Source organism: Mycobacterium intracellulare ATCC 13950 (assembly GCF_000277125.1).
Taxonomy (GTDB): Bacteria; Actinomycetota; Actinomycetes; order Mycobacteriales; family Mycobacteriaceae; genus Mycobacterium; species Mycobacterium intracellulare.
This window is the reverse complement of sequence record NC_016946.1, coordinates 4,110,432-4,225,774: the sequence shown is the minus strand read 5'-3', so window position 1 is coordinate 4,225,774 and position 115,343 is coordinate 4,110,432. Positions and strand designations below refer to the sequence as shown.

The 115,343-nt window shown below is 67.6% G+C and carries 107 protein-coding genes, 1 tRNA gene and 1 pseudogene (2 of these 109 cut by a window edge); 64 read left to right on the top strand and 45 right to left on the bottom strand.

Going from position 1 to position 115,343, the window contains the following annotated elements:
* The 3 genes in view from OCU_RS44405 to nudC are tightly spaced (at most 48 nt apart) and all read left to right on the top strand, a layout consistent with a single transcriptional unit that may run on beyond the window.
* Positions 1-1,426 carry the end of an ATP-dependent helicase gene (locus tag OCU_RS44405; protein WP_014380915.1) on the top strand. It extends 1,922 nt beyond the left edge of the window, so 1,426 of the gene's 3,348 nt are visible here — the last part of the coding sequence; its start codon lies off the left edge, out of view; the stop codon is at positions 1,424-1,426.
* A gap of 48 nt (positions 1,427-1,474) precedes the next feature.
* A complete protein-coding gene (locus OCU_RS44400) occupies positions 1,475-2,545 on the top strand; it encodes a potassium channel family protein (protein ID WP_008259653.1) in 1,071 nt (356 codons plus the stop codon).
* Positions 2,545-3,477, top strand: a complete 933-nt coding sequence (gene nudC / locus OCU_RS44395; RefSeq protein WP_008259652.1) for an NAD(+) diphosphatase — start codon at positions 2,545-2,547, stop codon at positions 3,475-3,477. The genes OCU_RS44400 and nudC overlap by 1 nt, the downstream gene beginning before the upstream one ends.
* Before the next feature lie 10 nt (positions 3,478-3,487).
* Here the strand turns inward: nudC and mrx1 are convergent, their stop codons facing one another.
* A complete protein-coding gene (mrx1, locus tag OCU_RS44390; protein WP_036459570.1) occupies positions 3,488-3,742 on the bottom strand; it encodes a mycoredoxin Mrx1 in 255 nt (84 codons plus the stop codon).
* A gap of 181 nt (positions 3,743-3,923) precedes the next feature.
* Between mrx1 and OCU_RS44385 the strand changes: the two genes are divergently transcribed.
* Together OCU_RS44385 and OCU_RS44380 are read left to right on the top strand one after the other, a co-directional pair.
* On the top strand, positions 3,924-6,023 hold the full coding sequence (locus tag OCU_RS44385; protein ID WP_009955799.1) for an ATP-dependent DNA helicase UvrD2: 2,100 nt from the start codon (positions 3,924-3,926) through the stop codon (positions 6,021-6,023).
* A gap of 404 nt (positions 6,024-6,427) precedes the next feature.
* Positions 6,428-6,679 carry a WhiB family transcriptional regulator gene (locus OCU_RS44380; RefSeq protein ID WP_008259632.1) on the top strand — a complete coding sequence of 84 codons (252 nt, stop codon included), beginning with the start codon at positions 6,428-6,430 and terminating at the stop codon, positions 6,677-6,679.
* Positions 6,680-6,688: 9 nt separating this feature from the next.
* Here the strand turns inward: OCU_RS44380 and OCU_RS44375 are convergent, their stop codons facing one another.
* The 3 genes from OCU_RS44375 to OCU_RS44365 form a co-directional block, all read right to left on the bottom strand.
* Positions 6,689-8,032 (bottom strand): macrolide-binding ATPase MABP-1, encoded by a 1,344-nt coding sequence (locus OCU_RS44375; protein ID WP_008259631.1) that lies wholly within the window; start codon positions 8,030-8,032, stop codon positions 6,689-6,691.
* An 81-nt stretch (positions 8,033-8,113) separates the two neighbouring features.
* Positions 8,114-8,929: a cyclodehydratase gene (locus OCU_RS44370; protein ID WP_179300182.1), complete on the bottom strand. Its 816-nt coding sequence runs from the start codon at positions 8,927-8,929 to the stop codon at positions 8,114-8,116.
* 86 nt (positions 8,930-9,015) lie between these two features.
* On the bottom strand, positions 9,016-10,392 hold the full coding sequence (locus tag OCU_RS44365) for a zinc-dependent metalloprotease (RefSeq protein WP_162130200.1): 1,377 nt from the start codon (positions 10,390-10,392) through the stop codon (positions 9,016-9,018).
* A gap of 106 nt (positions 10,393-10,498) precedes the next feature.
* Here OCU_RS44365 and OCU_RS44360 point away from each other — a divergent pair, with 106 nt between their 5' ends.
* Positions 10,499-11,521: a YlbL family protein gene (locus OCU_RS44360; protein ID WP_009955776.1), complete on the top strand. Its 1,023-nt coding sequence runs from the start codon at positions 10,499-10,501 to the stop codon at positions 11,519-11,521.
* A gap of 73 nt (positions 11,522-11,594) precedes the next feature.
* Entirely contained in the window at positions 11,595-14,573 is a 2,979-nt protein-coding gene (locus tag OCU_RS44355) for a UPF0182 family protein (RefSeq protein WP_026071234.1), read from the top strand.
* Between the two features lie 3 nt (positions 14,574-14,576).
* On the opposite strand, the gene OCU_RS44350 is transcribed toward OCU_RS44355, so the two are convergent.
* Complete coding sequence (locus OCU_RS44350) at positions 14,577-15,557, bottom strand: GlxA family transcriptional regulator (protein WP_009956596.1); 981 nt, start codon at positions 15,555-15,557, stop codon at positions 14,577-14,579.
* A 101-nt stretch (positions 15,558-15,658) separates the two neighbouring features.
* Between OCU_RS44350 and OCU_RS44345 the strand changes: the two genes are divergently transcribed.
* From OCU_RS44345 to OCU_RS44335, 3 genes are all read left to right on the top strand, one after another.
* Positions 15,659-16,309 (top strand): HD domain-containing protein, encoded by a 651-nt coding sequence (locus OCU_RS44345; RefSeq protein ID WP_014380909.1) that lies wholly within the window; start codon positions 15,659-15,661, stop codon positions 16,307-16,309.
* A 19-nt stretch (positions 16,310-16,328) separates the two neighbouring features.
* The gene (locus OCU_RS44340) at positions 16,329-17,027 is read left to right on the top strand and encodes a nitroreductase family protein (protein ID WP_014380908.1); all 699 of its coding nucleotides are present in this window, start codon (positions 16,329-16,331) and stop codon (positions 17,025-17,027) included.
* A 99-nt stretch (positions 17,028-17,126) separates the two neighbouring features.
* Positions 17,127-18,035 carry an SDR family oxidoreductase gene (locus OCU_RS44335; RefSeq protein WP_014380907.1) on the top strand — a complete coding sequence of 303 codons (909 nt, stop codon included), beginning with the start codon at positions 17,127-17,129 and terminating at the stop codon, positions 18,033-18,035.
* Here OCU_RS44335 and OCU_RS44330 read toward each other — a convergent pair.
* The gene (locus OCU_RS44330) at positions 18,026-18,997 is read right to left on the bottom strand and encodes a GlxA family transcriptional regulator (RefSeq protein ID WP_193375123.1); all 972 of its coding nucleotides are present in this window, start codon (positions 18,995-18,997) and stop codon (positions 18,026-18,028) included. The genes OCU_RS44335 and OCU_RS44330 overlap by 10 nt on opposite strands.
* 245 nt (positions 18,998-19,242) lie before the next feature.
* Here OCU_RS44330 and OCU_RS44325 point away from each other — a divergent pair, with 245 nt between their 5' ends.
* Positions 19,243-22,062 carry a helix-turn-helix transcriptional regulator gene (locus OCU_RS44325; protein ID WP_233425191.1) on the top strand — a complete coding sequence of 940 codons (2,820 nt, stop codon included), beginning with the start codon at positions 19,243-19,245 and terminating at the stop codon, positions 22,060-22,062.
* 24 nt (positions 22,063-22,086) lie between these two features.
* On the opposite strand, the gene OCU_RS44320 is transcribed toward OCU_RS44325, so the two are convergent.
* The 3 genes from OCU_RS44320 to OCU_RS44310 all read right to left on the bottom strand — a co-directional run bounded on the left by OCU_RS44320 (position 22,087) and on the right by OCU_RS44310 (position 25,970).
* On the bottom strand, positions 22,087-23,640 hold the full coding sequence (locus OCU_RS44320; protein WP_009956604.1) for a GMC family oxidoreductase: 1,554 nt from the start codon (positions 23,638-23,640) through the stop codon (positions 22,087-22,089).
* Between the two features lie 217 nt (positions 23,641-23,857).
* Positions 23,858-24,577 (bottom strand): nitroreductase family protein, encoded by a 720-nt coding sequence (locus OCU_RS44315; protein WP_009956605.1) that lies wholly within the window; start codon positions 24,575-24,577, stop codon positions 23,858-23,860.
* Positions 24,564-25,970, bottom strand: a complete 1,407-nt coding sequence (locus OCU_RS44310) for an FAD-dependent oxidoreductase (protein ID WP_014380901.1) — start codon at positions 25,968-25,970, stop codon at positions 24,564-24,566. The genes OCU_RS44315 and OCU_RS44310 overlap by 14 nt, the downstream gene beginning before the upstream one ends.
* Positions 25,971-26,785: 815 nt before the next feature.
* Here OCU_RS44310 and OCU_RS44300 point away from each other — a divergent pair.
* From OCU_RS44300 to OCU_RS44265, 8 genes are all read left to right on the top strand, one after another.
* On the top strand, positions 26,786-27,709 hold the full coding sequence (locus tag OCU_RS44300; RefSeq protein ID WP_014380899.1) for a helix-turn-helix domain-containing protein: 924 nt from the start codon (positions 26,786-26,788) through the stop codon (positions 27,707-27,709).
* A gap of 395 nt (positions 27,710-28,104) precedes the next feature.
* Positions 28,105-28,608 (top strand): Dps family protein, encoded by a 504-nt coding sequence (locus OCU_RS44295; protein ID WP_014380898.1) that lies wholly within the window; start codon positions 28,105-28,107, stop codon positions 28,606-28,608.
* 36 nt (positions 28,609-28,644) lie between these two features.
* Positions 28,645-29,301, top strand: coding sequence for a UbiX family flavin prenyltransferase (locus OCU_RS44290; RefSeq protein WP_014385624.1), 657 nt, complete (start codon positions 28,645-28,647; stop codon positions 29,299-29,301).
* A gap of 10 nt (positions 29,302-29,311) precedes the next feature.
* Complete coding sequence (locus OCU_RS44285) at positions 29,312-30,910, top strand: UbiD family decarboxylase (protein WP_014380896.1); 1,599 nt, start codon at positions 29,312-29,314, stop codon at positions 30,908-30,910.
* 7 nt (positions 30,911-30,917) lie between these two features.
* The gene (locus tag OCU_RS44280) at positions 30,918-31,919 is read left to right on the top strand and encodes an LLM class flavin-dependent oxidoreductase (protein WP_014380895.1); all 1,002 of its coding nucleotides are present in this window, start codon (positions 30,918-30,920) and stop codon (positions 31,917-31,919) included.
* Between the two features lie 102 nt (positions 31,920-32,021).
* Positions 32,022-32,450, top strand: coding sequence for a tautomerase family protein (locus tag OCU_RS44275; protein ID WP_009956617.1), 429 nt, complete (start codon positions 32,022-32,024; stop codon positions 32,448-32,450).
* A gap of 101 nt (positions 32,451-32,551) precedes the next feature.
* Positions 32,552-32,628 (top strand) — tRNA-Met (locus tag OCU_RS44270).
* Positions 32,629-32,803: 175 nt separating this feature from the next.
* Positions 32,804-33,583, top strand: coding sequence for an RsiV family protein (locus OCU_RS44265; protein ID WP_009956618.1), 780 nt, complete (start codon positions 32,804-32,806; stop codon positions 33,581-33,583).
* An 11-nt stretch (positions 33,584-33,594) separates the two neighbouring features.
* On the opposite strand, the gene OCU_RS44260 is transcribed toward OCU_RS44265, so the two are convergent.
* Together OCU_RS44260 and OCU_RS44255 are read right to left on the bottom strand one after the other, a co-directional pair.
* Positions 33,595-34,083 carry a glutathione peroxidase gene (locus OCU_RS44260; RefSeq protein WP_008259599.1) on the bottom strand — a complete coding sequence of 163 codons (489 nt, stop codon included), beginning with the start codon at positions 34,081-34,083 and terminating at the stop codon, positions 33,595-33,597.
* A 20-nt stretch (positions 34,084-34,103) separates the two neighbouring features.
* Positions 34,104-34,640 (bottom strand): hypothetical protein, encoded by a 537-nt coding sequence (locus OCU_RS44255; protein WP_014380894.1) that lies wholly within the window; start codon positions 34,638-34,640, stop codon positions 34,104-34,106.
* Positions 34,641-34,911: 271 nt separating this feature from the next.
* Here OCU_RS44255 and OCU_RS44250 point away from each other — a divergent pair, with 271 nt between their 5' ends.
* Both OCU_RS44250 and OCU_RS44245 read left to right on the top strand, forming a co-directional pair.
* A complete protein-coding gene (locus OCU_RS44250) occupies positions 34,912-36,204 on the top strand; it encodes an MCE family protein (RefSeq protein ID WP_014380893.1) in 1,293 nt (430 codons plus the stop codon).
* Positions 36,205-36,519: 315 nt separating this feature from the next.
* Positions 36,520-37,827, top strand: a complete 1,308-nt coding sequence (locus OCU_RS44245) for an MCE family protein (RefSeq protein WP_014380892.1) — start codon at positions 36,520-36,522, stop codon at positions 37,825-37,827.
* A 50-nt stretch (positions 37,828-37,877) separates the two neighbouring features.
* Here the strand turns inward: OCU_RS44245 and OCU_RS44240 are convergent, their stop codons facing one another.
* Positions 37,878-38,795, bottom strand: coding sequence for a DMT family transporter (locus OCU_RS44240; RefSeq protein WP_009952918.1), 918 nt, complete (start codon positions 38,793-38,795; stop codon positions 37,878-37,880).
* A gap of 103 nt (positions 38,796-38,898) precedes the next feature.
* On the bottom strand, positions 38,899-39,774 hold the full coding sequence (locus tag OCU_RS44235) for an SDR family NAD(P)-dependent oxidoreductase (RefSeq protein WP_009952920.1): 876 nt from the start codon (positions 39,772-39,774) through the stop codon (positions 38,899-38,901).
* Between the two features lie 186 nt (positions 39,775-39,960).
* Between OCU_RS44235 and OCU_RS44230 the strand changes: the two genes are divergently transcribed.
* The 5 genes from OCU_RS44230 (at position 39,961) to OCU_RS44210 (ending at position 47,634) form a co-directional block, all read left to right on the top strand.
* Positions 39,961-40,992, top strand: a complete 1,032-nt coding sequence (locus OCU_RS44230; RefSeq protein ID WP_014380891.1) for a diacylglycerol/lipid kinase family protein — start codon at positions 39,961-39,963, stop codon at positions 40,990-40,992.
* Between the two features lie 437 nt (positions 40,993-41,429).
* Positions 41,430-44,678: a thioester reductase domain-containing protein gene (locus OCU_RS44225; RefSeq protein WP_014380890.1), complete on the top strand. Its 3,249-nt coding sequence runs from the start codon at positions 41,430-41,432 to the stop codon at positions 44,676-44,678.
* A gap of 21 nt (positions 44,679-44,699) precedes the next feature.
* The gene (locus tag OCU_RS44220) at positions 44,700-45,608 is read left to right on the top strand and encodes a metal-dependent hydrolase (RefSeq protein WP_008259582.1); all 909 of its coding nucleotides are present in this window, start codon (positions 44,700-44,702) and stop codon (positions 45,606-45,608) included.
* A 17-nt stretch (positions 45,609-45,625) separates the two neighbouring features.
* Complete coding sequence (locus OCU_RS44215; RefSeq protein WP_041787096.1) at positions 45,626-46,549, top strand: alpha/beta fold hydrolase; 924 nt, start codon at positions 45,626-45,628, stop codon at positions 46,547-46,549.
* Between the two features lie 2 nt (positions 46,550-46,551).
* Entirely contained in the window at positions 46,552-47,634 is a 1,083-nt protein-coding gene (locus OCU_RS44210) for a PDR/VanB family oxidoreductase (RefSeq protein ID WP_014380887.1), read from the top strand.
* 163 nt (positions 47,635-47,797) lie between these two features.
* On the opposite strand, the gene OCU_RS44205 is transcribed toward OCU_RS44210, so the two are convergent.
* Both OCU_RS44205 and OCU_RS44200 read right to left on the bottom strand, forming a co-directional pair.
* Complete coding sequence (locus OCU_RS44205; protein WP_014380886.1) at positions 47,798-48,406, bottom strand: TetR/AcrR family transcriptional regulator; 609 nt, start codon at positions 48,404-48,406, stop codon at positions 47,798-47,800.
* 119 nt (positions 48,407-48,525) lie between these two features.
* A complete protein-coding gene (locus OCU_RS44200; protein ID WP_041787213.1) occupies positions 48,526-49,557 on the bottom strand; it encodes a zinc-binding dehydrogenase in 1,032 nt (343 codons plus the stop codon).
* A gap of 275 nt (positions 49,558-49,832) precedes the next feature.
* Between OCU_RS44200 and OCU_RS44195 the strand changes: the two genes are divergently transcribed.
* Positions 49,833-50,726, top strand: a complete 894-nt coding sequence (locus tag OCU_RS44195; RefSeq protein ID WP_036459783.1) for a metal-dependent hydrolase — start codon at positions 49,833-49,835, stop codon at positions 50,724-50,726.
* A 30-nt stretch (positions 50,727-50,756) separates the two neighbouring features.
* Here the strand turns inward: OCU_RS44195 and OCU_RS51160 are convergent, their stop codons facing one another.
* Entirely contained in the window at positions 50,757-50,948 is a 192-nt protein-coding gene (locus OCU_RS51160; RefSeq protein ID WP_148278281.1) for a hypothetical protein, read from the bottom strand.
* Between OCU_RS51160 and OCU_RS44190 the strand changes: the two genes are divergently transcribed.
* From OCU_RS44190 to OCU_RS44160, 7 genes and pseudogenes are all read left to right on the top strand, one after another.
* Positions 50,935-51,918 (top strand): hypothetical protein, encoded by a 984-nt coding sequence (locus OCU_RS44190; protein WP_148278280.1) that lies wholly within the window; start codon positions 50,935-50,937, stop codon positions 51,916-51,918. The two genes, OCU_RS51160 and OCU_RS44190, sit on opposite strands and share 14 nt — an antisense overlap.
* The gene (locus OCU_RS44185; RefSeq protein ID WP_014380882.1) at positions 51,915-53,498 is read left to right on the top strand and encodes a flavin-containing monooxygenase; all 1,584 of its coding nucleotides are present in this window, start codon (positions 51,915-51,917) and stop codon (positions 53,496-53,498) included. Before OCU_RS44190 ends, OCU_RS44185 begins: the two co-directional genes overlap by 4 nt.
* Positions 53,495-54,775 (top strand): cytochrome P450, encoded by a 1,281-nt coding sequence (locus OCU_RS44180; protein ID WP_014380881.1) that lies wholly within the window; start codon positions 53,495-53,497, stop codon positions 54,773-54,775. The genes OCU_RS44185 and OCU_RS44180 overlap by 4 nt, the downstream gene beginning before the upstream one ends.
* A gap of 130 nt (positions 54,776-54,905) precedes the next feature.
* Positions 54,906-55,760 (top strand): mycofactocin-coupled SDR family oxidoreductase, encoded by an 855-nt coding sequence (locus OCU_RS44175; RefSeq protein ID WP_014380880.1) that lies wholly within the window; start codon positions 54,906-54,908, stop codon positions 55,758-55,760.
* Positions 55,757-56,104, top strand: coding sequence for a hypothetical protein (locus OCU_RS44170; protein WP_014380879.1), 348 nt, complete (start codon positions 55,757-55,759; stop codon positions 56,102-56,104). The genes OCU_RS44175 and OCU_RS44170 overlap by 4 nt, the downstream gene beginning before the upstream one ends.
* Positions 56,101-56,391 carry a YiaA/YiaB family inner membrane protein gene (locus OCU_RS44165; RefSeq protein WP_009952929.1) on the top strand — a complete coding sequence of 97 codons (291 nt, stop codon included), beginning with the start codon at positions 56,101-56,103 and terminating at the stop codon, positions 56,389-56,391. Before OCU_RS44170 ends, OCU_RS44165 begins: the two co-directional genes overlap by 4 nt.
* Before the next feature lie 127 nt (positions 56,392-56,518).
* Positions 56,519-57,867, top strand: a pseudogene (locus OCU_RS44160) (acyltransferase family protein).
* Here OCU_RS44160 and OCU_RS44155 read toward each other — a convergent pair.
* From OCU_RS44155 to OCU_RS44140, 4 genes are all read right to left on the bottom strand, one after another.
* A complete protein-coding gene (locus OCU_RS44155) occupies positions 57,831-58,496 on the bottom strand; it encodes a response regulator (protein ID WP_014380877.1) in 666 nt (221 codons plus the stop codon). The pseudogene OCU_RS44160 and the gene OCU_RS44155 sit on opposite strands and share 37 nt — an antisense overlap.
* Positions 58,489-59,646, bottom strand: coding sequence for a MacS family sensor histidine kinase (gene macS / locus OCU_RS44150; RefSeq protein ID WP_009952934.1), 1,158 nt, complete (start codon positions 59,644-59,646; stop codon positions 58,489-58,491). The genes OCU_RS44155 and macS overlap by 8 nt, the downstream gene beginning before the upstream one ends.
* A 57-nt stretch (positions 59,647-59,703) precedes the next feature.
* The gene (locus tag OCU_RS44145) at positions 59,704-60,393 is read right to left on the bottom strand and encodes a PAS and ANTAR domain-containing protein (protein ID WP_014380876.1); all 690 of its coding nucleotides are present in this window, start codon (positions 60,391-60,393) and stop codon (positions 59,704-59,706) included.
* Between the two features lie 93 nt (positions 60,394-60,486).
* Positions 60,487-60,936: an Hsp20/alpha crystallin family protein gene (locus OCU_RS44140; protein ID WP_014380875.1), complete on the bottom strand. Its 450-nt coding sequence runs from the start codon at positions 60,934-60,936 to the stop codon at positions 60,487-60,489.
* A 143-nt stretch (positions 60,937-61,079) separates the two neighbouring features.
* On the opposite strand from OCU_RS44140, the gene OCU_RS44135 reads away from it, so the two are divergent.
* Positions 61,080-61,460, top strand: a complete 381-nt coding sequence (locus tag OCU_RS44135) for a MerR family transcriptional regulator (protein WP_009954053.1) — start codon at positions 61,080-61,082, stop codon at positions 61,458-61,460.
* A 64-nt stretch (positions 61,461-61,524) separates the two neighbouring features.
* The gene (locus tag OCU_RS44130) at positions 61,525-62,061 is read left to right on the top strand and encodes a DUF1360 domain-containing protein (protein WP_009954052.1); all 537 of its coding nucleotides are present in this window, start codon (positions 61,525-61,527) and stop codon (positions 62,059-62,061) included.
* A 3-nt stretch (positions 62,062-62,064) separates the two neighbouring features.
* Here OCU_RS44130 and OCU_RS44125 read toward each other — a convergent pair whose 3' ends face one another.
* Positions 62,065-63,375: an NAD(P)/FAD-dependent oxidoreductase gene (locus tag OCU_RS44125; RefSeq protein ID WP_009954051.1), complete on the bottom strand. Its 1,311-nt coding sequence runs from the start codon at positions 63,373-63,375 to the stop codon at positions 62,065-62,067.
* Positions 63,376-63,683: 308 nt separating this feature from the next.
* On the opposite strand from OCU_RS44125, the gene OCU_RS44120 reads away from it, so the two are divergent.
* The 5 genes from OCU_RS44120 (at position 63,684) to OCU_RS44100 (ending at position 70,625) form a co-directional block, all read left to right on the top strand.
* On the top strand, positions 63,684-64,391 hold the full coding sequence (locus OCU_RS44120) for a GAF and ANTAR domain-containing protein (protein WP_026071237.1): 708 nt from the start codon (positions 63,684-63,686) through the stop codon (positions 64,389-64,391).
* 59 nt (positions 64,392-64,450) lie between these two features.
* Positions 64,451-65,632 (top strand): zinc-dependent alcohol dehydrogenase, encoded by a 1,182-nt coding sequence (locus tag OCU_RS44115; protein WP_009954047.1) that lies wholly within the window; start codon positions 64,451-64,453, stop codon positions 65,630-65,632.
* A gap of 93 nt (positions 65,633-65,725) precedes the next feature.
* Positions 65,726-67,885: a glycogen debranching protein GlgX gene (glgX, locus tag OCU_RS44110; RefSeq protein WP_009954046.1), complete on the top strand. Its 2,160-nt coding sequence runs from the start codon at positions 65,726-65,728 to the stop codon at positions 67,883-67,885.
* 86 nt (positions 67,886-67,971) lie between these two features.
* Positions 67,972-69,765 carry a sensor domain-containing diguanylate cyclase gene (locus OCU_RS44105; protein WP_014380872.1) on the top strand — a complete coding sequence of 598 codons (1,794 nt, stop codon included), beginning with the start codon at positions 67,972-67,974 and terminating at the stop codon, positions 69,763-69,765.
* A 92-nt stretch (positions 69,766-69,857) separates the two neighbouring features.
* The gene (locus OCU_RS44100) at positions 69,858-70,625 is read left to right on the top strand and encodes an SDR family oxidoreductase (protein ID WP_008259541.1); all 768 of its coding nucleotides are present in this window, start codon (positions 69,858-69,860) and stop codon (positions 70,623-70,625) included.
* Here the strand turns inward: OCU_RS44100 and OCU_RS44095 are convergent.
* Together OCU_RS44095 and OCU_RS44090 are read right to left on the bottom strand one after the other, a co-directional pair.
* Positions 70,622-71,593, bottom strand: a complete 972-nt coding sequence (locus OCU_RS44095) for an aldo/keto reductase (protein ID WP_009954043.1) — start codon at positions 71,591-71,593, stop codon at positions 70,622-70,624. The two genes, OCU_RS44100 and OCU_RS44095, sit on opposite strands and share 4 nt — an antisense overlap.
* A gap of 194 nt (positions 71,594-71,787) precedes the next feature.
* The gene (locus OCU_RS44090; RefSeq protein WP_009956822.1) at positions 71,788-72,786 is read right to left on the bottom strand and encodes a sensor domain-containing protein; all 999 of its coding nucleotides are present in this window, start codon (positions 72,784-72,786) and stop codon (positions 71,788-71,790) included.
* Positions 72,787-72,955: 169 nt separating this feature from the next.
* Here OCU_RS44090 and OCU_RS44085 point away from each other — a divergent pair, with 169 nt between their 5' ends.
* Complete coding sequence (locus OCU_RS44085; RefSeq protein ID WP_014380870.1) at positions 72,956-73,513, top strand: hemerythrin domain-containing protein; 558 nt, start codon at positions 72,956-72,958, stop codon at positions 73,511-73,513.
* 67 nt (positions 73,514-73,580) lie between these two features.
* Positions 73,581-74,240 carry a UdgX family uracil-DNA binding protein gene (locus OCU_RS44080; RefSeq protein ID WP_009956825.1) on the top strand — a complete coding sequence of 220 codons (660 nt, stop codon included), beginning with the start codon at positions 73,581-73,583 and terminating at the stop codon, positions 74,238-74,240.
* 22 nt (positions 74,241-74,262) lie between these two features.
* Here the strand turns inward: OCU_RS44080 and OCU_RS44075 are convergent, their stop codons facing one another.
* From OCU_RS44075 to OCU_RS44065, 3 genes are all read right to left on the bottom strand, one after another.
* Positions 74,263-76,056: a thiamine pyrophosphate-requiring protein gene (locus OCU_RS44075; RefSeq protein WP_009956826.1), complete on the bottom strand. Its 1,794-nt coding sequence runs from the start codon at positions 76,054-76,056 to the stop codon at positions 74,263-74,265.
* 223 nt (positions 76,057-76,279) lie between these two features.
* Positions 76,280-77,335, bottom strand: coding sequence for a DNA topoisomerase IB (locus tag OCU_RS44070; RefSeq protein WP_036397574.1), 1,056 nt, complete (start codon positions 77,333-77,335; stop codon positions 76,280-76,282).
* A 141-nt stretch (positions 77,336-77,476) separates the two neighbouring features.
* The gene (locus OCU_RS44065) at positions 77,477-77,875 is read right to left on the bottom strand and encodes a heme-binding protein (RefSeq protein ID WP_008259529.1); all 399 of its coding nucleotides are present in this window, start codon (positions 77,873-77,875) and stop codon (positions 77,477-77,479) included.
* Between the two features lie 324 nt (positions 77,876-78,199).
* Here OCU_RS44065 and OCU_RS44060 point away from each other — a divergent pair, with 324 nt between their 5' ends.
* The 7 genes from OCU_RS44060 to OCU_RS44030 are packed head-to-tail and all read left to right on the top strand — an operon-like array spanning position 78,200 to position 82,670.
* The gene (locus OCU_RS44060) at positions 78,200-78,739 is read left to right on the top strand and encodes a Na+/H+ antiporter subunit E (protein ID WP_014380868.1); all 540 of its coding nucleotides are present in this window, start codon (positions 78,200-78,202) and stop codon (positions 78,737-78,739) included.
* Positions 78,736-78,996 carry a monovalent cation/H+ antiporter complex subunit F gene (locus OCU_RS44055; RefSeq protein WP_009956830.1) on the top strand — a complete coding sequence of 87 codons (261 nt, stop codon included), beginning with the start codon at positions 78,736-78,738 and terminating at the stop codon, positions 78,994-78,996. The genes OCU_RS44060 and OCU_RS44055 overlap by 4 nt, the downstream gene beginning before the upstream one ends.
* A 47-nt stretch (positions 78,997-79,043) precedes the next feature.
* On the top strand, positions 79,044-79,340 hold the full coding sequence (mnhG, locus tag OCU_RS44050; protein WP_009956831.1) for a monovalent cation/H(+) antiporter subunit G: 297 nt from the start codon (positions 79,044-79,046) through the stop codon (positions 79,338-79,340).
* Complete coding sequence (locus OCU_RS44045; protein WP_009956832.1) at positions 79,337-79,636, top strand: Na(+)/H(+) antiporter subunit B; 300 nt, start codon at positions 79,337-79,339, stop codon at positions 79,634-79,636. Before mnhG ends, OCU_RS44045 begins: the two co-directional genes overlap by 4 nt.
* A complete protein-coding gene (locus OCU_RS44040) occupies positions 79,614-80,558 on the top strand; it encodes an MnhB domain-containing protein (protein WP_029385357.1) in 945 nt (314 codons plus the stop codon). The genes OCU_RS44045 and OCU_RS44040 overlap by 23 nt, the downstream gene beginning before the upstream one ends.
* Complete coding sequence (locus OCU_RS44035) at positions 80,555-80,923, top strand: sodium:proton antiporter (protein WP_014380866.1); 369 nt, start codon at positions 80,555-80,557, stop codon at positions 80,921-80,923. Before OCU_RS44040 ends, OCU_RS44035 begins: the two co-directional genes overlap by 4 nt.
* Before the next feature lie 4 nt (positions 80,924-80,927).
* Positions 80,928-82,670 carry a complex I subunit 5 family protein gene (locus OCU_RS44030; RefSeq protein WP_014380865.1) on the top strand — a complete coding sequence of 581 codons (1,743 nt, stop codon included), beginning with the start codon at positions 80,928-80,930 and terminating at the stop codon, positions 82,668-82,670.
* A gap of 1 nt (position 82,671) precedes the next feature.
* Here the strand turns inward: OCU_RS44030 and OCU_RS44025 are convergent, their stop codons facing one another.
* A complete protein-coding gene (locus OCU_RS44025) occupies positions 82,672-83,475 on the bottom strand; it encodes an SDR family oxidoreductase (protein ID WP_009957448.1) in 804 nt (267 codons plus the stop codon).
* Positions 83,476-83,655: 180 nt separating this feature from the next.
* On the opposite strand from OCU_RS44025, the gene mbp1 reads away from it, so the two are divergent.
* Together mbp1 and OCU_RS44015 are read left to right on the top strand one after the other, a co-directional pair.
* Positions 83,656-83,892, top strand: a complete 237-nt coding sequence (gene mbp1, locus OCU_RS44020; RefSeq protein WP_008259513.1) for a microaggregate-binding protein 1 — start codon at positions 83,656-83,658, stop codon at positions 83,890-83,892.
* 106 nt (positions 83,893-83,998) lie between these two features.
* On the top strand, positions 83,999-84,334 hold the full coding sequence (locus OCU_RS44015) for a DUF3349 domain-containing protein (protein ID WP_044059244.1): 336 nt from the start codon (positions 83,999-84,001) through the stop codon (positions 84,332-84,334).
* Here the strand turns inward: OCU_RS44015 and OCU_RS44010 are convergent.
* The 3 genes from OCU_RS44010 to OCU_RS44000 all read right to left on the bottom strand — a co-directional run bounded on the left by OCU_RS44010 (position 84,298) and on the right by OCU_RS44000 (position 86,864).
* Complete coding sequence (locus tag OCU_RS44010) at positions 84,298-85,062, bottom strand: endonuclease/exonuclease/phosphatase family protein (RefSeq protein WP_008259511.1); 765 nt, start codon at positions 85,060-85,062, stop codon at positions 84,298-84,300. The genes OCU_RS44015 and OCU_RS44010 overlap by 37 nt on opposite strands.
* Positions 85,063-85,131: 69 nt before the next feature.
* Positions 85,132-85,914: a PIG-L deacetylase family protein gene (locus OCU_RS44005; RefSeq protein ID WP_009957451.1), complete on the bottom strand. Its 783-nt coding sequence runs from the start codon at positions 85,912-85,914 to the stop codon at positions 85,132-85,134.
* The gene (locus OCU_RS44000; RefSeq protein WP_014380864.1) at positions 85,911-86,864 is read right to left on the bottom strand and encodes an acyl-CoA dehydrogenase family protein; all 954 of its coding nucleotides are present in this window, start codon (positions 86,862-86,864) and stop codon (positions 85,911-85,913) included. The genes OCU_RS44005 and OCU_RS44000 overlap by 4 nt, the downstream gene beginning before the upstream one ends.
* Positions 86,865-87,067: 203 nt before the next feature.
* Here OCU_RS44000 and OCU_RS43995 point away from each other — a divergent pair, with 203 nt between their 5' ends.
* Positions 87,068-87,646, top strand: a complete 579-nt coding sequence (locus OCU_RS43995) for a nucleotidyltransferase family protein (protein WP_009957454.1) — start codon at positions 87,068-87,070, stop codon at positions 87,644-87,646.
* Here OCU_RS43995 and OCU_RS43990 read toward each other — a convergent pair.
* Positions 87,640-87,897 carry a DUF7218 family protein gene (locus tag OCU_RS43990; protein ID WP_008259505.1) on the bottom strand — a complete coding sequence of 86 codons (258 nt, stop codon included), beginning with the start codon at positions 87,895-87,897 and terminating at the stop codon, positions 87,640-87,642. The two genes, OCU_RS43995 and OCU_RS43990, sit on opposite strands and share 7 nt — an antisense overlap.
* Before the next feature lie 72 nt (positions 87,898-87,969).
* The gene (locus OCU_RS43985) at positions 87,970-90,072 is read right to left on the bottom strand and encodes a catalase (RefSeq protein ID WP_009957455.1); all 2,103 of its coding nucleotides are present in this window, start codon (positions 90,070-90,072) and stop codon (positions 87,970-87,972) included.
* Between the two features lie 221 nt (positions 90,073-90,293).
* On the opposite strand from OCU_RS43985, the gene OCU_RS43980 reads away from it, so the two are divergent.
* The 3 genes from OCU_RS43980 (at position 90,294) to OCU_RS43970 (ending at position 93,520) form a co-directional block, all read left to right on the top strand.
* Positions 90,294-91,052 (top strand): STAS domain-containing protein, encoded by a 759-nt coding sequence (locus OCU_RS43980; RefSeq protein WP_014380863.1) that lies wholly within the window; start codon positions 90,294-90,296, stop codon positions 91,050-91,052.
* A 155-nt stretch (positions 91,053-91,207) separates the two neighbouring features.
* Complete coding sequence (locus tag OCU_RS43975) at positions 91,208-92,386, top strand: glycosyltransferase (protein ID WP_014380862.1); 1,179 nt, start codon at positions 91,208-91,210, stop codon at positions 92,384-92,386.
* A 42-nt stretch (positions 92,387-92,428) separates the two neighbouring features.
* Positions 92,429-93,520: a helix-turn-helix domain-containing protein gene (locus OCU_RS43970; protein WP_014380861.1), complete on the top strand. Its 1,092-nt coding sequence runs from the start codon at positions 92,429-92,431 to the stop codon at positions 93,518-93,520.
* Between the two features lie 11 nt (positions 93,521-93,531).
* On the opposite strand, the gene OCU_RS51440 is transcribed toward OCU_RS43970, so the two are convergent.
* Positions 93,532-93,678, bottom strand: a complete 147-nt coding sequence (locus OCU_RS51440; protein ID WP_014380860.1) for a hypothetical protein — start codon at positions 93,676-93,678, stop codon at positions 93,532-93,534.
* Between the two features lie 73 nt (positions 93,679-93,751).
* Between OCU_RS51440 and OCU_RS43965 the strand changes: the two genes are divergently transcribed.
* Positions 93,752-94,717, top strand: coding sequence for an alpha/beta fold hydrolase (locus tag OCU_RS43965; protein WP_014380859.1), 966 nt, complete (start codon positions 93,752-93,754; stop codon positions 94,715-94,717).
* On the opposite strand, the gene OCU_RS43960 is transcribed toward OCU_RS43965, so the two are convergent.
* From OCU_RS43960 to OCU_RS43950, 3 genes are read right to left on the bottom strand one after another with little or no spacing between them, the layout of a single operon-like run.
* On the bottom strand, positions 94,712-96,058 hold the full coding sequence (locus OCU_RS43960) for a flavin monoamine oxidase family protein (protein WP_009957462.1): 1,347 nt from the start codon (positions 96,056-96,058) through the stop codon (positions 94,712-94,714). The two genes, OCU_RS43965 and OCU_RS43960, sit on opposite strands and share 6 nt — an antisense overlap.
* Positions 96,059-96,117: 59 nt before the next feature.
* Positions 96,118-97,233: a hypothetical protein gene (locus OCU_RS43955; RefSeq protein WP_009957463.1), complete on the bottom strand. Its 1,116-nt coding sequence runs from the start codon at positions 97,231-97,233 to the stop codon at positions 96,118-96,120.
* Positions 97,233-98,369, bottom strand: a complete 1,137-nt coding sequence (locus OCU_RS43950) for a phosphotransferase family protein (RefSeq protein WP_009957464.1) — start codon at positions 98,367-98,369, stop codon at positions 97,233-97,235. Before OCU_RS43950 ends, OCU_RS43955 begins: the two co-directional genes overlap by 1 nt.
* Positions 98,370-98,429: 60 nt before the next feature.
* On the opposite strand from OCU_RS43950, the gene OCU_RS43945 reads away from it, so the two are divergent.
* From OCU_RS43945 to OCU_RS43915, 7 genes are all read left to right on the top strand, one after another.
* Entirely contained in the window at positions 98,430-99,032 is a 603-nt protein-coding gene (locus tag OCU_RS43945; protein WP_008259472.1) for a TetR/AcrR family transcriptional regulator, read from the top strand.
* The gene (locus tag OCU_RS43940) at positions 99,029-99,901 is read left to right on the top strand and encodes an SDR family NAD(P)-dependent oxidoreductase (protein ID WP_014380858.1); all 873 of its coding nucleotides are present in this window, start codon (positions 99,029-99,031) and stop codon (positions 99,899-99,901) included. The genes OCU_RS43945 and OCU_RS43940 overlap by 4 nt, the downstream gene beginning before the upstream one ends.
* 158 nt (positions 99,902-100,059) lie before the next feature.
* Positions 100,060-101,007, top strand: a complete 948-nt coding sequence (locus tag OCU_RS43935) for a DUF4129 domain-containing protein (RefSeq protein WP_029384254.1) — start codon at positions 100,060-100,062, stop codon at positions 101,005-101,007.
* Positions 101,004-101,486, top strand: coding sequence for a hypothetical protein (locus OCU_RS43930; protein WP_009952990.1), 483 nt, complete (start codon positions 101,004-101,006; stop codon positions 101,484-101,486). The genes OCU_RS43935 and OCU_RS43930 overlap by 4 nt, the downstream gene beginning before the upstream one ends.
* A 19-nt stretch (positions 101,487-101,505) precedes the next feature.
* Positions 101,506-102,483, top strand: coding sequence for an AAA family ATPase (locus OCU_RS43925; RefSeq protein WP_009952989.1), 978 nt, complete (start codon positions 101,506-101,508; stop codon positions 102,481-102,483).
* Positions 102,484-102,490: 7 nt separating this feature from the next.
* Positions 102,491-103,753, top strand: coding sequence for a DUF58 domain-containing protein (locus tag OCU_RS43920; protein ID WP_009952988.1), 1,263 nt, complete (start codon positions 102,491-102,493; stop codon positions 103,751-103,753).
* Positions 103,746-104,210 (top strand): hypothetical protein, encoded by a 465-nt coding sequence (locus tag OCU_RS43915; RefSeq protein ID WP_014380857.1) that lies wholly within the window; start codon positions 103,746-103,748, stop codon positions 104,208-104,210. The genes OCU_RS43920 and OCU_RS43915 overlap by 8 nt, the downstream gene beginning before the upstream one ends.
* Before the next feature lie 19 nt (positions 104,211-104,229).
* Here the strand turns inward: OCU_RS43915 and nuoN are convergent, their stop codons facing one another.
* From nuoN to nuoF, 9 genes are all read right to left on the bottom strand, one after another.
* Positions 104,230-105,819 carry an NADH-quinone oxidoreductase subunit NuoN gene (gene nuoN / locus OCU_RS43910; RefSeq protein ID WP_014380856.1) on the bottom strand — a complete coding sequence of 530 codons (1,590 nt, stop codon included), beginning with the start codon at positions 105,817-105,819 and terminating at the stop codon, positions 104,230-104,232.
* Positions 105,816-107,399, bottom strand: coding sequence for an NADH-quinone oxidoreductase subunit M (locus OCU_RS43905; protein WP_029384252.1), 1,584 nt, complete (start codon positions 107,397-107,399; stop codon positions 105,816-105,818). Before OCU_RS43905 ends, nuoN begins: the two co-directional genes overlap by 4 nt.
* A 5-nt stretch (positions 107,400-107,404) precedes the next feature.
* Entirely contained in the window at positions 107,405-109,306 is a 1,902-nt protein-coding gene (nuoL, locus tag OCU_RS43900; protein WP_009952982.1) for an NADH-quinone oxidoreductase subunit L, read from the bottom strand.
* A gap of 10 nt (positions 109,307-109,316) precedes the next feature.
* The gene (gene nuoK / locus OCU_RS43895) at positions 109,317-109,616 is read right to left on the bottom strand and encodes an NADH-quinone oxidoreductase subunit NuoK (protein ID WP_008259456.1); all 300 of its coding nucleotides are present in this window, start codon (positions 109,614-109,616) and stop codon (positions 109,317-109,319) included.
* On the bottom strand, positions 109,613-110,401 hold the full coding sequence (locus OCU_RS43890) for an NADH-quinone oxidoreductase subunit J (RefSeq protein WP_029384250.1): 789 nt from the start codon (positions 110,399-110,401) through the stop codon (positions 109,613-109,615). Before OCU_RS43890 ends, nuoK begins: the two co-directional genes overlap by 4 nt.
* 32 nt (positions 110,402-110,433) lie before the next feature.
* Positions 110,434-110,928 carry an NADH-quinone oxidoreductase subunit NuoI gene (nuoI, locus tag OCU_RS43885; protein ID WP_230487587.1) on the bottom strand — a complete coding sequence of 165 codons (495 nt, stop codon included), beginning with the start codon at positions 110,926-110,928 and terminating at the stop codon, positions 110,434-110,436.
* 43 nt (positions 110,929-110,971) lie between these two features.
* Positions 110,972-112,243 (bottom strand): NADH-quinone oxidoreductase subunit NuoH, encoded by a 1,272-nt coding sequence (gene nuoH, locus OCU_RS43880; protein WP_009952978.1) that lies wholly within the window; start codon positions 112,241-112,243, stop codon positions 110,972-110,974.
* A gap of 61 nt (positions 112,244-112,304) precedes the next feature.
* Positions 112,305-114,719: an NADH-quinone oxidoreductase subunit G gene (locus OCU_RS43875; protein WP_014380852.1), complete on the bottom strand. Its 2,415-nt coding sequence runs from the start codon at positions 114,717-114,719 to the stop codon at positions 112,305-112,307.
* A 7-nt stretch (positions 114,720-114,726) separates the two neighbouring features.
* A protein-coding gene (gene nuoF, locus OCU_RS43870) for an NADH-quinone oxidoreductase subunit NuoF (protein ID WP_009955121.1) crosses the window boundary here: on the bottom strand, positions 114,727-115,343 show its 3' end. It continues 724 nt past the right edge of the window; only the last 617 of its 1,341 coding nucleotides appear in the window; the start codon falls outside the window, past its right edge — the gene reads right to left on this strand; its stop codon occupies positions 114,727-114,729.

Genomic DNA, 115,343 nt, shown 5'->3' with positions numbered 1-115,343 from the left:
GGCCGGCTTGCTGGGGTTTTTGGATGCCGCCGAGGCGGTCGAGAACGGTTTGGCGCCGGCACCTTTGGCGGTCGCGCGCGACCGCGTCCAGGTGCTCACCGTGCATTCGGCGAAGGGACTCGAATGGGAGGTGGTGGCGGTCGCGCACCTCTCGGGTGGGACGTTCCCGTCGACCGCGTCCAGGAGCACCTGGCTCACCGACGCCGCGGAGCTGCCCCCGCTGCTTCGCGGCGACCGCGCCGCCGCCGGGGCGCTGGGCATCCCGGTGCTCGACACCTCGGACGTCACCAACCGAAAACAACTGTCGGACAAGATCTCCGAGCATCGCCGCCAGCTCGATCAGCGGCGCGTGGACGAGGAGCGCCGATTGTTGTATGTCGCGATCACCCGGGCCGAGGACACCCTGCTGGTGTCCGGGCACCACTGGGGCGCCACCGGGGTCAAGCCGCGCGGCCCGTCGGATTTCCTGGTGGAGATCAAGGACGTCATCGACCGTGCGGCCGCGGCGGGCGACCCCTGCGGAACCGTGGAGCACTGGGCGCCGTCGCCCGCCGACGGCGAGCGAAACCCGCTTCGCGACAACGTTATCGAAGCGGTGTGGCCGGCAGACCCGCTGGCCGTGCGGCGCGAGGAGGTCGAGCGCGGTGCGACGCTGGTGAGGCGGGCGCTCGCCGCCGGGCCCGGTCGGCCGTGCGCCGATGTCGACGGCTGGGCCGCCGACGTCGATGCGTTGCTGGCCGAACGGGCGCGGTTGATCGAGCCACCGGTCCGGGAACTGCCCGGCCAGCTGTCGGTCAGCTCCCTGGTCGGCCTGGCGCGCGACCCGGCGGGCACCGCGCAGCGGTTGAGGCATCGGCTACCGTCGCGGCCGGATCCGCATGCGTTGCTGGGCAATGCGTTTCACTCCTGGGTCCAGAAGTTCTACGGCGCAGAATGCCTGTTCGATCTCGGCGATCTGCCGGGTGCGGCGGACTCCGACGTCGGCGACAGCGCCGAATTGGCCGCGCTGCAGGCCGCATTCACCGAATCTCCTTGGGCCGCAAGGACTCCCGTCGCCGTCGAGGTGCCGTTCGAGATGCCGATCGGTGAGACCCTGGTCCGCGGGCGCATCGACGCGGTGTTCGCCGATCCCGACGGCGGCGCGACCGTCGTGGACTGGAAAACGGGCGAACCGCCGCACGGCGCGGAGGCGCTGCGCCAGGCCGCCGTCCAGCTCGCGGTGTACCGGATGGCCTGGGCGGCGCTGGCCGGGGTCGCGGAATCGTCGGTGCGCACCGCCTTCTACTACGTGCGCGCCGGTACCACCGTGGTCCCCGACGAACTGCCGAGCGCCGCCGAGCTGGCCGGGTTGCTGATCGATCCGGACGGTACGCGGTGTGACCCGCGCCGCCCGAGTATTGGGGAGGCGGTGCCCGTGGTTACATAAGACGCGTGCGTGTCTCGTGCGCGGAAATCAAACCGATGACGGGCCGCCGTGGGCAACGGTAGGTCCCGAAAGCTGAGCGGTCTGGACGAAACGCTGACCGCCCAGCGCGGTCACCAGCTGATCGGCGTGGTGCGCATCCCCGAAGAGCACGCCAGCCCCATTCGGGTCATCACCCGCCGCCTGGCCATCGCCCTGGTGGTGCTGTTCGGCGCGGCCGTCATCGTCTACCTGGACCGCGACGGGTTCCGCGATGTGCGCAACGAGCCGCTGACATTTTTGGACTGCCTGTATTTCTCGGCGGTTTCGCTGTCGACCACCGGCTATGGCGACATCACGCCGTACACCGAAACCGCGCGCCTGGTGCACACCCTGATCTTCACCGCGCTGCGGATCGCGTTCCTGGCCGTGCTGGTCGGCACCACGCTCGAAGTGCTTTCCGAGCGGTCTCGCCAAGGGTGGAAGATTCAGCGTTGGAGGAGCAGAGTGCGCAATCACACCATCGTGATCGGTTATGGCACCAAGGGCAAAACGGCGGTGGCCGCGATCCTCGGCGACGAAACCATCCAGGCGGAGGTGGTCGTCGTCGACACCGATCGCAGCACGCTCGAGCACGCCGAGAGCGCGGGCCTGGTCACCGTCCACGGTGACGCCACCAAGGCCGATGTGTTGCGGCTGGCCGGGGCCCAGCACGCCGCGTCCATCATCGTCGCCACCAGCCGCGACGACACCGCGGTGCTGGCGACGCTGACCGCGCGCGAGATCGCGCCCAACGCCAAGATCGTCGCCTCGATCCGGGAGGCCGAGAACCAGCACCTGCTGCAGCAGTCGGGGGCGGACTCGGTCGTGGTCTCGTCGGCGACCGCGGGCCGGCTCCTCGGGCTTGCCACCACGACGCCCAGCGTCGTGGAGATGATCGAGGACCTGCTGACGCCCGACGCCGGGCTCGCCATCGCCGAGCGTGAGGTCGAGCAGAGCGAAGTGGGCGGCTCGCCGCGGCATTTGCGCGACATCGTGCTCGGTGTGGTGCGCGACGGGCACCTGTGGCGCATCGACGCCCCGGAGGTGGACGCCGTCGAGGCCAACGACCGCCTGCTCTACATCCGAAGCGTGGGGCATTGATGGCGATCGCGGATTTTCAGCTGCGCAGCGTCCCGTTGCTGTCGCGCGTCGGAGCCGACCGAGCCGATCAGCTGCGCACCGACGTCGAGGCGGCCACCGCGGGCTGGGCCGAGGCGGCGCTGCTGCGGGTGGACTCGCGCAATCAGGTGCTGGTTTCCGACGGCCGGGTGGTGCTGGGTGCCGCCGCCGAACTCGGCGACAAGCCGCCGTCGGAGGCGGTGTTTCTGGGGCGCCTCGAGGGTGGCCGCCACGTGTGGGCGATCCGCGGCGCGCTGCAGGCCCCGGAGGACCCCGACGCGCGCACCGAGGTGGTGAACTTGCGCAGCCTCGGCCCGATCTTCGACGACACCAGCGGCCAGCTGATGTCATCGGCTGTCGCACTGTTGAATTGGCATGAGAAGTCTCGATTCAGCTCGGTGGACGGTTCACCCACACGTCCGGCCCGGGCGGGTTGGTCACGCGTGAACCCGGTCACCGGGCACGAGGAGTTCCCGCGCATCGACCCGGCGGTGATTTGTCTGGTGCACGACGGCGGCGACCGCGCGGTGCTGGCGCGCCAGGCGGTGTGGCCGGAGCGGATGTTCTCGCTGTTGGCCGGATTCGTCGAGGCCGGTGAGTCTTTCGAGGGGTGTGTGGCTCGGGAGATCCGTGAGGAGATCGGGCTGACCGTGCGTGACGTGCGCTATTTGGGCAGTCAGCCGTGGCCGTTCCCGCGCTCGCTGATGGTCGGCTTCCACGCCGTCGGCGACCCGGCGCAGGACTTTTCGTTCAACGACGGCGAGATCGCCGAGGCGGCGTGGTTCACGCGCGACGAGGTGCGCGAGGCGCTGGCGGCCGGGGACTGGTCGAGTTCCTCGGAGTCGAAACTCCTGCTGCCCGGGTCGATTTCGATCGCGCGGGTGATCATCGAATCCTGGGCCGCGATCGACTGACTGGGCCTGCTCAGCTACCGGTCTCGGCCAGCTTCGCCTTCACCTGGGCCGCGCTCGGGTTGGTCAGCGTCGACCCGTCGGCGAACTTCACCGTCGGGACCGTCCTGTTGCCGCCGTTGACCGAGCTGACGAAGTCAGCGGCCGCCGCGTCGTGCTCGATGTCGACCGTCTCATACGGTATTCCGTTGGACTTGAGCACCGTCATGAGCCGATGGCAGTAGCCACACCAGGAGGTCGTGTAGACGGTGAGCGGGGCAGTGGTCATAGCCCGATAACGTAGCCCGGCGACGATGCATTCCGCGCAGCGGGATGCGGAGGAGTGGGCGCTCGGGGTAGCCCGGCGACGATGCATTCCGCGCAGCGACACGCCAGGCCATCCGATTCGGGCGTGGCGATGCCTCAGCTCGCACGGCGACTTGTCAGTATGGGAAGCCACTATGGACGCCATGCCGACGGTCGCCGATCCACTGACAGCCGGGCTGGACGACGAGCAGCGCGAGGCCGTGCTGGCTCCGCGCGGCCCGGTCTGCGTGCTGGCCGGCGCCGGAACGGGCAAGACCCGCACCATCACTCACCGGATCGCCCAGCTGGTCGCCGGCGGTCATGTCGCCGCCGGCCAGGTGCTGGCGGTCACGTTCACCCAGCGGGCGGCGGGGGAGATGCGCTCCCGGTTGCGGGCGATCGACGCCGCGGCGGGCACGGGGCCGGCCGTCGGCGCGGTCTCGGCCCTGACCTTTCACGCCGCCGCCCACCGGCAGCTGCGGTACTTCTGGCCGCGGGTGGTCGGTGACACCGGGTGGCAGCTGCTGGACAGCAAGTTCGCGGTCGTGGCCCGGGCGGCCAGCCGCACCCGGCTCAACGCCAGCACCGACGACGTGCGCGACCTGGCCGGCGAGATCGAGTGGGCCAAGGCGTCGCTGATCGGCCCCGAGGAATACCCCGCCGCGGTGGCCGCCGCCGGGCGGGACATCCCCCTGGACGCCGCCCAGATCGCCGGCGTCTACGCCGCCTACGAGGCCCTCAAAGCGCGCGGCGAACACGTCACCCTGCTCGATTTCGACGACCTGCTGCTGCACACCGCGGCCGCGATCGAAAACGACCCGGCGGTGGCCGAGGAGTTCCGCGACCGCTACCGCTGCTTCGTGGTCGACGAATACCAGGATGTCACGCCCTTGCAGCAGCGGGTGCTGACCGCCTGGTTGGGCGACCGCGACGACCTGACGGTGGTGGGCGACGCCAACCAGACCATCTACTCGTTCACCGGGGCCTCGCCGCGGTTCCTGCTCGACTTCTCCCGCCGCTTCCCCGACGCCACCGTCGTGCGCCTCGAGCGCGATTACCGGTCCACCCCCCAGGTGGTCTCGCTGGCCAACCAGGTGATCGCCGCGGCCCGCGGGCGGGTCGCCGGCAGCAAGCTGCACCTGGTGGGTCAGCGCCCGCCGGGTCCCGCGCCGACGTTCCACGAGCATCCCGACGAGCCGGCCGAGGCCGCCGCGGTCGCGGCGTCGATCGCGCGGCTCATCGAATCCGGCACCCCGCCGTCCGAGATCGCCGTGCTGTACCGGGTCAACGCGCAGTCGGAGATCTACGAGGAGGCGCTGACCGAGGCGGGCATCGCCTACCAGGTCCGCGGCGGCGAGGGATTCTTCAATCGCCAGGAGATCAAGCAGGCCCTGCTGGCGCTGCATCGGGCCGCCGAGCGCGGTGCGGAGGGTCCCCTGCCCGACGTCGTCCGCGCGGTGCTGGAACCGCTGGGCCTGACGGCCCAGGAGCCGGTCGGTACCCGCGCCCGCGAGCGCTGGGAGGCCCTGAGCGCGCTGGCCGAACTGGTGGACGACGAAGTCGCGCAACGCCCGCAGCTGGACTTTCCGGGGCTGCTGGCCGAGCTTAGGATGCGCGCCGACGCCCGGCACCCGCCGGTGGTGCAGGGCGTCGCGCTGGCATCGCTGCACGCCGCCAAGGGGCTCGAGTGGGACGCGGTGTTCTTGGTCGGGTTGGCCGACGGCACGCTTCCCATCTCACACGCGCTCGCCCACGGCGCCGAGAGCGAGGCGGTCGAGGAGGAGCGCCGCCTGCTTTACGTCGGAATCACCAGGGCCCGAACGCATTTGGCGCTCACCTGGGCGCTGGCCCGCAGCCCGGGCGGGCGCCAGGGCCGCAAGCCGTCGCGGTTCCTCAACGGCATCGCACCCCAGGCACGGGCCGAGCCGGGGCCGAACAAGTCTCGGCGCAACCGGGCCACCGCGACCCGCTGCCGGATCTGCAATAACAACCTCACGACCCCGGCGGCCGTCATGCTGCGCCGCTGCGAGACCTGCGCGGCCGACATCGACGAGGACCTGCTGCTCCGGCTCAAGGCGTGGCGGCTGGACGTCGCCAAGGAACAGAAGGTGCCCGCCTACGTCGTCTTCACCGACAACACGCTGATCGCCATCGCCGAGCTGCGGCCCGACGACGACGAGGCGCTGATCGCGATTCCCGGCATCGGCGCGCGCAAGCTGGAACAGTACGGCCCCGACGTGCTGGAGCTGGTTCGCGGTCGCTGACCGGCAAACGCGCAGGTCAGAAAATCGGTTGTGACGACGACCGTGACCGTTTACCCTCGATACCGCGACTCGGCACTACGGACGAAGGAGGGTGGCCGCGATGCTCAGCGACGCGTTCGGTGTAGGCGTGGCCCGCGCGGAGCTGTCCGCGGGTACCTCCCATGCCGCACCCTCCGCCGTGTCGGCGGCCGCGCGTAAGCATCGCGCCGCCGCCGCGACCGACGCGTCCGTAGGAGTCGGGGGCCCACCGAAGGCAACGTAAGCAGCAGCCCCGGTTTTCACCCAGATGGCCACGGACCCGAAGTCAAGGATCCGTGGCCATAGTTATCGGTCGGCAACGAAGCGACCTGGTCCGGATCACCGCTCAAGGACAGCAACCCAGACCAGGAAGTAGGTGGTAGGACATGTCGGCACGGATAGCCCCCAGGCCGGACCTGCCGTGTCACGCCGGCGATCCCGATCTCTGGTTCGCCGAAGCGCCGGCCGATCTCGAACGCGCCAAGTCGCTGTGCGTCGACTGCCCGGTGCGCCGCCAGTGCCTGGCGGCCGCGCTGGAACGGGCCGAGCCCTGGGGCGTGTGGGGCGGCGAGATCTTCGACCGCGGTTCGGTGTTGAGCTTCAAACGACCCCGCGGCCGCCCCCGCAAGGCGGCCTAGCGCGCGAGACTAGACGACCGCGTTGTCGGGTTCGGCGAACCCGGGCACCAGCTCTTCGGACAGCGCCTTGATCGGCACGTGGGCGTCCAGCTGACACAGGATCGCGGCCACCGACATGATCACCCGCATCGGGATCACCAGCTTGGGCGGCAGGTCCATCTGCCGGGCCGTGCGGATCTGCGACACGGACCGGTCGATCTCGATGGCCGACATCTTCTGCAGCCACTTGCGGGTGTAGTGGAAGACCTCGACCTCGACCGGTTCGACATACTGGCGCAGCATGTCATCGATGTCGCGCACCGACACCTGCTGGCCCTTCTGGATGAACCCGGCCTTCTCCATCGTCGGCAACAGCAGGTCGTAGTTCTTGTCGCGGGCCAGCCGGATGCTCATCCCGAGCTCGATCGGCAGGCCGCCGGGCAGCGGCGCGACGGCGCCGAAGTCGATGACGCCCATGCGGCCGTCGTCGAGCAGCATGAAATTGCCCGGGTGGGCGTCGCCGTGCAGCATCTCCAGCCGGCGCGGCGCGTCGAACGTGAGCTCGAGCAGGCGGGTGCCGACCAGATCGCGCTGCTCGGTGGTGCCGTGGCGGATGATCTCGGCCATCGGGATGCCCTGCATCCACTCCTGGATCACCACTTTCGGTGCGCTGGCCACGATGCGCGGCACCGCGAAGTGCGGGTGGTCGTGATACGCCTTGGCGAACGCGCGCTGGTTCTCGGCCTCGAGCCGGTAGTCCAGTTCCATCTCGGTGCGCTCGATCAACTCGTCGACCACGCCCTGGATGTCGGCGCCCGGCGCGAGCTGCTTGAACACCCCGACCAGCCGCTGCATGGTCTTGAGGTCGGCCCGCAGCGCCTCGTCGGCCCCGGGGTACTGGATCTTGACCGCCACCTCGCGGCCGTCGGACCACACGCCCTTGTGCACCTGGCCGATACTCGCCGAGGCCACCGGGGTGTCGTCGAACGAACTGAACCGCTCGCGCCACTTGGTGCCCAGTTGGGCGTCGAGCACCCGGTGCACCTTGGCCGCCGGCAGCGGCGGGGCGTCCTTTTGCAGCTTGGTCAACGCTTCGCGGTAGGGCTCGCCGAACTCCTCGGGAATCGCGGCCTCGAGCACCGACAGGGCCTGGCCCACCTTCATCGCGCCGCCCTTGAGCTCACCCAGGACGGTGAACAACTGGTGGGCGGCCTTTTCCAGAAGCTCGGCCTGGACCTCGTCCCTGGACTTGCCGGTCAGCCGCTTACCGAATCCGAGCGCTGCCCGACCGGCGAATCCGACCGGAATGCTGGCCAGCTTGGCGTTACGCGCAGCCCGGCCCCGTTTGATGTCTGCCACGTAACCATCATCCATGATGGCCCACGCGATGTGGAGAGAAGCCGACAACGCTTGTTGTCAACTCGCGTCGCCGCAGGTCAGCGCACGGGACCGCCCTCAGCAGGCGCACAACGGGTGCTTGACCCACTGCCGCGCGACGATCGCGCCGGCGTGCAGATCGAATTCCAGCGTCGCGTTCAGCGTCTGGGGCGGTTCGGGCTCGGACGCCGCGCCCTGGCCGCGCACGGCCGCGATCACCCGGTTCACCTGAGACAGCGCCAGCGCCGCGGTCGCCAGCACGGTGGCCCGGTCGGCGACGCCGACGGTTTCCCGCAGCTGCGCACAGATCGCCGGCCACGCCGCGTCGCGGTCGCTGCGGTGCAGGTCCGCGCAGCCCAGGCAGCTCGTCACCCCGGGGATCACCAGCGGACCCACCAGCCCGATGCCGTCGCGCACCCGCACCAACAGATGCGCGACGCCCTGGTCGTGCAGATCGCGCACCATGCGCGGGTCGGCGACGAGGTAGTCCGACAACACCACCAGGTCGACGTCGCCGGCCGACACCGCCGCGTGCGGTTGGCTGCTGTGCGCGATCCGGGCGCCCGAGCAGCGCAACGATTCCACGAGCAACTCCGAGAGCGGCCCGCGGCCGTGCACCCGCACCGACGGCGCCCGGCCGCGCGGTCGCCCGCATTCGGTCGCCACCCCGGCCCGAACCAGTTGCGCCACCAGGCTTCTCAGGCCCTCGGTGTCGGTCAGGCCACGGTCAAGCGCCCGTCGCTGCAACTCCGGCAGCGGGGTCGGCGACGACATGGTCCGCAACAGCGTGGCCAGCTCGGCGGCGGCCAAACCGCCCGGAGGACGTACCAGCACCGCGCGACGGGGATCCCAGCCGACCTGCACCGCGCCGTCGGGGCGCAGCAGCACCGGCATCGCCGGGTCCAGCGCGTAGGTGGACAGCGCGGCCTGGCACTGCTGAGTCACCGCGCCACTGTGTCACGGCGGGGGCGACGGCCCGTTCAGTTGTCCACAGGGCCGTCGGAGTCGGGGTCCTCGCGTTCGAGTTTGGCGATCGCCTCGTCGATGCCGCTGGTGTCACCACCGATGACACGGTCGATGAAACCGGCGGGCTCATCGAGGTCCTCGGCGTTGGGCAGTAGGTCGGGGTGCTGCCAGATGCCGTCGCGCGTGTCGACCCCGGCGGCCTGCGTCAGGCGCTCCCAGAACGCGGCCGCTTCACGCATCTTCCGCGGCCGCAGCTCCAGCCCGACCAGCGTCGCGAAGGTCTGCTCGGCCGGGCCGCCGCTGGCCCGGCGCCGGCGCAGCGTCTCGCCGAGCGCGCCCGCGCCGGGAATCCGGTCGCCCAGCGCGGCGGCCACCACCACCTGCACCCACCCTTCGATCAGGGCGAGCAACGTCTCGAGGCGCTCGAGCGCCTGCGTCTGCGCGGGCGTGGCCTTGGGCTCGAATACGCCTTGCCCCAACAGGTTTTCGATCGCCGCCGGATCCGACAGCGACGCCGGATTGAAGTCGCGGGCCAGCTCCTCGATTCCCGACATGTCGATCTGCATGCCCATCGCGTAGGCCTCGACCGCTCCCAGCAATTGGCTCGACAGCCACGGGACGTGGCTGAACAGCCGGTGGTGGGCGGCCTCGCGCGCGGCCAAAAAGGTCAGGATCTCGCTGCGCGGACGCTCGAGCCCGGTGGTGAACGACTCGACGGCGTCGGGCATGATCGCCGCAATTCCCTTGGGCCCCAACGGTAAACCGATATCGGTCGACGTCAGCACCTCCCGGGACAACCGGCCCAGCGCCTGCCCGAGCTGCGAGCCGAACGCCATGCCGCCCATCTGCGACATCATCTGCAGTAGCGGGCCGGCCATGCTCTTGGCTTCCTCGGGGAGCGACGCCGCCCACACCGTCGAGATCTGTTGGGCCATCGGGTCACACAGCCGCTTCCACGTCGCCAACGTGTTGTCGACCCAGTCGGCGGGAGTCCAACCCACCGCCTTGGCGGTGCCCGCGGGCAGCGCCGTCGCCCCGTCCAGCCAGGTTTCGGCGAGGTGCACCGCGTCGGCGATCGCCGAATTCGTCGTATCCGGCACCGGCGCCACGAAGCCGATCGAGTTCGAGGCGACGCGCCGCGCCAATTCGTAATTGACCGGCCCCGAAGCCGTTCCGCCGGGTCCGACGGTGCCGGCGCTGCTGAACATCTGACCCAGCTGGGTGAAGATCTGGCCCAGGTCACCCATGCCGAAATCACCGCTCATTCCGAACGCGGCGAACGGGTCGGAGGGGTTCGACCCCGAATCGGGATCTTTCTTCCCGTGTTTGTCGGGGTCCTCCCCGGGGGAGAAGCCGAACGGCAGGTCAGCCATGACCCCAACGGTACTCACCGTGGGATCGGAAGGCGCGCGACGGCGGGTCAGCTTGTAGCTGAACCTCGTACGGGGGGCCTTGCAGCCGAATGACCGGCGACGCGCTCCGTCTAGTGTATTCGGCGTGAACAGGCGCATCCTGACCCTGATGGTCGCGCTGGTGCCGATCGTGGTGTTCGGTGTGTTGCTGGCGGTGGTGACGGTGCCGTTCGTGTCGCTGGGTCCCGGCCCCACCTTCGACACGCTCGGCGAGGTCGACGGCAAGCAGGTGGTGGCGATCCAGGGCACCCTGACGCATCCGACCACCGGTCACCTGAACATGACGACCGTCTCGCAGCGCGACGATCTGACGCTGGGCGAGGCGCTGACGCTCTGGCTTTCGGACACCGAACAGCTGGTGCCGCGCGACATCATCTATCCGCCCGGCAAGTCGCGGGAGGAAGTGGACAAGGCCAACAGCGCCGACTTCAAGCAATCCGAGGACAGCGCCGAATACGCGGCATTGGGCTATCTGAAGTACCCGTCGGCGGTCACGGTGGCGAAGGTCCCCGAACCCGGTCCCTCGGCGGGCAAGCTGAAGGCCGGCGACGCCATCGACGCGGTCAACGGCACCCCGGTCGCGACCGTCGACGCCTTCACCGGGCTGCTGAAGAACACCAAACCCGGTCAGACCGTGACGATCGACTACCGCCGCAAGAACGAACCCGCCGGTGTGGCGCAGATCACGCTGGGCTCCAACAAGGACCGCGACTACGGCTACCTGGGCGTCGCGGTGCTCGACGCGCCGTGGGCGCCGTTCGTCGTGGACTTCAATCTCGCCAACATCGGCGGCCCGTCCGCCGGACTGATGTTCAGCCTGGCCGTGGTCGACAAGCTGACCACCGGTGGCCTGGCGGGGTCGAATTTCATCGCGGGAACCGGGACCATCACCGCCGACGGCAAGGTCGGCCAGATCGGCGGCATCACCCACAAGATGGTCGCCGCGCACGCGGCCGGGGCGACGGTGTTCCTGGTGCCGGCGAAGAACTGCTACGAGGCCAGTTCGGACAATCCGTCCGGCCTGCGGCTGGTCAAGGTCGAGACGCTCAGCCAGGCGGTAGATGCGCTGCACGCGATCACGTCCGGTGGGCAGCCGCCGAGTTGCTAGGCGAGCGCGGGATCGCCGGTTGTGCAGTGCGTAGAGTTGTCACCGTCTAGCAATCGATCAGGGAGCGTAGCCAGTGGGGATGCGGCCCACCGCAAGAATGCCGAAGCTGACTCGGCGTAGCCGGATTCTGATCCTGATCGCACTGGGTGTGATCGCTCTGCTGCTCGCGGGCCCGCGGCTGATCGACGCCTACGTCGACTGGCTGTGGTTCGGCGAGCTCGGCTACCGCTCGGTGTTTTCCACCGTGCTCGTCACCCGATTCGTGGTCTTTCTGATCGCGGGCCTGCTGGTGGGCGGCATCGTGTTCGCCGGGCTCGCGGTGGCCTACCGCACCCGGCCGGTGTTCGTGCCGAGCAACGACAACGATCCCGTGGCGCGCTACCGCGCCCTGGTCCTTTCCCGGCTGCGGCTGGTAAGCGCCGGCGTCCCGGTGGCGATCGGCCTGCTGGCCGGCATCATCGCCCAAAGCTATTGGGTGCGGATCCAGTTGTTCCTGCACGGCGGCGACTTCGGCATCAAAGACCCGCAGTTCGGCAAGGACCTCGGCTTCTACGCGTTCGAGTTGCCGTTCTACCGGCTGCTGCTCAGCTACCTGTTCGTGGCGGTGTTCCTGGCGTTCGTGGCCAACCTGTTGGCCCACTACATCTTTGGCGGCATTCGGCTTTCCGGACGCACCGGCGCGCTGAGCCGGTCGGCGCGGATCCAGCTGGTCACCCTGGTCGGTCTGTTGGTGTTGCTCAAGGCGGTCGCCTACTGGCTGGACCGCTACGAGCTGCTGTCGCACACCCGCGGCGGCAAGCCCTTCACCGGCGCCGGCTACACCGACATCAACGCCGTGCTGCCGGCGAAGCTGATCCTCATGGCGATCGCGCTCATCTGCGCGGGCGCGGTGTTCTCCGCGGTCGTCCTGCGGGACTTGAGGATTCCCGCGATCGGCCTGGTCCTGTTGCTGCTGTCGTCGTTGATCGTGGGCGCCGGCTGGCCGTTGATCGTCGAGCAGATCAGCGTCAAACCCAATGCCGCGCAAAAGGAAAGCGAATACATCAGCCGCAGCATCGCCGCGACACGGCAAGCCTACGGCCTGACCGCCGACGTGGTCACCTACCGCAACTACACCGGCGACGCGCAGGCCACCGCCCAGCAGGTCGCCGACGACCGCGCCACCACCTCCAACATCCGGCTGCTCGACCCGACGATCGTCAGCCCGGCGTTCACCCAGTTCCAGCAGGGCAAGAACTTCTACTACTTCCCCGACCAGCTCTCCATCGACCGCTACCTGGACCGCAACGGGTCGCTGCGCGACTACGTCGTGGCGGCTCGCGAACTCAACCCCGACCGCCTCATCGACAACCAGCGCGACTGGATCAACCGGCACTCGGTCTACACCCACGGCAACGGGTTCATCGCGTCGCCGGCCAACACCGTGCGCGGAATCGCCAACGACCCCAACCAAAACGGCGGCTACCCCGAATTCCTGGTCAACGTCGTCGGCGCCAACGGCAACGTCGTCTCCGACGGGCCCGCGCCGCTCGACCAGCCGCGCGTCTACTACGGGCCGGTCATCTCCAACACGGCCGCGGACTACGCGATCGTCGGGCGCAACGGCGCCGACCGCGAATACGACTACGAGACCAGCAACGAAACTAAGAACTACACCTACACCGGACTCGGCGGCGTACCCCTCGGCGACTGGCTGTCGCGCAGCGTGTTCGCCGCCAAGTTCGCCGAGCGGAACTTCTTGTTCTCCAACGTGATCGGCTCGAACAGCAAGATCCTGTTCAACCGTGACCCGGCGCGTCGGGTGGAGGCGGTGGCGCCGTGGCTGACCACCGACAGCGCCGTCTACCCGGCGATCGTCAACAAGCGACTGGTGTGGATCATCGACGGCTACACCACACTGGACAACTACCCGTATTCCGAACTCACGTCGCTGGAGTCGGCGACCGCGGACTCCAACGAGGTGGCGTTCAACAGGCTCGCACCCGACAAGCGGGTCTCCTACATCCGCAACTCGGTGAAGGCGACCGTCGACGCCTACGACGGCACCGTCAGCCTGTATCAGCAAGACGAGCAGGATCCGGTGCTCAAGGCGTGGATGCGGGTGTTCCCCGGAACCGTCAAGCCCAAGAGCGACATCACCCCCGAGCTGGCCGAGCACCTGCGCTATCCCGAGGACCTGTTCAAGGTGCAGCGGATGCTGCTGGCGAAGTATCACGTCAACGACCCGGTGACGTTCTTCTCCACGTCGGACTTCTGGGACGTGCCGCTGGACCCGAACCCGACCGCCAGCAGCTATCAGCCGCCGTATTACATCGTCGCGAAAAACATTGCGAAGAACGACAATTCGTCGTCGTATCAGTTGACCAGCGCGATGAACAGGTTCAAGCGCGACTATCTCGCCGCCTACATCAGCGCCAGCTCCGACCCGGCGACGTACGGGCGGATCACCGTGCTGACCATCCCGGGCCAGGTCAACGGGCCCAAGCTGGCCAACAACGCGATCACCACCGACCCGGCGGTGTCCCAGGACCTCGGGGTGATCGGGCGCGACAACCAGAACCGGATCCGGTGGGGCAACCTGCTCACGTTGCCCGTGGGGCAGGGCGGGCTGCTCTACGTCGAACCCGTGTACGCCTCCCCGGGGGCCAGCGACGCCGCGTCGTCCTACCCGCGGCTGATCCGGGTGGCGATGATGTACAACGACAAGATCGGGTACGGCCCGACCGTGCGCGACGCGCTCACCGGGCTGTTCGGCCCCGGCGCGGGGGCGGCGGCGACGGGCATTCAGCCCACCGAGGCGGGGACCCCGGCGAATCCGCCGCCCAGCGCGCCGGCGCCCGCCGCGACGCCGGGATCGCCGCCGCCCGCGGCCGTCCCGCCGGCGCCGGACGGGTCGGTGGCGCTGTCACCGGCCAAAGCGGCTGTGCTGCAAGAGATCCAGGCTGCGATCGGCGCGGCCAAGGACGCGCAGAAGAAGGGCGATTTCGCCGGTTACGGCGCGGCGCTGCAGCGATTGGACGACGCGATCACCAAGTACAACAACACCAAATAGCGTTCAGGCGTAGGCGGTTCGGAACCTGTCCCGATAGGCCTTCGGGCTGATGCCCAGGTGATTGACGAACGCGCGTCGCAGCGTCTCGATGCTGCCGAAGCCGGCCATGCCCGCGGTCTCGGTGACCGATCGGCCGGCCTCGAGCGCGTTACGGGCGAAGTCGACGCGAACCAGTTCGACGTAGCGCGCCGGCGTCATCCCCAGCTCGGATTGAAAGAGCCGGGTCAGCTGGCGGGTGCTCAACGATGCCAGGGCCGCAAGCTTTTTCACGCTGTAGTCGGCGCCGGGGTCCGCCGCGACCGCCTCGGTGACCGCGCGCAGCGGCGACTGCGGCGGGGGATCGGCCTCGACCAGCACCGAGAACTGTGATTGGCCGCCGGCCCGTTTCAGATAGACGACCAGCCACCGGGCGACGTCGCGCACCAGTTCGGTCCCGTGATCCATTTCGACCAGTGCCAGCGCCAGGTCGATACCCGAGGAAATCCCCGCCGAGGTGAACACGTCGCCGTCGCGCACGAAGATCGCGTCGGGCTCGACGGTGACGTCCCGGAAGGCGCGGGCCAACAACCGGGCGTCGTGCCAGTGCGTGGTGGCGCGCCGGCCGTCGAGCAGGCCGGCCTGCGCGAGGATGAACGATCCCGTGCAGATGGACGCCATCCGCCCGGTCCGCGCGGCGACCGACCTGACGGCCTCGACCAGCGCCGGATCGATCGGTCGCCCGGGCAGGTGGTCGCTGCCGGCCACCAGGACGATATCGGCGGAGTCGATGGCCGACAGGCGATCGGTGACCCCCAACCGGGTCCCGATCGAGCTCGTCACGTCGCGGCCGTCCACCGACGCGATCTTGAGCCGGTAGTCGGCGCCGAAGCGGTTGGCCTCGACGAAGACCTCACCCGCCCCCGCGACGTCGAGCAGCGTCACCCCGTCGAAGACGACGATGACCACCACCCGCGAATGCTTTCCCTCGTGCGCCACGTCAGCCATTGTGTCGCTTTTTGAGGAGTTGACGGCTCAAACGAGCGGCGTCGGATCGACCGGACCGTCGCACACTGGGCACAACCGTCACCGCAGAAGGAGACAAGACCATGACCACCAGCTCGATCGACGCCATCGCCGGCATCCACGTGCCCGACACCGCGCTGGCGCGCGAGGTCACCGACTTCATTCGCGACACCGAAGACGAGTTGCTGTTCAACCATTCCCGGCGGGTGTTCTTCTTCGGCGCCCTGCAGGGCCTGCGCCGCGGGATCCACCCCAACCTGGAACTGCTCTACGCCGCCGCGATGTTTCACGACGTCGGTCTGACCGACCACTACCGCAACTCGACCGTCCGCTTCGAGGTCGACGGCGCCAACGCGGCGCGGGACTTCCTGATGGACGCCGGCGCCGACAAGGCCGACGCCGACATCGTGTGGCTCGGCATCGCCCTGCACACGACGCCCGGCGTGCCCGAGTTCCTGGCGCCCGAAGTCGCGCTGCTGCAGGCCGGTGTGGAGGTCGACGTGGTCGGCGTCGGGCGCGAGCAGCTGGCTCCCGAGGCGCTCGCCGCGGTGACCGCCGCCCACCCGCGCCCCGATTTCAAGAACCGCATCCTGGCGGCGTTCAACGACGGCATGAAGCACCGCCCGCACTCCACGGCCGGCACCATGAACGCCGACGTCCTGGCGCACTTCGATCCCAAGTTCGAGCGCGTCGACTTCGTCGACAAGATCCTGCACAACAGCTGGCCGGAATAGCCCGGAAGGGAGTAGACAGATGGACATCCACGAGGCGCTGTACACCACCAGGATGATGCGGCGGCTGCGGCCGGATCCGGTTCCGCTGGACACGCAGGCCCGCATCCTCGACGCGGCCATTCGCGCCCCCAACGGGGCCAACACCCAACGCTGGCACTTTGTCGCCGTCGACGATCCGGCGCTCATCGGTGAGTTCGCCCAACTGTTCCGGCGGGCCCGCGCCCTCGAATATGAGAAGTTCGGGGCGGGGACGGGACCGATGGTGGCGCCCGCGCCCGGTGCCGACGCGGCCGCCCACGCCGAGACGATGCGCCGAATCAAGGGGTCGGGGGATTACCTGGCCGACCATTTCGAAGAGATTCCCTTGCTGCTCTTCGTCTTCGCGATCGACGACCTCGGTGGAGCCAACATCTTCCCGGCGATCTGGAGCGTGCTGCTGGCCGCCCGCGCCGAGGGCGTCGGCGGCGTCATGACGATGGTGCTCCGCAACTTCGAGGACAGGGTCAACGAGTTACTGGGCGTCCCCGTCGAGGAGGGCTGGACGATGTCGGCCATGCTGGCCCTCGGCTACCCGCGGGGCAAATGGGGTGTCGCGGCCAATCGGCATCCCGTGCACGAGGTTTCATCCCGAAACGGCTGGAACACGCCGTTCGGTGTCGAAGTGCCGCAACCGCTTTGGCCGCCGCAGGACACGGCGAGCCTGCCCGCGGCAGGATGAATCGGCCGTGCGGGCCAACGCGGCGTCCGGGAAGTCCAGAGGGACGAGAACTAGCCATCGGCGGATGCGATCACCCGATGGGCGAGTCAAGCTTTCCACATGGGTCGCGACGTCATCGTGGTCACCGGTGCATCAAGCGGGTTCGGCCGCCTCAGCGCGGAAGCGCTGGCGTTAGCCGGCCACAGGGTTTATGCGTCGATGCGGGACACGGACGGCCGCAACGCGTCTCAGGTTGAGGCGATCGGCTACTTCGCGAAGGACAATGGCGTCGAGCTGCGGGCTGTGGAAATGGACGTGCAGTCGCAGACTTCGGTGGATGCCGCGATTGAAAGGATCTTCGAGGCCAACGGGCGGATCGATGTGGTGGTTCACAACGCGGGGCAGATGGTGTTCGGCCCGGCCGAGGCGTTTCAACCGCAACAGTTGGCAGAGCTGTATGACGTGAACGTGCTGAGCACGCAGCGCGTCAACCGCGTGATCCTGCCGCACATGCGACGGCAACGGCAAGGCCTCCTGGTGTGGGTATCGAGCAGCAGTGCGGCCGGCGGCACGCCACCCTATCTCGCCCCCTACTTTGCGGCGAAGGCCGCGATGGATGCGTTGGCCGTGGCTTACGCCCGGGAGCTCGCGCGGTGGGGCATCGAGACGACCATCATCGTTCCCGGCGCGTTCACCAGCGGCACCAACCACTTCGCACGTGCCGGCTCACCCGCTGATGAGGCGGTGGTCGACGAGTATGAGGGCGGACCGTACGCGGGGTTCGCCGCCCGCATTCGTGAGGCCTTTGCAGCGATCGTGCCTCCGGATGCCGATGCATCCACAGTGGCCGAAGCCGTCGTCAACGTGGTGCAAGAACCCTTTGGGCAGCGTCCTTTTCGGGTCCATATCGACCCCGCCGATGATGGCGCGGAGGTCGGCTTCGCCGTGCTCGACAGGCTCAGGGCCGAGATGCTCCACCGCATCGGGATGCACGACCTGTTGCAGCCGGCCCGGTTGTTTCAGTCGTAGGAGGTGCGGAAACGATCCCGATAGGCGCTGGGGGTGATGCCCAGGCGGCTGAGAAAAACCCGTCTGAGTGTTTCTGTGCTCCCAAAGCCCGCTACCCGTGCGGTCTCGGCAACGGTCCGGCCGGCTTCGAGTGCGGCACGAGCGAAATCGACGCGAACCAACTCGACATAACGTGCCGGCGTCAAACCCAACTCGGACTGAAACAGTCTGGACAATTGGCGCGTACTCAAAGATGCCTGAGCCGCAAGCTTTTTCACGCTGTGGTCGGCACCTGGATCCGCGTTGACGGCATCGGTAACCGCCCTGAGTGGAGAATCCGGCGGAGGGTCGGCCTCCACCATGACGGAGAATTGCGATTGTCCGCCAGCGCGTTTGAGATATACCACCAACGACCGGGCGACCTTACGGACCAACTCGGCTCCATAATCCGCCTCCACCAACGTCAACGCGAGATCAATGCCCGACGACACTCCCGCCGAGGTGAATACATCTCCGTCGCGGACAAAGATCGCATCCGGTTCGACGCGCACCGCGGGGAAGATGCGGGCCAACCGCCCGGTATGCCGCCAGTGCGTGGTCGCCCGCTTGCCGTTGAGCAGGCCCGCCTGCGCCAGGATGAACGAACCCGTGCAAACGGATGCCAAGCGCCGGGTCCGGCCCGGGACGGCCTTGAGTGCTTCGATGAGAGCGGGATCGATCGGCCGCCCGATCAGTGTGTCACCGCCCGCGACCATGACGGTGTCGACGGATTCGAGGGCCGAGAGGGGACACGTCACAGCGAATCGGGTGCCGATCGACGTGGTCACATCGCGTCCGTCTACCGATGCGATTTCGAGCGAATAGCGTGCGCCGAACCGATTGGCTTCGGCGAACACCTCGGCGGGACCCGCAACGTCCAACAGTTTCACGCCGTCGAAGACGACGATCACCACCACACGAGTTGTTGCGTTGGCCTCCGCCATACCGCCATCGTGTCGCGCCGGCGACGACGAGTACAAGCCGGAGGGTGTCACAACGTGTGGATCGGCGACACGAACGGCGATCACCTGAGGAACTCTGCCGGATAAGTGGCGGCGCGCGCGACGTTGGACTCACACTGCGACAAAGAAATTCACCGGGGGCGGAACCTGGGGGCTCAAGCTCTTGTCAGCGCGTGACATCATCGTGAACGACGCCTGGCGCCCGAACAGCATCCTTTGGCCAGCGGGTGGCTGACCACGCGACTATTCTCGACACCGTGGACCCGGTGTCGCCGCCACGGAATGGTGGTGCCCTGATAGGCCGGCACGCGGAATGTGTTGCGCTGGAACAGCTTCTCACCCGCGTGCGCGCCGGTGAGAGTCGTGTTCTGGTACTTCATGGAGAGCCGGGTGTCGGCAAGACGGCCTTGCTGGACTACGTCGGTGAACGGGCCGCCGGCTGTCGCGTCATCCGTGCCAGCGGGGTCGAGTCGGAGATGGAGCTGGCCTACGCCGCGGTGCACCAGTTGTGCGCGGCGATGCTCGATCGTCTCGACTTTCTGCCGGTGCCGCAACGCGACGCTTTGAGCACGGCATTGGGTCAAACGACAGGTCCCGCACCGGACCGCCTTCTCGTAGGGTTGGCGGTGTTGAACATGTTCTCCAGCATGGCTGAGGTCGAGCCGCTCGTTTGTTTGGTCGACGATCTGCAGTGGCTCGACCAGGCCTCGTCGCAGACGCTCGTATTTGTCGCCCGGCGGTTGGCCGCTGAATCTGTGGGTTTGGTCCTCACGACGCGGGTTGTGAACCCCGAGCTGAAAAAGCTCCCGACGCTGGAGGTCAACGGGCTCACGGAAACGGACGCGCGAGCTTTATTGGAGACGGTTTTGGCCACGCCGCTGGATGCGCGGGTGCGCGACCAGATCATCGCCGAGACTCGCGGCAATCCACTGGCGCTGCTCGAATTGCCCCGTAGTCTCGCGGGGCGAGAACTGGCCGGGGGGTTCGGGTTACCAGGGGCGCCGCGGCTGTCAGCGGCGATGGAGCAAAGTTTCCGCCGCGGGGTGGAGGCCTTGCCCGACCAGAGCCGTCGATTGTTGGTGTTGGCGGCGGCGGAGCCGCTCGGCGACCCGGGGCTGCTGTGGCGCGCCGCCGCACGTTTGGAGATCGGTGCGCAGGCCGCCACCCCGGCGATCGAGGCGGGCTTGGCGGAATTCGGTGCGCGGGTGCGTTTCCGCCATCCGCTGGCACGCTCAGCCGCCTACCGGGCGGCCCCGTTGCACATCAGACAGCAGGTACACGCCGCGCTGGCCGAGGTGACCGACCCGGACTCCGATCCTGACCGGCGCGCATGGCATCGCGCACATGCTGCGCCAGGTCCGGACGAGGACGTCGCCGCCGAGTTGGAGCGTTCGGCAGGGCGGGCGCGGGCCCGTGGCGGCATGGCGGCCGCGGCCGCGTTTCACGAGCGGGCGACGATGTTGACCCTCGATCCGGCCCTTCGCGTCGAGCGCGCTCTGGTTGCCGCGGCATCGAAAGCCGACGCCGGCGCGTTCGACTCGACGCTGGATCTGCTTGCCATGGCCGAGCGCGGACCGCTCAGCGAACTGCAGCATGCTCGGGCGGACCTCATTCGTGCCCAGTTGGCATACGCCACGAACCGGGGCGGCGATGCTCCGCTCCTGCTGCTTCGGGCCGCGCGGCGGCTCGAGCCGATTGACGCCAGACTGGCCCGGGAGACGTACCTGGACGCGATTTCCGCCGCTGAGTTCGCAGGCCGTCTCGCCAGTCCGGGGGGCCACGTACTCGAGGTAGCAAGGGCTGCGACCGCGGCCCCCCGATCGACGGAGCTGCCACGCGCTCCCGATCTCGTGCTTAACGGGCTGGCGGCGAATTTCATCGAGGGGTATTCGGCCGCGGTGCCATACCTGCGTGCGGCGCTGGACGCCACGGGAACCGGTATGTCGGCTGATGACGAGCTTCGCTGGATGTGGCTGACTAGCCAAGCGGCACTGCACCTTTGGGATGACGCACACTGGGACAGGCTCTCGCAACGTTACCTCACGTTGGCACGCAAGACGGGCGCGATGAACGCGCTTCCGCTCGCCCTGAGCACACGGGCGATGTTGCTGACGTTCGTTGGCGATCTGACGGCTGTGAGCGTGCTGGTCGAAGAGCAGCACACGGTGACCGAGGCCACGGGAAGCAACCTCGCGCCGTACGCCGCCATGACCCTGGCCTCGATCCGCGGCCATCAAGCAGACGCGGAGGCGCTCATCTCGCGGACCGTTGCAGAAGCCCCTCAACGGGGAGAAGGCATCTCGACCGCCGTGGCCGAGTGGACGAAAGCCCTGCTTCATAACGGCCTCGGCAACTACGCGGAAGCACTGGCGGCCGCCCGCCGCGGGCTCGAGCAACAGGAGTATCCCAGCCTTCGTTACCCGGGGGTGGCCAACTGGGCCGCGGCAGAGTTCGTCGAGGCCGCCGTGCGAAGCGGAATGCGCGAAGAGGCAACCCAAGCGATGGAGTGGATCACCGAGATGACCAGCGCTTCCCGCACCGGATGGGCGCTCGGTGTGGAGACGCGCTGCCGTGCGCTGCTGGCCGACGGTGAGGCGGCCGAGCTGCTGTACCGAGAGTCGATCGCACACTATGGGCACAGTCGTGTCCGCGCCGAGCTCGCCCGCACGCATCTGCTCTACGGTGAATGGCTGCGGCGGGGGCGCCGGCGCACGGAGGCTCGGACGCAGCTGCGTATCGCGCACGAAATGCTCGACGCGATGGGGATGGAGGCATTCGCTGAACGGGCCCGACGTGAGCTGCAGGCCACCGGTGAGACCGCACGAAAGCGCACTGCCGGCGTCGACGGTGAAAAGCTGACGGCGCAGGAAACTCAGGTCGCGCGGCTGGCTCGGGACGGCTTGTCGAATCCGGAGATCGGCGCCCGGTTGTTCATCAGCCCCAGAACCGTCCAGTACCACCTTCGCAAGGTGTTCACCAAGCTCGATATCAGCTCGCGCAGTCAACTTGACCGGGTCTTGCCGACAGATCGTCCAGGTTCAGGGTGACAAACCGATGTCCAAGCGCCGGCGTCAGAGTCCGTGCGCCGTTTTGAGGATGTCGCTGGCGCGCTCACCGATGACGACACAGGGCGCCATGGTGTTGCCGGTGGTGATCCGAGGCATGATCGAGGCATCTGCAATCCGAAGCCCTTCTATGCCATGAACTTTGAGGTTCGAGTCGACCACAGACATGCTGTCGCGTCCCATCTTCGCCGTGCAGCTTTGGTGGAAATAGCATTCGGCCCCATAGCGGATGAACTGTTCGAGCTCGGCACGTGTGAGATCGCCCGGCATGACCTCGCGCTTGTTGAAACGCCGAAGTACTGTCGAGTTTCCGATCTCACGGGCGAGATCCACGCAGGCGATGGCGGCCGCGAGGTCGTCGTGGTGTGCCAGCATGTTGTCTTCGACCGACACTGGGTCGCACGGCCTTGCTCCGGTAAGCCGGACTCGGCCAGAGCTTTTCGGGCGCAGCACCCCGGCGCACGCCGTCCACCCGTGCTCCGGCAGGCCATAAGCGGCGGCGTTCGCGCTGCTGGACAACGGAACTTCGCCGAAGCAGATCTGCAGGTCGGGTGCCTCCAGGTTCTGGTCGCTCTTCCAGAACACCCCGGCGCCCCCGGCGTTGTTCCGTGGCTCGAGTGGCTCGCGGAATTCCCACACGCAGTCGATCCGTGGATGGCTCTGATAGTTTCTGCCAACGCCCGGAAGATGCGCCACGACGGGAATTCCGAAGCGGCGCAGCTCGTCAGCGTCGCCGATACCGGAGTGCATGAGGACTTTTGGCGTGTTGATCGCCCCAAGCGAGACAACTACCTCGTGTGCTGCGACGACCTGGTGCGTCCGATCGTTGTGCGAGAACTCGACCGCCGTAGCCCGGTTTCGGCCGACGACCAACCGAGTCACCGTCGCACCGGTGAGGACTGTCATGTTCGGGCGGTGCAGGTGCGGATGAACGTAGGAGCGATACACGGACTGCCGCAGCCCGTTTCGCAATGTCACGTCCAAGAGCGCTGCGCCGCCGCCGCGGTCCATCATGGCGCCGTTGTTGCTCGGATAGCTCGGGATCCCCAGCGAGCGAGCAGCCTCGACGATGGCCGGAGCGATCGGATTGGGGTCGGGCGGGGACGTCACGGACATGGGGCCTCCGGTGCCGCGGGCGGAGACTGCCGGCCCGTGCCAATCCTCAATGCGACGGTAGATGTCAAGCACCGATTCATAGCCCCAGGCTTCGTCACCCGCCTGGGTTGCGAAGTAGTCCCAGTCGCTTCGATGTCCCCGAGCCCACACCATCACGTTGATGCTCGACCCCCCGCCGAGCACCTTCCCCATCGACAGCAGCACCGATCTGCCCTTGAGATGGGCGCTCGGCTGCGAAACGAAACACCAGTCACGCTCGCTACCCAAGTTCAGCGGCCACTGCGTGGGATCGTGGACTGCCGAAACATCATCGGTTTCACCGGCCTCGAGCAAAAGCACCGTAACGTCCGGATTCTCCGAAAGCCGACCGGCGACGACCGATCCAGAAGACCCTGACCCACAGATCACGAAGTCGTAGCGCGCGGCAACCTCGGGTGCCGGCATTGGTGTCGAAGTCATCTGACGCGCGCTTCGACGACGCTGAAATCCGTTGGAGTGTCGGCTTTCCGGACCATCCGGAACCCGGTTTGGCCGAGCAGCCGCTGATGCCCGTTCACAGGGCGTCCACGCGCGTCGTCGTGGCGTCGAGCGAAAATGCCCTTGTTTGAAGTGCTCACGCAATCTCCCCGATTTGATCGATGTGGAATGGAATCCTTGGCTCTCAACATCGGCAGTCGGGATTCACCTGCCGCAACCGATTGCCCAGGATTGGTTCGTCGCTACCGGGCCACAGTGGTCGCGGCACGTCGGTGCCGAAAGAAGCGCCCCAACGGTTACGAGATGAGACTTCGTGCACCGGGCGGCGATTGGCGGCAATGTCCCACCTGCCGAGTGGATACCCGAACGCCACCATGGCCGACATCGTCCACCCCTGCTCGATCGGCACCCCCAAGAGCTCATTCACCGCATCTGGGAAATAGCGCAGCAAAGTTGTCATGGCACCGCCGACGCCTTCGGCGCGGGCGGCCAGCAGCGCGCTCCAGATGGCGGGAAAGATGTTGGCACCGCCGTGGTCGTCGATCGCGAAAACAAAGAGCAATAGCGGTGTCTCGTCGAAATGATCGGCCAGGTAGTCGCCCGAGCGGATGACGCGACGCAACGTGTCGGCGTGCGCGGTGGGATCCAGGCCGGGCGCGGGCGCGGCCATTGTCCCTGTCCTGAATTCTTCGTGCTCTTTCTCGCGGCCGCGGCGGTACAACTCACCCAGCGAGCGCTTGAGCGCGGGATCGTCGACCGCGAGGAAATGCCAGCGCTGGGTGTTGCCGCCGTTGGGCGCACGGATCGCCGCATCAAGTATGCGGGCCTGCGTGCCCAGAGGTATCGGGTCCGGCCGCATGCGGCGCATCGTTCTGGTCGTGTAGAGCGCTTCATAGATGTCCATTGACCTGTTCCTCCTTGCAGGGCTGGGCGCTGACGTGCGTTTTGTCCTTGGTCGCCCGCCTCGACTTCGTCATGACACGCAACACCATCGAGGGGCGCAGCAGGCGCGACGGACGGTCGACCATGCCAATCAGCCGCATGAATTGCTGGACGACGACGGGGTCGGTTTCCGCGGCTGCCATAACCCGACGGAGGTACGCGTTTGTTATTCGCATGGACAAAGGCCGCGGCCCCTGGATTTGAGGAAGCGTTAGGTCTGCCCCGACGGCGGCCTGCCAAGCGGTCCGGATCTCCCTGGCGGCCGCTCGGAAATACCGCCGCTGAAGGTCGCGGTCGCCGCGCTCAAGGCACGTGCGCAGGATGAGCGCCTCGACAGCGGCGATCGACATTCCTTGCCCGTAAACTGGATTGAAGCTGCACATGGCGTCGCCGATGACGATCAAACCCTGAGGCATTGCCGTCAACTTGTCGTATCGGCGCCACCGATTCGCTGGAAAGCGATGCTGACGCAGCGGTCCGAGTGGTTCGGCGCGACGCACGGCTTCAACGACATGCGCGGGCGCGACTTCTGCCAAGCGGGCCAGCAGCGAGTCGTGGTCGGAGGGCGGCTGGCCTCCCGCCATCATCTGCATTCCAACCATGTAGGTGTCGTTTTCGCCGGCGAACATTGCGAATCCCGTTGGCCGGCCGGGCAATGCGCCACTGACAGCCATGTATTCGCGCAACGTTCCAGGTGGCACGTGCAACAACGTGCTCGCGTAGGCGGCATGCACCATCAGCTCATCTTCGTGGGGGCGACGGTAGCCGAGATCGTCGAGGAATACCGGGGTCCGCGAACCGCGTCCTGTGGCGTCGACCACCAGATCGGCGGCCAAGATTCTTTCCGCACCTGAGTCACGCTGTGCGGTCACGACACCCGTAATCCGGTTACGGGCCGGAGTCGAAGTCAGTCTCACCGCATCGTGGCCAACGAGGAACTCGATATTGGGAATGTGGCGTGCTCTGCGTCCGATGCACCACTCGAGTAGGGGCCTATTGACGTAGTACTTGATCACCGTCTCGGGATCCGGGATGGTGCCGGATTGCAGAAATTTGTGCCCAGCGAACGACATCCAGATTCGCGATAGGTCACCGTCCTTCCACACTCGCGCTCCCATCGCCACCAACTCATCGAGGAGCCCGGGGAACAGCTCCTCCATGGTCTGCGTGGCGCGAACTTGGGGAATGTGCGGACTGGGGCCATGGGGCACTCCGCGGCGGGCCACTGGGCGTTCGGGCAGAACGTCTCGTTCCACCACGGTCACCGTGGTGTAGTAGTCAGCCAGAACACGGGCGGCCATCAGGCCGGCGATGCTTCCCCCCAGAACGACTGCGGTTTCGCCGAATTCAGGCACACTGAGTCTCCTTCTGATCCGTTTTTGTCGGCGGACGACGCGCGAGGACTAACAGCTGATTGCGAAGGCGGCCATCATCAGCAAGACCGTGGCGAGGCCGTGCAGGACAAGTTGTCGCAAAACGACATCCCGGCCAAGCGAGTCGTCCAATTCGGTCGACCGCGAATAATCCGGGATCACAAAGCGATAGCGCTCTGAGCCGAATCTCGTTCTCGTGCTTCGGTGTGTGTTCATGCCCATCTTCATCGACTGAGGCGGTCAGCCGAGCCCGCCGGGCCGAAGTCGTATTGAACGCAATGTGTGGGAGGCTTGACGAACATGGGAAGCTCGCCGAATGTTGCCGCCCACAACATGGCGCTTGCGAACACCAGCGATAGCGCGACGAAGCTGTGAAAGCATGCTTGCCCTGCAATGCTCGTCACGGACGGCAGGGGCAGGGGGCGGTGCTCCGGAAATCGAGCGTTCGGTCTCGCTTGAGACTTGGCCGATTTCTCCGCCGTGACCGTGGATGCCGCTTGGGCGTCCAACCGATTGACATCCATCGTGTTCCTCCGCGTGTAAAACGAAACGTCCGGACGTGTCTACCGCGACAGGTGGGTCACTGGCGTGTCTGCGGCGCGTACCTTGTGCACGAGACACGCACCGATTTCGGGAATGTCGTGCGTAGCCGGACGATGTCGCTATCTGTGGGAAACGTGTCCCATCATCGGTGGCTGAAGGCCCGACACCGAGTCGAGACTTGTCTGTGTGATCTCGGATGACCGCGACCGGTCCGCGCGCGGCGTCCACACGGCGCCTGGGCAGGGCGTCCAAGCATGACTGGGCCCGCATTCGTCACGCCCGAAGATGTTTCTGAGTGCCTGGGCTTCAAGCCCGGACAACGCATCACAGGCTCCGGCGGTGTTCTTACCGCAGCGATCTGGCGGTTCGAAAACAAATCGGCATACGAATTGGTGGGTCCGGCCGTCGACACCACGGACCTTATCGCCATGCCCCTGAGCGGACATCACCACCACACGTACTTTGGTGACGGGCGCCGCAAATGGGGCCGCGAACATCCGGCTTTCCACATGAACGTTGTGGTCGCCGGCGAACAGCCAAGAGGAGTATTCAGCGCTGAGCGGCCATTTAGTTATCTGCACGTGTATGTGCCGCACGCGATGGTGGAAAGGCTCGCGGTGGAAAGCGGCGCCGCCAACGTGGCTCGGTCGGTCACGTTGATCGATCCAATGTGTTCCCGGGACCCTTTGGCAGAGAGCATATGCCGGCAGATCGTTCGCGAAATGACTCACCGGGACGGGTGTTCCCGGATGATGATTGACTCTCTCGGTCAACAACTCGTTGTTCGACTTATACGCCAGCACTCGAGTGTGTCGGGATCCCCGTCCTTAGCGAAGAAAAGCGGTCCAGGCTATCGGGATTGGCGCCTGCGGCGCGCAATCGACTACCTAGAGGCGCACCTCTCGGATGATGTCGGCCTGAACGAACTGGCGGCGGTGGTGGGCTTGTCGACGACACGCCTTTCAGGACTGTTCCTGGAGGGCACCGGAGAGCCGCCGCACCGGTGGCTGATGAATCGTCGGTTCATGCACGCCTGTGAGCTGCTGGGCAACCCGTCACTGAGCATCACCGATATCGCCCACCAATGCGGGTTCGCGAGTTCTCAGCATTTGGCGGCGGTGATGCGCAGGAGGCTCGCGACGACGCCGACCGCCTACCGCCGGGACTTGCTCGCGTGACGCGTGGGATTTCGACATGCCGGAGGCTGGCGACAGTGCGTGCGTCGAGCGCAATCACCGCGCGCGGCGTGTGCACAACGGCAGCGATTTGCACGGGACTTTCTCGCTTCGGCTGAACAAGGCGGCGCAGCAGAGCGCCCAGGCGTTTGTACGGCCATGGCGCTAATTGTGGGAAAGATGTCCCGTCTGATAAGTGGGCACAACCTTTCGGCAACGCATAGTGAACCGAAGGGTTCCGGAGCATGGGCCGTCGGACCCCTTATGGCGTGAAGATCGACGACCCCGCATGACTAGCCACCAGCGGATGCGACGGCCGTTCGGTTCGCCGCAGACTTGGATCCACGACGGAAGGATTGCCGTGGGTACCGCCACCCGGCCCCCATCTGAAGGGAAGCATGATGACGATCTCACTGTCCGCCAACCGGCGTAACGCCGCCGACGTACGGCCCTTTCGGGCCGCGGCGAGCCTGTTCGAAGACCTGCAGAGGGTCCTGGTCGACCTGATCGAACTGCACCTGCAAGGCAAACAGGCGCACTGGAACCTCGTCGGCACGAACTTCCGCGACCTGCACCTGCAACTTGACGCCATCGTGGACACCGCCCGCGAGGCCAGCGACACAATCGCCGAACGACTGCGCGCGTTGGACGCGGTCCCGGACGGCCGCTCGGACACGGTGGTGGCGACGACGACGGTTCCGGCTATCCCCCCGGGTCTGATCGGCGCCGCCGAAGCCGTTGACCTGATCACCACCCGCATCTACGCCGTCGTCGGCACCATCCGCGCCGTGCACGACGACGTCGACGCTGCTGACCCCGCGACCGCCGACCTATTGCACGCCATCATCGATGACCTCGAGAAAGAGGCGTGGCTGCTGAAGTCGGAAAACGTTACGCCGTAGCTGTTCTCGAGCGGCGATCCGTGAAAGGAGGAGGTCATGAGATTGGTGATTGCCATGACCGGAGCGACCGGTGCCGCTCTGGGCATCCGCCTACTGGAAACCCTCGGGCACTTGGGTGTCGAGACGCACCTGGTGTTGAGTGACTGGGCGCGGGCGACGATCAAGCTCGAGACCGATACCAGCGTCGAGGCGGTTCGGGCGTTGGCCTCACACGCGTACAGCGCACGCGACCTCGCCGCCGGCATCTCCAGTGGATCGTTCCGCACCGACGGCATGGTGGTCTGCCCGTGCAGCATGAAGACGTTGAGCGCCATCCGAATCGGCTTCAGCGACAACCTGATCACGCGCGCCGCCGACGTGACGCTCAAGGAACGACGCAGGCTGGTCCTGGTCGCGCGCGAGGCCCCGTTGAGTGAGATCCACTTGGAGAACATGCACTACCTGGCGCGAGCCGGAGCCGTGATCTTCCCACCGACGGTGGCGTACTACGCGCGGCCCACCTCGGTCGACGAAGTGACCGATTATGTGGTCGGCCGGGTCCTTGATCAGCTCGGCATCGAACACAGTCTGATCAAGCGCTGGAAGGACGATCAGCAACACCCAAACGGCGACTCAGCTCTAACGGAGGCCGACCGGTGGGCCACCCGGATCGAGCAGGAGTTGCGCCAGCCGCTGTGCGCCCCGATCGAGTGAGGAGACCGAAATGACCACGGGCACAAGCCTGCCGGAAACGACGAGTATCACCCAACCGGACGGGGCCGGTGCGGGACCCGACCTGCGTAGCTGGCTGGCAACACTGGAAGCGGCGGACCAGTTGCGTCGGGTCAGAGCCGCTGTCGACTGGGACCAGGAAATCGGTGCGATCACCCGCGCCAACCTGTCTCTGGGCGGCCCGGCTCTGCTGTTCGAAAACATTGTCGGCCATGAGAACACCAGGTGCACAAAGCTGTTGACGTCGGCACTGGGCAGCCGGCGCCAGGTCCAACTGATGCTCGGGCTGCCAGAAGGCACCAGCGATTCGGCCATCGTTCGTCACTTGCGAGAGGCGTTCAAAAAGCCCATCCCACCACGCGTTGTCGACTCGGGCCCGGTCAAAGAGAACATCGTCGAAGGCGACGACATCAATTTGTGGGAGCTCCCCGTCCCGAAGTGGCACGGTGAGGACGGCGGCCGCTACATCGACACCTTCTGCGGCGTCGTCACCGAAGACAAGGTAACCGGACGCGACAACATTGGTCTCTACCGCGGCCAGATCGTCGACCGCGACAAGATCGCCAAATTGTTGGTGCCCAGCCAGGGCTGGGGCGGCCATATGGAGGAATACAAGCCAGAGCCGATGCCGGTTGCGGTTGTCTATGGGTGGCACGACGTGCTGCCGTTCTGCGCCGGCAGCCCCTTTCCCAAGAACGTCTGTGAGTGGGACATGATGGGGGCGCTGCTCGGCCGACCCGTTGACCTGGTGCCCTGCGAATCTGTGCCGTTGCACGTGCCGGCGACCGCGGAGATCGTCGTCGAGGGCTTCATCGATCCCGACCCCTCGACGTTCGTCGTAGAGGGTCCGTTCGCCGAGTATCCGGGCTTCATCGGCGGCGCGGCACCGGCGCCGGTCCTGCGGGTCACCCGCATCACCCACCGCAACGACCCGGTGCTTCGCGGCACCCTCGAGGGCATCCGGCCGGGGATGTTCAACGAGGACAGCATCACCAACTTCGCACGGTCGGCGATCACCTGGAACGTGCTCGACGATCTTGGCATCGGCGGCATCACCGACCTCTGGATGACCGAGGTGACCAACGGCCAGAACACACTGGTGCAGATCCAGAAGCGGTACCGCGGCCACGCGCAACAGATCGCCGCGGCGCTCTGGGGCACCGGGGGATCGGTGTGGTTCCACAAAAACGTGATGGTCGTCGAGGAGGACATCGACATCCACGATCCGGTCGCGCTGGATTGGGCCATGTCCTATCGGGTCAACGCGGGGCTCGGCGACATCGCTTTCTTTGGACCGGGTTTGGGCTCCTCGCTCGATCCGTCGACCCCGCCGGAGAAGAACGACACCAACAAGTACGGGGCCGGCCAGTGGACGCGGGTGCTCATCGACGCCACCCGTAGCTGGGAGATCGAGCCTCGCGCGGAATGGGGCGGGCGCCGCTTCCCGCCGACCGATCGGTTATCGCCCGAGCTGGAATCCAAAATTGCCGGCCGGTGGGAAGAGTACGGGATCGGCATCCCGTACCTCGACGACGAAGGACGCGAAATGCTGACGCTGCAAAAACTCAGCAAGCGAATGCCGGAGGTGTAGAGAGGCGATGACGGATGTTGCGGTAAGCATCGCGTTACCACCGTCGATCGAGTCGGCTCAGCACATTGCCTCAGCGGAGAAACTTGGCTATCGGCGCGCCTACTGTTACGACAGTCCGTTCGGTGGTGATGACGTCTGGCTGGCCTTGCACCGCGCCGCCGAGCGGACGACGACGATTGAGCTGGGTCCCGCGGTACTGATTCCGACACAGCGTCATCCGTTGGTCAACGCCGCAGAGACCGTCTCACTGCACCGAGTGGCACCCGGACGCATTCTGACGTCGTTCGGCACAGGATTCTCCAGCCGCGCGGCCATCGGCCAGCCCCCGATCGCATGGTCGTACATGGAGGCCTATATCCGTGCCTACCAGGCGCTGTTGGCCGGCGAGGTGGTCGACTGGGAAGGTGCGGCCATAAAATTGATGCTCAGCTCATCGCAATCGGAGGTGCTGCCCCTGCGAATCCCGTTGCTGCTGGCGGCAACCGGTCCCAAGGGTGCAGGCGTCGCCAAGCGGGTCGGCGCCGACGGGATCATCTCGATGTTCAATGTCGTGCCCGGACAGCGTGATTTTGCGCGCACAGTGGTAGCGACAATGGGCACCGTACTCGACGAAGGGGAGAGCCTGGCAGACGAACGGGTCCGCTCGGCGGTGGGTGCCCCCTGGGCGGCGGCATATCATTTCGTCTACACCACGCAGGGTGCCGACGCGTTGCGCGAGATGCCGGGTGGCGCAGCGTGGTTGGACGTGATCGAGCGGATCCCGCAACGCCTGCGCCACTTACACATTCACCAGGGGACCATGGTCGAGATGAACACGGCCGACATGGCGGCCTGGCATGCCGGAGGCTACGCCTCGGTTCCGTCGGTCACCCTGAGCGGATCGGCCGACGCGGTCGGGAGGGCCGTCGCGGCGATGGCGGAGGCCGGTGCCACCGAGGTCATGATCGAGCCCTCGGGACCCGACATCCCATGCGAACTCGAAAGATTCGTGGCGGCCGTGCGTGGTTAGCACGGCCGGTTCGGTCGCCCCGATGGGGTCGCTGATCTGCTCGCCTTCCTTGGCGGCATAGCGCCGGCCAAATCCCTACTCGTTCGAAAGGACTCCCACGAAATGCCCGTCTACCAGTGTTACAGTCCGCCAGGACTGCTGAGCGAGTCGGCGAAGGCTCGAATCGCCGACGAGATCACCACCATTCACACCAGCGCCACCGGAGCACCGGAATTATTCGTCAACGTTCTTTTCCACGAGATCCCGGTGGGTGACTGCTTCGTTGGCCGCAAACAGGCGAGCCACTCCTACCTGTTCGGCGCCATCCGCCACGGGCGCGATGCCGCGACCCGCCAAACGATGCTGCGCGAATTCTCGCGGATGTGGAGTCGTGCCACCGGCCAGTCTGAAGCCGAATTTCTCGTCGCGTTGACCGAAGTCGACCCGGCAAATGGGATGGAGGCTGGATTGGTTTTGCCTGAGCCTGGTCGCGAACAGGAGTGGTTCGACGAGAACCGGGTCAGATTGACGCAAATGGGGATGGCGCTCTGACGCGCCCGGCGCAGTCCTGTCAGCGAACGCCGGGCCGCTCACCCCGCTGAGCGCGCGATTTGGTCGCCGTGACACCGGTTCGGTAACCTGGCATTCACCAACGCGGGGTGGAGCAGCTCGGTAGCTCGCTGGGCTCATAACCCAGAGGTCGCAGGTTCGAATCCTGTCCCCGCTACCAGGTAAAACGGCCCCCGGAGATTGCTCCGGGGGCCGTTTTCACGCCCGGCGGGGGCGTTGGCGCGAACGTTCGCAAAGCGAATGATCAGTCGGGAACGTGTTCGCCAAGCACGCGATGGCATATCTTTACCTCCGTCCGTCGCATCGGTACCGCGAGTTGTCGGAGGAGATCCCACATGCGCAGCATCCAGGTGGCAGCGTCCGCCACGGCCCTCGTTCTCTTCGGCTCGGCCGGCGTCGCCGCCGCCGCGCCGCCGAAGGACTACTGCGCCGAACTCAAGGGTGCCAACACCGGCCAGGCATGCAAGATCCAGATGGCCGACCCCGGCTACAACGTCGACATCAGCTTCCCGGTCAACTACCCCGACGAGAAGTCGGTGGCGGACTTCATCACCAAGGAGCGCGACGATTTCCTCAACGCCGCCAAATCGTCCGCACCCCGCGACCAGCCCTACCAACTGACCATTTCGTCGACGAATTACGGGTCGGCGATACCACCGCGCGGCACCGAGGCCGTGGTGTTCAAGGTCGTCGAGAACACCGGCGCCCCCAAGACGACGTTCAAGTCGTTCAACTGGGACCAGACCTATCGCAAGGCGATCGTGTGGACCGCCGCCTCAGACGACAAGAACAACACGCCCTTGTGGCGCGTCGACGACCCGCTGCAGACCGTCGCGCCGATCGTGCAGAGCGAGCTGCAGAAGCAGGCCGCGCCGCCCGCGAACCCGGCGCAGACCCCGCCGGGGAACCAGCCGCAGACCACACCTCCCGCGAACCAGACGCCGACGCCCCCGCCGGTGGCCATCGCGCCGGCCGCCGCCTACGACCCCGCCAACTACCAGAATTTCGCGGTCACCAACGACGGAGTGATCTTCTTTTTCGACCAAGGTCGCATGGTGCCCGACGCCACTCAGGTGTTGGTGCCGCGCTCCGCGATCGACCCGATGCTCGCCTAGCGAGCGCCGACCTACCGCGGCAGCACGGCCTCGATGGCGCTGATGACCTCGGGGGCGTCGGGCTCGGTGCGGGGCCGGAAGCGCTGCACCACCGCACCGTCGGGTGCGAGGAGGAACTTCTCGAAGTTCCACTGGATGTCTCCCGCCTGGCCGTCGGCGTCGGCGGCTTTGGTCAACTCGGCGTACAGCGGGTGGCGGCCGTCGCCGTTGACGTCGGTCTTCGCCAACAACGGGAACGTCACCCCGTAGGTGGTCGAGCAGAACTCCTGGATCTCGTCGGCCGTGCCGGGTTCCTGTCCCATGAACTGGTTACAGGGGACGCCGACGACGGTCAGGCCGCGGTCGCGGTAGTCCTTGGCCAGCTTCTCGAGCGCCGTGTACTGCGGAGTGAGCCCGCATTTGGAGGCCACGTTGACGACGAGCGTTGCGCCGTCGGACAATTCGGCCAGCGTGGTGGGCCGGCCGTCGAGGGTGTTCAGGGCGATGTCTTTGAGGGTCACGCCGACGACGCTAACGCAGATCAGAGCCAACCGGTACGGGCGGCGGCAACCGGCTCGGCGGGTTCGGGGGCCAGCTCCCCGTCCCGCACGCCGTCGAGCAACCGCTTCACCGCGGCGACGATCTCCGGCGCCGCGGCGGCGAGCCCCTTCTTGTCGGCCTCGCTGACCGCGTCGGCGTCGACGCCGGCCCGGGTCAGCACGGCGGACGGGTCGGCCAACTGCTCGGCCAGCCACGACACCGGGTCCGCTGAGAGCTCCGGGACGAAGTGCCGGCGTCCGGGTTCCCAGCCGTCGAAACGCGGGTGGTGATGGGCCCGGTCCAGCATCCCCGGTGGGCTTTCCGTCGATCCGAAAAGGTCCACCCGCCACACGGGGCGGGTGAAGGCGATCGGGACACCGGCATAGATCGAGCCCTGGGGCTCGGCCCGGTCGACGAGGCGCAGTTCCAGTCTGACTCCCCGCTCCGGGGTTTCCTGACCTTCGAGCGGGGACGGGTCGACGAAATACATGTCGCCGACGACCACACCCAGGGATTCGAATCCGAACGCTGCGAGCATTGCGCACCTCTCCTTACCGCTACCCGAGCGTAGACCCGCACGCGGACGGGTGCGCCGCCACCGAAGAGGGGACGCGCCAGCGCGTCTCGTAAAGTTGAGCGCTGGAACAGGCGCCAACACGAATTTTGTTAATGGCGGTTCGCATAAGTGCGGGCGCCGCGGTAGATTTTAATGATCTTTCTATCAAGGGCCCCTGGTATCGGCTCTGACCCGGGGGAGAACGTAAGGGGCGGCGACGGTGGTATCGAGACAGCAGAGTCCCGGTTCACCTGTGCAGATCAACTCGCAGCGGACCCCGCCCTATAAGTGGATCGCGGTCGCCACGCTGCTCGTGCTCGCGGTGATCTTGGCCCTGGTGTACATCCAGTTCCGGGGCGGCTTCACGCCGAAGACCGAGTTGACGATGCTGGCGTCGCGGGCTGGGTTGGTGATGGATCCGGGGTCGAAGGTGACCTATAACGGGGTGGAGATCGGGCGGGTCGGCAAGATCACGGAGACGGTGCGTGATGGCAAGCCGGCGGCGAAGTTCACGCTGGAGGTCTATCCGCGGTATTTGGCGTTGATCCCGTCGAATGTGAATGCCGATATCAAGGCGACGACGGTGTTCGGTGGCAAGTATGTGTCGTTGACGACGCCGGCGCACCCGTCGCCGCAGAAGATCTCGGCGCACACCGTGCTGGATGCGCGTTCGGTGACCACCGAGATCAACACGCTGTTTCAGACGATCACCTCGATCGCGCAGAAGGTCGATCCGGTCAAGTTGAATCTGACGTTGAGCGCGGCGGCGCAGTCGTTGGCCGGGTTGGGGGAGAAGTTCGGGCAGTCGGTGGTGAATGCGAACGCGGTTTTGGATGAGGTGAATCCGCGGATGCCGCAGGCGCGCAAGGACATTCAGCAGTTGGCGGCGTTGGGCGACACCTATGCGGACGCCTCGCCGGATCTGTTCGACTTCTTGAACAACGCGGTGGTCACCTCGCGCACGATCAACGCGCAGCAAAAGGATCTGGATCAGGCGTTGTTGTCGGCGGCCGGGTTCGGCAACACCGGGGCCGACTTGTTCACCAAGGGCGGCCCGTACCTGGCCCGCGGCGCGGCCGATCTGGTGCCCACGGCCCAGCTGCTCGACACCTACAGCCCCGAACTTTATTGCACCCTGCACAACTACCACGACATTGTGCCCATCACCGGCGCCTCCGAAGGTGGCTTCAACGGCTACTCGCTGAACATGAACACCGAGGTCACCTCGGGCCTAGGTCTGTTGCTCAACCCGGTCGCCACCGTCCCGGTCATCGCGTCGCTCCTGGGCGGCATCGCCGGGGTGGTCGGCGGGGCGCCCAACCCCTACATCTGGCCCGAGAACCTGCCACGCGTGAACGCCCGCGGCGGCCCCGGCGGCGCCCCGGGTTGCTGGCAGCGGGTCACCCGAGACCTGTGGCCCGCGCCCGAACTCGTGATGGACACCGGCAACAGCCTCGCGCCCTACAACCACCTGGACACCGGATCGCCGTACGCGATCGAGTACGTCTGGGGCCGTCAAGTCGGCGACAACACCATCAACCCGTAGCACGCGAAAGAGTTGCCGGGAACCATCATTCGCGTGCCGCCACGGTCGACGGCCCCGCCGCGCGCGGCGCGATAGTTCGGCGTTGCGTTGTTCGTGCCACCGCGTCGCGGTACATTGCACTGGTCTTCGTTATTGCATCTGTGTACAGAGCCCCTGGTAACGGGCAGTGAGTCGGGGGAGTGATTTGCCGCAGCGCCGCCAGGCCGCGGCACCGACGTGAGGGGCCAGCTGTGGCGACGGTGGGTTATCTGAATAACCAACCGCATGCCTTGCCGCCCAGCGCGGAATCGACCTTCGGATTCGCGGTGTAGCGCCATGGAAGGTTCACCCGTTCAGATCAACGACCCCCGGGTTCCGCCCTACAAGGTCTACACCTTTGTCGTTGTGGTGGTGCTCGCGGTGATCTTCACCTTGGTGTACATCCAGTTCCGGGGCGGCTTCACGCCGAAGACCGAGTTGACGATGCTGGCGTCGCGGGCTGGGTTGGTGATGGATCCGGGGTCGAAGGTGACCTATAACGGGGTGGAGATCGGGCGGGTCGGCAAGATCACGGAGACGGTGCGTGATGGCAAGCCGGCGGCGAAGTTCACGCTGGAGGTCTATCCGCGGTATTTGGCGTTGATCCCGTCGAATGTGAATGCCGATATCAAGGCGACGACGGTGTTCGGTGGCAAGTATGTGTCGTTGACGACGCCGGCGCACCCGTCGCCGCAGAAGATCTCGGCGCACACCGTGTTGGATGCGCGTTCGGTGACCACCGAGATCAACACGCTGTTTCAGACGATCACCTCGATCGCGCAGAAGGTCGATCCGGTCAAGTTGAATCTGACGTTGAGCGCGGCGGCGCAGTCGTTGGCCGGGTTGGGGGAGAAGTTCGGGCAGTCGGTGGTGAATGCGAACGCGGTTTTGGATGAGGTGAATCCGCGGATGCCGCAGGCGCGCAAGGACATTCAGCGGTTGGCGGCGCTGGGGGACACGTATGCGGACGCCTCGCCGGATCTGTTCGACTTTTTGAACAACGCGGTGGTCACCTCGCGCACGATCAACGCGCAGCAAAAGGATTTGGATCAGGCGTTGTTGTCGGCGGCCGGGTTCGGCAACACCGGCGCGGACCTGTTCACCAAGGGCGGCCCGTACCTGGCCCGCGGCGCGGCCGATCTGGTGCCCACGGCCCAACTGCTCGACACCTACAGCCCCGAGATCTATTGCCTGATGCGCAGCGAAGTCGATGCGCTGGGCCCCACGGGCGCGGCCGAAGGCGGCTTCAACGGTTACTCGCTGAACATGGACACCGAGGTGCTCTCCGGGCTCGGACTGATCGCGAACCCGGTGTCCGCGGTGCCCGTCATCGCGTCGCTGGTGGGCGGCATCGCCGGGGTGGTCGGCGGGGCGCCCAACCCCTACATCTGGCCCGAGAACCTGCCACGCGTGAACGCCCGCGGCGGCCCCGGCGGCGCCCCGGGTTGCTGGCAGAAGATCAGCCGCGACCTGTGGCCCGCACCCGAGTTGGTCATGGACACCGGCAACAGCATCGCGCCCTACAACCACCTGGACACCGGATCGCCGTACGCGATCGAGTACGTCTGGGGCCGCCAGGTCGGCGACAACACCATCAACCCGTAGCAGCCGAAAAGCTTGCTAGAGGCGGTGATTCGCGTCCCGCTCCGGCCCGCTCACGCTTGGGTGGCGGCGGTCGGCCGCTCATTGGATTTCACGTCGCGCCCCGCGCCGGCCGACACCGTGGCCGCCTCACCGCGCGCCAGGCCCACCGTCGCGACGATCACCACCACCGCCGTCACCGCCAGGACAAACCACTCCCAGCCGCCGGCCGCAAGCGTCTCGCCGAGCACGACGATTCCGAGGATCCCGCCCACCACGGGCTTCGCCACGATGATCGTCGGCAGCGACGCGGTGAGCGCGCCGGCCCGATACGCCGATTGGTGATAGATCATCCCGGCCACCCCGCAGCCCACCAGGGCATAGAGCTCGAAGGATTGCCACACCTGGCCCGGATGGCGCTCGAGGATGTCGACGACGCCCTTCATCAGGACCGCGAACACCGCCAGCAGCGAGCCGGCCACCGCCGCAAGCAGCAGCGCCGCGACGGGACGATCCACCCAGATGCGGGCGCCCAACAAGCCCAGCAGCAACAGCGGGCCGATCACCGCGGCCACCACGAGCCACGTCTGCAGCGGCGCCCGCTGCTGACCGCCGGTCGGGTCTCCGATCGCGATGAGCACCGCCAGCGCGACCGCCAGCAGCAGCGCCCAGGTCCACTCCCGGCGCGTGATCGGGTGATGGCTCATCCGCGCGTAAATCGGCAGCGCGAACAGCAGCGCCGTCACCTGCAGCGACATCACCAGCAACACCGAGCCCTTGTCGAGGGCGGCGGCCAGCAGCACGTAACTGCCGATGTCGCCCAAACCGCCCAGCCACCACCGGGTGTCGCGCAGCAACATGCCGAACAACGTCAGGTGGCCCACCCGCCTGTCGGTGACCTCCTGCGCGGACCGCTGACGCACGACGTTGCCGATCGCGGATGCCAGCGCGGCACACAGGGCGAGAATGGCCGCCAGATGCACGTCGGACATGGCATAACCTCCTCACCCAGCTGGCTTGTGCTCGAACTACTAATTTAATCGCGGCCCCGACCGGCGCGCCTCGCGGTTGCCGGGCCGCACAGACGCGGCCCGCTCAGAGCGGGAATGCGGTTCCGGTGAGCCGCTCGGACAGTTCCCAGAGCGCGGCGGCGGTGCCCGCGCGCTTGGCCGGCCAGTTGCGCCACGTCGGTTGGGTGCGACCGTACAGCCCGAACCGCGGGCCGACGAAAGTGTTGCCCGGCAAATCCTGCGACACCGCGTACAACGTCTGGCGGGCGCCGAAATCCGCGTCGGTCGACACGATGCGGTCGACCGCCAGGACCGCCGCGTCGCCCAGTTTGCGGCCGGAGTTGCCCTGCAGGTTCGTGTGCGACCAGCCCGGGTGGGCGGCCAGGGCGCGCAGCGACGCGCCGACGCCGTCCAAACGCCGCTGCAGCTCGCTGGTGAACAGCAGATTGGCCAGCTTCGACTGGCTGTAGGACAGCCAGGCCGAATAGGGCCGCGACTGAAAGTTCAAGTCCTTGAGGCTGATATAGCCGAAGTGGTGCATCAGCGAGGACACCGTCACCACGCGGTCGGTCAGCTTGGGCAGCAGCAGGTTGGTCAGGGCGAAGTGGCCGAGGTGGTTGGTGCCGATCTGACCCTCGAAGCCGTCGACGGTCACCGCGTGTTTGGTGGCCATGATGCCGGCGTTGTTGACCAGGACGTCGACGGTGTCGATGCCCTCGGCGAAGCGCCGCACCGACGACAGGTCCTGCAGATCGAGCTGGCGCACCTCGGCCCGACCGGGGCCGGCCATGCGGGCGGCGGCGGCGTGCCCCTTGTCGGTGTTGCGGACGGCCAGGATGACGTGGCCACCGACCCGGACCAACTCGCGGGCGGTGATCTCACCCAGCCCGGCGTTGGCGCCGGTGATGATGATGGTCCGTCCGGCGAACGAGGGCAGCCGGGCTGCGGTCCAATCGGCCATGGCAGACACCCTAACGACGCGCCTGCCGAGCGCGCCGCTGGGCCGAGCGGCCGCGCGGTGGCGGTGAGGACGCATTGCTCGTCCGGCGGCGCTCGCAGGTATCGTGCCTGGGATGACCAGCGACATCCCACCGGCGCGGGTAGCACGACAGCGGTGTTTTGTCAGGTACGCGTGGGGGACCGCCGGATGTTTCTAGGCGTCATCGTCAATCCGAAAGCGCGGAAGAATCGTGCCGCGCCCCGCGAGCGCATCGACGAACTGCGTCGCCTCGTCGGTCCCTGGGGCGAGGTGCATGAGACCGCATCAATCGACGATCTCCGCGACACCATCGCGCAGATCGGTCCCCGGGTCACCCACCTGGTCGGCGACGGTGGCGACGGCGCGCTGCACTGGTTGATCAACGAAACCGAGCGATGCATCGGCGACCCGGAAAGTTGGCCGGCGTTCGTCCCGTCCAACGGGGGCAGCGTGAACGCGGTGGCCCGCAAGGCCCGGGTCCGCGGCCGGCCGGAGACGATCATCCGCGCATTGGTCGCCGCCGCCGAGGCCGATCAGCCTCCGCCCGAGATGTGGCTCGACACGCTGGTGCTCGACGGCGAAACCGCCGACGGCGCGGCGTTTCATCGCCTCTGCTTCGGGCTGGCCGCGGGCGGGGTCGGGAACCGCTTCTACGACCGGTATTACGACGCCCCCGATCACGGTCGGCTCGCCGTCGCGCGGGTGATCGCCCGCAGCTTCGGCGACTACATCACGTCCAAAATCGCCCCGAGTCGGGTCAAGACGCCGAACTACGCCTCGATCCTGTTCACCCCCACGAGTGCTCACGTGGTCATCGACGGCGAGGAGGTCCCGTCGCGCACGCACAGCCTGCTGCACGCCGGCGCGATCGATCTGCGCATCGGCGGCCCGCTGCGGTTGTTCCCCAAAGCTTCCGAGCCGGGTGCGCTGCACTTTCAGGCCGGATACCTGCGGCCGTCGCGGATCGTGGCGCAGCTTCCCACGGCGCTGACCAACGGCATGCTCCGCGGCAAGGGGCTGCGTGATGTCAACGGCCACGAGATGATCATCGAGGCCGAGGACGAGCCGCTGTCACCCATCATCGACGGGGAGCGCTTCCTGGGCATCGTGAAGCTCGTGGCCCGGGCGGGACCGCGGATCCGCATCGCGCAGGTCGCACCGTCCACCATCGCCCGGGCGCACAGCGCGCCCGCGCCGTGACGCCTGTCACTTTCTAGTTCCGCAATCCACTTCCGGCGCCTGGGCACAAAACGCCGGCAAAATCGGAATCTAGAAATCTTTTCTGGCTCAGCGGTTTGACCATAAGGCGACGCGGGTGGCAGGGTTATTATTGCGGGCGGCGAGGGACATATGAATTGCGTGGATTAGTACATCCGTACGTCAGTATTTGAGGAGCAACATCGAGCATAATCCCTGCTCAACAGCCACTGAGATACTGAAGTCCGTATCGACACAGATCAGGATTTATGCAATTGAATTCGCCGCTTAAGTCGAAGCTGTGAATGTGTTGTGCATAGCCCATTAATGCTGCTGGATGTTTTGCTCTTCACCGGGCGTCAGGGTTACATTGGTTTTATATTCATGACGGAAGTCGTTCCCGGGCTCAGCCCAAACCTGGAAGGGGGGTCGCTCCAAAGATGGAGACGCTGATCGATTACCTGCACAAGTGGGAAGCGCTGAAGCCGGACCAGACTCTCTTCCGCTTCGTCGACGTCGACGGGCGCGAACTCGAGCACTACACCTATCAGAGCTTCGCCGACCGCACCCGCGAACTGGCCGCCTACCTGTCCAAAGAGGCCGGCCTCAAAGCGGGCGAGCGCGCGTTGCTCGTCTACCCCCCCGGCCTGGAGATGATCGCGGCGCTGTATGCCTGCGCCCGAATCGGGGTGATCGCCGTCCCCGTCAGCCCACCGCTGCCCATGTCGTTCGAGTCCGGGCTGGCCAAGCTCAGTTTCATCGCGCGGGATTGCGGCGCCAAGGCCGTGCTGTCGACGAAGCAGTTCGAGTACGACTTCCGGCTGCTGCTCGGCCAGCGCCACGGTGGGCAGGCGTGGTCCGACGCCGCACTGCCGGAGCTGCCCTGGTTCGCCACCGACGGCGCCCAGGAATTCGGCGGCGCCCCGGTGGCGGACACGCCGGGGGACGTGCTCTTCCTGCAATACACCTCGGGCTCGACGAACGACCCCAAGGGCGTCATCGTCAGCCACGCCAACGTGATTGCCAACGGGTCCGCCTTCACCGGCGACGTGGTCCTGGCCTCGTGGCTTCCGCAGCATCACGACATGGGCCTGATCTCGGCCTACATGTTCATCCTGCTGCTGGGCGGGTCCACCCATGCGATGTCGCCGCTGGACTTCCTCGCGCGGCCCTCGTCCTGGCTTCGACTGATCAGCGACGTGCGCGCCACGCACACGCCGGGACCGAACTTCGCGCTCGAATACTGCCTGCGTGAAGACAAGCTGCCCGCGTCCGAGCTGGCCGGTGTCGACCTGAGCAGCCTCGAGTGCATCGTCGTGGGGGCAGAACCGTTGCGGGCCAACACCTTCGACCAATTCCGGAAGCGGTTCGCCGACTACGGCCTGCGGCCCGAGGCGCTGACCGGCGCCTACGGCATGGCCGAGTCCACCCTGATCGTCTCGATCCGGGGGCGCCAGACCATCACGGTGAACAAGCGCGGGCTGGAAAAGAATGTCGCGCGGGTCGAAAAGGCGTTGCCGGAGAACAGCAACCAGGTCCCGTTGGTCAGTTGCGGCAAGCCCATCGACGAAACCCTGGTTCGCATCGTCGATCCCGAATCGCGAACGGCGCTGGGCGAGGGCCGGGTCGGCGAAGTCTGGCTGGACGGGCCCTCCAAGGGCGGCGGCTACTGGAACCGCCCGGAGCTCACCGCGGAGATGTTCGGGGCCCGCATCGCCGGCGATGACCACCACACCTATCTGCGGACCGGCGATCTCGGCTTCCTCTACGAGGGTGAGCTGTTCGTCTGCGGCCGCAGCAAGGACCTGATCATCGTGCGCGGCGTCAACTGCTACCCCTCCGACGTCGAAGCCGTCGTCGAACGCTCCGCCGGCCAGGTCCGCAGCGGGTGCGTCGCCGCGCTGTCGGTCGAGCGCGACGAGCAGGAGGCGCTGGTCGTGGTCGCCGAGGTGCGAGACGAGCACAACCTGCCCGACGCGAAGGCCCTGGCCCGCGCGATCCGGCGGCACTGCCACATCGATCCGCACACCATCGTGTTCGCGCCGCCACGCAGCATCCCCAAGACGACCTCGGGCAAGATCCGGCGCGCGCGGACCCGCCAGCTGTGGCTGGACGGCACGCTGCCCGCGTTCACGAGTTGGGTCAACCCGGCGGCCACCCGGACCCGCGACGCCGTGGAGGTCGGTGCGGGCCCGCTGGAGCGCTTCCGCAATCTCATCGAGAGCTACGACCTCACCGGCGACGAGGACTGCTCGTTCGCCGACCTCGGCATCGATTCGCTGGCGCTGGCCGAACTCCGCACCGACCTGCAGGCCGTGCTCGAGGAGCACGGCGCGGGCGAGCTCGCCGACGAGGTCAACACGCGCCTGCTGCAGCGGCTGACGGTGGCCGAATTCTTCGGGCTGATGCGCCAATTCGGCGAGGGATCCGGCCAGCCGCTGGACGCCCTGCGCCGGGCGCTGGATCAGATCTCGGCCGACTACGAGGCCTACGAGACCGCGCAGATGCGTGCCGACGCCGCCCTGCCGCTGCCCGAGCTCGCGCCCGCGCGAGCGGGTGCGCCCACCGACATCCTGCTGACCGGCGCGACCGGGTTTTTGGGGCCGTTCCTGGTGGGCAGCCTGCTCAGCCGGACGTCGTACAACGTGCACGCGCTGGTGCGGGCCACCGACGCCGCGCACGGTTTGGACCGTATCGTCGCGTCGCTGCGCCGCGCCCAGCTCTGGACGCCGGCGCTCGAGGCGGAGGTCCGGGCGCGGGTGCGGGTGATCTGTGGCGATCTCGCCGAGCCCGCGCTGGGCATCGGGGAGGCGGCCTTCCAGCAACTCGCCGAGGACGTCGACGCCGTCGTGCACAACGGCGCGCTGGTCAACTACGTGCGGACCTACGACGCCCTGCGGCCCGCGAACGTGGAGGGCACCCGCGAGCTGTTGCGACTGGCGATGACCGCCCACCGCAAGACTTTCCACCTGGTCTCGAGCACGTTCATCTACGGCTGGAGCACCGAACCGGTGGTCGGGGAGTGGGACGCGAACGAGAAGATGGCCGGGCTGGACTTCGGCTACTCGCAAACCAAGTGGGTCGGCGAGCAGCTGGCGCTGGCCGCGCAGCGGAAGGGCCTCGACGTCCGCATCTACCGGCCGTCGCTGATCTCTCCGACCCGGGCGGGCTTCGGCAGCCAGGACGACATCCTGGTGCGCCTCACGGCATTCATGATCGAGCACGGTCTGGCCGTCAACGCGCTCAACCAGATCAGCCTGCTGCCGGCGGACCTCATCGCGGATCACATCGTCGCGCTGATGGACCTCCCAGCCGAGTCGGGCAGTGTCTTCAACTTAACGGCCGACGACTACTACAACCTGACCGACATCACCCGGATCTTGACCGAGCGCTACGGGTACCGCTTTGAGTACCACGACATCGAATCGTTCGCCGAGCAGCTGGACCGTCGGTGCACGCCGAACGACCAGATGTATCCGCTGGTCGACTTCCTCACCCGGTCGGCGGGCAAGATCGCGGCGATGCGCGACAAGCGCTACGACAACACCCAGTACCGTCACCGGCGGGGGCTGGCCACGGTCCGCCTGCGCGAGCCGGCGCTCACCGAGACGGTCGATCACCTCGTCCGGTTCTTGCGCAGCGAGCGTCTGATCACTGAAGTAGAGGACGAGGCCCAGCGCAGCGCCTAGCACGGAAAGGGGATGGCGACGATGTTCACCGTCGATGACATGGCAGCGGGCCCGCATGACGCCTCGCTCGATCACGAGCGCATCGTCCTGCAGGCGCGTGACGTCGACTTCGACTGGTCGACGCTGCCGTTCTACTACGTGCCGAACGAGCCCTTCACCACCCACTTCTGCAACGTGCTGCATCTGCTGTTGCCGGCGGGTGAGGAGTTCATCGTCGACGCGTTCAAGGACACCCTGCCGCTGATCAAAGACGATCAATTGCGGCGCGATGTGCAGGGATTCGTCAGCCAGGAGGCCATGCACTCCCAGGCGCACGCGGGGGTGCTCGGGCACTTCGCGGCCAACGACATCGACGTCACGCCGTTCACCGACCAGATGCGCTGGCTGTTCACCCAACTCATCGGTGACCGGCCGCACTGGAGCCGGCGTCGCCGGCAGAGCTGGTTGCTCGAACGGGTCTCGATGGTGGCGGCGCTCGAGCACTACACCGCGATCCTGGGCGAATGGATTCTGGACACCCCTCAGCACGATGCCCTGGGCACCGATCCGGTGATGCTGGACTTGCTGCGCTGGCACGGCGCCGAGGAGGTCGAGCACAAGGCCGTCGCGTTCGACACCATGAAGCACCTGCGCGCCGGGTATTGGCGGCAGGTGCGCACCCAGCTGCTCGTGACGCCCGCGTTGCTGTGGCTGTTCATCCGCGGCGTGCGGTTCATGTATTCGGTCGACCCGTACCTGCCGCCGGGGACCAAACCGCGCTGGCGCGACTACTTCCGCGCGGCCCGAAGGGGCTTGGTGCCCGGGCCATTCCAGTTCCTGCGGGTCATCGGCGCCTACTACACGCCGAGTTTCCATCCGTCCCAGCTGGGCGGGGTCGGTCGCGCGGTCGACTATTTGGCCCGCTCACCCGCCGCCCGCGCGTCGCACTGAACACGGGAGCGTTCGGGATGACTCAGTCCAGCACAGTGATCGCCTCAGACGGGGTTTCGCTGGCCGTCCACGCCTACACGGAGATCGACCCACGGCGGCCCACCGTTCTGGCGATCCACGGCTATCCGGACAACCACCACGTGTGGGACGGTGTCGCAGGCGAACTCGCCGGCCGGTTCAACGTCGTGGCGTATGACGTGCGCGGGTCTGGCGACTCCTCCAAACCGGCACGGCGAACAGATTATGTTCTGCCGCAGCTGGTTTCCGATGTCGGCGCGGTGATCGACAGCCTCGGGGTTGGCCAGGTCCACCTGTTGGCCCACGACTGGGGTTCGATCCAGGGCTGGGCGGCGGTCACCGACGATACGGTGATGGCCAAGGTCGCCTCGTTCACGTCGATCTCCGGGCCGCACCTGAACTATGCCGGCAGGTTCCTACGGTCCCCGCGCACACCGCGCGCCGTCTTCGACGTCGTCAAGCAGGCCCTCGCGTCGTCGTACATCTGGTTCTTCCTGTGCCCGGTTGTGCCGGAGCTGGCAATCCGCTCGCGCGCCACGGGGAAAGTCTTTGCCGCGGTGGAACGTATCGGCCGCAGCCGCGGCAGCGACCGGCAGCGGGCGGCGGCGACCCGGTCGATCGACGACTACCTCAACGGCCTCAACCTGTACCGGGCGAACATGCCGGCGCCGTTCTTCGTGCCCATGAAGCAGTTGCCGCAGACACGGGTGCCGGTGCAGGTGCTCGTCGCCCGGCGGGATTATTTCGTATCGCCCGCCCTGCAACGGTTTACCGGCTCCATTCCGGACGGCGGCAGGATCGTCCCGATCGAGGGTGGCCATTGGGTGGTCACCTCGCATCCCGACGTCATCGCCGGATTCACCGGCGAGTGGGTCAACCTGACATCGGAGCCCGCGGGCCGTCACGGCATGGGGCAGGCGTGAGGATGGCTGTGACACGGGCTATTTGGGACAGCATTCCGGCCGACCTCTACGGCCGACGCAAACGCGACCGGATGTACACCGCGTTGTACGGCGTCGGCACGCTGTTCGGCGGCATGGCGTCGGCGTCGCGGTGGACGCCTTCACGGGTCCAGCCCGTGCGGCGGACCACGACCGCGGTGATCACCAAACGTGAGGAGCCGGCGCCCGATGTGGTTGCGTTGACGCTGGCCGACCCGGACGGCGGATTGCTGCCATCCTGGACGCCCGGCGCGCACATCGACGTCCGGCTCCCGTCGGGACGCCGCCGGCAGTACTCGCTGTGTGGTGCGCCCGGGCGGCGCACCGACTATCGCATCGCCGTGCGCCGCATTCCCGACGGCGGCGGTGGTTCGATCGAAATGCACGACACCTTGCACGTAGGGGACTCGATCGAGTTCGAAGGCCCCCGCAACGCGTTTTATCTCGTCACCGACGAGCACGAGGTGTTGTTCGTGATCGGCGGCATCGGGGTCACGCCCATTCTGCCCATGATCCAGACCGCGCAGCAGCACGGAATCGATTGGCGCGCCGTGTATGCCGGGCGCAGCCGCGATTACATGCCGCTGCTCGACGAAGTGGTTGCGGTCGCGCCGGACCGCGTCACAGTCTGGGCCGACGACGAGCGCGGCCGGATCCCCACCGCGGCGGACCTGCTCGCCGACGCCGGCCCAACCACCGCCGTCTACGTGTGTGGCCCGACCGCGCTGCTCGAATCGGTGCGCATCGCGCGCGACGAACACGCGAACGCGCCGTTGCACTACGAACGTTTCGGACCGCCGCCGGTGATCGACGGCGTCCCGTTCGAACTGGAACTCGCGCGTTCGCAGCGGGTGCTCACCGTGCCGTCCAACCGGTCGGCGCTGGACGTGATGCTCGACCGCGACTCGACGACGGCCTACTCCTGCCAGCAGGGCTTCTGCGGCACCTGCAAGGTGAAAGTCCTTGCCGGACAGGTTGATCGACGGGGGAGCGCCGCCGAGGGCGACGACGAGATGCTGGTCTGCGTGTCCCGGGCCAAAAACGGGCGCGTGGTCATCGACGCCTGAGCTCTTCCTAATGCATCGGTGTCGCAACGGTTTTCGCCAGTCGGCGCCGCGCAATCGGGGCCGCGCTCATCAAAACCAACACGCATACATTGTCATTCGACCCTCAGGTTCCTGACGATGCATCCCGCGGCCCCTTGACGGGATCGGTAACCGATCGCGTGGGCTACTGGTGTGCGGTGATCTCGGCGTACAGGACCGGTGCCACCCATCGGCGCAGGTAGTCGCGCAGTGCTGCGCCGCGGCGGGGCGGGCGGCCTGGGTCGATCGTGAAGGACTGCAGGATACGGAGCATGTATTCGACTAGGTCGTCGAGGTCTGCGTCCCGCAGTCCCAGGTCTGCCCAGTCGACGTCGAGGCCAGCGAGGATGGCGTGGCCGAACTGGACACATGCGTCCGACGTGATCCGGGTGGAGGCTTTGGTGAAGTCGGTTGCGAGCATCACCTGGATGGAGCGATCCTCGGGTAGCCATTCCAGGGTGTAGGCCAGGCTTTCCACCAGGGCCTCAATGGGATCGGTGATGCCAGCCAGGTGCTCGGCCAAGGGCTCGAGGAACCGCAAGCCCGAGCGGGTCGCCGCCGCTTCGCGCAGCGCGCCCGAACCGGGGAAGTAGTTGTAGACGGTTTGGCGCGACACCCCCAGCGCCCGGGCGACGTCGGCGATACGCATATCGGCGCCGCGCGCCTCGATGGCATCGTCGGCGGCATCGAGGATGCGGTCGATGGCTTCTTCGTCGCTGGCCGGCGTGGCGCCGCCCCACCCATGAGTCCGCACCGGGCCCCTCCTACCCCGGACTCATTGGCGTCAGCATCGCCGACGGACGGGAATGTAGGGATGAGTGCGCAGTCATCGGATAATTTTCTCGGTGCTCGTTCGCTGGTGTCAAACGTGGCTCACGGGATAAGCAGCACTTTGGTGCATTCGGGGCTGCGCGCGGCGACCAGCTCGTAGGCCTGCGGTGCGTCCTCAAGGTGATGGCGTTGGGTGATGATGCCCGAGGTGTCTAGACGCCCAGCCATGATCAACGGCAGCAATTCGCGCCACGCGCTTTGCACCGCCGCCATCGACGTCCGCAAAGTGATCGACTTGTAGACCGCCTGCAACATCGGGAACGGGTAGGGCTGTGCGTCGTGGATGCCGACGACCGAGATGGTGCCACCGGCTCGCACCGCACCGACGGCAGAGTCCAGGGACGCGTCGGTGGCGACGGCGTCGATCACCGCATCGACACCGCGGCCCCGGGTTGCCTCCGCAACAGCGGCCGCGACGTCGGGACCGCCGATCGCCGTCGCCCCGCACGATGCCGCCCTGGCTCGCCTGCCCTCAACCGGGTCGTAGGCCAATACTGTTGCGGCACCTAACTGCAGCGCGCACCGCACCGCGCATTGACCGACCGCGCCTAATCCCAGCACTAATACCGTAGCCCCCGCGCCGACGTCACCCCGTCGCGCCGCCGTCCACGCGGTGGCCAGATTATCGGCCAGCAACACCGCCGCCTCGTCGCTGATGCTTGCAGGGACGGGCAGCAGCGTGGCATCAGCGACGGGCACCGCGAGCAGCTCGGCCTGGGCACCGGCGAGTTCACCGCCGAAGCCGAACAGCGACGCGCCCGTATCGCAGGTGGCGGGGTCGCCCACGGCGCAGCCGTGGCAGTGCCCGCAACCGGTGATGCAGGAGACCACTACCCGATCGCCCACGCTGACGCGGCGGACCGCGTCACCAACCTCCACGACGACGCCGACGGCTTCATGCCCGATGCTCAAGCCGTCGATCGATGGCAGATCACCATCGTAGAAGTGCAGGTCCGATCCGCAGATCCCGGTGGTCTCCACGGCGACGATCACACCTTGCGGGCCAGGCAATGTCGGATTGGGGCGGTCGGCAACGTGCACCGTCCCCTTGCTGTCCATGATCACCGCACGCACACCAACCTCCTGGTTCACGTCGTTCGCACTAAGTTCCCGGCTCGGCCAAATACTACTTGAGAGACTAGACGCAATTAATAAAGTGTCCAGCCAGGTATGCCGAGTTATTCGCATCGGCATTGACTGGACAGTATTGACTTTGTGTCCAGCCGATCGTTAGGCTCGTTCTCGTACTGAGGCCGGCAGACCGGAATCGCCCGTGATGCCCGCGCCCTGTGGCGTGGCGCAAATTCGAGGCACCGCCACGTCGACCAATGGCTGACAGGAGGCGCGACATCACCTCACTCGAAATCCGCAAGGTGCGCTTTGATTTCGATGGCGAGATCCCCTTCATCTGGAATCCACGCAATCCAACGTTCTCGGTGTTCACCAACGCGGTCTCAATCATCGCGATCGCCTTCGAGAAACTCATCGTGACTGCGACGCGCGAAGCAATCCCCCTGATCACCGATGCTGAGGCGAAATCGGAGGCCGAGGCGTTCCTACGCCAAGAAGCCCAGCACGCCAACGCACACCGTCAACACGTGCACGCGCTGGCCCGCCGCCATCCAGGCCTGGAACAAACCCTGGCTGACACGGTCCGGTGCTTCGATCGGCTCACCGATAGCGCGCCGCTGGATTTCCGGCTCGCCTACACCGCCAACCTGGAAGCGACGTTCACCCCGTATTTCAAACTCCTGCTGGACAATGAGGCCACCCTGTTCGCGCCCGGTGACGAGCGGGTGGCATCACTGTTTCTGTGGCACTTCGTCGAAGAAGTCGAACACCGCAGCTCCGCGCTGGTGGTCTACGACTCGCTCATCCGCAGCCGTACACGGAGGGTACGGGCCTTGCCCGCCATCCTCAGGCACATGAATGAGGCCTTCATGATCGTCGTGGACGGATTCAACACCCACGTGCCTGAGGCCGACCGCATCATCGACGCGCGCCGGGCGCTGCCCGCCATGTCATTGTCCGCCCGGCGCCGGCCCCGCCCCGCACCACCTGCGCTCGGACACCTGTCGACTCGGCAGAAGGGCGTCGCCCTGCTACGCATCCTCGAGTCGCAATCCCCGTGGCACAACCCGACACATCAACCGCTCCCACTGTTCGCCGACCGCTGGTTTCACCGCTACGAGGTCGGCGCCGACATCGCACACTGGTACACCGCAACGGCCGGAGCGCAGTAGATGCCGGTTCCGCCTCGCTTGCCCGCCCGATTAGGGCCCGATCACAATGTCTGAGATCTGTATTCCCGAGGTAGCACGGCTGGCCGGCAAACTTGGCTTTTCCTGCGCCAACTCACCGCCAATGATCCATCTTCGCAATCCTGTCGAACTGGCGAACTGGACGCTGCCGCTGCTGGAATGCACCATCACCGCCGGCGCCATCGCATCGTTGATCGTCGCCATCAAAGTGCAACGCACGCAGGGGGATCCAACCCGGCTGGTGCTCTGGTTCAGCGGCATCATCTACCTGCTGGTGATCGAACCGCCGATCTATTTCCCGCGCGTGTTCGGCTTGGAGAACCAACTGGGAATCGTGTTCGTGCACAACGTTTTCACCGTCGATTTGATGTTCGACCGGCTGCCGCTCTACATCATCGCTCTTTACCCGGCCCTGCTCACCCTCGCCTACGACATCGTGCGGAGCCTCGGCATCTTCGCTCGCCACGGTGCATTGATCGGCGCGGTGTGCGTCGGCTTCGTGCACAGCTGTTTCTATGAGGTGTTCGACCACATCGGCCCGCAACTCAAGTGGTGGGTATGGAATTCCGAAAACCGCTCCACCGCACCGTCATTGGGCGTGGTGCCGCTGACCAGCATCGCATTGTTCTCTGCGCTGGCCCCGATCGTGGTCGCGTTCCTCGTCCAGCGGTGGGTAGTCGAGCCGGTCGCCGAAGGCAAGCAACTCGGAGTCGGGACGCTGGCGGCCCGCGCCGTCGCGGTCGGCGTGCTGACGACTGTGGCACTCGGTGTGCTCGGTATTCCCGCCTGGCTGCTTGGGAATGCTCCCCTGGCCGAAGCGGTGGTCTACTTGCTGGCGACCGCGGCGGTGGGGGTCGTCGGCGGGTTCACCGTCGTCCGCGCGTGGCCGTGGGCGCGCCGCGAGGGGACCACCTGCGACACCACCTATGCCATGGTGTTCGGCGCGGCGTTTCTGGCTGTCATGGCGATCAGCTGGGTCAGTGGACTGCGCGACTACTTCGCTGCGGTGGGGCGCGTCACCGCCTCGGGTACCGCGACCGGCGTTCTTCCTTATGCCGCAGTGTGTTTCGTGATGGCCGCGCTGCTGGTGACCGCCATGTTCAGGCTGCGACCGAGGGCCACCCCCCCTGCGGATCAGCGCGGCGAGGTGCTCAACAGAAGGACAGTGCCATGAGTCAACGTTTAGACGTCGAGGTCGCGATCATCGGCGCGGGTCCCGGGGGAATCGCGGCGGCCCACCAGCTGCGCCGGCGCGGCATCAACGATTTGGTGATTCTGGAACGCGGCGGCGATTTCGGCGGTACCTGGCGCGACAACCACTATCCCGGCCTGGCCGTCGATATTCCGATCTTTTGGTATGAGTTGTCCTTTGCGCGTAACCGCCGTTGGAGTCGCCTGTTCGCGCCGGGCCCCGAGATTTACCGGTATCTGACCGACACCGCCCGCGGCTGTGGCCTCTACCCGTTTCTTCGGCCGGACAGCGAGGTCATGCGTCAGCTGTGGGACGACGACGCCGGGCGGTGGCGGCTGGCGATCCGCGACGGCACGGAGGTCACGGCACGGTTCGTGATCAGTTCGGTGGGAGGCTACGTCAACGCCAAGGCCAGCACCGGCATCGATGGCATCGCCGAGTTCGGTGGGACCGTGCTGCGGCCCAACGCGTGGGACGACGACTACGACATCACCGACAAGAAGGTCGCCGTGATCGGCACCGGATCCAGCGGCGCCCAGATCGTCTCGGCGCTGTCGGGCAAGGTCACCCAGCTCGATGTATACCAGCGCACCCCGAACTGGATCCTGCCCAAACCCGACGTCGAGATCACCCCGCGCCTGCGCGCAGTGTTGGGATTGCCCGGTCTCATGGCGGTGATCCACCATGCCGGGCGGCTGGCGTTCGACCTGTTCATGCTCGTGCCGGTCGTGCATGTGATGTCGCGGCTGCCCGACACCGCGCTGGTTGTGCTGATGCGCAGCTACGACGCGTGGTCGCGGCTGTGGTTTCGCGCCCTGTTGCGCGCGGTCGTCCACGACAAGTCAACCCGGCGCAAACTGCTTCCCCGCCACGGCATTCTAGCCAAGCGGCCCATCATCTCCAGCAGCTACCTGCCGGCGTTCAACGAGCCCACAACCCACCTGATCACCACCCCTATAGATCGGGTCACCCGCAACGGAGTCCGAACCGTCGACGGCGTCGAGCATCAGACTGATCTGATCGTCACGGCCACCGGCTACGAGCTGTGGACCGATCCCGAAACGTACCGGCCGGACACGATCCTGGGCACTGACGGTTTCGACCTGGCCGAGGACTACCGAGTGCGCGGATTGCGCAGTTACGCCGGCACCGCGCACCCCCGACTGCCCAATCGGTGGGAGATCGTCGGGCCGTTGGGATTCGTCGGTGTCGGCTGGACCGACTTCGTGGAGATGATGGCCGAGCACGCGGTGCGTGTCATTGACGAGACCCGCCGCGCGGGCGCCGATGTCGTGGTCGCGGTGACACCGGAGGCGTTCGAGGCCTACCACTCGCGGATGCAAACCACCGGAAGGACTGCGCACCTTTATTTCACTCGCTGCAACGAAGGCATTAACACCTATTTCGTCAATTCCCAAGGCGATACGGTTTATCACCGGCCCCAAACGATCGTCGGGGCACGGCGGCTGGCCCGCCGATCCCCGCATGGTGACTACCGATTCACTTCCCGCCCCTCCGGGGCTCAGCGCGACGTCGCAATGATGCGGGCGCGGTCCTCATGAGTTCATTGCGTGCTGTCGCGGGCACGGTGCGTGATTCGGGGTCCATGATCGGACGCGGCGTGCTGCGAGATCTGCGGCGCGCCAAGGTGCGTCACGCCGGTGCGCAGGTGCCACGGACCGACTTCGATCCCACCCACCCCGACGCCATTGCCGACCCGTGGGCTCAGCTGGGCCGGCTGCGCGCGCAGCGGGTGGCGGTAAACGAACGGTTGAACGTGTGGATGCTTTCACGCTATGACGACATTGTCGCTGCTGCGCGCGCCCACGACACGCTGTCGTCGGCCTCGGGCATCTTGTTGCGGTCGATGCCCATGCCCGGTGTGGTGAGCACCGACGAACCCGATCACAGCCGGTTGCGGAGGATCACCGCACCGTCATTCACCCCGGGCGCAGTGCGCCAACTCGAGGACACCTTGGGGGAGATTACTCAGCCCGGAGTCGAGGCGCTGTTGGGCCGCGAGACAGTCGATGTGGTTCCTGCGTTGGCGGTGCCGCTGCCAGTGGCCGCGATCGCGCTGATCTTAGGTGTCGATGAGACCCGGCGCAGTGAATTCCAAAGGTATTCCGAGGATTTCCGGTCTGTGTTCGCAGTGAGCTCGTTGTCCGAGGTGACTACCTCGGTCGGCCGGGCACTACCGGGGATGCTGGCGATGCGTGCGCTGATTCACGACGAACTCGACCGGCGCACCCGGATGCGCACCGAGGATGTATTCGGGCGGGTACGCATCGCCCTCGACGAGGGTGACATGTCGATGCTGGAAGCGTTGAGCACGGCATTAATCCTGTTGGTGGCCGGCAGCGAGACCACTACCAACCTGCTCGGGATCTTGCTGATGCGCTTGGCCCGCGACCCAGATCTCTACGACCGGTTACGCGAGAACCGGGACCTTATTGGTGCGGCGACCGAGGAAGCGCTGCGGTGGGGCTGCCCGGTGCAGTGGGTCGGGAGAACCACCCTGGCGCCCTACACGGTCGGCGATATCACCATCCCCGAACGCTCGCGCGTGGTGCTGTTCTATGCCGGCGCCAACCATGACCCCGACCGTTTCGACCAACCCGAGGACTTCGACATCGATCGTGGCGGTGTTGGCCACGTGACCTTTGGCCACGGCGCGCACTTCTGTATGGGCGCGCACCTGGCCCGCCTGGAAGTGCGTGTGGTACTGAATCAGATCCTCGACGAAATCGAGCGGATGGAACTGGCCGGACCCGTCACGTGGACTACCACCCCGTCGCTGTCCGGACCCACATCGGTGCCGATACGGGTTGTGAGATGAGGCGTGTGACGCCGGTAGGAACCTGAATCACTCAGTGGTAGAAAACATATCCCGACTACTCATTCATGGTCAGCCCCATGTTCGGCATAGACGCCCTACGCGGTTTCGTGAATTAGCGAGGAGTCCAACAGTGAACCGACTCAACGGAAAAGTCATCGCCATCACCGGCGCCGGCCGCGGACAAGGCCGGAGCCACGCCGTTCACGCGGCCGACGAAGGTGCCGACGTCATCGCCCTTGACGTCTGCGCCGACATCGAAACCGCCGAATACCCGATGGCCACCCCCGCCGACCTGGACGAGACCAAAGATCTCGTCGAAAAGTCCGGCCGCCGTGCAGTGACTGCCCAAGTCGACGTCCGCGACCGCGCCGCACTCAAGAAAGCCTTCGACGACGCCGTGGCTGAACTCGGCGGCCTCGACGTCGTCGTGGCCAACGCCGCCATCATGCCCCTGGGAGAACACATCCCCCCGCAAGGATTCATCGACGCCTTCGACGTCGACTTCATCGGCGTAGTCAACACCATCCACGTTGGCTTCCCACACCTGCATCCAGGCGCATCGGTGATCGTCACCGGCTCCATCGCTGGGCTGGTGCCGCAGACCGGCCTCCACGGCGCCACGCTCAAAGGTCCAGGCGGGGCCGCCTACGCCCTATCCAAGACCATGATCAGGGACTACACCAAAGCACTCGCCCTCACCCTCGGACCGCACCGCATCCGGGTCAACGCCGTACACCCCACCAACGTCGACACCCACATGCTGCACAACGACAACACCTACAAAACGTTTCGTCCTGACCTGGCCAACCCGACCCGCTCCGACGCCGAAGTCACCTTCCCCTTCATGCAAGCCATCCCCGTCCCCTACGTCGACCCCGCCGACATCTCCCACGCCGTGATCTACCTGGCATCCGACGAATCCCGCTATGTCACCGGCCAGCAACTGTTCATCGACGCCGGAGCAGGCCTCAAGATGGGGCTTTGAAAGCACGCGGGATCGCCACGGTCGTTTTCGGCGCGGCGGCCCTGTTGCTCGTCTTGTTGTATGTGTTTGCCACAGAGGCAAATTCACGCATCCCCGGTGACAGCCTCGTGGCGTGGTCGGTGCTGCTGATCGTGCCCGCCCTCGCCGTGGTGTTGGTGGTCAAACCGGTCGTGGATGCCCACTTCGCCGTGGTGGAGGTGGCGACGGTGATCGCCACGATGCCCGGGCGGCGTGCGCCGCGAGTGTTGCGGCGTCGCTGTCGAGGGCACCCCGAGTCGTCGCCAAATCTGAGTAGTCTTACGGATCCCCGCCAAGGGTGCGCCGTCGCAGGCTTATTGGCATGACCGTTCCCAACAGCATGTCAAAAACCACCGCCGCCTTCTTCGTTCAGGCCGCCGTCGCCTTCGCGATCAGCTTTCTCACCGCGCTGGCCGGGATTTACTTTCTTCCCCTTGACGCGTGGCAGCGACTGTTCCTCGGCATCACCTTCCTCTTTTTGGTGTCGAGCGCGTTCACGCTGGCCAAGGTCATTCGCGACCAGCAGGAAGCCGCAACCGTGCGGGTCCGACTCGACGAAGCCCGCATCGAGAGGCTGCTGGCCGACTACGACCCACTCAACACCGCGAGCTGAGTAGTACTACTCAGCCCCAACGCGTAGAACCGCTCAGGCTCACAGCCGCGCGGTCGGCAATGCTTCTTTCATCGCACGACTTCGGCTCCGCCGCAACGCTTTCATCCCGATTCACAGAAGGACACCCATGTCAACTCTCGCCAGATTTCCCGACGTCGCCGAGGTGGCCGCGCGCACGCCGGCCGACCGTGATCGCGTCCTGGACGTCATCCGCATCACCTCCCTGATCGGTGTGGTGCTCGGCCATACCGTGATGGCCATCAGCGTCATCGAAAACCATGTCCTGATCTGGGACAACCTGCTCACCACCTCGATGTTGTTCCAGGCGGCGACCTGGCTGCTTCAGATCATGCCGCTGTTCTTCTTCGCCGGCGCCGCGGCCTGCCTGTCCTCCTGGTCCCCGGGCACCAACTGGGGAGACTGGCTGATGAAACGCTGCACCAGGCTGTTCCGGCCGGTGTTCTACTACCTGGCGTTCTGGGCGGTCGCGCTGACCGTGCTGTATCGGGCTCTGCCCCAACACATTTACGAGCCGATTGCCGGCGTCAGCACGCAGCTGCTGTGGTTCCTGGGCGCCTACGTCCTGGTGCTGGCCGCCATGCCGATGCTGTATCGCATCACCACGGCGCGGCGCCTCGCCGCGGGCGTGGCAGCGGTCTACGGGGCGATCGCGCTGATCGACGTCATAAGGCTGCATTCGCCGGCGATGATGCCGCTGGGCTACCTCAACTTGTGCGTCTGGCTCATTCCGGCCATGTTCGGCGTCGCCTACCGCCGCCGGCTGCTCGACGGCCGCGCCGCGCTAACCGTGGCCGGCGTCTTCTTCGCCGTGGACATCGCACTGGTGCGCTGGGGGCCGTACCAGATCAGCATGGTCGGCACCGGGGATCACCACCTTTCCAACACCAGCCCGCCGTCGTTGCTCTTGGCCGGGCACGCAATCATCTTGAGCGCCTTGGCCATCGCGGCCGCACCGGCGATCGCGCGCTGGGCGCAGCGACCGCGGGTGTGGTGGTGGACCGCGATCGGCAACTCCGGAGCAATGACCCTCTACCTGTGGCACATGCCGGTGCTGCTGGGCGTGCACCTGCTCTTCGATTACCTTGGCTCCCCGCGGTTTCCGGGCCAGCCGGATTTCCTCGCCGTCAGCGTCGCGCAGGTGCTCATCGTGGTCCTCGCCGTGGCCGTGCTGTTCGTCGCGTTGCGGCCGCTCGAAAACAACCCGCTGGCCGGCTGGGACGGCGCCGGGACCGTCACCTCGCGCGGGCGGGGCGCGGTCGTCGGCGCGCTGCTGTGCGTGGCCGGTGTCGCGATCCTGGCCGCGATCAGGTGGGGCCTCAAGGACGACGGGCTGGTGTGCATGGCCGTGGTCGTGGCCGCACTCGTCGCCGCGCGGGCGGTGGCCCACGAGACCGGCGGGGCACCCCGCTAACAGCGGGTCACGGTTCGGAGTCCAGGCCATGCTCGATCGCGTAGCGCGCCAATTCCACCCGGTTCGCGACCTGAAGCTTACGGAATGTCGCCTGCACATGGTTTTCGACCGTGCGGTGGCTCAACGACAGCTTCATGGCGATCTGCTTGGCGGACAGCCCTTTTGCGACGTACCGCAACACCTCTGTCTCGCGTTCGGTCAGGCTGGGACGGGCGGGGCCGTCGTCCTTGCTCTGCGCGATGCGCCGGTATTCACCCAGCACCAGTCCGGCCAGCCCCGGGGTGAACACGGCCCGGCCCGCGGCCGTCGCCGTCACAGCCTGTGCCAGTTCGGATTTCGAGGCGCTCTTGACCAGGTATCCCGTCGCACCGGCTTTGACGGCTTCCAAGACGTCCTCACGTTCGTCGGAGGCCGACAGCACCAGCACCCGCGTCGACGGCGACGCCGCGAGCACCGCCGCGGTGGCCTGTGCGCCGTTCCCGTCGGGCAGCTGCATATCCATCACCACCACGTCGGGTTTGACCACGGCCGCCCGCCGCCCCGCGGCGGCCACCCCGTCGGCCGTGGCCACCACGGTGAATCCGCCCTCGGCCAGGTCGCGCGCGACCGCATCACGCCAGATCGGATGGTCGTCGACCACCATCACCGTCGCCGGCGCCGCATCCTCAGCCACGACGTCCCTCCCCGCGGGGCACGCACAACTCCCACTCGGTGCCCTCGCCGGGGCCGCTGCGCAGTTGCGCGGTGCCGCCGAGCGACGCCAGCCGCCCGACGATCGATTGGGAGACGCCCAGGCGTCCCTGACGCGCCGCCTCCTCGAGTCGACCGGCCGCAATGCCCACGCCGTCGTCGCGGACACTGACCACGACGGAATCGCCGAGGTCCTCCACGAGTACGTACGCGCGTGCCTCCGGTCCCGCATGGGCACCGACGTTGTCCAGGGCATTGCCCACCGCGGCGTCGAGCTCCGTCCCTATCCGGCGTCCCAACAACACCGGAGTCGCCGGCAGGCTGATCGACACCCGGTCGGACGCCCGGCATCGCAGCAGCGTGCGCAGATCCATCGTGGCGCCGTCGGCATCGGGATCGATATCGGTGCATGCCGCCCATCGACGCAGCGCTCGTTCTTGCTCGCTCGCCAGGTCGGCGAGTTCCGCTGTGGCGCCGCCGATTTCATGGCCCTTCTTGGCGACCAGCGCCAGCACCTGGATGGCGCCGTCGTGCACCTCGCGGGACAGCCGCTCGCGTTCCTGCACCGCGGCGCTCAACTGGGCGGCCCGTTGCAGTTCGGCGTGCGCGCGGCGCGCGGTCTGCGCGGCCATGCCGATCGCCATGCCGATGGCCAGCTCGATGATGACGGTGGCGTTGTGCCCCAGGTTGAGGGCGAGGTAGTCCTTGACGGCGAAATTGGTGGCCATCACCGCCAGGCCCGTCAGCATCCCGCCACCGGGGCCGAACTGGATCGCGGCGGAAATCGTGGGATTGCTCGCCCACAACGTCGTCGGCCAGGTCTGGTTCTCGGCCGCCCAGTGCGGCGTCGCGACGACGGTGTTCGACCACATGAGCAACACCGCGATCGCGATCTCGGCCAGCACCCAGGACGGTCGTCGCCCGAACCCCCGCAGGTAGGCGACGGCGCACGCCGCGCTCCAGCCGATCAGCACAGTGAACAGGACCCAACCGAGCGCGGGCCGGCGCAGATCGGGATTGATCGCGATTTGAAACCCGGCGGCATACACGCAACTCAGCAACCGAAAAACCTGCGCCGCGCGCCACAGCGGCGTCGTGGGATCGGGGCCGTGATTCGCCATCGTGGTCAGCATAAATGCGGACGGTCCCCAGCGGGTCGCCCACGCCGAAAAGACGTGGGCTGCAGTGCCTTACCCGCGGTCGTCGGCGGGACGGACGCGCTGGTGCGCCGTCAGGAGCAAATGGTCGAATTCCGACTGGGTATTGAGCGGCAAGCCCGCGCCGCGGAAGTCCTCGGCGATCTGCTCGGCGAGCGTGCGCAGCTTGACATTCGCCTCCTGCGAGAGCCATCGGAGCAACTCGAAGGCCGCGCTGTCGCTGAGGCCGTAGATCAGCATCAGCATGCCCTTGGCGCGTTCGATGCCCGCCCGATTCTCGCTGATCTGAGCGAGTTTTGCGCTGACCGCGTCCTCGTGCACCTGCCCGTTCGATGCGGAGACGTCGATGTAGAACCCGTGCGTCCCGATCACGTCGCCGTCGTCGTTGTAGAGCCGATCGCCGACCACGACGACGTGGCGTACGTTTCCGCCGGTGTCGATGATCCGGTGCCGGGTGCTGAACGCCTGGCGGGTGTTCACGATCTGATCGATGGTGGCCGCGACCTGCCCGCGGTCATCGGGGTGTTTGTGCGAGAGCACCAAATCGGTGGTGGGCACGACGGTGCCCGGCTCGTAGCCGTGCATCCGCTGCACCTGTTCCGACCATTCCCACCGCTGATCGGTGAAGTGGAACCGAAACCAGCCCGCGGGTTGCGCGTTGCCGCCGGACAACGCCTGCTCGACGCTGGCCGTTTCGCCGTTGAGTTCCCATGTCGATTCCACCGTGGCTCCTCGCTCACTGCCGTGGCGGGCGGCGGCCGCGAGGCCGGCACGCGAGCGCGTGCGCCTGCGGCCGCCGCCCGGTCCGTCGCCCGGTCAGGCGTTGATGACCTCGCGCTGGGTGGCGCCCTCTGCGACGGCGCGGTGCCCGTCGCCGCGGCCGACGGCGATCTTGCGGGGCTTGGCCTTCTCGGCCACCGGGATGTGCAGACTCAGGACACCTTCGGAATAGGAGGCCTGGATCTTGTCGGTGTCGAGGTTTTCGCCGAGCACCAGCTGGCGGCTGAACACGCCGCGCGGGCGCTCGGTGGCCAGCATCTCGCGGTTGGGGTCGAGGGCCGGGCGTTCGGCGCGCACGGTCACGACATTGCGCTCGATGTCGATGTCCAGCGAGTCGGCATCGATGCCGGGCAGGTCGAACTCGACGACGAACTCCTCGCCCTGGCGCCAGGCGTCCATCGGCATCACTGCAGGCCGGGCGGCCGTGCCGAGCACCTGGTGGGCAAAGCGGTCGAGCTCACGGAAGGGATCTGAACGCATCAGCATGGTTGTCACCTCTCACTCCGATCTACGCTGTGGTCCGACAAATTTCCTGTGTCTGACGACATAGATTCGGTATAGCATTGTCGACATATTCATGCAAGTGTGCTAAACAGATTTTTTGAATGAATCAGCTGAGGGGATGTGCGATGGTCGAACATCGCGGCGAGGCCGGGGCTCCGGCGTCCGGCCACGGCGTGTACGGAATCTCGGTGGCCGCCGAACTGTCCGGGATTCCGGTGCAATCGTTGCGGCTCTACGAACGCTACGGGCTGCTCATGCCCGCGAGAAGTCAAGGGGGAACGCGCCGTTACAGCGCCGACGACCTCGCGCGGCTCCGCCGCATCAGCGGTCTGGTCGAGGCCGGCGTCAACCTGGCCGGCATCGCTCGCATCCTCGAACTCGAAGACGACAACGAGACGTTGGCGGCCGCCAACACCGACCTGCGGTCCACCAACCGCACGTTGCGAGAAGCGGCGAAGGCGGCCAAGCCCGCCGAGTCCCGGGACCGGGAGGGCACGCGGCGGTGAGCTGATCGCCGATTGCGCCGGGCGGCGCCGGGTACTCGACCCCCTATGCCTTCAAGGAGAAGCGATGGGTGAGTTGACGGAAACCGGCGCCCAGGTGGTGGACGGTGCACGCAAGGAGGCGGACGCCTACCGCGGCGACAATCCCCGCCCGCTGGGGGGCTACCTGGCGGTGTTGGTGGTCTACGGCCTCGTCGTGACGGCGGCGGTAATCGCCGCGGTGGTCAGCGGGCGCACGTTGCCGTCGCGCTGGCGGATTCAGGACCTGATCATCCTCACGCTGGGCACCCACAAGCTCTCGCGAACGTTGACCAAAGACGCGGTGACCAGTCCGCTGCGCGCCCCGTTCACGCATTACGCGGGCACCGGCGGGCCGGCCGAGGTCCAGGAAGAGGTCCGCGAGCACAGCGAGCTTCGGCACAGCCTGGGCGAGTTGCTGACCTGCCCGTTCTGCCTGGACATGTGGGTCGCCACCGGATTCGCCATCGGTCTGGTGTTCGTACCCCGGTTCACCCGGCTGATCGCGGGCGTCTTCAGCGCGTTGGCCGGGGCGGATTTCCTTCAGCTCGCCTACGCGATGGCCCAGCAGTCCGCCGAAGGCTGACGATCAGCTGGTCTTGGGCATCGGGATGCCCTCGCTGGCCGTGAATTGCGCGTCGTCCTCAGAGGACAACCCGATGGAGACGACGGAGCGGTTGAACAGCACGTCGGTCAGGTAGGCCAGCGAGACCGCCCATCGGTTGACGCCGCGCGGAATCGCGTACAGGTGGTAGGACCTCGTGACGAGTTTGGCCGGCAGCCCGGACAACTGGATGTTCAGCGGGTTGGCCACCGCGTAGCGGGGCCCGAGATCGACCACCAGACCCAGGTTGCGGTGCTTGTATTGCTTGGGGCTGCCGTAACCGAGGCTGGCGGCGACGTTGCGGGCCAGCACCTTGCCCTGCCGGGTGGCGTGCTGGGCGGTCGGCGGCGTGATCTGGCCGGGCTGGGTGAGGTCGGGAACCGCGGCCGCATCGCCGGCGGCGAACACCTCCGGGTGACCGGGCACCTGCAGATCGGGCTGCACCGTGATCCGGCCTTTCTCGGTCGGCAGCCCCAGGTCTTGGATCAGCGGGGCGCCGGTCACCCCCGTCACCCAGGCGATCGTGTGCGTGTCGATGCGTGAATCGTCGCTCAGCACAACGTGATCGGCGTGCGCTTGCTTGAGCGTGACGCCGAGCCGGACGTCGATACCGCGCTTGCGCAACACTTTCATCGCGGCCTCGCCGAGCTTCTTGCCCACCTCGGGCATCACCTGCTCCGCCAGGTCCAGGAGCAGGAATCGCACTTCGGCGGGGTTGAAGCCCATCTGTTTGGCCGCCGCGTCGGCCAGCGCCCGCAGCTGCGCCACCAACTCGGTGCCCGAGTAGGACGCGCCGACCACTACCACGGTGCGCCGGGCGGCGGCCACCTGCGGATCGTCCTCGATGTTGGCCAGCTCCAGCTGCTCGACGAAGTGGTCGCGCAGGTAGAGCGCCTCGGCGGTGGTCTTCAACCCGCGCGCATGCCTCGCGAGGCCCGGGACGTCGAACAACCGCGTCACCGACCCCGGCGTGAGCACCAGCCGGTCCCAGGACATGGAATGGCTGCGTTCCTCGGGATCGCAATACGTCAGCGTCTGTTGCGCGAAGTCCACCCCGTCGACGCGGCCGCGCACCGCGTGCACGCCCCGCAACGAATTAGCCAGTGGGACAGCGACAAACCGGGCGTCGACCACCCCGCCCGCCACGTCGGGCAGCAACGGTGTGTACAGCATGTAGTCGACCGGAGAAATGATCGTGATGTCCACGGGCGCGTGCCGCCGGCGCAGAATCCGGGCCAGACGGCGGGCGCAGGTGAATCCGGTGAAGCCGCTTCCCACGATCACAATGGAGGTCACCGACCCGAGTGTAGGCGGACTTCGGTGGTGAGGAGTGTCCCGCGCCGCCCCGGGACCGACGACGGCTTGAAAACGACTGTTCGACAAGGGAATCCAAGGGGACAGGCCGGGCAAAAACGGCCCAGGGCGTCCTCCCGCTCGGATGCCGCCGCCTACGCTGTCGTCCGGGCGTTTCGTTATCGTGCCTTGCGCTTCGTTGAATGGCTCATAGACTTCTGGTGAGCGTTGGTATGCGCACGCTTTGCGTGCCATCGCGACGCCTATCAGGAAGGGCTCTGCGGGCCACGAACGGTTCCGGGGGTGATGTGATGCGAGACGGCAGCGCCACGATTGCCAATCATTTGGTGGAGCTGGTGGCCAATCTGGAGCGTGAACATAGCGGCACCGCGGCCGGCCTGCACGAACTGCTCGACGACGGGGTCCAGCACGTCACCGGCGCCCAGTACGCGGGGATCACCCTGGCCGAGAAGGGCGCTTCGGTCAGCAGTGTGGTCGCCACGCATCGCTACCCGATGGTGCTGGACGCCATCCAGGACACCTCCGGCGAGGGGCCTTGCCTGGCCGCGGCCTGGGAGCACCACATCATGCAGATCACGGACCTGAGCGCCGAACGGCGCTGGTTGCGCTACCGCCGCATGGCGCTCGAGCAGACCCCGATCCGCTCCATCCTGTCGTTCGAGTTGTTCATCGACGGCGGCAGCATGGCGGCGCTGAATTTCTATGCCGACCACCCGCACGCGTTCAGCGAGGAGTCGGTGGAGATCGGCACGGTGTTCGCCACGCACATTGCCCTCGCGTGGTCGATGATGCGCCGCAACGATCAGTTCCGCAGCGCCCTGGCCTCGCGCGACATCATCGGGCAGGCGAAGGGGGTCATCATGGAGCGCTTCGGTATCGACGCCGTTGAGGCGTTCCAGTTGCTCACCCGGGTCTCGCAACAATCCAACATCAAGCTGATCGAGATCGCGCGGGCGCTGATCGAGAGCGAGCATCCGCTCAAGCACCGCGCGCACTGACCACGACGGGCGCCGGCGCCGTCGTTTCGTCGGGTGGCAGACGGGTATGCGCCCTTTCCATGAAGGCTGTCACGTGGCACGGCAAGCGCGATGTCAGGGTGGAGTCGGTGCCCGACCCGAAGATCGAGCAGCCCACCGATGCCATCGTCGAGGTGACATCGACCAACATCTGCGGGTCGGACCTGCACCTCTACGAGATCCTCGGGGCCTTCATGAAGCCGGGGGACATCCTCGGCCACGAACCGATGGGCATCGTGCGGGAGGTCGGCACCCAGACGGGCGACCTTCGGGTGGGGGACCGGGTCGTCATCCCCTTCCAAATCTCTTGCGGCAGTTGCTACATGTGCGGCCAGCAGCTCTACACCCAGTGCGAGACCACCCAGGTGCGCGACCAGGGCATGGGGGCGGCGCTGTTCGGCTATTCGGAGCTCTACGGCGAAGTCCCCGGCGGGCAAGCGGAGCTGCTGCGCGTCCCCCAGGCCCAGTTCACCCACATCAAAGTCCCTGTGGGACCGCCCGATTCGCGGTTCGTCTATCTGTCCGACGTGCTTCCCACCGCGTGGCAGGCGGTGGCTTACGCCGACATCCCGGAGGGCGGCACGGTCACCGTGCTCGGACTGGGCCCCATCGGGGACATGGCGGCCCGCATCGCCGATCACCTGGGTTACCGCGTCATCGCCGTCGACCTGGTCCCGGAGCGGCTGGGCCGCGCGGCGCAACGCGGCATTCACACCATCGATGTGGGCCGGCTCGACTCCTCGCTCGGTGACGCGATCCGTGACCTGACCGACGGGCGTGGATCCGACTCCGTGATCGAAGCGGTGGGCATGGAGGCGCACGGCTCGCCGACCGCCAAATTGGCGCAGCAGGCCACCGGGCTGTTGCCGGACGCGCTGGCCAAGCGGCTCATGCAAACGGCCGGCGTGGACCGGCTGTCCGCCCTGTACTCGGCCATCGACATCGTGCGGCGCGGCGGCACGATCTCGCTGATCGGCGTGTACGGCGGCATGGCGGACCCGCTGCCGATGCTCACCCTGTTCGACAAGCAGGTCACCCTGCGGATGGGGCAGGCCAACGTCAAGCGCTGGGTCGACGACATCATGCCGCTGCTGACCGACGACGACCCGCTCGGCGTCGACACGTTTGCCACCCACGTGCTTCCGCTCGATGAGGCGCCGCACGCGTACGAGATCTTCCAGAAGAAGCAGGACGGAGCGGTGAAGGTCATCCTCAATCCGTGATCGGCTATGCCACAAGGCTTTCCGTGTAGTGACGCCGCCCCGGCGAGCGGCCCGGGAGTTTGACCGGCGCTTTCGCCGGGTATTGGATGCGCCATGACTCCAGCAGAGGCCGCAGACGCCGGCGCCCCCACACCCACCGGCGAGGTGTGGCCCGGCAGGGCCTACCCCCTGGGCGCGACCTACGACGGCGCGGGCACCAATTTCGCGCTGTTCAGCGAGGTGGCCGAGCGGGTGGAGCTGTGCCTGTTCGACGCCGAGGGCACCGAGAGCCGCATCACCCTGCCCGAGGTCGACGGCTTCATCTGGCACGCCTACATCCCCAACATCGAACCCGGCCAGCGCTACGGCTACCGCGTGCACGGTCCGTACGACCCGCAGGCGGGGCACCGATGCAACCCGAACAAGCTGCTGGTGGATCCGTACTCCAAGGCCATCGACGGCTCGTTCGAGTGGAATCAATCGCTCTTCAGCTACAACTTCGGCGACCCCGACAGCCGCAACGACGACGACTCGGCGGCCAGCATGCCCAAGTCGGTCGTGATCAGCCCCTACTTCGACTGGGGAAACGACCGCCCACCGGACCGCCACTACGCCGACACCGTCATCTACGAGGCACACGTCAAGGGCCTGACCCAGACCCACCCGGACATCCCCGAACAGCTGCGCGGCACCTACGCCGCGGTGGCCCACCCGGTGATCATCGACCACCTCAAGGATCTCGGCATCACGGCCATCGAATTGATGCCGGTGCACCACTTCGCCAACGACTCCACGCTGGTCGACAAGGGCCTGTCCAACTACTGGGGCTACAACACGATCGGTTTCTTCGCGCCCGACTTCAAGTACTCCAGCGCGACCACACCGGGCGGCCAGGTGCAGGAGTTCAAGGCCATGGTGCGCTCGCTGCATGAAGCCGGCATCGAGGTCATCCTTGACGTGGTCTACAACCACACGGCCGAGGGAAACCACCTGGGGCCGACATTGTCGATGCGCGGCATCGACAACGCCGCCTACTACCGGCTGGTTGACGACGACAAGCAGTACTACATGGACTACACCGGCACGGGTAACAGCCTCAACGTCGGGCATCCGCACGCGCTGCAGCTCATCATGGATTCCCTGCGCTACTGGGTGACCGAGATGCACGTCGACGGCTTCCGCTTCGACCTGGCCTCGACGTTGGCCCGCGAGTTCTACGACGTCGACCGGCTGTCGACGTTTTTCGAACTCGTGCAACAGGATCCGACCGTCAGCCAGGTCAAGCTGATCGCCGAACCGTGGGACGTCGGGCCGGGCGGCTATCAGGTGGGCAACTTCCCGCCGCAGTGGACGGAATGGAACGGCAAGTACCGCGACACCGTCCGCGACTTCTGGCGCGGCGAGCCCGCCACCCTCGACGAATTCGCCTACCGGCTGTCCGGTTCCGCAGACCTCTACGAGCACACCGCGCGGCGACCGGTGGCGTCGATCAACTTCGTCATCGCCCACGACGGGTTCACGCTGCGGGACCTGGTGTCCTACAACGAGAAGCACAACGAGGCCAACGGCGAGGACAACAACGACGGCGAAAGCCACAACCGGTCCTGGAACTGCGGCGCCGAAGGCCCCACCGACGACGAGGCCGTCAAGGCGCTACGCGCCCGGCAGCAGCGCAACTTCCTGACCACCCTGCTGTTGTCGCAGGGCGTTCCGATGATCTGCCACGGCGACGAACTCGGCCGCACCCAGAACGGCAACAACAACGGCTACTGCCAGGACAACGAGCTCACCTGGATCGACTGGGCCAACGCCGACGCGGGCCTGCTGGAGTTCACCCGCACGGTGTCGGCGCTGCGTGCCGAGCATCCGGTGTTCCGGCGGCGCCGGTTCTTTTCCGGAAAGCCGGTGGGCCGCCGCGGCCAGGGCGGGCTGCCCGACATCGCCTGGTTCACTCCCGACGGCACGGAGATGAGCGACGAGGACTGGGGCGCGGGCTTCGCCAAGTCCGTCGCGGTGTTCCTCAACGGCCACGGCATCCCCGGCCGCGACGAGCGGGGCCAACGGGTGCTGGACGATTCGTTCCTGCTGTGCTTCAACGCCCACCACGAACCGATCGAATTCACCCTTCCGCCAAAGGAATTCGGTGCCGCCTGGCAGGTGGTGGTGTACACCGGGCCCGACGAGACCACCCCCGCCGACGAGGTGCCCGGCGGAGGCACCCTCAACGTGGAAGCCCACACCGCCGTGGTGCTGCAGGGACTCCCGTCGAGCTAGTCCCCGACGACCGCCCCGTTCCCCCGATCGGGTGAATCGCTCTCGCCGACAAGCCACATCGGCTAATTTTTTCGGCGGCGGCATTGATGCTGCGCGCCGAGCGCCGGGAACGAGAGGGACAGCCGATGGACAGGCCCGGTCCTGACGCGCGACTGGAATCGGCGATGAACACCTCCGGGCGGGCCGCCGCGCTGTTGGTGCTCGTGGTCGCAGCGCTGACGTGGGTGGGCTGGACGGCCGGCATCGAGCGCTTGACGCGGATCTATCCGACCTGGCCGCAGATGATGCCGTGGACCGCGCTGTGGCTGGCCGCGCTGGGCGCGGCGATCCTGCTGCAATGGGGGAGTCCCTCGCGCGAGCGCCGATGGGCCGGACGGTGTTTGGCCGCGGCCGCGGCCGCCTTCGCCGTCCTCGTGCTCGCGGAGTACGCGAGCCTCGGCTCGTTCACCGTGGACAGGATCTGGTTCGGTGAGGCCGTCGGCATGCGCGAGTGGTCGTGGCCGGGGCGCCCGAGCGTTCAGACCGCGTTGTCGGCCCTGCCGTTGGCGACCGCCGTCGCGCTGATCCGGGTGGATCGGTGCACCCGCGCGGTCTGGCCGCTGTGCCTGGCGGCGAGCGCTGCCATCCCGTTCGTCACGGCCGGGGCCTACCTGTTCGACGCGCTGGCGCTGGTGGGGGTCTCGCCGTCAAAGGGCCAGGCGTTCCTGACGGCAGCGGCCCTGTTGCTGCTCGTCGCGGCCACGTCGCTGGCGCGCGTTGACCGGTTTCCGCTCGCGTGGCTGCTCGCGCGGCCCGACCGGTCCTCGCTGGTCCGGTTGCTCGCGATCCTGGCCGGCTTTCCGCTCGTCGTGGCCGTGGTGAGGCCGATCTTTTTGGAGCTCGGCCCGGACGCCAACGCGCAGTGGACCTTCTCGATCCTGCTGGGAACCGCGGTCGTCGGCGCAGTGACCTTCTACTTCAGCCAGCGCGAGCAGCACCTGCTGATCGCCAAGGAGCTGGCCAGCAAGCAACGCGCCGAGGCCGAGACGCGATATCGCATCCTCGCGGACAACGCCGTCGACATCATCGTGCACTTTCGCGGCGGCGGGGTCGCGTGGATCTCCCCGTCCGTGGAACCCGCGCTGGGCGGCCCGCTGTCGAGGTGGACCGGCACGGATTTCGCCCGCCGCATCCACCCCGAGGACCGCGACAAACTCCAAACCGCCCTGCGCCGCATCGCGGGGGGCGAACAGGTGCTCCAACGCTTCCGGGTGTGTTCCCTCGACGGCGAATACCACTGGGTCGACGGTCATGGGAAGCCTTACACCGATGCCCAGGGCAACACCGATGGGCTCATCGCGGCGTTGCGGGTGGTCGACGATCAGGTCGAGGCCGAACAACAATTGGAACGGTTGGCACGGTTCGACACCCTCACCGGCCTGGTGAACCGGGCCGAGGCCCTGGCCCGCCTGGACGCCGCGCTGCGGCAACCGCGGCCTCCCGAAACGCATGTGGGCGTGCTGTTCTGCGACGTTGACCACTTCAAGGCGATCAACGACCGGTGGGGACACGGGACGGGCGACGTCGTGCTGGCGACCGTCGCGGCGCGGATCCGGGCGAGCGTCCGCCGCGAGGACACCGTGGGGCGCACGGGCGGGGACGAAATGCTGATCCTGTTGCCCGGCGTCCGCAGCGCCGACGAGCTCGCCCAGATCGCCGAGAAGATTCGCCGGCGCGTCGCCGAACCCATCCACGTTTCCGGCAACACGATAGGCGCGACCTTGAGCATCGGTGCCACGCTCGCCCTTCCCGCCGAGTCCGTCGACGCGGTCACCGCGCGCGCGGATGAGGCCATGTACCGGGCCAAGTCAGGCGACCGGAACGCCGTCGTGGCGACTTAAGTAGCGAGTGATCGCCAACGGACGAGTCGCATCCGGTAGGTTTCTGGCGACAGCGTCTCGCGTTACAAGAGAGGGCGAATATGTCAAGGACAGTGGTGGTCGGCGCCTCGAGTGGGCTGGGGCGTTGCATCGGGGTCGGTCTCGCGCAGCGCGGCGATCAGGTCGCGTTGCTTGCCCGGCGTCTGCAGCGCATCGAGGCCGCGGCCAAGGAGGCCGGCCCGAACGCGACCGCCATCGAATGCGACGTCACCGACGAGGCGTCCTGCCGGGCGGCGATCGGTCGGGCCGTCGACGCCCTCGGCGGGATCGACAACCTCGTCTACACACCCGCCGTCGGGCCGCTCGTGCGCATGGTGGACACCGACGCCGACACGTGGCGGCGCATCTTCGACACCAATGTGATCGGCGCATCGTTGGTGACGGCCGCGGCGATGCCGCACTTGACCGCGTCGGCCGGCAAGGCGGTGTACCTGTCCTCCGATGCGGGCACCTTCGGACCGCCGTGGCCGGGCCTGGGCGCGTACGGCGTCAGCAAGGCCGCCCTGGAACGGCTCGTGGAGGCGTGGCGGGCCGAACACTCCGACGTCGGCTTCACCAACCTGATCGTCGGGGAGTGCGCGGGCGGCGAGGGCGACGCGGCAACCGGAATGAACGCCGACTGGGATATGGACCTCGCCATGAAGGCGGTTCCGCTGTGGTCGTCGCGCGGCTGCATGCCCGGCAAATTGATGCCGGTTGACGACCTGATCGACGTCGTGCACACCATCCTGCGCACCAACGCCTCGACGTCGATGCCGCTCGTGGTCGCGCGCGGCGCGCCGGCCAGCCCGGCCGCGTTCGCCGAGGCCAACCAGTCCTAGCGCCGGCCGAGCTTCTCGCGCGCGAGGTCGGTGAGGAAGCGCGCCGCCGACGTCGGCCGGAACGCCAGCGCCGCCTCGGTGAGCGCGTCACGGGATTCGGTCGGCAGCTCGATGTCGGCGGCCGCGACGTTGAACTCGAGCTGCTCGACGCTGGACGCGCCGGGGATGGCCACCACGCCCGGGTAGCTGATCAACCAGGCCAGCGCCACCTGTGCCGGCTTGGCGCCGAGTTGCGTTGCGACGTCGCGCAACAACTGCAGCAGCGGCTCGACGCGGCGCAGGTTCTCGGTGCCGAACAACGAGTTCATCGCGCGAACGCCGCCGGGGCGGTTGTCGACGCCGTACTTGCCGCCCAGCAGTCCCTGCTCCAGTGGGCTGTAGGCGATCACGATGCGGTTCTCCCGTTCGGCGAAAGGCACCAGGTTCTTGAGCGCCTTCGGATAGGCGAGCGAGAAATGCACCTGGTTGCTGATCACCGGCCGGCCCAGCGCGGTATCGGCCTTCTGCCATCGCTGCAGCGAATAGTTCGAGACGCCCGCCGCGCCGATCGTCCCGCGGTCCAGCAGGTCCCGCATCCCCGGCATGATCACCGAGTCCGGCACCACCGGGTTGGGCTGGTGGATCTGGTACAGCGGGATGCGGTCCAGTCCCAGCCGCCGGGCGCTGGCTCGCGCGCGTTGCCTGACGACGGCGGGGAAGGGAGCGACCGGCATGATCTTGCTGGCCACCGCCACCTCGGCGCGTTCGTCGCCGAGCGCCTCGCCCAGGATCCGCTCGCTCTTGCCCAACCCGTAGACCTCGGCGGTGTCGAACAGCGTCACCCCCAGGGCTCGGGCGCGCCGCACGATGTCGCCCGCGGCGCCGGCGGCGTAGCTGTCGCCATAACCCCATTCGCGCGAGCCGAACTGCCAGGTGCCCAAGCCGATCCGGCTGACCCGTCCGACCCCGTCGACGTCGACGTATTTCATCCGGTCAGCCTAGTGGCGATCGCAAGCGCGGCGGAGCCGGGCGCGGCGGGTCGCCACGCGTGAGCCGGTGGCGATCGCAAGCGCGGCGGAGCCGGGCGCGGCGGGTCGCCACGCGTGAGCCGGTGGCGATCGCAAGCGCGGCGGAGCCGGGCGCGGCGGGTCGCCGCGCGTGAGCCACTGACCTTGCCTGCCGCTCAGCCCGGAATCTTGCCGAGGATGTAGTTGGCGATGGTGACCGCGGCCAGCCGCGGGCGCTCGCTGTCCGTGGTGCCGCTGGCCGACACGTTCAGGTCGAGGACGACGTTGGCCTTGGCCGCGACCGCTCGCGCCGAGCGCACCTGTATTCCCTTGGGCGTCAGGTCCAATGTGGTGATGCCGTTGCCGGCGTCGGCGGGAGCGCTCACCGCCATCTTGATCGGCTGCCCACCCGAAGCCGTCACGGTGACGGTCGAGCCGCCGCACTGGCGCCATCCGGACAGCAGCGTGTCCAGTTGGGACTGCGCCCCGGCCGGATCGCGGAACGCCGCCACGCCCTGGATGACTTGGATCGACTTGAACATGCTGCGCGTGTCGGTGAACTCGCCGGCGTGATACCCGGTGAAGGAGCCCGGGGTGTAGGCGTCCGGGCTGCCCGCGGCGATGCTTCCCCAGCATTCCGGGCGGTCGATGCTGCCGTCCTGCGCCGAGCGGCCGGGGCTGTTCCACGTCGGACCGACCTCGAGGTTCGCGTCGGAGGTGATGTTCCGCAGCGCGTCCAATCCGGGCAGCAGCGTGGTGATCGTGTCCGGTGGGACGGTCGGGGGCGGCGGCCCGGCCGACGTGGTCGAGTCGCGTGCCGTCCGGTGCGACGACGTGGACCCGCCCAGCGTCGCCCATCCGGCCAGCGCGACGACCGCCAACAGGATGAACACGTACGACAGCGTCACCCCGACCAGGGCGCGGTCGCGGCCGAGTTCGCCGGTGCGCCGGATCCGCGCCAACCCGAGGTGCCCCAGAACCGCTCCGGCGGGAGCGAACACGAACGCGAACACCAGTGACAGCGTCGCGAGGGTGTTGACGGCCGGGCGGTACGGCGGGGTCCCGGGCGGTTCCGCCGGCGGCTCGATCGGCTCCATCGGCTCGATCGGGGGGACCCGGCCGAGCGGGTCGTAACTCAGCGGGTTCTGCCAATACGGGTCCTGGGGGTTGGTCACGCCGTGCCTCCTTCGCGGCCGAACCTGCCCGAAATGTAGCCCACGACCAGGGACACATACCCCACCCGGGCGCGCCCACACCCGTTTGATGGCCGATTTCGCCGGGTAGCCGCTTCGGTGAGCGCGCAGCAGCCCTGCGCGTCGAACCAAGGGAGATGGGAGGGACACCATGGCACGCGCCATCACGTCGCCCACCGACGTGGTCGACTTTCTCGTCAGTCAGCACGAGCAGATCAAGGCGATGTTCGCCGACACCCTGGCGGCGTCCGGAGAAGCACGGGAGAAGGCCTTCGTCGAGCTTCGGCGGCTGCTCGCCGTGCACGAGACCGCGGAGGAGGAAATCGTTCACCCGCGGGCCAAGCGCAAGATCGCCAATGGCACCACCGTGGTCGACAAGCGGCTGCACGAAGAGCACGAGGCCAAGACCGTGCTGCAGCGGCTGGAAAAGCTCGACGTCGACAGCGAGGAATTCACCCGCGAGTTGACCAAGCTGCGCGACGCGGTGATCGACCACGCCGAGCACGAGGAGCACGACGAATTCGCCAAGCTGGGCGAGGAATTGAGCGCCGACGAGCTGGAACGGATGGGCCGCGCCGCGCAGCTCGCCGAAGCCATCGCGCCCACCCGGCCCCACGCCGGTGTGGAATCACAGGTGGCCAACCTGGCCGCGGGCCCGTTCGCCGCGATGCTCGACCGTGCCCGCGACGCCATCGTGGGCAAGGGCTGACGAGCCACCCGAGGCTGGGTACCCCCGCTCGGTGGGGGAGCGGGGGTACCCACGCCGCCACATTCTCATGACAGCCACCGCGAAGGCCCCCGGCGCCGACCGCTATCTCCCCGAGGAGCGGGACATCGACGCGCTGCGCAGCGCGGCCGAAACATGCCACGGCTGTGCGCTTTTCGAAGATGCCACCCAAACCGTGTTCGGCAACGGGCATCCCGGGGCGCCGATCATGTTGGTGGGCGAGCAGCCCGGTGACCAGGAGGACCGCGCCGGTGAGCCGTTCGTCGGGCCGGCGGGCCGACTGCTCGCCCGGGCGCTCGAAGACGCCGGCATCGACCCGGTGCTCACCTATCAGACCAACGCCGTCAAGCATTTCAAGTTCACCCGCAAGGGTGGCAAACGGCGCATCCACCAAAAGCCCGGCCGCACCGAGGTCGTCGCCTGCCGGCCCTGGCTGATCGCCGAGATCGAGGCCGTGCAGCCCGAGGTCATCGTGTGCCTGGGGGCAACGGCCGCACAATCGTTGCTGGGCACCACCTTTCGGGTTTCCGAGCAGCGGGGCCGGGAGCTGAAGCTCCCGGAGTCCGTCGACATCGCAAGGACGCCCGAGCCCATCGTGGTGGCGACCGTGCACCCGTCGTCGGTGTTGCGCGACCGCAGCGACCGCCGCGACGAGGTCTACCAGTCGTTCGTCGACGACCTGCGCATCGCCCGCTCCGGGCTGGCGTAGCCGCTCGGCCGACCCGGCCGGGTCAGCTCTTCTTGTGCGGCATGAACTCCTGCATCTTGGTTTTCAGGCCAACCTTGACGAAGCCCACACGGTCCTCGTCACCGGACAACACCGCGGTGGTGGCCGACTTGAACTGCTCCCAGGTGGCGTGCGGCGGGATGGGCGGCATGTCGGGATCGGTGAAGACGTCCAGCACGGTGGGGCGGTCGGCCGACAAGGCATTGCGCCACGCGTCGGACAATTCGTCCGGATCCTTGATCGCCATGGCGTTCAGGCCCAGGCTGGCCGCGAACGCGGCGAAGTCGACGTCGGGAAGGTTTTGGGACTCCGCGAATTTCGGGGCGCCGGCCATCGCACGCATCTCCCAGGTCACCTGGTTGAGGTCGTTGTTGTGCAGGATCGCGATGATCAGGCGGGGGTCTTTCCACTCGCTCCAGTAGCGCTTAATCGTGATCAGCTCGGCCATGCCGTTCATCTGCATGGCGCCGTCGCCCGCGAACACGATGACCGGCCGGTCCGGGTGGCCGAATTTCGCGCCGATGCCGTAGGGAACCCCGGGGCCCATCGTCGCCAGCGTCCCCGACAGCGAGCCGCGCATGTTGCCGCGGAAGCGCAGGTTGCGCGCGTACCAGTTGGCCGACGAGCCGGAATCGGCTGTGACGATGGCGTTCTCGGGCAGCTGCGGGGACAGCTCGGAGAACAGCCGCATGGGGTTGATCGGGTCGGCGCTGACCATGGCTTCCTTGTCCATCGTCTCCCACCAGCGCGCCACGTTCTTCTCGACGCCTTCGCGCCACGACCGGTCCTCCTTGCGGCGCAGGTGCGGAATCAGGGCGCGCAGTGCGGATTTCGCGTCGGCGACCAGGTTGACCTCGTACGGGTAGCGCATCCCGATCATTCGCCCGTCGATGTCGATCTGCACCGCCCGGCACTGGTCGAACTGCGGCAAGAACTGCGTGTAGGGGAAACTGGATCCGACGGTGAGCAGCGTGTCGCAGCCCATCATCAGCTCGTAGCTCGGCCGCGTTCCCAGCAGCCCGATCGATCCTGTGACCCAAGGCAATTCGTCCGAAAGGACGTCCTTGCCCAACAGCGCCTTGGCCGCGCCGGCGCCGAGCAGGTCGGCGACCTCGGCCAGCTCTTCGTGGGCCCCGCGCGCCCCGGTGCCCACCAGCATGGCGACCTTCTTGCCGGCGTTGAGGACGTCGGCGGCGCGCGCGATGGCGGCGTCGTCGGGGGCGATGTCTGGGTACTCGATGCCCAGGCTGGAGGGCACCATCTTGAACGCGTGCTCGGGCGGCGAGTACGGCAGCTCCTGGACGTCGCTGGGGATGATCAACGCCGTCGGCGCCCGCTGGGTCATCGCGATGCGGATCGCGCGGTCCAGCACGTTGGGCAATTGCTCGGGGACGGTGACCATTTGGACGTAGTCGCTGGCGACGTCCTTGAACAGGTTCAGCAGGTCGACCTCCTGCTGGTAGTTGCCGCCCATGGCGCTGCGGTTGGTTTGACCGACGATCGCCACCACCGGGACATGGTCGAGTTTGGCGTCGTAGAGGCCGTTGAGCAGGTGGACCGCGCCGGGGCCCGATGTCGCCGCGCAGACGCCCACTCGGCCGGTGAACTTCGCGTAGCCGACCGCCTCGAAGGCGCTCATCTCCTCGTGTCGCGACTGAATGAACTGGGGCTTGTTATCCGCCCGGCCCCATGCGGCGAGCAGGCCGTTGATGCCGTCGCCCGGGTAGCCGAACACGTGCTCGACGCCCCACGCCCGCAACCGTTCCAGCAGGTAGTCGGAGACCTCTTGTTTGGACATGTTGTTCCCTCCTGGGCAGACGGTTCTTCAGTGCTGGCGGGTGGGCGTGTGTGGCTGTTGGTTGAACCACCTGCAGGCAGGCGTGACTACGGCAGGCGGCCGCGCATGGGCGGCTTTGGCACTTCCCACAGGTGCCGGGTTACCCGCAAAGAGGGTTGTTATTCCCCTTCACGGTCCGCCCGGTGGACTCACAGCGAGTTAACAGCTGGCGGTGGGGAATCGTTCATGCCGTCTTGCGCAGGCCGGACGATCCGTTGGCGCTGTCGGCCTTGGCCAGGCGCCGGATCAGCATTCGAGTGGCCTTGTCCAGAATCTCCTGCGCCAGGTCGGGCGATTTGGCGCGCTCGGCGCGGCGCGCCGCCGCGGCGATGGTCAGACCCTGCTCATAGCCGGTGACGACGCGGGGATCCACGTAGGAACCGCGCGCCACCGCGGGCGTGTTGCCCAGCTCCTCGGCGACCTCTTTCATCACGGCGGCCTCGACGCGCTTGGCCACCCGGCCCGATACCGCCGGGTCGGCGTCGGCGAAGGCCGCGGCCGCCAGCACCGTGCCGTGCCACGTTCGCAGGTCCTTGACGGTGTAGTCGTCGCCGGCCAGCTCCTTGAATCGGGCGTTGAGGTCATCGGCGCGCACATCGATCCACCCGGAAGAGTTGCGGCACACCAGCAATCGCTCGGTGCGGTCGGGCCTGCGCATCAGCGCACGCACCGCGCGGACCACGTCGGGGTCCTCGATTTCCACGGTGCGACGAACCCCGCTCTTGGCCGGAAAGTCGAATTCGACGGCGTCGCGCCGGACCACCACGTGCTCACATAGCAGGGTGGACAACCCGTAGGACTCGTGTTCCTCGGCGTATTGCTCGCCGCCGGCGCGGAAGTAACCGCGGTCGAGCAGCCGCAGCGCGAGCGCCAGCACCCGCTTGCGGGTCAGGCCTTGGCGCGCAAGGTCTTTGGCGATCTCGGCGCGGCACGCGGGAAGCCGCGTCGACAGTTCCAGCACCCGGTCGAACTTCTCCTCGGCGCGTTCGGCCTGCCACGCGGAGTGGTAGAGGTACTGCCGGCGGCCGGCGGCGTCGACGCCGACGGCCTGGATGTGGCCGTTCGGATGCGGCGAGATCCACACCTTCTTCCACGCCGGCGGGATGACCAGATCCTTGATGCGCTGCAGGGTTTCCGGATCGGAAACCGGCTTGCCGCCCGGCTCGTAGTACGAGAAGCCCTTTCCGCGACGCTTGCGCGCGATTCCCGGCTTGCTCAGCACGCTGCGACGCAGTCGCATCATCGGCCCTCCACTCCCGTTCGCCGCCCGCACCGATATTCGCCAGAAGTACCCGCCCGCAAAGCCGTTCACACGGGTCCTCGGGGGTCAACGCGGAAACGACCCGCCACAACGTCGTGGCGGGTCGTCTCGTGGGCTGGATCAGCCGGCCATGAACTCGTGGTAGGCCGACTCCAGGTACGGCGGCAGGGCGGTGACGTTGCACTGCCGTTCGGTCTCGCCGATCGGCGCCAGGATGCCGCGCAGGTCGTAGTACTCCTGCGGGTGCCCGGTGAAGTAGCTGCGCAGGCTCGATGCGGCCTCGGGGCGCGGCTGGCCATAGGCGGCCGTCACCACCTGGTTGGCCCCGGGGTGCGCAGCCAGATACTGCTCGGCGGATCCTTGCACCGAGGAGACGGTGGAGTTCACACCGGCGGGGCTGCAGTCGGGTGCCGCGGCAGCCGACGGCGCGCCGACGATGCCCATGGCCATCCCCCCGAGCAGGCAGCCGGCGCTGACTCCGGCCACTCGGCGGCGCGCGACAATACTGCTGATTTTCATGATGTTTGTTGTCCTTCGAAACGAAATGGATTTCTTTCGACTGAGGCTCCCGATCCTCGAAATCCAAAGTAGCGGAGGCAAACAGTGGCGATGTTCGCTGACGACGAACGACGGGGCGCGCTTGGGCCGCTGAGGGCGCTCGCGGCCGTCTTTGCTAAGCGAACCGTGAAGCGGTCCGCAAATTTCTAAGAGAACGCACCCGTTCTTAACCAATCGTGATGTCGATCGTGACGCAATCGTTATTCGGGGTGCGGCCCACCGTGGACGGTTGATCATGCCGTGCGACGGGTATCCCGGACCGTCCCCGCGATACGAGGGCGAAAGGTGGGCATCGGGGTGGGCATTGCGGCGCGTGCGCAGCGGGTGGTGGCGCTGACGGCATGGGCTTTTGCGGTGTGGATCCTGCTGACCTGGACCCCGACAGTGGAAAACCTGCTGGTCGGCCTGGTGGTGGCGGTGGGGTGCGGGTTCGCTTTCGCTCCGCTGGGCCCGGTCGCCGGGCCGTGGTCGGCGTTGGCGCCTCGCCGTCTCGCCGCATTGGTGGCGCTCGCGGCCGCCTGTGCGGCGCGCATCGTGGCCGCCAACCTGTCGCTGTCGCGCCGCATCTTGTCGCCGTCGCGGCCGCTGCGCTCGGGCATGATCATCGCGCCGACCCAGGCGCGCTCCGACGGGGAACTCGCCGCGACGGGCCTGCTGACGTCCCTGGTCGTGGACAACCAGTTCGTCGACCTCGATCGCGGCCGGCACCTGTTGCAGTATCACGCGATGGCCGTGCCGCGCGGCCCGGCGCGGGAATCGGTGAACGGGCCGCTGGAGAGCCGAGTGATCGCGGTGAGCCGGTCTCGGGGCGGGACAAGCGGATGAGCGGCGTGCTTTCGGGGGTCTGCATCGCGCAGCTGCTGGTGGCGTGCGTCCTGCTGATTCGGCTGGCGCGGGGGCCGTCGGTGTCGGATCGCGTGGTCGCGCTGAACACCATCTCCACGCAGTGCGCGCTGGTGGTGTTGTTCTACGCCGCCGTGGCCGAACGCGCGATTTATCTGGACGTGGCGCTGTGGCTGGCCTCGTTCAGTTACCTCGGCGCGCTGGTGTGGGCGCGGTACCTGGAGCGGGGTCTGCTGTGAGCTCCGTCGTCACCGACGCACTAGTGATCGTCTTATGCGTTGTGGGAGTGTTCTTTTCGCTGAGCGGGGCGATCGGCATCCTGCGCATGCCCGACGTCTACACGCGAATCCAGTGTTCCTCCAAGACAATCACCGCCGGCGCGTTACCGCTGTTGGCCGGTCTGGCGGTGGCCAAAGGGCCTTTCACCGAGTACGGCTCGAGGGCGCTGCTGGTCGCCGTGTTGCTCCTGCTGGTCAATCCGATCGCCGCGCACGCGTTGGCGCGGGCGGCGTACAAGACCGGGGTGCCGATGTGGCACGGCGCGGTCATCGACCAGCCCGAGGGGCCCGGAGCGGGCCGGTGACATCGCTGTGGGCGGTCGACTATCTGTGCCTGGCGCTGGTCGTCGGCTGCGCGGTGCTGGTGGTGTTCCTGCGCAGCATCACCGGTTCGGTGATGGCCCTGTCGGCGATGGGCACCGTGCTGGGCGCGCTGTTCGTGGTCATGGCCGCGCCGGACGTCGCGCTCGCCACGGTCGCGGTCGGCGCGATCGCCCAGCCGGTCCTGTACCTGATCGCCATCGGGAAGATTCGCACCGACGTTTTCGACGCCGGTGAGCTGGGCGAGGCCCTCGACGATGGTGGTGCCCGCGATGACTGATCGACGATCCCCGCGCGAGGCCGGGTGGCATCGCGCGTGGCTGGGCGGGCTGCTGGTCGGCGGTTTCGCCGCCGTGGTGGCCGTCGGCTTCACGGCCTTGCCCGACGGTTCAAACGCGTTGCCGGACATCGCAAGACACGCGATGGCGATCGCGCTGCCGCGGTGGGGGACCACCGAGGTGGTCAGCGAAGTGGTCTACGGCAGCCGAGCCTTCGACACCTTCGGCGAGACGTTTTTGTTGCTGGCCGCCGTCGTCGCGGTGCTGCTGCTCTCGCGGGGCCGCGAACCGCGATCGGAGTTCGTCGGCGAAGCCAGCGCCGGGCGCGCCGAGCAGGAGAAGGCCGACCCCGACGAAGGCCCCGACCGGCGGGAGTCACAGGCGCGTGCGGCGGAAGACCAAGAGCGCCGGGACGAGCCGGAGCCCGCCCCCGAGCACGCCGACGACGACGCGCTGGGCGCGCCCGCCCCGGAGCGAGCGGTCGCGATGACGGTGGTGGTGCGAGTGGGCGCGCGCGTCGCGGCGGTCATCCTGGCGGTCGCCGGGGTCTACCTGGCCGCGTGGGGCTACACGCCCGGCGGCGGTTTTCCCGCCGGGGTGGTGCTGGCGGGCTGCGTCGTCCTGCTCTATACGGCGCTCGGGCACCGCGCGGTGCGCGCCGCGGTGCGCCCGGCGACGCTGGAGGTCGCCGAAATGGCCGGTGCCGCAGCCATTGTCGCGGTTGGCCTGGTGGGCATGTGGCTGACCGGTTCATTCCTGGACAATTGGCTTCCGCTGGCGCCCCAACAGACGATCCGCGCCGGTGGCACGCTGCAGGTGATCTCGGCCGCCGAGTTGGTGGAGGTGGCCACCGGCATCACGATCGCGGTGTTCGCGTTGCTGGGCATGGGACATGACTGGACACCCGACGAGGACGAATCATGATCGTCGCCAACTACGTCGCCGCCGGGGTGTTGTTCTGCCTCGGTTTGTTCGCGGTGACGTCGCGCCGCAACCTGATCAAAATCGTCCTCGGCCTGTCACTGATGGAGTCCTCGACCTATCTGCTGCTGGTGTCGATGGCCTATCGCAACGACTCGACCGCGCCGGTGCTCGCCGGGCTGCCGGGCGGGCGCACTCAAAAAGACCTGGTTGCCGGGAATGTGGCCGATCCGGTGCTGCAGAACTTCTGCATCACCGCGGTGGTCATCGGGGTGGCCATCACCGCGGTGTTCTTGACGGTGGTGGTCCGGGTTGCCCAGCACTACCGCAGCGTCGACGCGGCGGACCTGACCGAGCTGCGGGGCTGAGCCGGTGCCGACGCCCGCGCAGCTGCTCCCGTTGCCAGTGGTGCTCCCGCTGATCGGCGCGGTGCTGGCCCCGCTGGCCGCCCGGCGGGCGCGGCGGGCGCCGCTGTGGGTGGCGGTGACCGCGTTGAGCGCATCGCTGGCGGTGCTGCTGGGCGTCGCCGCGCGCGTGTTCGCCGGTACCGGTCATCTGTTGACGCACTTCCTGTCCAACGAACACCCGGTGCGGGGTGCGTCGCTCGGAATCGCCTTGGTGGCAGACCCTTTCGGGCTCACCTTCGCCACGCTGGCCGCCGGGGTGGGCATCGTGTTGGTGGTCAGCGCGCTTTCCGAACTCGGAGACCTCGGCCGCCGAGAGCTGGGTGGCCTGGCCTGCCTGGTGCAGCTGCTGTTGGCTGCGCTGATCGGGGCCGCGCTCACCGCCGACACGGTCAATCTGTTCGTCTGGTTCGAGGTGGCCGCGCTGGCCAGCTACGGCCTGACCGGTTTCTTTCTGGAACGCCCCATCGCGGTGGAGGCCGCCTTCAAAAACCTGGTCCTCACCAGCATCGCCGGCTTCTCGGTTTTCATCGGCAGCGCGATGCTCTACTCGGCGACCGGGGCGCTGAACTTCGGGCAACTGCACGGCGCCGTCGCCACCGGTGCCACCAGGGCGACGCTGCTCGCGGTCGCGTTTCTGGTGGCGGGCTTCGCGACCAAGGCCGGCCTGGTGCCGTTCCACGCCTGGCTGCCCGACACTCACACCCCCGTCCCGGGCGCCGTGTCGGCGCTGTTCTCGGCGCTGATGGTCGACCTCGGGGTGGTGGCGCTGGCCCGCCTCAGGCTGCAGGTATTCGTGAACCTGCCGTCGCTGCCGGCGCTGCTGACCGGACTCGGCCTGGCCTCGGCGCTGGTCGGCGCGGCGATGGCGTTGCTGCAAGACGACCTCAAGCGATTGCTGGCCTGGGACACCGTCGCCCAAACCGGAGTCCTGACAACGGGATTCGCGAGCAGGACCGCGGACGGCGTCGCGGGTGCGGTCTATCACCTGGTCAACCACGGACTGTTCAAGGCGCTGCTATTCCTGTGCGCCGGCGCGGTGGTGCACGCCACCGGGCTGACCAAGCTCTCCGAGATGGGCGGGCTGGTGCGTCGGCGTCCGCTGCTGACCGCGGCGTTCACGGTCGGGGTGTTGTCGATCGCCGGCCTGCCGCCGCTGAACGGATATGCCTCACTTGGCTTGATACACAAGGGTTTGTCCGACCGGCCCGCCGTGCTGGGCTGTGCGCTGCTGGCGCAGGTCCTGACCGTCGCCGCCCTGGGGCGCGCCGCATACCTGGGCTTCTACCGCCGCCGGAACCGGGCATACGCCCATTTGGAGCCGATCCGGCCGGGCATGAAGGCCAGCCTGATCATGTTGAGCGCGTGCTGCCTGGGCTTCGGCGTGTTGGCCGGCCCGTTCGTCGCGCACGTCGCCGGCCCCGCTACCGCCGGGCTGCTCGACCCGGCCGGATATGCGGCGGGCGCCCTGGGGTCGGCGGTCACGCTGCCGAACCCCGGCGTGGGATTCGGCTATGTCGAACCGAAGACGTTGGGAAGCATCGCCATCGAGCTGATCCTCGGGGTGGCGCTGCTGGTGCTGGCGCTGCGGCGCGACGGCGTTGCGCGATCGCTGGGGTGGCTGCGGCGCGTCCACACCGGGAGCATCAACGACTACGCCGCGTTCGTCACCGGCGGGATGATCGTCGTCAGTTGTGCGCTGCTGCTGTGAGCTAAGCCCCGCCGGGTTTTTCGCCGTCGGCCGCATGGTGCCCGTCGGTGCTCGGCGCCAATGTCCGCAGCCACGTGTCGACGTCGGGACCGACGACCACCGCGTGCCCGGACGCCAACAGCGCCCCGTTGGCGAGCGCGGCCACCGCGGGCCGCACGGTCCGCACCTGCCGGCCATCGCCTTGCTGGGCAAGCAGTTTCGATGTCAGTTCGGGCAGGCGAATGGGGTGCGGGCCGGTGATGGTGCGCGGGGTGTGCGACTGTCCCAGCGCCGCCTCGACGAGGACGTCGGCGACGGTGTCGGCGGCGATCGGCTGAATCAGCCAGTCCTCGACGATCACCTCGTCACCGTCGCAGCTCACCGCATCGCAGTGGGTGGCGCATTCATACCACTGGGTGGACTTCACGATCGTGGTCGGCACCGGGCCGTCGAGCACGATGTTCTTCGCCGCCCGTTTGCCTTCGTAGTAGGGGATGCCGTCGAATTCCGGGTCGTCGATGCCCGCGATCGTCGGCACCACCAGGCGGTGCACCTCCTGGATGGCACAGGCGCCCACGATGTTGTGCGAGGCGGTGGCCAGAGATTGGCCGATGTCGGACGGCTCGGGCGGCACCGGATCGGACACGTCGATCGCGACGTCCACCCCCTGGAGCGCCTCGCACAGGTCCAACCCGCTGAACACATCGACGCCCTGCTCGCGTGAGATCTCGACCACCGCGACGTCGCGCGACCTCAGCCGGGCGACAACGCGGGACCCGGCCGTGCCGGTGGCCCCTATCACGGCGATGGTGGTCACCGCCTTCACCCCCCTTCGCGCCGCCGGCTAGTACTACTACCCGGTAAAAGCCCGTTCAAACCGACCGATCGACGCTCCGATACGTTGGGGCGTGGATGCGACGGCGGGGCGTTTGGCGAGGCGTGCGGCGGGAACGCCCTAGGTGCCATCGAGCGCAAGCTCACTCACCACCGAGAGGGAGGTCGACCCATGGGGGACCAGAAGAGCGGGCCGCAGGAAGCGGTGCAGGGCGCCGTCGAGGGCGTGAAGGGCAAGGCCAAGGAGGTCGGCGGGGCCGTGCTCGGCCGTGACGACCTTGCCGACGAGGGCCGGGCCCAGCAAGACAAAGCCGACGCCCAACGCGACGCGGGCAAGAAGGAAGCCGAAGCCGAGTCGGCGCGGGCCGGCGCGGACGCGGCCGAAGAGCGCCAGAAGAAAAACCAGTAAGCCGCTTGCTCGAGGGGGCGGGTCGGGCCCGGTTTCAAACCGCCGCTCCCGGTTATCCCTGCCGTGTCCCGCTGGAGCGGGCGGGCGGTGGATGAGCGAGGTGGACATGAACCTTCAAGCTCGGGTGTCCAGGGTTGTCGCGTTTCTGCGTGCGGGCTGCCCGCCGCTCGCCCCGGCCACGGGGTACGCACCGCTGCTGGCGTTGTTGCCGCGACGGGTGGCCGACGACGAGGTCATGGCCATCGCCCGCAAACTTGTTGCGCCCCAGCATCACCCGGTCGACAGCGCCGACGTCGGAGTGGAGATCATCAGGGTCACCGGCGAGGCGCCGTCGACGTACGACATCGAGCGTGTCCTGGGTGCCATGAAATCGGCCGGCGATCGCCCCGTGCTGACGCCGCGGGCTCAGACTCGCTGGAGGTCCACCACCAGCGGTCGGTGATCGGAAATCGGCATGGGGCTGGCGTCGACCGCTCCGCCGCGCAGCCGGGGATCGTCGGTCAAGATGTGATCGAGCTGGCGGTTGGGGTTATCGGCGGGAAACGTTTCGGCGGTGGCCAACGCCCGCATACCCGACCAGCGGCCAACGGTTTTCGGCGTCATGTTCAGGTCGCCGGTCAGTAGCCGTGGACCGGGGAAGCCGCGCAGGTCATGAATCACCCGCAGCAGCTGGCGCCTGTTCCAGCCCGGAACGAAGGACAAATGCGTGTTGGCCACCGTCAGCCCGCCCATCGGGGTGCGCAGCTGCGCGATGACCGCCGCCCGCGGCTCCTCGTCGACGATCATCACCCGGTTGGGGCCGGGCAGGTACATCGGAAACCGCATCGGGATGCGGGGCAGTCGCAACACCTGCCAACTGGCCACGGGGTATCGGGACAGCAGGGCGATTCCGTACGCGGCTGTCCCGGGTTGTTCCCGGCCGGTGGCGGCCATCCAGGTCGCGCCCGGGGTACCGGAAATCGCCGCCACGAACCGGTGCTCGACCGCGCCCATGGCCTCGGCCGCCGCGGCGGTCAGGTCGGCCCGCTCGGAGCGTGGCTGATCGCAGTCGACCTCCTGCAGGCTGAGCACGTCCGGATCGAGACGGCGCACGCAATCGCGCAGGCGCGCAACGTCGACACCGTCCCCGACCGTGCGGCCGTGCAGGATGTTGAAGGTCGCCACGCGCATAGGTTTTCACCTACCCACTTTGCCGCCTGGGCACTCACCGCGGCATTTCGTCGCGGATCGGCGCGGGGGTCACCGGAATACGAGCTCCCCCATCGCGGCACCCACCGCGAGCAGCCGCGCAAGCACGAAACCCGGCAAGGTGGGCGAGGATTCCCCGCCGGCGGGCTCGAGTTGGCTCCGATAGCATTGCGCCGCGCGGCGTTTGCGGCACATCGCCCAACTCGGTGACGGCACCGAATAGGCCCGGTCCCACGGCACCGCAGGATCGGCGACGCGCGCCCAATGCCACATCAGCACCGGATATTCCAGCAGCGTCGTGCCGGTGCGGGCGCACGCCGCGGAGGCAGCGCGCCCGGCGGCTTCGTGATCGGGATGCCCGTCGCCCCGCCACGTCGCCGCACACCAGGTCGCCGGGCCGCCACCCTCGAGGATCTCCGCCAGCGTGTCGGCCAACGTGTCCTCCTGATCGGTCAGCTCACCGGCGGGAAAACCCAGCGAGATCGGGCTGGGGACATTCAAAAGGCTGGCCGCCCGGCCCAATTCGTATCTGCGGATGGTTGCCATACGAAGTCGGTCCGTGACCGAAACATCGGGCTGGGCAGCGCCGCCGTCGCTGACCGAGACCACCTGAACGTCAACCCCCAGCGCGGTCAGCTGCGTGGCCATCGCGCCCAGGCCGAGGGTTTCGTCGTCGGGATGCGGGGCTACGACGATCAGCCGTCGGCACTCCGTCAGATCCAGTGTCGGCAGGGGACTTTCGGCGAAAGCAGCCAGCCACAACGGCACCGGTGTGCCGCCGTGGGTCAGCGGATCGGCCGCGAACGCGCAGTTGCCCGCCGGCACGGTTTTCACGGCGCCCTCATCGCCTGCCTGCCCGCCAGCTGCCCGAGTTCGGCCAGGTCCCGCTCCGCATGGCTCTGCCGGATGTAGATGCTCAGGTCGGCGACCCGTTGAGCGTGCCGTCCGTCCTGGCACAGCGGGCCGGGGCCCAGGGCCCGGCCGGTGCGCGTAATCGCTTCGTCGACAGCGTGTTCCACGACCGTGCGGACGCGGCGGGCCAGCAGTTGCGCGGTTCCGGATCGGTCGAACGGATCCGCGTCGACCTGCGCCGCGGCCTCGGCCAGCATCGCGTCACTGGCGGCCAGCGCGGCGTCCACCGCGCCCAGGTGCGCCAGCGAGTACGCGTCGGCGGATCGGCTTGCGGCGCAGCGGTATAGCGGGTCGGCGACCCTGCGTGCACCGCCGAGCCAACAGGCGGCGACACCGATTGCGCCGTGCCAGAAGCCCGGTCGATTCAGGTAGGCTCCGGGGTCACCCACGGCGACGGCCTGGGCGTTGGTGAACTGGACCGGCCTGGTGTCGCTGCCGGCCATCCCCGCGTTCCACCAGGTGCTGGGCAGGGCCTTGACGGCGGGGTCGGTCACGGTCACCGCGAACAGGCCTTGGGTCCCGTCCTCGAGCCGCGCCGTCACCAGCGCATGCGTGCAGAACCCGGCGCCCGCGCACCAGACCCTGGTGCCGTTCAGGGTGAACGCGCCGTCGGTGTCGGTTGCCGTCAACGCCGTGTCCGGCGCTTCGGCGGCCCACACGCCCCACAGCTGACCGGGGTCGGGGGGCTTGCCGCCCAACTCGTGCAGGATCGCGACCGCATCCACGTGCGACTCGGCGATCCTGGCCGCGACGATGTTGTCCTCGGCCAGCCGCGCCAGCCGCTGCCAGCGTTCGGCCGTGCGTCCCGACGCGGGCAGGGGAAGCTCGAGCCGTCCGGACTCGAGCCAGTGCTCGACCAGCCCCGCCGTCACGCCGGGCCGCCCACCGGGAGCGTTCCCCCTCGCCTGATGGGGTCGGGGGAGGGGGCCGAAATCACGACGGCCGCAGCATCGTATGAACGTGGCACCGCGGTTGACATAACGGACGATTTCCCCGTTGCGCGCATGTTAAACGGCCTTACGACCGTCCGTCATCAGGTTGCCGGTCCGGCCCGCGGGGTATCACCTAATGCACCATGGAACCCCTCGACGCACATGCCGACGCAACCAGCTGCGCCTCGCGGTTGCGAGAGGCGCTGAGAGGCGCCGCCTCGGCGCTCAAGGAACATGGGCCGCGCTTCGCCCTGGCCGGCAGCTATGCGTTATGGGCTTACGGCGCACCGGAACCCAGCCACGACGTGGACCTCGTGGTGGCCGAGGCCGACGTGGAGACGGCGGTGGCCACCCTGACCAATGCGGGCTTCGCCATCGAACGTCCCCCGGAGGATTGGTTGTTCAAGGCCCGCACCGGCGACACGCTCGTCGACGTCCTGCATCGCATCAACGGCGTGCCCGTCGACGCCGCGACGCTGGATCAGGCCGAACAGCAGGAGGTCCTGGCGATCGGCATGCCGGTGCTGCCCCCGACCATGGTGCTCGTCCAGCAGTTGCGCTCCCTGGGGGAGCATCACTGCGACTTCGGCCGGTTGTTGCCGGCCGTGCGCGCGGTGCGTGAACGCCTGGACTGGCAGCGCATCGAGGCGGAGACTGCCGAAAACGATTACGCGGTCGCCTTCTTGGTGCTGGCCGACCGGCTCGGCCTGTCGCGTCAGTGATTACGCAGCTTGGCCACCAGCTTGTCCTTGGTCAGGCTCGAATAGCCTGACATGCCAAGCTCTTTGGCCCGCTTCTTCAGTTCCGGAACGGTCCAGTCCTGGTAAGACCCGGACTTTCCGCCCTTGCGGCCCACCGAGGACTTGCCCCGGCCGGCGGCCGCATTCGAAATCCGCGCGGCCTTCTCCTTGGAGTCGCCCTTCTTGCGCAGATCCTGGTACAGCTTCTCGTTCTTGATCGACGAACGCGGCATGATCCATCCTCCTGTCCACGATGAGACACCTTTTCAGTTATGCCCGCCCGGGCCGCGGGGAAAACACCGGCGCTAGGCCGGAACCGGGTCGGTGCGCCGTTGCCAGCAACGGTGTTGGGCGAGCGCGCCGGCGAATTCCTCGACGAAGCGATCGGGCAACTCGTCGGCGGCGGCCTTGGTGGTGATGACGGACTGGTCGTTGAGCACGTCGGTGTCCTCGGCGAGGCGGTTGGTGATACCGGCGGTGCGCAGCAGGTCGACGCCGGCGCCGTACGCCCCGATGGGCTTGAGATGCTTGTAGGCCTCGGTCACGAAGTGCACCGCATACCCGTCGTTGGACAGCGTCGCGATCGACCGCGGCCCGCACGCCACCACGACCGCGTCGTAGAGCACCGACGCCATCGTCGTGAAGGACCGGTCAACGGGCAGTTCGCCGCCGGACCCGCCCTCCAGCGTGCCGCCGGCCACCGGCGCCAACACCTCGACCACGGCCCCGCGCTGTCCCATCAGCTCGATAAAGCGCTGTGTCCCCACCACATCGACGCCGTTGGCGGCCAGCACGGCGACCTTGCGCGATTCGATGGTGTCGCCGGCGTCGGTGACCTGTGACAGCGCCGGTGAGGCGGTCACCGTGTCGACCTGCTCCTCGGGCGGCGCGGGAAGCCCCAGCTTCGCGGCCACCTGGGCGGCCAACTCGCCGTCGACCCGCGCGAGCTGTGCCACCACCGCCGAACGGATCTCGGGCATCTCCACCTTGCCGAGCTCGAAAGCGAACGCGGCGACGATGTGTTCGGCCTCCACGCGCGTCATGCTCATCCAGAACATCCGCGCCTGGCTGTAGTGATTCTCGAAGGACTCGGCCCGCTTACGCATGGTCTGCCCGTCGAGCCGCTGGGTGTAGTGCCGGAACACGTTCTCGTCGGCCAGCGCTGGGCAGCCGCCGCCGATGGTGTTCTTGTAGTAGCTGGAGCGGCCCTGCGGAATCGCGTGCTGTCCGTAGCCGTCGTGCTGGTTGGTCCGGACCTCGGCCACCGGCCGATTGATCGGCAGCTGGGCGAAGTTGGGGCCGCCCAGCCGGATCAGTTGGGTGTCCAGGTAGGAGAAGTTGCGGAACTGCAGCAGCGGATCGTTGGTGAAGTCGATGCCGGGCACCACGTTCGCCGTGTGGAACGCGACCTGCTCGGTCTCGGCGAAGAAGTTGTCCGGGTTGCGGTTGAGCACCATCTTGCCCACCGGGCGCACCGGAACCTGTTCCTCGGGAATGATTTTCGTCGCGTCGAGAAGATCGAAATCGAAGCTGAACTCGTCCTCCTCGGGCACGAGCTGGACGCCGAGCTCCCACTCCGGGTACTGGCCCGACTCGATGGCCTCCCACAGGTCGCGGCGGTTGTAATCGGGGTCTTTGCCGGCGATCTTTTGGCATTCGTCCCAGATCAGAGAGTGCACGCCGAGCCGCGGCTTCCAGTGGAACTTCACGAAAGTGCCCTCGCCGCGGTCGTTTACCAACCGGAAGGTGTGCACGCCGAAGCCCTGCATCATCCGGTAGCTACGCGGCAATGCCCGGTCCGACATCAGCCACATGATGGTGTGCAGCGTCTCGGGCTGCAGCGCCACGAAGTCCCAGAGCGTGTCGTGGGCCGACTGCGCCTGCGGAATCTCGTTGTGCGGCTCCGGTTTCACCGCGTGCACGAAATCGGGGAACTTGATGCCGTCCTGGATGAAGAACACCGGGAAGTTGTTGCCCACCAGGTCGTAATTGCCTTGTTCGGTGTAGAACTTGGTGGCGAAGCCGCGCACGTCGCGCACGGTGTCGGCCGAACCCCGCGAGCCGGCCACCGTGGAGAATCGCACGAACACCGGGGTCTGCAAGCCTGGAGTGGTCAAGAATCTCGCCGCGGTGTATTGCGCCAACGCGTCGTCGTACGGTTCGAAATAGCCGTAGGCGCCGGCGCCCCGCGCGTGCACCACGCGCTCCGGGATGCGCTCGTGGTCGAAGTGAGTGATCTTCTCCCGGGCGTGAAAGTCCTCCAGCAGCGTCGGTCCCCGGTCACCGACCGACAGCGAATCGTCGGTGTGGTCGACGCGCACGCCCTGCTGGGTCGTCAGGTATCCGGTGTCCCGACGGAAGCGTGCGGAGTCCAGGTCGCGCTGCTTGGGATTCTGGTCGGTGGCCATGACTGCCTTTCTGGCTTGATTTGCTGTGATGGGCCGCTCAACGATCGCTCAACGATGTGGAGTACCACCGTCAAACCCGTGTAAAACGGCCCCAATCCGGCCCTATCCCTCCTTTCGAGGGTTGTCTACCATCGATGCGGGTAGACGGAAGTGGTGATTGCGGCGGCTAACGAAAACGGCGGGAATCGGGCGGCCCTGGAGTCCCGCCGGAGCGATGTTCGATGAATATCCCGCCTCCGGGGATCGGGATCGAGACGGAAACACGTCACGACACAACGATCCTGACGATGACAGGAGTGCTGGATAGCGCAAGCTATCTCACCATCCGTAACTCCGTGATCGCGACCGCGATCGACGAGCCCCATGCGGTGATTGTCGATATCGACCGTTTGCGCGCGTCCTCCGCTTCAGCCTGGACGGTGTTCAACAGCGCTCGTTGGCATGTCAGCGTGTGGCCGGACGTTCCGATATTGCTGGTGTGCGGACAGCTGACGGTGCGCCGGGCGATCGCCACGGCCGGGGTGGCCCGATATGTGCCGGTACATTCCACCCGGAAGCTCGCGCTGGAGGCTGTGCGCGATCAAACCTTCAAGGTCCGGCGACGGGCGCGCACCGAGCTTGCGCGATCCAGCGGCAGCATCGACCATGCACGTGGCTTGGTCACCGACCGGCTTACCAAATGGGACATCCGCGAAGTGGTCGCGGCCGCCGCCACGGTGGCGACCGTCTTTGTCGAGAATGCGCTCGACCACACCGAGAGCGCGCCGGTGTTGATCGTCGAGAACTATCGAGGCACCGTCACTGTCGCGGTCGAGGACGACAGTCCTCGCTTGCCCCGCCGGCGCGAAGCCGTCGACCGCCGTGCCGAGGTCGTCTCCGGTCTGGCGATCGTCTCCGCGGTATCGCGGGCGTGGGGCGCGGCCCCTACGTCGTCGGGCAAAACCGTCTGGGCATTGGTCGGGCGGGAAAACCGGCTCTGATATCGCCTCCGGCGTTTCACCAGGTCTCCTTGGGGCCGACAGGCGAAAGCCTGGCCAGGAAACGAAGCGCCGATCTGTTCGTTTCGCGGACGCCCGCAAGTGGTATGCCTCGTGATGTTGGGACGGATGGACGAGGCGCGCGGAGGGAACCGCGAGTGAAGATCGCAATTGTCAGCGGCGATGACGTGGTCGGGGAGGACCCCGAGCAGTTGGGCGTCGCATTGACGGCGCAGGGGCATGACGCGACCGTGTGCTTCCGGCGAAACGGTCCACGGCCTGCCAAGGCCACCGCCGGCGCCTGCCGCAGCGTGGCGGTTCCCGTTGGTCCGCGCGCCGCAGCCGACGCCATCGACGTGCTGCCTTACGTCGGGGACTGGGCGGCGAAACTCGAGCGCGTCTGGTCAAAAAAACAACCCGACGTCGTGCACGCATACGGGTGGCTCGGCGGATTGGCCGCCCAGCTGGCCGCCCGACGTCGGCGTGTCCCGGTCGTGCAGACGTTCTTAGGCCTCACCGCGGCCTCACGCGCCCACGACGCGGCCTCGGCGCGTAGGAGCGAACGCCAGCGCATCGAGCCGTTGTTGGCGCGCAGCGCCGCTTGGGCGACCGGCGAGAGCAGCGCCGAGGTCGACATGCTGGCCCAACTGCGCCACAGCCGGGCCCGGGTGTCCGCGCTGACCTGTGGAGTGGACTCCGAGCGATACACCCCTACCGGTCCTGAAATAGCCCGCGACGGGCTGCAGCGCATTCTCTGTGTCGCGCCGAATCCACTGCAGCATAACGGTTTTGACATTGCGATCAGCGCGCTGTCCCGGGTTCCGGGCGCCGAGGTGGTCATTGCGGAAACCGAGGCGACCAACACCGTGCACGACGACGCGCGGGCCCAGCTGCAGTATCTCGCCAAGGAATTCGGGGTCGCCGATCGTGTCCGCTTCGCGGGCACAATCCCCGGCAAGGAAATGCCGATGTGGGTCCGGTCCGCCGACATCATGGTGTGCACCCCTCGCGAACCGCTGCGCCCCTCGACCGCGTTGCAGGCCATGGCCAGTGGCGTGGTGGTGGTCGCCGCGACCGTCGGCGCCCTCGCCGACGTCGTCCTCGACGACATCACCGGCGTCGTACTGCCGCCCGAAAATCCGGTCGGCCTGGCCGCCGCGCTGAGACGGCTTCTCGCCCAGCGCTTTCAGTGCGAAAGCATGGGCGCGGCCGGGCGCAGCCGCGCACAGTCACGCTTCGCATGGGAGCGGATCGCGCTCGACGCGCTGAATGTCTACCAGAGCCTGGGCGCGCAAGGCCGGGCATCCACAGATCTGTCATCGACGGCGGCACGGTGATGCAATGACGAGGCTGCCCCCGGTCTTTCCTCCGAGCCGGCCATGACCACCGCGACCCGCGCGACCGCCAGTTTGCCCTCCGCGGAGCTCGTCGGTTCTGCGGGCGTACCGGCCGAGGAGACCCGGGCCGAGTACCGCCCCGCACGTCCCGAGCTCGGAGGTGAGCACGAGCACGGGGTCCAGCCAGTCGCGGTGGAATACAAGCAGTTTCGCGGCATCGATGCGCGGGCGGCGCGCCGGCTTTTCGCCGCCGCCTATCGGCCGGGCTGGCGGCTCTCCGGCTTCACCGGACACTGCGCGGTGTCGCATCGGCGCCGGGACACCGGATCGATGACGGTGGACGAGGTGGCGATCCAGGGTCGATTGACGCTCGAGATCCCGGCGGGCGACACCGTTGTCGTCATACAGCCGCGCGCGGGATCGTTGAGCGTCGCGGGCGGCCCCTCGGCGACCGCGGACTTCCCCATCCTCGTCGCGCACGGCATGTCGTGTGTATTGCACTGCAACGGGGCACGTTTCGATGTGGTTGTCCTCGCGGCGGAGGTGCTGCACGCGGTCGCCGCCGAATGGCACACGGCGCTGTCGCAACGGACCCAGTTCTTGAAGTGGCGACCACGTTCGCGTGCCGCCGTGCGGGCCTGGCATCGCGCGCTCGACTACGTGTTGACGACGTTGGCGTGTGCCGACACCGCCCAGCAACCGATGATCGCCGCGGGCATGGCCAACCTGTTGGCCGGCGCGCTGCTCGAGTGTTATCCATCCAATGTGACCGAGCAGGATCCGGGCGGCGACGGCACGCTGCCCGAAACGCTCAAGGAGGCGGTGTCTTTCATCCACCGTCACACCACCGAGGACATCGGCATCAACGATGTCGCGGCCGCGGTGCATCTGACCCCCCGGGCGGTCCAGTACCTGTTCCGCCGCCAACTCGACACCACACCCACCGAGTACATGCGCCGTGTCCGGCTGCGCCGCGCCCATCTAGAGCTGATCGCGGCGTCGGCGGGCACCTCGACCGTCACCGAAATCGCCCAGCGGTGGGGGTTCGCGCACACCGGGCGGTTCGCGGTGCTGTACCGGCAGACCTACGGGCAAAGCCCCCACACCACGCTGCGCCAGCAGACCCCGGCGTGACGGCCGCGCGATCAACCGCTCACCCGGTGCAGCAGTTGCTTCGCGGCATAGCGCCCACCGAGCACCGCGCCGGTCGCGGCGGCCGGAGCCGGGCGGATCCACGTCCGTACGTCGGTCAGCGCGATGTGGTACCCGAAGAGCCGGATTTCCCAAACCAATACCGAATGTCGGGATAAAATCGTCTCATCCTTAGCTGCGGCGACGGGGCCGTGTTCGAGGGGGGAGCGGCGCATGAGTGCTCGACGGGCGGTACGCGCTTTTGACCCGTTCCCCGAACGGCTGCCACCGAGCGAGACCCTGCCGGTCCGCGCGGCCGACGGCACCTGGCTGCACGCGGAGGTGTTCGGGCCTGCTGACGGTTATCCGATCGTCTTGACGCACGGCATCACGTGCGCGATCCGCGCGTGGGCCTACCAGATCGTCGACCTGGCCGGCGACTACCGGGTGATCGCGTTCGACCATCGCGGGCACGGCCGCAGCGGCGTACCGCGGGCCAAGGCGTACAGCCTCAAACACCTTGCGTCCGATCTGGATTCGGTGCTAGACGCGACGCTGGCGCCGCATGAACGGGCGGTGGTGGCCGGCCACTCGATGGGCGGCATCACGATCGCCGCGTGGTCGGAGCGCTACCGGCACAAGGTTCCGCGGCGCGCCGACGCCGTCGCGCTGATCAACACCACGAGCGGCGACCTGATTCGCAACGTGCAACTTCTCGCGGTGCCCCACGGGCTGTCGCCGGCGCGGGTGCTCGCCGGGCAGGCCCTCATCGGCGTCTTTGGTGGGTTTCCCGTCCCGGGTGCGGCCCGCATCCCGAGCCGTTATGTGGTCGCGATGCTGGCGACCGGGCGCGACGCCGACCCGAGCATCGCCCGCCTCGTCTACGAGCTCTTCGAGAACACGTCGCCGCGGGGGCGGGCCGGCTGCGCGCGGGCGCTGGTCACGTCGATGGGGTCCCGCTATCTCGACCTGAGCGGGCTGACGGTGCCGACGCTGGTCATCGGCAGCGAACGCGACCGGCTGACACCGATCAGCCAGTCCCGCCGGATCGCACGCGACGTGCCGAATCTGATCGGTCTGGTGGAGCTGCCCGGTGGGCACTGCTCGATGCTCGAGCACCCGCGCGAGGTGAGCCGCCAGCTGCGCACGCTGGCCGAAGCGGCGATCCACCAATCGGCGACCAGCCGGATCAGCTCATAGCAGCGCGGTGATCTCGGCGGCCGCACGCTGGCCGGACCTGATCGCCCCGTCGAGGAACCCGGTCCATTCGTCGGCGGTCTCGGTGCCCGCCCAGTGGATCGGGCCGACCGGTTCGCGCAGCCACCGCCCGAACCGCGTCCACGACCCCGGCGGCACCGCCGCGGTCGGGCCGCCCGGCGCGAATTCCTCTGCGCCCCAACGATGATCGACGTAGTCGAGCGGTTTGAGTGCGTCGTCACCGAAAAGCGTTGCAAAGCAACGTAACACGTCGCGACGGCGCTGGTCGCCGGGCAGTGAGTCGAACGCGCGGGCGTCGACGAAACCCATGAGGATGCCCGGACCGTCCGGGTGCGGGCTGACGTCGAACGTGATAAAAACGGGGCCCCGGTCGGACAGCGCCTGCCCGGAAAAGCCGTTGGCCCGCCAAAACGGCGTGGAATAGGCCGCGTACGCCTTGCTGAGCCGGCCCTGCGGCCAATGCCGGGCGAGCTGCTCGTACTCGGCGGGCAGCGGGGGAGTGAACTCGATCGAGGCGCGATGGGCCGGCGGGATCGCGACGATGACGAAGCCGGCCTCGGTCTCGCCGACATCGGTCGTCACGGTCACGCCCGCACCGTGGCGTTCGATGCGCCGCACCGGTGCGCCCAGCACCACCCGCGTGTCCAGTTCGGCGGCCGCGGCTTCGGCGATCTGTTGCGTGCCGCCGGGAAAGCGGTCCTGTTGGGCGCCGTCCTCGACGTCGAGCAGTCGGTCCAGGCCGCCGGCCGCGTGCGCGTAGCGGGCGGCGTGCAGCATCGACACGTCGTCGGGCTCGCACCCCCAGGTCACCCGCGCCACGATCGCCAGCAGGTCGCGCGACGAGGCGGTTGCCCGCACCGAGCGCAGCCAGCCGCCGAGCGACAGGCCGTCGAGTTCGCGCGCCCGGCGGGCGTCCCACGGGGCCGCCAGCGGGACGCCGCGGGCGATCCGGTCGAACTGCCAGCGCAGCCGGCCGATGTCCAGCAGCCCGGTCAGGGACAGCTTGGGAATGGTGCCGCGATACGCGTGCGTCCAGCCGCGCCAGTGGATCAGGTTCTTGCCGTCGTGGTGCGTGGGCGTGGTGGGGACGTCGAGTTCGGCCGCCATCGCCAGCACGGCGTCTTGGGTCGGCCCGACGAAAGTGCCGCCCAGATCGGCCGGCAATCCGGCGACGCTGCCGGTCAGCGACCGCCCACCGACCCGGTCGCGGCCCTCGAAGACCACCACGTCGTGGCCCTGCCGGTTCAGCTCGCGCGCGGCGGCCAGCCCGGCAAAGCCCGCTCCGACCACCACGACGTCGACGATCCGGGGCGGCTGTGACACGCGGTCTAGTGAACCGCATTTCTGCGAGTTGCAGGGCGAAATCGTGAAGCGCGGACCGGTTACGGCGCGACCGTCAGCCAGTCCTTGAATCCCGACGGGTCGTGGCGGCCCAGCGCGCCGTGCTCGTAGAGGCCCCAGCCCTCCACTGGTGGCTTGTCGCCGTCGCGGCACAGCGCCCGGCCGACATGGTCGATCACGCCGAACCCCGCGCGCGCGACGATCGCCGGGTCCGTCATGTCGTAGGTCAGCCGCTCGGCGAACTTCTCGCCCTTCCACATGCCGTGTATCCAGTCGGAATCGCCGCCGTAGCCGCCGCCGACGTGAATGGGGACCGGCAGCTTGGACTCCACGTCGAAGTGGACCTCGGTGCCGTCGGGGGAGGTGGCCTCGATGGTCGCGCCGGTCGGGATGCGGGTGCCCGAGCGGTAGTGGATCTTGACCCGCGGCCAGCCGAGCTGCTCGACGCGGCCGTCGCGCCAGATCCGGGTGCAGTCGTTGAGCGAACGGAACCCGTTGGGCTCCTCCTGAATGATCAGGACGATCGCGAAATCGTCGAAGGCCATGGGCACATAGAGCCACCACATGCCCTCGAACGGCGGGTCGGCGGGCCGGCCGGCGGGCTCGGCCTCGCCGATCGGGCGGATGCCCCAGGACCGGTCGCGGCTGCCCAGCCAGGTGTTGGGGTCGACGGTGATTTCCTCCCCGTCGACGACGATGTGGCCGCTCCAGCTGCCGAGTTGCGCGAAACGCTGTGCGTCCAGCGTCACCCGGTTGCCCGAACGCAGGATGTGCGGCTGCTCCTGGACGACGTCGAACAACCCCTTCCAGGTGAGATCGGCTGCGATGCCTTCGGTTTCGTCGAGCACGATGCGCAGCCGGTGCAGCGGTTCGATGACCTCGACGCGATAGCCGTTGACGTGCTGGTTGAGCCGGTCCTGATCGATGGCGTCCGAGACGTGCACGGCGGTCTGGGTGTCCCCCCGCCTGACGAGCAGGAACGCGTCCTTGACCCCGAGGTTGGGGTAGTAGCCGATGCCGCTGATGACGAAGATGTTCCCGGTGCGGTCGTGGGCGTTGAAGTAGGAGCGGTCGTAGAAGTTGCGGTCCGAGGAGCCCGGCCACGCGATCGGCTGGGGGATCTGATGTACCGGGTATTCGTCGAGCGGTCCGAGCATTACTGGTCCTCTCCGATCAAACGTCGCATCAATCCGGCGTGGTAGAACAGCGATTCGACATCGTCGGGCTTTTCGGTCTCGCCGAAGTGCACGCGCCGCGCGCCGGTGCGCATGAACACGCACGCCCACATGACGCCCGAGTACACGTAAAACCAGTGCAGATCGCCGACTTCGACGCCGGCCAGGCGCGCGTAGGTCGCGCGCACGTCCTCCTCGCGCATCACCTCCGGCAACCCCGGCAGCATCGCCAGGCCGGCGAGTTCTTGAAAGACCATGTGCGCGAATATCATCCACGCCACATCCAGCTCGCGCGGGCCCAGCGTCACCATTTCCCAGTCCAGCACCGCCACGGGCGCGAAGTCTTTGTACAAAACGTTGCCGACGCGCGCGTCGCCCCACAGCAGCACCGGCTCGGCGGCGGCCGTCTCGGCCGGCCAGTTGGCCTCCAGCCAGTCGAAGGTGCGTTCCAATAGCGGCGATCGCCCGATGTCGGGCACGGCGAAGTCATACCAGGACCGCACCCAATTGAAGTGCTTGCGCAGCGCGGTGTCCCCGATTTGTCCCTCGGTGAGGAAGCCAAAGGTGTTCTGCGCGTCGGGAATCGAGTGCAGCGAAGCCAAGACGCCGACGGTGGCGTCTTGCAGTTCGCGCTGCCGTTCGGCGGGCGCGTCGGCGAACCAGTTGCCGCCGAACGTGTAGGGCATGACGTCGGGCGGCACCTCCCCGTCGACGTAGTCCATCACGAAGAACGGTGTGCCCAGGACGTCACCGGTGTTCTCCAGCCACCGCACCCGGGGCACGGGCACGTCGGTGAGTTCGCCGACCTTGCGGATGACGTCGAATTGGTGGTCGAGCCGGTAGGTCGGGAAGACCTGCACGTCCTCGGCGGTGGGCGCCACCCGCGCCACCAGCTTTTTCTCGGTCGGTTGCCCGTCCTGCTGCCAGCGGACGGTCAAGATGATGGTTTCCGACGACATGCCCGTCGAATCCACGCCGCTTTCGACGGTCACCTCGGGTTTTGCGCCGTCGGGCAGTACGGTGGAGAGCCAGCGCGACATCACCGTCGGCAACGTGGTGACGTCGCGGCTGGAGCGCTGCAGCCGGTCGACGTTGTCGACTGCCGGTTCAGTGGCCACGGGGAGTGCCTCCATCCTTTGAGACTTTTTCGCGGCAATTACGATACGGTAGGTAGCGTTATGAAAGCAGACCCGTCCGGCCTTGACAAGGCCCCCGGCGCCGGCCGCCCGCGCGATCCGCGTATCGACTCGGCCATCCTATCGGCGACCGCGGAACTGCTTGTCCAAACGGGCTATTCAAACATCAGTCTGGCCGCGGTGGCCGAGCGCGCCGGCACCACGAAGTCGGCGCTGTACCGGCGGTGGTCCAGCAAGGCCGAGCTGGTGCATGAGGCGGCCTTCCCCGTGGCCCCCACCGCGCTGGAGGCGCCGGCCGGGGATATCGCCGCCGATACGCGGATGATGATCGAGGCCGCCCGCGACGTGTTCACCACCCCGGTGGTGCGCGCCGCGCTGCCCGGCCTGGTGGCCGACATGACGGCCGATCCCGCGCTCAACGCGCGGGTGATGTCGCGATTCGTGGACTTGTTCGCCGCGGTGCGGGTGCGGCTGCGCGAGGCCGTCGACCGGGGCGAAGCCCATCCCGACGTGGATCCGGATCGCTTGATCGAGTTGATTGGGGGAGCGACGATGCTGCGGATGCTGCTGCGCCCGGAGGAAGAGCTCGACGACGCGTGGGTGGAGCAGACCACGGCCATCGTCGTGCACGGCGTGCGGCGATGACGGGCCGGCTCGCCGGGCGCGCCGCGATCGTCACCGGTGCCAGCCGCGGCCTCGGTCGAGCGATCGCGTTGGCGCTGGCCGCCGAGGGCGCGGCGGTGGCGGTCGCCGGGCGCACCGAAGAGGTCTGGGATGACCGGCTGCCGGGAACGATCGGTGAGACGGTCGCCGGCATCGAGGCCGCGGGCGGACGCGCCGTCGCGGTGCGCGCCGATCTGACCGACCGCGACGAGATCGCCCGGCTGGTGGACTCGGCGCGAGATGCGTTGGGCCCGATCGCGATTCTGGTCAACAATGCGGCCTTCACCGCGCCCGGCCGCCCGCCGGCGCCCGGCGGCGAACCGCGCCCCAAGCCCGCCAAACCGCCGAGCGGCGCCGCCAAGCCCGGCTGGCCGGGGTTCGTCAGTACGCCCTTGCACGCGTATCGCCGGCATTTCGACATCGCGGTGTTCGCGGCTTACGAGCTGATGCAGCTGGTGTGCCCCGACATGATCGAGGCGGGTGGCGGGTCGATCATCAACATCACCTCGGTCGCGTCGCGACTGCCCGGTGATGGCCCGTACGCCGACCGCAGCGGCGGTGTGCTGCCCGGGTACGGTGGGTCCAAGGCGGCGCTCGAGCATCTAACCCAATGCGCGGCATTCGATCTCACCGACCACAACATCGCGGTCAACGCGCTGTCGCCGTCCAAGCCGATCCTCACACCGGGGCTTTCCTACTACGCCCGCAACTTCGACGACACCGCGTCCGCGGATGAATTCGCCCGCGCTGCAGTGGAATTGGCGCTCGTCGACCCCGGCAAGGTCACCGGACGCACCATCGGGCACCTACAAGTGCTCGACGGCAGTTTCCGGCCGTTCGCGCTGGACTGAGCCGGGGCGGTCGATCGCACTCCGGCGAAGCCTGGACCACGCCACCGACGCTATCGAACGCCAGTCCTGGCCCTAGGGCCGCCTGACGTGCAAGTATGAGCAAAGCCAGTGCCGCAACGGCGGCAGGCAACCGGTTGAGTGGTGTGCCCATGCCTGGTATGGATAAGCCGACAGGGCGGGTCGTGGCCCTGATCGTTCTCCTACTCGTGGTCGCGGCCGCCCTGCGCGGGTATTTCCCGGCTCAGCAGCATGCGGCCCGCAGCGAGTCGGGGGGCCGGGCGGCCATGGTGTTCGTGGTCGCCATCCTGGCGGCGACGCTGGCCTTGGTCGCGATCGCGGTCGTCGCGCGGTTGCGAGACCCCCGTGCACCCGCGCCGTCCGCCGGGGCGCTGTCCGACATGCTGGGCACCGGGAGGGGCCGACCGAGCTGGCGGGTGTTGCTGGTCGGCCTCGCGGTGATCGTCGCGTGGCTGCTGATCGTGATGCTGCTGAGCAGGCTCCTGGCGCCCCACGGCATCGGCCCGGCTCCCTCCCCATCCGAGACCGGCGGCCAGCCGCCGTCGGGGCATGGCGGCTCGCCGCCACCACCGCAGCAGCAGCACCGGCCGCGCGACGGTTCCCAGAGCATGCTCGGCGTGCTGCTCGCCAGCACGGCCGCGATGTTGTTCGTGATCGTCGCCGGAACGGTCGCCACGGCGAGGCGACGGCAGCACCCGATCGCACTCCGCATCGCCGACGAGCCGGCCGAATCCCCGGCGGCCGCGGCGCCGCCGCGGTCGCTGGCGCGGGCCGCCGAGCGTGGGCTGGCGGAGATGACGGACCTCAGCCGCGAGCCGCGCGAGGCGATCATCGCCTGCTACGCCGCGATGGAACGCGAACTCGCGCATGTTCCCGGGGCCGTCCCCCAGGACTTCGATACCCCCTCCGAGGTGTTGGCCCGTGCGGTCGAACGCCATGCCCTGCATGCCGATAACGCCGTACAACTGGTGAACCTGTTCACCGAGGCGCGGTTCAGTCCGCACGTGATGAACGAGGGACACCGCGACGTGGCGGTGCGCGTGCTTCGATTGGTCCTCGACGAACTCCGATCGCTGAGCGTCGCATGAAAAAGACCGCGACCCTCGGGGTTTGCCTCATCATCGCCATCGAACTGCTGACGCTGACGCAGCATGACCGCCGACTCGTGTTGGCGGCCTCCGGTATCGGGCTGGCCGTGGTACTGCTCGGCCTGCGGCGCACGCTGGGACGCGGGCCCGAGGCCGGCACCGAGCCCGAGGCCGACGACATCGGGGATTCGTTGCGCCGCTGGCTTTCCACCACCGAGACGACCATCCGCCGGTCGGAGGCCACCCGGGCGGACTGGGACCGGCATCTGCGCCCGATGCTGGCCCGACGGTACGAAATCGCCACGGGCCAACGGCAAGCCAAAGATCCCGCCGCCTTCCACGCGACCGGCCGAATGCTCTTTGGTGTCGAGCTGTGGGACTGGGTCAACCCCAACAACGTCATCCGCAACGGTGACCGCCAGCCGGGGCCGGGCCGGGCGGCACTGGAAGAGATTCTGCGAAAGTTGGAGCAGGTATGACAGGGGGCGCGATCCAGAAATGACGCTGCCGGCAGCAACCACGACCGCACACTGCGAGGCGATCCTCGACGAAATAGAACGCGTGGTGGTGGGCAAGCGCGCCGCGCTCAAGCTCATCCTGACCGCCGTTCTCGCGCGCGGTCACATCCTCATCGAGGACCTGCCGGGCCTGGGCAAGACGCTGATCGCGAGATCCTTTGCGGCCGCGCTGGGGCTGCAATTCACCCGTGTGCAGTTCACCCCCGACCTGCTGCCGGCGGACCTGCTCGGGTCGACGATCTACGACATGCAGTCGGGGCGCTTCGCGTTCCGGCCCGGACCGATCTTCACCAACCTGTTGCTCGCCGACGAGATCAATCGCACGCCACCGAAAACCCAGGCGGCGCTGCTGGAGGCGATGGCCGAACGACAGGTCAGCATCGACGGCGAAACACACCAGCTGTCACGGCCTTTCATCGTTCTGGCCACCGACAACCCGATCGAGTACGAGGGCACGTATCCGCTGCCCGAGGCGCAGCTCGACCGATTCGCGATCCGGCTGGAACTGCGGTATCTCTCCGAACGCGACGAGACCTCGATGTTGCGGCGGCGCCTCGAACGCGGATCGGCCGAGCCGACCGTCAATCAGGTCGTGGACGCGCACGACCTGCTGGCGATGCGGGAATCGGTCGAGCAGGTGACCGTGCACGAAGACGTCCTGCACTACGTGGTCTCGCTGGCCAACGCGACGCGGCACCACCCGCAGGTCGCGGTCGGGGCCAGCCCGCGCGCCGAACTCGACCTGGTCCAGCTCGCCCGCGCCCGCGCGCTGCTGCTCGGCCGCGACTACGTGATCCCCGAGGACGTCAAGGCGCTCGCCACCGCGGCGGTCGCGCACCGCATCACCTTGCGCCCGGAGATGTGGGTGCGAAAGATCCAGGGCGCCGACGTCATCGGGGAGCTGCTGCACCGGCTGCCGGTGCCGCGCACCGGCGCGAGCCCGGGGGACACCGGATGAGTCCGGCGTGACGCAGGGCCGCGAGATCGAGTTTCGCTGGCGCGCATCGGGATTGACGCGCGCGGTTGCCACCTGCGCGGGGTTCGCGATGGCCGCGGCCGTCATCGGCGCCCGGTGGCAGCTGATCGCGTTCGCGGCGCCGCTGCTCGGCGTGCTGTGTTCGATCAGCTGGCAGCGGCGGGTGCCGGAAATTCGCGTGCACGGCGAGCCCGACGCCCAGCGATGCTTCGAAAGCGAGCAGGCGCACCTGCGGGTGTGGATCAGCGGGGAAGAACAAGGGTTGTCGGCCGCCCGGCTCACGGTCCCGGACGTGGAGGGGATGGAGCTCGAGATCGCCGATGCCGATGCGGGCCGGGCGAAGACGGTCGCGGCCACGGCGCAGCGCTGGGGACGGTACCGGATCGCGGCCCGCGTCGAGGTGATCGCACGCGGTGGGCTGCTCACCGGCACCGGCGTTGTCGACGCCGCCGAGGTCATCGTGTTTCCGCTGACGCCGCCGCAGGCCACGCCCATCCCGCAGATCGAGTTGCTCGACCGGCTGGGCGCCCACCTGACCCGGCACGTCGGCCCCGGGGTGGAATACGCCGACATTCGTCCCTACGTGCCGGGAGACCAACTGCGCGCGGTGAATTGGCCGGTGAGCGCGCGCCGCGGCCAGCTGCACGTCACGGAGCGGTTGACCGACCGCGCGGCGGACGTGGTCGTGCTGATCGACGGGTATCGGCAGCCGGCGGGTCCGGCGACCGTAGCCACCGAACGGGTCGTCCGGGGCGCGGCGCAAGTGGTGCAAACCGCCCTGCGGCACGGTGATCGGGCCGGGATCGTCGCGCTCGGGGGCAACCGTCCGCGCTGGCTCGGCGCCGACATCGGGCAGCGCCAGTTCTATCGGGTGCTCGACACCGTGCTCGGTGCCGGTGACCGATTCGAGCGCACCACGGGCACGCTGGCGCCGCGCGCGGCGGTGCCTGCCGGGGCGATCGTCATCGCGTTCTCCACGCTGCTCGACACCGAATTCGCGCTCGCCCTCATCGATCTGCGGAGGCGGGGCCATGTCGTGTTGGCCGTGGACATCCTCGACAGTTCGCCGTTCGAAGACGATCAGGATCCGTTGGTCGATCGGATGTGGGTGCTGCAGCGCTCCTCGATGTATCGCGACATGGCCACCGTCGGTGTGGACATCGTGTCGTGGCGGGGCGAGAGCGGCCTCGAGCAGTCGATGGGTGTGCTGCCCGATCGCCGCCGCCGGGTGCGCGGGAGGCTGCGTGGATAGCGGTGGTGCGGGCGCGCTGGGTCGGCTGGGCTCGCCCGCGTTCGCGACCGGGTTCGGTCTGCTCATGGTGGGATCGGCGGCCGGGGGCTCGCACGGTTTCGCCGTGGCCGCGTGGGTGGCGGCCCTGGTTTCGGTGGGTGCGGGGACGGTATTCCGGTTCGCCGCAACGGTTGCCGTGCTGCTGGCGGTCGTGACGGTCACGCTGTCCGATCCGCCGGTCGTGTTCGTCGCGCTGTCCGGATTGTGCGCGGCCGCCTACCTGGTGTGCCGCCATGCGGCCGGCGCGGCCGCCCCGGTGGTGCTGAGCAGCTGGCCGACGGCCGTTGCCGCGGTGGGGTTTACGTTCGCCGGGTTGGTCGCAACGTCGTTCCCGTTGCAGTTGCCGTGGTTGCCGTTGGCCGCCCCGCTGGGTGCGCTGGTGATCTACCTGCTGGCGATCCGGCCGTTCTTGGCCTGAGCGCCGACGTCGGTCACCGTCAGTGCAGCAGGTGCGCGGCGTGATCGGCCAGGTCGAGCAGCGGCTGCGGGAAGATGCCCAACACCACGGTGACCGCGGCGCAGACCGCGATCGCGGCCTTGCTCAGGATGCCCGGCGCCACCACGTGCGGGGTGTCCTCGGTGGCTTCGGTGAAGAACATCGACACGATCACCCGCACGTAGAAGTAGGCGGCGACACCGCTGGCGACCACACCGACGATCACCAGGGGCGCGGCGCCCCCCTGGGCGGCGGCCTTGAACACGGCGAGCTTGCTGACGAATCCACTGGTCAGCGGGATGCCGGCGAACGCCAACAAGAACATCGAAAACATCACGCCCACAATGGGGGAGCGCTGTCCCAGCCCGGCCCAGTGCGACAGCGCGGCATCCTCGACACCGTCGTCGTCGCGAATCAGGCCCACGATGGCGAACGCGCCCACGGTGCTGAAGCTGTAGGCGAGCAAATAGAACAATGTGGAGGAAAGTCCGGTGTGGTTGTCGGCGATGACGCCGGTGAGGATGAATCCGACGTGGGCGACCGAGGAGTAGGCCAGCATCCGCTTGACGTCGGTTTGGTTCACCGCGGTGATGGTCCCCACCACCATGGTCAGGATGGAAATCGTCCACAGCACCGGCCGCCACTGGTCATGCAGCGGCGGCAGCGCCACGTAGATCACCCGAAGCAGCGCGCCGAACGCCGCCACCTTGGTGGCCGCCGCCATGAATCCCGTGATCGGGGTGGGGGCGCCCTGGTACACGTCGGGAATCCACGAGTGGAACGGAACGGCGCCGACCTTGAACAGCAGACCGACCGACAGCAGCGCGACACCGACCAGCGCCAGCGAGCTGTCGCCGCGTGTGGCCAGCGCGTCGCGGATACCGGTCAGCAGCAGCGTGCCGGTCGCGCCGTAGAGCAGCGCCACACCGTAGAGGAAGAAGGCCGACGAAAACGCGCCCAGCAGAAAGTATTTCATGGCCGCTTCCTGCGACAGCAGGCGACGGTGGCGGGCCAGGCCGCACATCAGGTACAGCGGCAAGGACAACACTTCCAGCGCGACGAACATCGTCAGTAGGTCGTTGGACGCCGAAAAGACCATCATGCCGCCGACCGACAGCATCGCCAGCGGGAAGAGCTCCGTCTGGGCGGCTCCGGCCCGCTCGGCCTCCCGCTCCGCGTCGCTGTCGGGCACCGCCGACGCCTGCGGGGTGAACGAGTCCAGGCCTCCCGTGCCGCCGGCGCCCGTTGCGACGGAAACCTTGCTCTCCGTTTTGGTTTGGGTCCGTTCGGCGATGAAGATGACGGCCATCACCGCGACCAGCAGCACGGTGCCCTGCAGGTACAGCGTCGGACGGTCGATGGCCATGGCGCCCAGGACCGCGGCCCGCCCCGAGCTCTTGATCGAGCGGCTCACGGCGACGACGGCGACGAACGCCGCGATCAAGCCGCCGAGGGCCAGCGTCACCTGGCCGGCGTAGCGGATGCGCCTGGGCAGGAACGCTTCGGCGAGGACCCCCACCACGGCGATGCCGAACACGATGAGGGTCGGGGACAGCAGGAAGTACTGGATGCTGGGGGTGGGGAGGGTCATCGCGGTCCTTCAGCGGTCCGGGCTTGGGCCGGCCTGGGATTGCCCACCACCGGCACCGTTGGTTTGGGGTCGTGCTGGCCGATGGTGGTCATGGTGTTCTCGACGGCCGGATTGATGATGTCGAGGACGGGCTTGGGATAGATCCCGAGCACGAGCAGCAGCGCGATCAACGGTGCGACGACGATCAATTCGCGCGCCCTCAGGTCGCCGATCTTCTCGTTGCCGGTGGCCACCGGCCCGGTCATCACGCGCTGGTAGAGCCACAGCATGTACACTGCCGACAGCACCAGCGCGGTGACGCCGAATCCGGCGGCCAGCCAGTACCGGTTGAAAGTTCCCAGCAGGACCAGGAATTCGCTGATGAACGGGGCCAGGCCGGGCAATGACAGGGTGGCCATGGCGGAGACCAGGAAGGTGCCCGCCAAGATGGGCGCCACCTTCTGCACGCCGCCGTAGTCGGCGATCGCCCGGCTGCCGTGCCGCGAGATCAGGAAGCCGGCGATCAGGAACACCGCCGCCGTGGACAGCCCGTGATTGAGCATGTACAGCGTCGACCCGCTCTGGCCCTGGCTGGTCATCACGAAGATGCCGAGGATGATGAACCCGAAGTGCGAGATCGACGTGTAGGCGATCAGGCGCATGATGTCGGTCTGGCCGATGGCGACGATCGCCCCGTAGACCACCCCGATGACCGCCAGCACGACGATAAGCGGACGGAAATACGTTGAGGCATCGGGGAACAGCTGCAGGCAGTAGCGCAGCATGCCGAAGGTGCCGACCTTGTCCATCACGGCCATCATCAGCACCGCGGTGGCTGGGGTGGCCTCGACCGCGGCGTCGGGCAGCCAGCGGTGGAACGGCCACAGCGGGGCCTTGATCGCGAACGCGAACATGAAGCCCAGGAAGAGCGCCTTGAACACCGCGGAGTCCGCCCCGTAGCGCCCGGAGGCGACGCCGGCGACGATCTCACGGAAGTCGAACGTGCCCGACCCGTGCTGCGAGGTCACCACGTACAGCCCGATCACCGCGGCCAGCATGATCAGCCCGCCGAACAGGTTGTACAGCAAGAACTTCACGGCCGCGCGTGAGCGGCCCGACCCCCCGCCGAAGCCGCCGATCAGGAAGTACATCGGGATGAGCATGGCTTCGAAGAACACGTAGAACAGCAGCACGTCCAACGCGATCACCGAGATCAGCACCATGGATTCGATGGCCAGCGTCAGCGCGACGTAGGCGTGCACGCCGCGCGTGCGCTGGCCCCCGTCGTTCCAGCCGGCGATCTGCAGCACCGGGATCAGCACCGCGGTCAGCAGCACCAGCACCACCGCGATGCCGTCGACGCCCAGGGTGTAGCCGGCCCCGAAAGCCGGGATCCACTGGTGCTTTTCGACGAACTGATACGGGGCGCCGCCGGTCTTGAACCCGAGGGTGACGACGATCGCGACCGCCAGGGTCGCGATGCCGAACACCAGGCCCGTCCACTTGGCGAGCTGCCGCAGCCCGGGTGGCATCAGGATGATCAGCACCGCTCCGGCCAGCGGCACCAGCCACAGCACGCTGAGCCACGGAACCGAGGTCATCGGGTTCACCACAGTTTCACCGCCAGGATCAGCGCGACCACCAGCACCGCGCCCGTCAGCATCGACAGTGCGTAGTTGCGGGCGAAGCCGGTTTGCAGGCCTCGCAGCCGATTCGACGTCTGGCTCACGAGCGCCGCCAGCGCGTTGACCGAGCCGTCGACGCCCGCGTTGTCGACTTCGACAAGCGCGTGGGTCAGTTGCGCACCGGGGCGCATGAACACCTCCTCGTTGAGGGCATCGCCGTAGAAGTCCTTGCGGACGGCCGTCGTCAGGGCCGAGACCGACAGCGGGGCCACCCGGGGGATGTCCGCGGTGGCGTAAAGCCGGTAGGCGACGGCGATCCCGATGGCGACCACACCCAATGCCAGCGCGCTGCTGACCCAGACCGGGAACGCGTGGGTGACTTCTTCGTGTTTCCCGACGACCGGTTCGAGCCAGCGCGCCAAGGTGCCACCGACCGCGAGCAGGCCGCCGGAGAACACCGAGCCGATCGCCAGCAGGATCATGGGCCACGTCATCAGGCCGGGCGCCTCGTGCGGGTGGGCGCCGGGCGCCCAGCGCTTTTTACCGAAGAAGGTCATCAGCATGACGCGGGTCATGTAGAACGCGGTGACGCCCGCCCCCAGCAGCGCCGCCCCGCCCAGCACGTAACCCCTGACGCCGCCGGCGGCCAGCGCCGCCTCGATGATGGCGTCCTTGGAGAAGTAGCCCGCGAAGGGCGGCACACCGATGATCGCCAGGTACCCCAGGCCGAACGTGGCGAACGTGATCGGCAACGCGGCGCGCAGGCCGCCGTAGCGGCGCATGTCCTGCTCTTCGTCCATCGCGTGGATCACCGCGCCGGATCCCAGGAACAGCCCGGCCTTGAAGAAGCCGTGGGTGAGCAGATGCATGATCGCGAACGCGTAGCCGGCCGGGCCCAGGCCCGCGGCCAGCACCATGTAACCGATCTGGCTCATCGTCGAGGCCGCCAGCGCCCGCTTGATGTCGTCCTTGGCGCAGCCGATGAAGGCCCCGAGCAGCAACGTGACCGCACCCACGACGACCACCGCCAGTTGCGCGTCGGGCGAGAGGTTGTACAGCGGGTTGGACCGCACGATCAGATACACCCCGGCGGTCACCATGGTGGCGGCGTGGATCAACGCGGACACCGGGGTGGGGCCCTCCATGGCGTCACCCAGCCAGGCCTGCAGCGGCACCTGCGCGGATTTGGCGCAGGCGCCCAGCAGCAGCAACAGCCCCATCGCGGTCAGCGCGCCCCGCCCTGCGGCCGGCGCCCCGGCGAACACCCCCGCGTACGACAGCGTGCCGAAAGTGCTGAACATCAAGAACATTCCGAGCGCCAGCCCCGCGTCGCCGACCCGGTTCATCACGAAAGCCTTCTTGGCGGCGGTGGCGGCGGTCGGCTTGTGGTACCAGAACCCGATCAGCAGGTAGGACGCCAGGCCCACCCCTTCCCAGCCGACGTAGAGCACCACGTAGTTGTCGGCGACCACGAGCAGCAGCATCGAGGCAAGGAACAAGTTGAGGTAGCCGAAAAAGCGCCGGCGATCGGGGTCTTCGGCCATGTAGGCGACCGAATAGATGTGGATCAGCGAGCCGACCCCGGAGATCAGCAACACGAAACACACCGACAGCTGGTCGATCTGGAGCCCGAGGTCGACCTGGAGCTGGCCGACCGGAATCCAGCTGAACACCTTTTGGTGGATGACGCGGTCGTCGGCGGGGCGGCCGAGCAACTCGCCCAGCAGGCTCAGGCCCAGGGCGAATGCCGCCAGCGCGGTGGCGCAGCCCAGCCAATGCCCCCAGCGGTCGGTGCGCCGCCCGCCGAACAGCAGGATGGTGGCACCCGCTAACGGCAGCGCGACCAGCAGCCAGCTGTATTGAGTCCCAATAAGATTCGTCACGTGGCGCTCTTCAGCCTTTGAGTAGGTTCGCGTCGTCGACGGACGCCGATTTGCGGGCACGGAAAATGGTCATGATGATGGCCAGGCCGATGACCACCTCGCAGGCGGCCACCACCATCGTGAAGAACGCGATCATCTGTCCGTCCAGGTGGCCGTGCATCCGCGCGAACGTGACGAACGCGAGGTTGACGGCGTTGAGCATGAGCTCGACGCACATGAACATCACGATGGCGTTGCGGCGCAGCAACACACCGGCGGCGCCGATGGTGAACAGCAGCGCCGAAAGGTACAGGTAATTAGCGGGATTCACGACAGACCGCCTTGTGACAGACTCGAGCTTGCCTCGGGGGACTGGGTCTTCTTGCCGTCGGCGCCGCGGCTTTGCAGCATCGGCGACACCGACAGCTTCGAGTACGAGCCGTCCGGCAGCAGCGCGGCCACGTCGACGGCGTTGTGGCGGGCGTACACGCCGGGGCCGGGCAGCGGGGTGGGGTGCCCGCCGGGCTGGAATCGTTCCTGGGAGAGCTCGCGTTGCGTCTTGCGGCGTTCGAAACGCTCGCGATGCGCCAGCACCATGGCCCCGACGGCCGCGGTGATCAGCAATGCGCTGGTGAGTTCGAATGCCCACAGGTAGCGCGAAAAGATCAGCGCCGCCAGCCCTTCCACGTTCCCGGCGGCGTTCGCGGTGGTCAGCCCGGCGAAGCCGCCCGTGGCCACGTCGCCGATGGCGGCGATGAGCAGGATGCCGAATCCGACACCGGCGGCCACCGCGGCGACGCGCTGGCCCCGCAGCGTCTCCCGCAGCGATTCGGCGGAGTCCACGCCGATGAGCATGAGCACGAACAGGAACAGCATCATGACCGCGCCGGTGTAGACGACGACCTGAACGACGCCCAAGAACAACGCGTCCTGGATCATGTAGAACACCGCCAGGATGATCATCGTCATGGCCAAAAACATCGCCGAGTAGACGGCGTTGACCGCCAACACCACCCCGAGCGCACCGATCACCGCCAGCGCCCCCAGCACCCAGAACGTCACCGCTTCGCCGGTGGAGGTTCGAGCGATGGTGTCGTGGGCGAAACTGGAGGCCATCACGGACGTGACGGCGTGGCCCGCGAAACCGGTCACCGGGAGTCTCCGGCGTGCTGGTTGTCCCGCAGCCCGTGTGCGGTCACGTTGCCCAGGTAGTAGTCCTTGTCGGTGGCGCCCTCGGCCCTGGGATGCGGCGGCGCGAGCATGTCTTGCAGCAGCGGAGCCAGCAGCCGGTCCTTCTCGTAGATGAGGTCGGCGCGATTGTCGTCGGCCATCTCGTAGTCGTTGGTCATCGTCAGCGCCCGGGTCGGGCAGGCTTCGATGCACAGGCCGCAGCCGATGCAGCGTAGATAGTTGATCTGATACACCCGGCCGTAGCGTTCCCCGGGGGAGTACCTGAGTTCCTCGGTGTTGTCGGCACCCTCGACGTAGATCGCGTCGGCTGGGCACGCCCACGCGCACAGTTCGCAGCCGATGCACTTCTCCAGGCCGTCGGGGTAGCGGTTCAGCTGGTGACGCCCGTGATAGCGGGGCATGACCGGGCCCGGCTTTTCCGGATACTCCTCGGTCACGCGCTTTTTGAACATCGATCCCAGCGTCACGCCGAATCCGGCCACGGCGTCCAAGAATTTAGCCACGTGCTTCCTCCTTGCTCGCCGCCGCCAGCGACTTCATCTCTTTCGCCGGCAGCGGCGGTGTCGGGAATACCGGTGTGGAGATCGATGCGGCCGGCAGCTTCTTCGCCTGACGCCGCAGCTGGCGCTCCAGCGCGCGAATCCCCGGCGCGCTGAACGGTTTTCGCAGCAACATCACCAGGACCGTGGCGAACACGATGCTGCTCACCACGAGTACCGGGGTCCAGTGCTGATACCCCTGGTTGCGCAGTGTGCGGACCACCGCCGCGATCAGCACCCAGACCAGCGAGGCCGGGATCAAAAGCTTCCAGCCCAGGCCCATGAACTGGTCGTAGCGCAGCCGGGGCAGCGAGGCCCGCAGCCAGAAGTAGATGAACAAGAAGGTCCACATCTTGGCGGTGAACCACAGCACCGGCCACCACCCGGTGTTGGCGCCGGCCCACATGTTCAGCGGCCACGGCGCATGCCAGCCGCCGAAGAACAAGGCGGTGGCGAGCGAGGACACCGTCATCATGTTGACGTACTCGGCCAGCATGAACATCGCGAACTTCAGCGACGAGTACTCGGTGTGGAATCCCGCGACCAGTTCACCCTCGGCCTCGGGCAAATCGAAGGGCGCCCGGTTGGTTTCGCCGACCATCGAGATCAGGTAGATCACGAACGACGGCAGCAGCAGGAACACGTACCAGACCCGGTCCTGTGCGGCGACGATCTGTGACGTCGACATGGAGCCGGCGTAGAGGAACACCGCCGCGAACGACAGTCCCATCGCCACCTCGTAGGAGATGACCTGGGCGGTGGAGCGCACCCCGCCCAGCAGTGGATAGGTGGACCCGGATGCCCAGCCGCCCAACACGATTCCGTACACCCCGATGGCCGACAGCCCCAGAATGAACAGCACCGCGACGGGGAGGTCGGTCAGTTGCAGCGGCGTCCGGTGGCCGAACACCGACACCACCGGGCCGAACGGGATGAACGCGAAGGCGGTGAACGCCGGGATCGTGGAGATGACCGGCGCCGCGAAGTAGACGAACTTGTCGACACCACCGGGCGTGATCGTTTCCTTGAGCGCCAACTTGATTCCGTCGGCCAGGCTCTGCAGGACGCCCCAGGGTCCCGCCCGGTTCGGTCCGGGCCTGCGCTGCATCCAGCCGAGGATCTTGCGTTCGAGCAGGATCGCGACGAGGACGTTGAGCATGAGGAACACGAAGATGGCCAGCGCCTTGCCGAGCACCAGCCACCAGGTGTCGTGCCCGAAGACCGTCAAGCCGGTGGTCATGTGCGCCGCTCCTCCTCATCGCTTCGCTCTGCATCGTCGCCGGCGCGAGTCATTTGCCCACTCCGATTTTCACTGTGCTGCCGGGGGTTGCCCCGAGCTGGCGGTGCACCGCCGACGCCGACGAGTTGAGTGGGAGCCACGCCACCCGGTCGGGCATGTCGGTGACGAGCAGCGGCAGGCTGATGGACCCGCGTGACGTGCTGACGGTCACCGCGTCGCCCTCGGCGGCGCCGATCTCGGCGGCCGTGTCGGCGGACAGCCGCACGACGGATTTGCGGGCCGTTCCCGCCAGATGTGGCTCACCGTCCTGCATTCGGGCGTTGTCCAGCAACATCCGCCAGCCGGCCAGCACCGCCTCGCCAGCGCCGACCTCGGGTGGCTGCGGCGCCGCGACGTCCGGGCTCGCGGGGCGCTTGCCGTCCCAGTGCCGCAGCGCGGCCAGTTCTTCGCGGGCCGCGTCGACGGTGGACATGCCCAGGTAGACGCCCATCTCGTCGGCCAGCGCATCGAGCACCTGGTGGTCGGACTGGGTGGCGTCCTGGGTGTTGCGCAGCGCGGCGTCGAAGGGCCGGAAGCGGCCCTCCCAGTTGACGAACGCGCCGGCCTTCTGTGTCGTCGACGCGACCGGGAACACCACGTCGGCGCGCTGCGTGACGGCGCTGTCCCGCATCTCGAGGCTGACCACGAAGCCGGCGCCGTCCAGCGCCGCCAGCACCGCTTCGGGGTCGGCGAAGTCGTCGGGCTCGACGCCACCCACCAGCAGCGCGCCCAGCGTCCCGTCGGTGGCGGCGGCCAGGATGCCGTCGGCGTCACGCCCACGGCCGGAGGGCAATTCGGACACGTTCCAGGCCCGCGCCACCTGCGCCCGGGCGGTCTCGTCGTCCACCGGACGGCCGCCGGGCAGCAGCCCGGGCAGCGCACCGGCCTCCAGCGCGCCCCGCTCGCCGGCGCGCCGCGGCACCCAGGCCAGGCGGGCGCCGGTGGTATCGGCGAGCCGCGCCGCAGCGGACAATCCGCCCGGCACGGTGGCCAAGCGTTCGCCGACCATGATGACCGCGCCGGGGGTGGACAGCAGGTCACCCACCTCGCCGGTGGCCAACCCGTCCAGCGCCGCGGCTTCGGCGCCGGGCACGGTCTTGATCAGCCGGCCGGACATCTTGTCCAGCGCCCGGGTGGCGAACGGCGCCACCGCGTAGACGGGCAACCCGCGTTTGCGGGCCGCCTTGCGCAGCCGCAGGAACACGATCGGCGACTCGTCCTCGGGCTCGAACCCGGCCAGCACGACCACCGGCGCCGACTCCAGGTCGGCGTAGCTGACGGTCATCGGCCTGCCGGCGATGCGGGCCGCCAGGAAGTCGGCCTCCTCGGCCGAACTCGGCCGGGCGCGGAAGTCGATGTCGTTGCTGTCCAGCACGATTCGCGCGAACTTGGAGTAGGCGTAGGCGTCCTCCAGGGTCGCGCGGCCGCCGACCAGCACCCCCGTGCGCCCGCGCGCCGCCTCGAGGCCCTGCGTCGCGACGGCGATCGCGTGTGACCACGAGGTCGGCTGCAGCGAGCCGTCGGCGTCGCGAACCAGGGGAGTGGTGATCACGTCGGGCTGGGTCGCGTAAGTGAACGCCCACCGGCCCTTGTCGCAGTTCCACTCCTCGTTGACTTCCGGGTCGTCGCCGGCCAGCCGGCGCAGCACCTTGCCGCGGCGGTGGTCGGTGCGCTGTGCGCATCCGGAGGCACAGTGTTCGCAGACGCTCGGGCTGGAGACGAGATCGAACGGACGGGCCCGGAAGCGGTAGGCGGTCCCGGTCAGCGCGCCCACCGGGCAGATCTGCACCGTGTTGCCCGAGAAGTAGGAGTCGAACGGCTCGTTGGCGTAGATGCCGACCTGCTGCAGGGCGCCCCGCTCCTGCATGTCGATGAACGGGTCGCCGGCGATCTGTTCGGAGAACCGCGTGCAGCGCGCGCACAGGATGCAGCGCTCGCGGTCGAGCAGCACCTGCGAGGAGATGTTGATCGGCTTGGCGAAGGTGCGCTTCTCGTCGGTGAAGCGAGAATCGGCCCGCCCGTTGGACATTGCCTGGTTCTGCAGCGGGCATTCGCCGCCCTTGTCGCACATGGGGCAGTCGAGCGGATGGTTGATCAGCAGCAGCTCCATCACGCCGTGCTGCGCCTTGTCGGCGGCCTCGGAGGTGAGCTGGGTGCGCACGACCATGTCGTCGGTGGCCACGGTGGTGCACGAGGCCATCGGCTTGCGCTGGCCCTCGACCTCGACCAGGCACTGGCGGCACGCGCCGACCGGCTCCAGCAGCGGGTGGTCGCAGAACCGCGGGATCTGGATGCCCATCAGCTCGGCGGCCCGGATCACCAGAGTTCCCTTGGGAACGCTGATTTCGATGCCGTCGATGGTCAGCGTCACCATCTCCGGCGGACGCACTTCGTCGCCGGTCTCGGTTTTGGCAAGGCTCGTCATCAGCTCGTCATGCCTTTCCGTTCGGTATCAGCATGGAGTCTCGTGGGTCGAACGGGCATCCGCCGCCCTCGACATGGGCGACGTACTCGTCGCGGAAGTACTGGATCGACGACATGACGGGGCTGGCGGCGCCATCGCCCAAGGCGCAGAACGCTTTACCCAAGATGGAGTCGGAGATGTCCAGCAGCTTGTCGAGGTCCTCGTGCGTGCCCGTGCCGGCCTCCAGCCGCTCGTAGATCTTGTCCAGCCAGAAGGTGCCCTCGCGGCACGGCGTGCATTTGCCGCACGATTCGTGCTTGTAGAAGTACGTCCAGCGCTGCACCGCACGCACCACGCAGGTGGTTTCGTCGAAGATCTCCAGCGCCTTGGTGCCCAGCATCGAGCCGGCGCCGCCCACGCCCTCGTAGTCCAGCGGGACGTCGAGATGCTCGTCGGTCAGCAGCGGGGTCGACGAGCCGCCGGGCGTCCAGAACTTCAGCCGGTGGCCGGCCCGCACCCCGCCGGCGTAGGCGAGCAACTCCCGCAACGTGATTCCCAGCGGGGCCTCGTACTGTCCGGGGCGGGTGACGTGCCCGGACAGCGAATACAGCGTGAAGCCCGGGGATTTTTCGCTTCCCATCGAGC

Coding starts and splice junctions, on each gene's coding strand:
- nudC (WP_008259652.1), top strand. CDS start 2,545: ATGGCGATCGCGGATTTTCAGCTGCGCAGCGTCCCGTTGCTGTCGCGC.
- mrx1 (WP_036459570.1), bottom strand. CDS start 3,742: ATGACCACTGCCCCGCTCACCGTCTACACGACCTCCTGGTGTGGCTAC.
- OCU_RS44385 (WP_009955799.1), top strand. CDS start 3,924: ATGCCGACGGTCGCCGATCCACTGACAGCCGGGCTGGACGACGAGCAG.
- OCU_RS44380 (WP_008259632.1), top strand. CDS start 6,428: ATGTCGGCACGGATAGCCCCCAGGCCGGACCTGCCGTGTCACGCCGGC.
- OCU_RS44375 (WP_008259631.1), bottom strand. CDS start 8,032: ATGGATGATGGTTACGTGGCAGACATCAAACGGGGCCGGGCTGCGCGT.
- OCU_RS44370 (WP_179300182.1), bottom strand. CDS start 8,929: ATGCCGGTGCTGCTGCGCCCCGACGGCGCGGTGCAGGTCGGCTGGGAT.
- OCU_RS44350 (WP_009956596.1), bottom strand. CDS start 15,557: ATGGCTGACGTGGCGCACGAGGGAAAGCATTCGCGGGTGGTGGTCATC.
- OCU_RS44345 (WP_014380909.1), top strand. CDS start 15,659: ATGACCACCAGCTCGATCGACGCCATCGCCGGCATCCACGTGCCCGAC.
- OCU_RS44340 (WP_014380908.1), top strand. CDS start 16,329: ATGGACATCCACGAGGCGCTGTACACCACCAGGATGATGCGGCGGCTG.
- OCU_RS44335 (WP_014380907.1), top strand. CDS start 17,127: ATGGGTCGCGACGTCATCGTGGTCACCGGTGCATCAAGCGGGTTCGGC.
- OCU_RS44330 (WP_193375123.1), bottom strand. CDS start 18,997: ATGGCGGAGGCCAACGCAACAACTCGTGTGGTGGTGATCGTCGTCTTC.
- OCU_RS44320 (WP_009956604.1), bottom strand. CDS start 23,640: ATGCCGGCACCCGAGGTTGCCGCGCGCTACGACTTCGTGATCTGTGGG.
- OCU_RS44315 (WP_009956605.1), bottom strand. CDS start 24,577: ATGGACATCTATGAAGCGCTCTACACGACCAGAACGATGCGCCGCATG.
- OCU_RS44300 (WP_014380899.1), top strand. CDS start 26,786: ATGACTGGGCCCGCATTCGTCACGCCCGAAGATGTTTCTGAGTGCCTG.
- OCU_RS44295 (WP_014380898.1), top strand. CDS start 28,105: ATGATGACGATCTCACTGTCCGCCAACCGGCGTAACGCCGCCGACGTA.
- OCU_RS44290 (WP_014385624.1), top strand. CDS start 28,645: ATGAGATTGGTGATTGCCATGACCGGAGCGACCGGTGCCGCTCTGGGC.
- OCU_RS44285 (WP_014380896.1), top strand. CDS start 29,312: ATGACCACGGGCACAAGCCTGCCGGAAACGACGAGTATCACCCAACCG.
- OCU_RS44280 (WP_014380895.1), top strand. CDS start 30,918: ATGACGGATGTTGCGGTAAGCATCGCGTTACCACCGTCGATCGAGTCG.
- OCU_RS44275 (WP_009956617.1), top strand. CDS start 32,022: ATGCCCGTCTACCAGTGTTACAGTCCGCCAGGACTGCTGAGCGAGTCG.
- OCU_RS44265 (WP_009956618.1), top strand. CDS start 32,804: ATGCGCAGCATCCAGGTGGCAGCGTCCGCCACGGCCCTCGTTCTCTTC.
- OCU_RS44255 (WP_014380894.1), bottom strand. CDS start 34,640: ATGCTCGCAGCGTTCGGATTCGAATCCCTGGGTGTGGTCGTCGGCGAC.
- OCU_RS44245 (WP_014380892.1), top strand. CDS start 36,520: ATGGAAGGTTCACCCGTTCAGATCAACGACCCCCGGGTTCCGCCCTAC.
- OCU_RS44240 (WP_009952918.1), bottom strand. CDS start 38,795: ATGTCCGACGTGCATCTGGCGGCCATTCTCGCCCTGTGTGCCGCGCTG.
- OCU_RS44235 (WP_009952920.1), bottom strand. CDS start 39,774: ATGGCCGATTGGACCGCAGCCCGGCTGCCCTCGTTCGCCGGACGGACC.
- OCU_RS44230 (WP_014380891.1), top strand. CDS start 39,961: ATGTTTCTAGGCGTCATCGTCAATCCGAAAGCGCGGAAGAATCGTGCC.
- OCU_RS44225 (WP_014380890.1), top strand. CDS start 41,430: ATGGAGACGCTGATCGATTACCTGCACAAGTGGGAAGCGCTGAAGCCG.
- OCU_RS44220 (WP_008259582.1), top strand. CDS start 44,700: ATGTTCACCGTCGATGACATGGCAGCGGGCCCGCATGACGCCTCGCTC.
- OCU_RS44215 (WP_041787096.1), top strand. CDS start 45,626: ATGACTCAGTCCAGCACAGTGATCGCCTCAGACGGGGTTTCGCTGGCC.
- OCU_RS44210 (WP_014380887.1), top strand. CDS start 46,552: ATGGCTGTGACACGGGCTATTTGGGACAGCATTCCGGCCGACCTCTAC.
- OCU_RS51160 (WP_148278281.1), bottom strand. CDS start 50,948: ATGGCGACGATCAACGATGCGATGGCGCCGGCGGTGATGGTGCATTCC.
- OCU_RS44185 (WP_014380882.1), top strand. CDS start 51,915: ATGAGTCAACGTTTAGACGTCGAGGTCGCGATCATCGGCGCGGGTCCC.
- OCU_RS44180 (WP_014380881.1), top strand. CDS start 53,495: ATGAGTTCATTGCGTGCTGTCGCGGGCACGGTGCGTGATTCGGGGTCC.
- OCU_RS44165 (WP_009952929.1), top strand. CDS start 56,101: ATGACCGTTCCCAACAGCATGTCAAAAACCACCGCCGCCTTCTTCGTT.
- macS (WP_009952934.1), bottom strand. CDS start 59,646: ATGCTGACCACGATGGCGAATCACGGCCCCGATCCCACGACGCCGCTG.
- OCU_RS44140 (WP_014380875.1), bottom strand. CDS start 60,936: ATGCTGATGCGTTCAGATCCCTTCCGTGAGCTCGACCGCTTTGCCCAC.
- OCU_RS44135 (WP_009954053.1), top strand. CDS start 61,080: ATGGTCGAACATCGCGGCGAGGCCGGGGCTCCGGCGTCCGGCCACGGC.
- OCU_RS44130 (WP_009954052.1), top strand. CDS start 61,525: ATGGGTGAGTTGACGGAAACCGGCGCCCAGGTGGTGGACGGTGCACGC.
- OCU_RS44120 (WP_026071237.1), top strand. CDS start 63,684: ATGCGAGACGGCAGCGCCACGATTGCCAATCATTTGGTGGAGCTGGTG.
- OCU_RS44115 (WP_009954047.1), top strand. CDS start 64,451: ATGAAGGCTGTCACGTGGCACGGCAAGCGCGATGTCAGGGTGGAGTCG.
- glgX (WP_009954046.1), top strand. CDS start 65,726: ATGACTCCAGCAGAGGCCGCAGACGCCGGCGCCCCCACACCCACCGGC.
- OCU_RS44105 (WP_014380872.1), top strand. CDS start 67,972: ATGCTGCGCGCCGAGCGCCGGGAACGAGAGGGACAGCCGATGGACAGG.
- OCU_RS44095 (WP_009954043.1), bottom strand. CDS start 71,593: ATGAAATACGTCGACGTCGACGGGGTCGGACGGGTCAGCCGGATCGGC.
- OCU_RS44085 (WP_014380870.1), top strand. CDS start 72,956: ATGGCACGCGCCATCACGTCGCCCACCGACGTGGTCGACTTTCTCGTC.
- OCU_RS44080 (WP_009956825.1), top strand. CDS start 73,581: ATGACAGCCACCGCGAAGGCCCCCGGCGCCGACCGCTATCTCCCCGAG.
- OCU_RS44075 (WP_009956826.1), bottom strand. CDS start 76,056: ATGTCCAAACAAGAGGTCTCCGACTACCTGCTGGAACGGTTGCGGGCG.
- OCU_RS44070 (WP_036397574.1), bottom strand. CDS start 77,335: ATGCGACTGCGTCGCAGCGTGCTGAGCAAGCCGGGAATCGCGCGCAAG.
- OCU_RS44065 (WP_008259529.1), bottom strand. CDS start 77,875: ATGAAAATCAGCAGTATTGTCGCGCGCCGCCGAGTGGCCGGAGTCAGC.
- OCU_RS44055 (WP_009956830.1), top strand. CDS start 78,736: ATGAGCGGCGTGCTTTCGGGGGTCTGCATCGCGCAGCTGCTGGTGGCG.
- OCU_RS44040 (WP_029385357.1), top strand. CDS start 79,614: ATGGTGGTGCCCGCGATGACTGATCGACGATCCCCGCGCGAGGCCGGG.
- OCU_RS44035 (WP_014380866.1), top strand. CDS start 80,555: ATGATCGTCGCCAACTACGTCGCCGCCGGGGTGTTGTTCTGCCTCGGT.
- mbp1 (WP_008259513.1), top strand. CDS start 83,656: ATGGGGGACCAGAAGAGCGGGCCGCAGGAAGCGGTGCAGGGCGCCGTC.
- OCU_RS44015 (WP_044059244.1), top strand. CDS start 83,999: ATGAACCTTCAAGCTCGGGTGTCCAGGGTTGTCGCGTTTCTGCGTGCG.
- OCU_RS44010 (WP_008259511.1), bottom strand. CDS start 85,062: ATGCGCGTGGCGACCTTCAACATCCTGCACGGCCGCACGGTCGGGGAC.
- OCU_RS43995 (WP_009957454.1), top strand. CDS start 87,068: ATGGAACCCCTCGACGCACATGCCGACGCAACCAGCTGCGCCTCGCGG.
- OCU_RS43990 (WP_008259505.1), bottom strand. CDS start 87,897: ATGCCGCGTTCGTCGATCAAGAACGAGAAGCTGTACCAGGATCTGCGC.
- OCU_RS43985 (WP_009957455.1), bottom strand. CDS start 90,072: ATGGCCACCGACCAGAATCCCAAGCAGCGCGACCTGGACTCCGCACGC.
- OCU_RS43980 (WP_014380863.1), top strand. CDS start 90,294: ATGAATATCCCGCCTCCGGGGATCGGGATCGAGACGGAAACACGTCAC.
- OCU_RS43970 (WP_014380861.1), top strand. CDS start 92,429: ATGACCACCGCGACCCGCGCGACCGCCAGTTTGCCCTCCGCGGAGCTC.
- OCU_RS43965 (WP_014380859.1), top strand. CDS start 93,752: ATGAGTGCTCGACGGGCGGTACGCGCTTTTGACCCGTTCCCCGAACGG.
- OCU_RS43955 (WP_009957463.1), bottom strand. CDS start 97,233: ATGCTCGGACCGCTCGACGAATACCCGGTACATCAGATCCCCCAGCCG.
- OCU_RS43945 (WP_008259472.1), top strand. CDS start 98,430: ATGAAAGCAGACCCGTCCGGCCTTGACAAGGCCCCCGGCGCCGGCCGC.
- OCU_RS43940 (WP_014380858.1), top strand. CDS start 99,029: ATGACGGGCCGGCTCGCCGGGCGCGCCGCGATCGTCACCGGTGCCAGC.
- OCU_RS43935 (WP_029384254.1), top strand. CDS start 100,060: ATGGATAAGCCGACAGGGCGGGTCGTGGCCCTGATCGTTCTCCTACTC.
- OCU_RS43930 (WP_009952990.1), top strand. CDS start 101,004: ATGAAAAAGACCGCGACCCTCGGGGTTTGCCTCATCATCGCCATCGAA.
- OCU_RS43925 (WP_009952989.1), top strand. CDS start 101,506: ATGACGCTGCCGGCAGCAACCACGACCGCACACTGCGAGGCGATCCTC.
- nuoN (WP_014380856.1), bottom strand. CDS start 105,819: ATGACCCTCCCCACCCCCAGCATCCAGTACTTCCTGCTGTCCCCGACC.
- OCU_RS43905 (WP_029384252.1), bottom strand. CDS start 107,399: ATGACCTCGGTTCCGTGGCTCAGCGTGCTGTGGCTGGTGCCGCTGGCC.
- OCU_RS43890 (WP_029384250.1), bottom strand. CDS start 110,401: ATGGCCTCCAGTTTCGCCCACGACACCATCGCTCGAACCTCCACCGGC.
- nuoI (WP_230487587.1), bottom strand. CDS start 110,928: ATGTTCAAAAAGCGCGTGACCGAGGAGTATCCGGAAAAGCCGGGCCCG.
- OCU_RS43875 (WP_014380852.1), bottom strand. CDS start 114,719: ATGACGAGCCTTGCCAAAACCGAGACCGGCGACGAAGTGCGTCCGCCG.